Source organism: Amycolatopsis sp. WAC 01416 (assembly GCF_003947485.1).
Taxonomy (GTDB): domain Bacteria; phylum Actinomycetota; class Actinomycetes; order Mycobacteriales; family Pseudonocardiaceae; genus Amycolatopsis.
Window position 1 is genome coordinate 733,332 of record NZ_QHHX01000001.1, and the last position, 114,631, is coordinate 847,962.

Annotated in this window: 112 protein-coding genes and 1 tRNA gene (2 of these 113 only partly in view); 75 read left to right on the forward strand and 38 right to left on the reverse strand. The window is 68.3% G+C overall.

What is annotated here, in order from left to right; genetic code table 11:
- The 4 genes from DL990_RS03595 to DL990_RS03610 form a co-directional block, all read left to right on the forward strand.
- On the forward strand, positions 1-1,334 hold the 3' portion of the coding sequence (locus DL990_RS03595) for a serine/threonine-protein kinase (protein WP_125797853.1). The gene continues 949 nt to the left of window position 1, outside the view; only the last 1,334 of its 2,283 coding nucleotides appear in the window; its start codon lies beyond the left edge, outside the window; its stop codon occupies positions 1,332-1,334.
- Positions 1,335-1,684: 350 nt separating this feature from the next.
- The gene (locus DL990_RS03600; RefSeq protein ID WP_125781667.1) at positions 1,685-2,335 is read left to right on the forward strand and encodes a hypothetical protein; all 651 of its coding nucleotides are present in this window, start codon (positions 1,685-1,687) and stop codon (positions 2,333-2,335) included.
- A gap of 19 nt (positions 2,336-2,354) precedes the next feature.
- Positions 2,355-3,005 carry an SDR family oxidoreductase gene (locus tag DL990_RS03605; protein WP_125797854.1) on the forward strand — a complete coding sequence of 217 codons (651 nt, stop codon included), beginning with the start codon at positions 2,355-2,357 and terminating at the stop codon, positions 3,003-3,005.
- A gap of 50 nt (positions 3,006-3,055) precedes the next feature.
- Complete coding sequence (locus tag DL990_RS03610) at positions 3,056-4,003, forward strand: ribose-phosphate pyrophosphokinase (RefSeq protein ID WP_125781671.1); 948 nt, start codon at positions 3,056-3,058, stop codon at positions 4,001-4,003.
- Here DL990_RS03610 and DL990_RS03615 read toward each other — a convergent pair.
- A complete protein-coding gene (locus DL990_RS03615; protein ID WP_125797855.1) occupies positions 4,000-5,304 on the reverse strand; it encodes a D-arabinono-1,4-lactone oxidase in 1,305 nt (434 codons plus the stop codon). The two genes, DL990_RS03610 and DL990_RS03615, sit on opposite strands and share 4 nt — an antisense overlap.
- A 106-nt stretch (positions 5,305-5,410) precedes the next feature.
- Here DL990_RS03615 and DL990_RS03620 point away from each other — a divergent pair, with 106 nt between their 5' ends.
- Entirely contained in the window at positions 5,411-6,595 is a 1,185-nt protein-coding gene (locus tag DL990_RS03620; protein WP_125797856.1) for an amino acid deaminase/aldolase, read from the forward strand.
- Between the two features lie 587 nt (positions 6,596-7,182).
- On the opposite strand, the gene DL990_RS03625 is transcribed toward DL990_RS03620, so the two are convergent.
- Positions 7,183-7,827 carry a TetR/AcrR family transcriptional regulator gene (locus DL990_RS03625; protein WP_125781677.1) on the reverse strand — a complete coding sequence of 215 codons (645 nt, stop codon included), beginning with the start codon at positions 7,825-7,827 and terminating at the stop codon, positions 7,183-7,185.
- A 126-nt stretch (positions 7,828-7,953) separates the two neighbouring features.
- On the opposite strand from DL990_RS03625, the gene DL990_RS03630 reads away from it, so the two are divergent.
- Both DL990_RS03630 and DL990_RS03635 read left to right on the forward strand, forming a co-directional pair.
- On the forward strand, positions 7,954-9,276 hold the full coding sequence (locus tag DL990_RS03630; protein ID WP_125781680.1) for a GH1 family beta-glucosidase: 1,323 nt from the start codon (positions 7,954-7,956) through the stop codon (positions 9,274-9,276).
- Positions 9,269-10,525 (forward strand): MFS transporter, encoded by a 1,257-nt coding sequence (locus tag DL990_RS03635; protein ID WP_125781681.1) that lies wholly within the window; start codon positions 9,269-9,271, stop codon positions 10,523-10,525. Before DL990_RS03630 ends, DL990_RS03635 begins: the two co-directional genes overlap by 8 nt.
- A 337-nt stretch (positions 10,526-10,862) precedes the next feature.
- On the opposite strand, the gene DL990_RS03640 is transcribed toward DL990_RS03635, so the two are convergent.
- The gene (locus DL990_RS03640) at positions 10,863-11,285 is read right to left on the reverse strand and encodes a hypothetical protein (protein WP_125781684.1); all 423 of its coding nucleotides are present in this window, start codon (positions 11,283-11,285) and stop codon (positions 10,863-10,865) included.
- 13 nt (positions 11,286-11,298) lie between these two features.
- A complete protein-coding gene (locus tag DL990_RS03645) occupies positions 11,299-11,673 on the reverse strand; it encodes a hypothetical protein (RefSeq protein WP_125781694.1) in 375 nt (124 codons plus the stop codon).
- A gap of 440 nt (positions 11,674-12,113) precedes the next feature.
- Here DL990_RS03645 and DL990_RS03650 point away from each other — a divergent pair, with 440 nt between their 5' ends.
- Together DL990_RS03650 and DL990_RS03655 are read left to right on the forward strand one after the other, a co-directional pair.
- Positions 12,114-13,421: a helix-turn-helix transcriptional regulator gene (locus DL990_RS03650; RefSeq protein ID WP_199746212.1), complete on the forward strand. Its 1,308-nt coding sequence runs from the start codon at positions 12,114-12,116 to the stop codon at positions 13,419-13,421.
- Complete coding sequence (locus DL990_RS03655) at positions 13,381-14,319, forward strand: aminoglycoside phosphotransferase family protein (RefSeq protein WP_255431307.1); 939 nt, start codon at positions 13,381-13,383, stop codon at positions 14,317-14,319. Before DL990_RS03650 ends, DL990_RS03655 begins: the two co-directional genes overlap by 41 nt.
- A gap of 213 nt (positions 14,320-14,532) precedes the next feature.
- Here DL990_RS03655 and DL990_RS03660 read toward each other — a convergent pair whose 3' ends face one another.
- The gene (locus DL990_RS03660; protein WP_233598683.1) at positions 14,533-16,494 is read right to left on the reverse strand and encodes a tetratricopeptide repeat protein; all 1,962 of its coding nucleotides are present in this window, start codon (positions 16,492-16,494) and stop codon (positions 14,533-14,535) included.
- A 295-nt stretch (positions 16,495-16,789) separates the two neighbouring features.
- Between DL990_RS03660 and DL990_RS03665 the strand changes: the two genes are divergently transcribed.
- Complete coding sequence (locus tag DL990_RS03665) at positions 16,790-17,500, forward strand: methyltransferase domain-containing protein (RefSeq protein WP_158632581.1); 711 nt, start codon at positions 16,790-16,792, stop codon at positions 17,498-17,500.
- A gap of 6 nt (positions 17,501-17,506) precedes the next feature.
- Here DL990_RS03665 and DL990_RS03670 read toward each other — a convergent pair whose 3' ends face one another.
- From DL990_RS03670 to DL990_RS03685, 4 genes are all read right to left on the reverse strand, one after another.
- Positions 17,507-18,538, reverse strand: a complete 1,032-nt coding sequence (locus DL990_RS03670; protein WP_125781700.1) for a copper resistance D family protein — start codon at positions 18,536-18,538, stop codon at positions 17,507-17,509.
- Positions 18,535-19,098, reverse strand: a complete 564-nt coding sequence (locus tag DL990_RS03675; protein WP_125781702.1) for a copper resistance CopC family protein — start codon at positions 19,096-19,098, stop codon at positions 18,535-18,537. Before DL990_RS03675 ends, DL990_RS03670 begins: the two co-directional genes overlap by 4 nt.
- Entirely contained in the window at positions 19,099-19,872 is a 774-nt protein-coding gene (locus DL990_RS03680; RefSeq protein WP_125797857.1) for a YcnI family protein, read from the reverse strand.
- A 70-nt stretch (positions 19,873-19,942) separates the two neighbouring features.
- Positions 19,943-20,431: a hypothetical protein gene (locus tag DL990_RS03685; protein ID WP_125797959.1), complete on the reverse strand. Its 489-nt coding sequence runs from the start codon at positions 20,429-20,431 to the stop codon at positions 19,943-19,945.
- 302 nt (positions 20,432-20,733) lie between these two features.
- Here DL990_RS03685 and DL990_RS03690 point away from each other — a divergent pair, with 302 nt between their 5' ends.
- From DL990_RS03690 to DL990_RS03705, 4 genes are read left to right on the forward strand one after another with little or no spacing between them, the layout of a single operon-like run.
- Positions 20,734-21,381 carry an ABC transporter permease gene (locus tag DL990_RS03690; protein WP_037308875.1) on the forward strand — a complete coding sequence of 216 codons (648 nt, stop codon included), beginning with the start codon at positions 20,734-20,736 and terminating at the stop codon, positions 21,379-21,381.
- Complete coding sequence (locus DL990_RS03695) at positions 21,368-22,552, forward strand: ABC transporter ATP-binding protein (protein WP_370310633.1); 1,185 nt, start codon at positions 21,368-21,370, stop codon at positions 22,550-22,552. Before DL990_RS03690 ends, DL990_RS03695 begins: the two co-directional genes overlap by 14 nt.
- Positions 22,549-23,325: an ABC transporter permease gene (locus tag DL990_RS03700; RefSeq protein WP_125781707.1), complete on the forward strand. Its 777-nt coding sequence runs from the start codon at positions 22,549-22,551 to the stop codon at positions 23,323-23,325. The genes DL990_RS03695 and DL990_RS03700 overlap by 4 nt, the downstream gene beginning before the upstream one ends.
- 1 nt (position 23,326) lies before the next feature.
- Positions 23,327-24,286 (forward strand): glycine betaine ABC transporter substrate-binding protein, encoded by a 960-nt coding sequence (locus DL990_RS03705; RefSeq protein ID WP_125797858.1) that lies wholly within the window; start codon positions 23,327-23,329, stop codon positions 24,284-24,286.
- Between the two features lie 337 nt (positions 24,287-24,623).
- On the opposite strand, the gene DL990_RS03710 is transcribed toward DL990_RS03705, so the two are convergent.
- On the reverse strand, positions 24,624-25,088 hold the full coding sequence (locus tag DL990_RS03710; protein WP_125781711.1) for a DUF6474 family protein: 465 nt from the start codon (positions 25,086-25,088) through the stop codon (positions 24,624-24,626).
- Positions 25,089-25,142: 54 nt separating this feature from the next.
- Here DL990_RS03710 and DL990_RS03715 point away from each other — a divergent pair, with 54 nt between their 5' ends.
- From DL990_RS03715 to DL990_RS03725, 3 genes are all read left to right on the forward strand, one after another.
- Complete coding sequence (locus tag DL990_RS03715) at positions 25,143-26,825, forward strand: TM0106 family RecB-like putative nuclease (protein ID WP_370451241.1); 1,683 nt, start codon at positions 25,143-25,145, stop codon at positions 26,823-26,825.
- 81 nt (positions 26,826-26,906) lie between these two features.
- Positions 26,907-27,515 carry a PadR family transcriptional regulator gene (locus DL990_RS03720; RefSeq protein WP_125797860.1) on the forward strand — a complete coding sequence of 203 codons (609 nt, stop codon included), beginning with the start codon at positions 26,907-26,909 and terminating at the stop codon, positions 27,513-27,515.
- A gap of 118 nt (positions 27,516-27,633) precedes the next feature.
- Positions 27,634-28,308, forward strand: coding sequence for a class I SAM-dependent methyltransferase (locus tag DL990_RS03725; RefSeq protein WP_125797861.1), 675 nt, complete (start codon positions 27,634-27,636; stop codon positions 28,306-28,308).
- A 69-nt stretch (positions 28,309-28,377) separates the two neighbouring features.
- Here DL990_RS03725 and DL990_RS03730 read toward each other — a convergent pair whose 3' ends face one another.
- Positions 28,378-29,136 carry an SDR family NAD(P)-dependent oxidoreductase gene (locus tag DL990_RS03730; RefSeq protein WP_125797862.1) on the reverse strand — a complete coding sequence of 253 codons (759 nt, stop codon included), beginning with the start codon at positions 29,134-29,136 and terminating at the stop codon, positions 28,378-28,380.
- A 158-nt stretch (positions 29,137-29,294) separates the two neighbouring features.
- Between DL990_RS03730 and DL990_RS03735 the strand changes: the two genes are divergently transcribed.
- Entirely contained in the window at positions 29,295-30,605 is a 1,311-nt protein-coding gene (locus DL990_RS03735; RefSeq protein WP_125781721.1) for a UDP-glucose/GDP-mannose dehydrogenase family protein, read from the forward strand.
- Between the two features lie 66 nt (positions 30,606-30,671).
- On the opposite strand, the gene DL990_RS03740 is transcribed toward DL990_RS03735, so the two are convergent.
- A complete protein-coding gene (locus tag DL990_RS03740; RefSeq protein ID WP_125781723.1) occupies positions 30,672-31,250 on the reverse strand; it encodes a TetR/AcrR family transcriptional regulator in 579 nt (192 codons plus the stop codon).
- Positions 31,251-31,364: 114 nt separating this feature from the next.
- Here DL990_RS03740 and DL990_RS03745 point away from each other — a divergent pair, with 114 nt between their 5' ends.
- The 3 genes from DL990_RS03745 to DL990_RS03755 are packed head-to-tail and all read left to right on the forward strand — an operon-like array spanning position 31,365 to position 34,759.
- On the forward strand, positions 31,365-32,558 hold the full coding sequence (locus DL990_RS03745) for an FAD-dependent monooxygenase (protein ID WP_125797863.1): 1,194 nt from the start codon (positions 31,365-31,367) through the stop codon (positions 32,556-32,558).
- Between the two features lie 9 nt (positions 32,559-32,567).
- The gene (locus tag DL990_RS03750; RefSeq protein ID WP_125797864.1) at positions 32,568-32,963 is read left to right on the forward strand and encodes a hypothetical protein; all 396 of its coding nucleotides are present in this window, start codon (positions 32,568-32,570) and stop codon (positions 32,961-32,963) included.
- A 32-nt stretch (positions 32,964-32,995) separates the two neighbouring features.
- The gene (locus DL990_RS03755; protein ID WP_125797865.1) at positions 32,996-34,759 is read left to right on the forward strand and encodes a gamma-glutamyltransferase family protein; all 1,764 of its coding nucleotides are present in this window, start codon (positions 32,996-32,998) and stop codon (positions 34,757-34,759) included.
- A 201-nt stretch (positions 34,760-34,960) separates the two neighbouring features.
- On the opposite strand, the gene DL990_RS03760 is transcribed toward DL990_RS03755, so the two are convergent.
- From DL990_RS03760 to DL990_RS03770, 3 genes are read right to left on the reverse strand one after another with little or no spacing between them, the layout of a single operon-like run.
- Positions 34,961-35,839, reverse strand: coding sequence for a VOC family protein (locus DL990_RS03760; RefSeq protein WP_125781731.1), 879 nt, complete (start codon positions 35,837-35,839; stop codon positions 34,961-34,963).
- Positions 35,832-36,350: an RNA polymerase sigma factor gene (locus DL990_RS03765; protein WP_125797866.1), complete on the reverse strand. Its 519-nt coding sequence runs from the start codon at positions 36,348-36,350 to the stop codon at positions 35,832-35,834. Before DL990_RS03765 ends, DL990_RS03760 begins: the two co-directional genes overlap by 8 nt.
- Positions 36,351-36,403: 53 nt before the next feature.
- Entirely contained in the window at positions 36,404-37,834 is a 1,431-nt protein-coding gene (locus DL990_RS03770; RefSeq protein ID WP_125797867.1) for an MFS transporter, read from the reverse strand.
- A 108-nt stretch (positions 37,835-37,942) separates the two neighbouring features.
- Here DL990_RS03770 and DL990_RS03775 point away from each other — a divergent pair, with 108 nt between their 5' ends.
- The 6 genes from DL990_RS03775 to DL990_RS03795 all read left to right on the forward strand — a co-directional run bounded on the left by DL990_RS03775 (position 37,943) and on the right by DL990_RS03795 (position 43,010).
- The gene (locus DL990_RS03775; RefSeq protein WP_125797868.1) at positions 37,943-38,776 is read left to right on the forward strand and encodes a helix-turn-helix transcriptional regulator; all 834 of its coding nucleotides are present in this window, start codon (positions 37,943-37,945) and stop codon (positions 38,774-38,776) included.
- A 63-nt stretch (positions 38,777-38,839) separates the two neighbouring features.
- On the forward strand, positions 38,840-39,688 hold the full coding sequence (locus DL990_RS03780; protein WP_125797869.1) for a hypothetical protein: 849 nt from the start codon (positions 38,840-38,842) through the stop codon (positions 39,686-39,688).
- A 58-nt stretch (positions 39,689-39,746) separates the two neighbouring features.
- Complete coding sequence (locus DL990_RS03785; RefSeq protein WP_125781741.1) at positions 39,747-40,871, forward strand: sensor histidine kinase; 1,125 nt, start codon at positions 39,747-39,749, stop codon at positions 40,869-40,871.
- Positions 40,868-41,536 (forward strand): response regulator transcription factor, encoded by a 669-nt coding sequence (locus DL990_RS03790; protein ID WP_125797870.1) that lies wholly within the window; start codon positions 40,868-40,870, stop codon positions 41,534-41,536. The genes DL990_RS03785 and DL990_RS03790 overlap by 4 nt, the downstream gene beginning before the upstream one ends.
- 578 nt (positions 41,537-42,114) lie before the next feature.
- On the forward strand, positions 42,115-42,285 hold the full coding sequence (locus DL990_RS41195; protein WP_158632582.1) for a hypothetical protein: 171 nt from the start codon (positions 42,115-42,117) through the stop codon (positions 42,283-42,285).
- A complete protein-coding gene (locus DL990_RS03795; RefSeq protein ID WP_125781745.1) occupies positions 42,285-43,010 on the forward strand; it encodes a Crp/Fnr family transcriptional regulator in 726 nt (241 codons plus the stop codon). Before DL990_RS41195 ends, DL990_RS03795 begins: the two co-directional genes overlap by 1 nt.
- A 281-nt stretch (positions 43,011-43,291) precedes the next feature.
- On the opposite strand, the gene DL990_RS03800 is transcribed toward DL990_RS03795, so the two are convergent.
- The 6 genes from DL990_RS03800 to DL990_RS03825 all read right to left on the reverse strand — a co-directional run bounded on the left by DL990_RS03800 (position 43,292) and on the right by DL990_RS03825 (position 51,447).
- Positions 43,292-45,061 (reverse strand): glycosyltransferase family A protein, encoded by a 1,770-nt coding sequence (locus tag DL990_RS03800; RefSeq protein WP_125797871.1) that lies wholly within the window; start codon positions 45,059-45,061, stop codon positions 43,292-43,294.
- A complete protein-coding gene (locus tag DL990_RS03805; RefSeq protein ID WP_233598684.1) occupies positions 45,058-45,597 on the reverse strand; it encodes a hypothetical protein in 540 nt (179 codons plus the stop codon). Before DL990_RS03805 ends, DL990_RS03800 begins: the two co-directional genes overlap by 4 nt.
- A complete protein-coding gene (locus tag DL990_RS03810; RefSeq protein WP_125797872.1) occupies positions 45,590-47,491 on the reverse strand; it encodes a glycosyltransferase family 4 protein in 1,902 nt (633 codons plus the stop codon). Before DL990_RS03810 ends, DL990_RS03805 begins: the two co-directional genes overlap by 8 nt.
- Entirely contained in the window at positions 47,488-48,660 is a 1,173-nt protein-coding gene (locus DL990_RS03815) for a methyltransferase (protein ID WP_233620375.1), read from the reverse strand. The genes DL990_RS03810 and DL990_RS03815 overlap by 4 nt, the downstream gene beginning before the upstream one ends.
- A 175-nt stretch (positions 48,661-48,835) precedes the next feature.
- Positions 48,836-50,173: a flagellar basal body-associated protein FliL gene (locus tag DL990_RS03820; RefSeq protein ID WP_125797873.1), complete on the reverse strand. Its 1,338-nt coding sequence runs from the start codon at positions 50,171-50,173 to the stop codon at positions 48,836-48,838.
- Between the two features lie 143 nt (positions 50,174-50,316).
- A complete protein-coding gene (locus tag DL990_RS03825; protein WP_125781758.1) occupies positions 50,317-51,447 on the reverse strand; it encodes a hypothetical protein in 1,131 nt (376 codons plus the stop codon).
- Positions 51,448-51,525: 78 nt separating this feature from the next.
- On the opposite strand from DL990_RS03825, the gene DL990_RS03830 reads away from it, so the two are divergent.
- The 9 genes from DL990_RS03830 to DL990_RS03870 all read left to right on the forward strand — a co-directional run bounded on the left by DL990_RS03830 (position 51,526) and on the right by DL990_RS03870 (position 56,054).
- Positions 51,526-51,768 carry a hypothetical protein gene (locus DL990_RS03830; protein ID WP_125797874.1) on the forward strand — a complete coding sequence of 81 codons (243 nt, stop codon included), beginning with the start codon at positions 51,526-51,528 and terminating at the stop codon, positions 51,766-51,768.
- Positions 51,769-51,772: 4 nt separating this feature from the next.
- Positions 51,773-52,294, forward strand: coding sequence for a type II toxin-antitoxin system RelE/ParE family toxin (locus DL990_RS03835; protein WP_125797875.1), 522 nt, complete (start codon positions 51,773-51,775; stop codon positions 52,292-52,294).
- 87 nt (positions 52,295-52,381) lie between these two features.
- Positions 52,382-52,735 carry a type II toxin-antitoxin system RelE/ParE family toxin gene (locus DL990_RS03840; protein ID WP_125781762.1) on the forward strand — a complete coding sequence of 118 codons (354 nt, stop codon included), beginning with the start codon at positions 52,382-52,384 and terminating at the stop codon, positions 52,733-52,735.
- 5 nt (positions 52,736-52,740) lie between these two features.
- A complete protein-coding gene (locus DL990_RS03845) occupies positions 52,741-53,040 on the forward strand; it encodes a helix-turn-helix transcriptional regulator (RefSeq protein ID WP_125781764.1) in 300 nt (99 codons plus the stop codon).
- Positions 53,041-53,109: 69 nt separating this feature from the next.
- On the forward strand, positions 53,110-53,616 hold the full coding sequence (locus DL990_RS03850) for a hypothetical protein (protein WP_125781766.1): 507 nt from the start codon (positions 53,110-53,112) through the stop codon (positions 53,614-53,616).
- A 75-nt stretch (positions 53,617-53,691) separates the two neighbouring features.
- A complete protein-coding gene (locus DL990_RS03855; protein ID WP_125781769.1) occupies positions 53,692-54,300 on the forward strand; it encodes a hypothetical protein in 609 nt (202 codons plus the stop codon).
- A 187-nt stretch (positions 54,301-54,487) separates the two neighbouring features.
- Complete coding sequence (locus DL990_RS03860) at positions 54,488-55,027, forward strand: DUF2716 domain-containing protein (RefSeq protein ID WP_125781771.1); 540 nt, start codon at positions 54,488-54,490, stop codon at positions 55,025-55,027.
- Between the two features lie 38 nt (positions 55,028-55,065).
- Positions 55,066-55,467, forward strand: a complete 402-nt coding sequence (locus DL990_RS03865) for an immunity 7 family protein (protein WP_125781773.1) — start codon at positions 55,066-55,068, stop codon at positions 55,465-55,467.
- A gap of 293 nt (positions 55,468-55,760) precedes the next feature.
- Positions 55,761-56,054: a YiaA/YiaB family inner membrane protein gene (locus tag DL990_RS03870; protein WP_125781774.1), complete on the forward strand. Its 294-nt coding sequence runs from the start codon at positions 55,761-55,763 to the stop codon at positions 56,052-56,054.
- Here the strand turns inward: DL990_RS03870 and DL990_RS03875 are convergent.
- On the reverse strand, positions 56,051-57,802 hold the full coding sequence (locus DL990_RS03875; protein ID WP_125797876.1) for a hypothetical protein: 1,752 nt from the start codon (positions 57,800-57,802) through the stop codon (positions 56,051-56,053). The two genes, DL990_RS03870 and DL990_RS03875, sit on opposite strands and share 4 nt — an antisense overlap.
- A gap of 295 nt (positions 57,803-58,097) precedes the next feature.
- Positions 58,098-58,170: transfer RNA gene (locus DL990_RS03880), tRNA-Gly, on the reverse strand.
- A gap of 197 nt (positions 58,171-58,367) precedes the next feature.
- Here DL990_RS03880 and DL990_RS03885 point away from each other — a divergent pair.
- The 3 genes from DL990_RS03885 (at position 58,368) to DL990_RS03895 (ending at position 61,369) form a co-directional block, all read left to right on the forward strand.
- Positions 58,368-59,927 (forward strand): sigma-70 family RNA polymerase sigma factor, encoded by a 1,560-nt coding sequence (locus DL990_RS03885; RefSeq protein WP_125797877.1) that lies wholly within the window; start codon positions 58,368-58,370, stop codon positions 59,925-59,927.
- A 105-nt stretch (positions 59,928-60,032) separates the two neighbouring features.
- Positions 60,033-60,473: a DUF983 domain-containing protein gene (locus DL990_RS03890; protein WP_125781777.1), complete on the forward strand. Its 441-nt coding sequence runs from the start codon at positions 60,033-60,035 to the stop codon at positions 60,471-60,473.
- A gap of 32 nt (positions 60,474-60,505) precedes the next feature.
- Positions 60,506-61,369 carry an Fpg/Nei family DNA glycosylase gene (locus DL990_RS03895; protein ID WP_125797878.1) on the forward strand — a complete coding sequence of 288 codons (864 nt, stop codon included), beginning with the start codon at positions 60,506-60,508 and terminating at the stop codon, positions 61,367-61,369.
- A 47-nt stretch (positions 61,370-61,416) separates the two neighbouring features.
- Here DL990_RS03895 and DL990_RS03900 read toward each other — a convergent pair whose 3' ends face one another.
- Complete coding sequence (locus DL990_RS03900; protein ID WP_125797879.1) at positions 61,417-62,532, reverse strand: serine hydrolase; 1,116 nt, start codon at positions 62,530-62,532, stop codon at positions 61,417-61,419.
- Between the two features lie 169 nt (positions 62,533-62,701).
- On the opposite strand from DL990_RS03900, the gene DL990_RS03905 reads away from it, so the two are divergent.
- The 13 genes from DL990_RS03905 (at position 62,702) to DL990_RS03965 (ending at position 74,508) form a co-directional block, all read left to right on the forward strand.
- Entirely contained in the window at positions 62,702-63,997 is a 1,296-nt protein-coding gene (locus DL990_RS03905; RefSeq protein ID WP_125781783.1) for a histidine kinase, read from the forward strand.
- 19 nt (positions 63,998-64,016) lie between these two features.
- The gene (locus DL990_RS03910) at positions 64,017-64,862 is read left to right on the forward strand and encodes a S49 family peptidase (RefSeq protein WP_125797880.1); all 846 of its coding nucleotides are present in this window, start codon (positions 64,017-64,019) and stop codon (positions 64,860-64,862) included.
- A gap of 185 nt (positions 64,863-65,047) precedes the next feature.
- Positions 65,048-66,457, forward strand: a complete 1,410-nt coding sequence (locus DL990_RS03915; RefSeq protein WP_125781787.1) for a carbohydrate-binding protein — start codon at positions 65,048-65,050, stop codon at positions 66,455-66,457.
- A 144-nt stretch (positions 66,458-66,601) separates the two neighbouring features.
- Entirely contained in the window at positions 66,602-67,438 is an 837-nt protein-coding gene (locus DL990_RS03920; protein ID WP_199746213.1) for a LytTR family DNA-binding domain-containing protein, read from the forward strand.
- A complete protein-coding gene (locus DL990_RS03925; protein WP_125797881.1) occupies positions 67,435-67,953 on the forward strand; it encodes a hypothetical protein in 519 nt (172 codons plus the stop codon). The genes DL990_RS03920 and DL990_RS03925 overlap by 4 nt, the downstream gene beginning before the upstream one ends.
- Positions 67,954-67,984: 31 nt before the next feature.
- A complete protein-coding gene (locus DL990_RS03930; protein ID WP_125781792.1) occupies positions 67,985-69,784 on the forward strand; it encodes a cation acetate symporter in 1,800 nt (599 codons plus the stop codon).
- Positions 69,785-69,924: 140 nt separating this feature from the next.
- On the forward strand, positions 69,925-70,269 hold the full coding sequence (locus DL990_RS03935; RefSeq protein WP_125781794.1) for a DUF485 domain-containing protein: 345 nt from the start codon (positions 69,925-69,927) through the stop codon (positions 70,267-70,269).
- Entirely contained in the window at positions 70,266-71,897 is a 1,632-nt protein-coding gene (locus DL990_RS03940; RefSeq protein ID WP_125797882.1) for a cation acetate symporter, read from the forward strand. Before DL990_RS03935 ends, DL990_RS03940 begins: the two co-directional genes overlap by 4 nt.
- A gap of 47 nt (positions 71,898-71,944) precedes the next feature.
- On the forward strand, positions 71,945-72,295 hold the full coding sequence (locus DL990_RS03945) for a rhodanese-like domain-containing protein (protein WP_125780430.1): 351 nt from the start codon (positions 71,945-71,947) through the stop codon (positions 72,293-72,295).
- A 44-nt stretch (positions 72,296-72,339) separates the two neighbouring features.
- Positions 72,340-73,266 (forward strand): DUF4328 domain-containing protein, encoded by a 927-nt coding sequence (locus tag DL990_RS03950; protein ID WP_125797960.1) that lies wholly within the window; start codon positions 72,340-72,342, stop codon positions 73,264-73,266.
- Positions 73,267-73,341: 75 nt separating this feature from the next.
- A complete protein-coding gene (locus DL990_RS03955; protein ID WP_125797883.1) occupies positions 73,342-73,632 on the forward strand; it encodes a hypothetical protein in 291 nt (96 codons plus the stop codon).
- Positions 73,633-73,659: 27 nt separating this feature from the next.
- On the forward strand, positions 73,660-74,097 hold the full coding sequence (locus DL990_RS03960; protein ID WP_125797884.1) for a type II toxin-antitoxin system VapC family toxin: 438 nt from the start codon (positions 73,660-73,662) through the stop codon (positions 74,095-74,097).
- Between the two features lie 102 nt (positions 74,098-74,199).
- Positions 74,200-74,508, forward strand: coding sequence for an antibiotic biosynthesis monooxygenase (locus tag DL990_RS03965; RefSeq protein WP_125780432.1), 309 nt, complete (start codon positions 74,200-74,202; stop codon positions 74,506-74,508).
- Here DL990_RS03965 and DL990_RS03970 read toward each other — a convergent pair.
- Positions 74,505-75,674: a cytochrome P450 gene (locus DL990_RS03970; RefSeq protein ID WP_125797885.1), complete on the reverse strand. Its 1,170-nt coding sequence runs from the start codon at positions 75,672-75,674 to the stop codon at positions 74,505-74,507. The genes DL990_RS03965 and DL990_RS03970 overlap by 4 nt on opposite strands.
- A gap of 49 nt (positions 75,675-75,723) precedes the next feature.
- Positions 75,724-75,921, reverse strand: coding sequence for a hypothetical protein (locus DL990_RS03975; RefSeq protein WP_125797886.1), 198 nt, complete (start codon positions 75,919-75,921; stop codon positions 75,724-75,726).
- Between the two features lie 290 nt (positions 75,922-76,211).
- Here DL990_RS03975 and DL990_RS03980 point away from each other — a divergent pair, with 290 nt between their 5' ends.
- The 4 genes from DL990_RS03980 (at position 76,212) to DL990_RS03995 (ending at position 79,098) form a co-directional block, all read left to right on the forward strand.
- Complete coding sequence (locus DL990_RS03980) at positions 76,212-77,096, forward strand: DUF5926 family protein (RefSeq protein WP_125797887.1); 885 nt, start codon at positions 76,212-76,214, stop codon at positions 77,094-77,096.
- 88 nt (positions 77,097-77,184) lie between these two features.
- Complete coding sequence (locus DL990_RS03985) at positions 77,185-77,538, forward strand: DUF952 domain-containing protein (RefSeq protein WP_125797888.1); 354 nt, start codon at positions 77,185-77,187, stop codon at positions 77,536-77,538.
- A gap of 205 nt (positions 77,539-77,743) precedes the next feature.
- Positions 77,744-78,256, forward strand: coding sequence for a SigE family RNA polymerase sigma factor (locus DL990_RS03990; RefSeq protein ID WP_125780762.1), 513 nt, complete (start codon positions 77,744-77,746; stop codon positions 78,254-78,256).
- Positions 78,253-79,098: a hypothetical protein gene (locus DL990_RS03995; protein WP_125797889.1), complete on the forward strand. Its 846-nt coding sequence runs from the start codon at positions 78,253-78,255 to the stop codon at positions 79,096-79,098. Before DL990_RS03990 ends, DL990_RS03995 begins: the two co-directional genes overlap by 4 nt.
- 81 nt (positions 79,099-79,179) lie before the next feature.
- Here DL990_RS03995 and DL990_RS04000 read toward each other — a convergent pair whose 3' ends face one another.
- The 3 genes from DL990_RS04000 to DL990_RS04010 form a co-directional block, all read right to left on the reverse strand.
- Positions 79,180-79,731: a ferritin gene (locus DL990_RS04000; RefSeq protein ID WP_125780443.1), complete on the reverse strand. Its 552-nt coding sequence runs from the start codon at positions 79,729-79,731 to the stop codon at positions 79,180-79,182.
- Positions 79,732-79,887: 156 nt separating this feature from the next.
- Positions 79,888-81,099, reverse strand: coding sequence for an arginine deiminase (locus DL990_RS04005; protein ID WP_125780445.1), 1,212 nt, complete (start codon positions 81,097-81,099; stop codon positions 79,888-79,890).
- 13 nt (positions 81,100-81,112) lie between these two features.
- Positions 81,113-81,910, reverse strand: coding sequence for a CPBP family intramembrane glutamic endopeptidase (locus DL990_RS04010; protein WP_125797890.1), 798 nt, complete (start codon positions 81,908-81,910; stop codon positions 81,113-81,115).
- Positions 81,911-82,002: 92 nt separating this feature from the next.
- Here DL990_RS04010 and DL990_RS04015 point away from each other — a divergent pair, with 92 nt between their 5' ends.
- Positions 82,003-82,464 carry a PPOX class F420-dependent oxidoreductase gene (locus DL990_RS04015; protein WP_125790564.1) on the forward strand — a complete coding sequence of 154 codons (462 nt, stop codon included), beginning with the start codon at positions 82,003-82,005 and terminating at the stop codon, positions 82,462-82,464.
- On the opposite strand, the gene DL990_RS04020 is transcribed toward DL990_RS04015, so the two are convergent.
- The gene (locus tag DL990_RS04020) at positions 82,461-83,252 is read right to left on the reverse strand and encodes a DUF2470 domain-containing protein (RefSeq protein ID WP_125780451.1); all 792 of its coding nucleotides are present in this window, start codon (positions 83,250-83,252) and stop codon (positions 82,461-82,463) included. The genes DL990_RS04015 and DL990_RS04020 overlap by 4 nt on opposite strands.
- A gap of 94 nt (positions 83,253-83,346) precedes the next feature.
- On the opposite strand from DL990_RS04020, the gene DL990_RS04025 reads away from it, so the two are divergent.
- The gene (locus DL990_RS04025) at positions 83,347-84,357 is read left to right on the forward strand and encodes a hypothetical protein (protein WP_125797891.1); all 1,011 of its coding nucleotides are present in this window, start codon (positions 83,347-83,349) and stop codon (positions 84,355-84,357) included.
- A 55-nt stretch (positions 84,358-84,412) separates the two neighbouring features.
- On the opposite strand, the gene DL990_RS04030 is transcribed toward DL990_RS04025, so the two are convergent.
- The 3 genes from DL990_RS04030 to DL990_RS04040 form a co-directional block, all read right to left on the reverse strand.
- Positions 84,413-85,153, reverse strand: coding sequence for a hypothetical protein (locus tag DL990_RS04030; protein WP_125780455.1), 741 nt, complete (start codon positions 85,151-85,153; stop codon positions 84,413-84,415).
- 11 nt (positions 85,154-85,164) lie between these two features.
- The gene (locus tag DL990_RS04035) at positions 85,165-86,982 is read right to left on the reverse strand and encodes a substrate-binding and VWA domain-containing protein (protein WP_125797892.1); all 1,818 of its coding nucleotides are present in this window, start codon (positions 86,980-86,982) and stop codon (positions 85,165-85,167) included.
- Positions 86,983-87,171: 189 nt separating this feature from the next.
- Entirely contained in the window at positions 87,172-88,347 is a 1,176-nt protein-coding gene (locus tag DL990_RS04040) for a homogentisate 1,2-dioxygenase (protein WP_125780459.1), read from the reverse strand.
- An 85-nt stretch (positions 88,348-88,432) separates the two neighbouring features.
- Here DL990_RS04040 and DL990_RS04045 point away from each other — a divergent pair, with 85 nt between their 5' ends.
- Positions 88,433-89,287: a hypothetical protein gene (locus DL990_RS04045; RefSeq protein WP_305015709.1), complete on the forward strand. Its 855-nt coding sequence runs from the start codon at positions 88,433-88,435 to the stop codon at positions 89,285-89,287.
- A gap of 238 nt (positions 89,288-89,525) precedes the next feature.
- The gene (locus tag DL990_RS04050) at positions 89,526-90,164 is read left to right on the forward strand and encodes an IclR family transcriptional regulator (RefSeq protein WP_125780461.1); all 639 of its coding nucleotides are present in this window, start codon (positions 89,526-89,528) and stop codon (positions 90,162-90,164) included.
- 13 nt (positions 90,165-90,177) lie between these two features.
- Here DL990_RS04050 and DL990_RS04055 read toward each other — a convergent pair whose 3' ends face one another.
- Entirely contained in the window at positions 90,178-90,849 is a 672-nt protein-coding gene (locus tag DL990_RS04055; protein WP_125780463.1) for a DUF998 domain-containing protein, read from the reverse strand.
- A gap of 88 nt (positions 90,850-90,937) precedes the next feature.
- Positions 90,938-91,525 carry a TMEM165/GDT1 family protein gene (locus DL990_RS04060; RefSeq protein ID WP_125780766.1) on the reverse strand — a complete coding sequence of 196 codons (588 nt, stop codon included), beginning with the start codon at positions 91,523-91,525 and terminating at the stop codon, positions 90,938-90,940.
- 188 nt (positions 91,526-91,713) lie between these two features.
- Here DL990_RS04060 and DL990_RS41685 point away from each other — a divergent pair, with 188 nt between their 5' ends.
- The 12 genes from DL990_RS41685 to DL990_RS04110 all read left to right on the forward strand — a co-directional run bounded on the left by DL990_RS41685 (position 91,714) and on the right by DL990_RS04110 (position 105,039).
- Entirely contained in the window at positions 91,714-91,983 is a 270-nt protein-coding gene (locus DL990_RS41685) for a hypothetical protein (protein WP_233620376.1), read from the forward strand.
- The gene (locus DL990_RS41690; RefSeq protein ID WP_233620377.1) at positions 91,980-92,165 is read left to right on the forward strand and encodes a hypothetical protein; all 186 of its coding nucleotides are present in this window, start codon (positions 91,980-91,982) and stop codon (positions 92,163-92,165) included. Before DL990_RS41685 ends, DL990_RS41690 begins: the two co-directional genes overlap by 4 nt.
- An 81-nt stretch (positions 92,166-92,246) precedes the next feature.
- On the forward strand, positions 92,247-93,758 hold the full coding sequence (locus tag DL990_RS04070) for a cytochrome ubiquinol oxidase subunit I (RefSeq protein ID WP_125797893.1): 1,512 nt from the start codon (positions 92,247-92,249) through the stop codon (positions 93,756-93,758).
- A 300-nt stretch (positions 93,759-94,058) separates the two neighbouring features.
- Positions 94,059-95,066, forward strand: a complete 1,008-nt coding sequence (cydB, locus tag DL990_RS04075) for a cytochrome d ubiquinol oxidase subunit II (protein WP_125797962.1) — start codon at positions 94,059-94,061, stop codon at positions 95,064-95,066.
- Positions 95,063-98,314, forward strand: coding sequence for a thiol reductant ABC exporter subunit CydC (gene cydC, locus DL990_RS04080; protein ID WP_125797894.1), 3,252 nt, complete (start codon positions 95,063-95,065; stop codon positions 98,312-98,314). Before cydB ends, cydC begins: the two co-directional genes overlap by 4 nt.
- Positions 98,315-98,328: 14 nt before the next feature.
- The gene (locus DL990_RS04085) at positions 98,329-99,480 is read left to right on the forward strand and encodes a GAF domain-containing sensor histidine kinase (protein WP_125797895.1); all 1,152 of its coding nucleotides are present in this window, start codon (positions 98,329-98,331) and stop codon (positions 99,478-99,480) included.
- A 127-nt stretch (positions 99,481-99,607) separates the two neighbouring features.
- Positions 99,608-100,216, forward strand: a complete 609-nt coding sequence (locus tag DL990_RS04090; RefSeq protein ID WP_125780471.1) for an excalibur calcium-binding domain-containing protein — start codon at positions 99,608-99,610, stop codon at positions 100,214-100,216.
- On the forward strand, positions 100,213-100,833 hold the full coding sequence (locus tag DL990_RS04095) for a class F sortase (RefSeq protein WP_125797896.1): 621 nt from the start codon (positions 100,213-100,215) through the stop codon (positions 100,831-100,833). Before DL990_RS04090 ends, DL990_RS04095 begins: the two co-directional genes overlap by 4 nt.
- Before the next feature lie 9 nt (positions 100,834-100,842).
- On the forward strand, positions 100,843-101,451 hold the full coding sequence (locus tag DL990_RS04100; RefSeq protein ID WP_125797897.1) for a histidine phosphatase family protein: 609 nt from the start codon (positions 100,843-100,845) through the stop codon (positions 101,449-101,451).
- A gap of 42 nt (positions 101,452-101,493) precedes the next feature.
- Complete coding sequence (locus DL990_RS04105) at positions 101,494-102,387, forward strand: haloacid dehalogenase-like hydrolase (protein WP_233620378.1); 894 nt, start codon at positions 101,494-101,496, stop codon at positions 102,385-102,387.
- Positions 102,384-102,767, forward strand: a complete 384-nt coding sequence (locus DL990_RS41695; protein WP_233620379.1) for a hypothetical protein — start codon at positions 102,384-102,386, stop codon at positions 102,765-102,767. The genes DL990_RS04105 and DL990_RS41695 overlap by 4 nt, the downstream gene beginning before the upstream one ends.
- A 73-nt stretch (positions 102,768-102,840) precedes the next feature.
- The gene (locus DL990_RS04110; protein WP_125797898.1) at positions 102,841-105,039 is read left to right on the forward strand and encodes a tetratricopeptide repeat protein; all 2,199 of its coding nucleotides are present in this window, start codon (positions 102,841-102,843) and stop codon (positions 105,037-105,039) included.
- Here the strand turns inward: DL990_RS04110 and DL990_RS04115 are convergent.
- Complete coding sequence (locus DL990_RS04115) at positions 104,999-106,645, reverse strand: hypothetical protein (protein ID WP_125797899.1); 1,647 nt, start codon at positions 106,643-106,645, stop codon at positions 104,999-105,001. The two genes, DL990_RS04110 and DL990_RS04115, sit on opposite strands and share 41 nt — an antisense overlap.
- Entirely contained in the window at positions 106,645-107,271 is a 627-nt protein-coding gene (locus tag DL990_RS04120) for a response regulator transcription factor (RefSeq protein WP_016330621.1), read from the reverse strand. The genes DL990_RS04115 and DL990_RS04120 overlap by 1 nt, the downstream gene beginning before the upstream one ends.
- 177 nt (positions 107,272-107,448) lie before the next feature.
- Between DL990_RS04120 and DL990_RS04125 the strand changes: the two genes are divergently transcribed.
- Together DL990_RS04125 and DL990_RS04130 are read left to right on the forward strand one after the other, a co-directional pair.
- Complete coding sequence (locus tag DL990_RS04125) at positions 107,449-111,591, forward strand: AAA domain-containing protein (RefSeq protein WP_233620380.1); 4,143 nt, start codon at positions 107,449-107,451, stop codon at positions 111,589-111,591.
- Positions 111,592-112,464, forward strand: a complete 873-nt coding sequence (locus DL990_RS04130; protein WP_125797900.1) for a hypothetical protein — start codon at positions 111,592-111,594, stop codon at positions 112,462-112,464.
- Positions 112,465-112,500: 36 nt separating this feature from the next.
- Here DL990_RS04130 and DL990_RS04135 read toward each other — a convergent pair whose 3' ends face one another.
- Positions 112,501-113,118 carry a thermonuclease family protein gene (locus tag DL990_RS04135; protein ID WP_233620381.1) on the reverse strand — a complete coding sequence of 206 codons (618 nt, stop codon included), beginning with the start codon at positions 113,116-113,118 and terminating at the stop codon, positions 112,501-112,503.
- A 416-nt stretch (positions 113,119-113,534) separates the two neighbouring features.
- Here DL990_RS04135 and DL990_RS04140 point away from each other — a divergent pair, with 416 nt between their 5' ends.
- Positions 113,535-114,631, forward strand: partial view of an exonuclease domain-containing protein gene (locus DL990_RS04140; RefSeq protein WP_125797902.1) — the 5' portion only. Its footprint extends 469 nt past the window's final position; 1,097 of the gene's 1,566 nt are visible here — the first part of the coding sequence; it begins with the start codon at positions 113,535-113,537; its stop codon lies beyond the right edge, outside the window.

Here is a 114,631-nt window from a genome sequence, read left to right on the forward strand (position 1 = left end):
TCGCCGCGTCGACCGGCGGGATCGCGGCCGGACTGAAGATCGCCGTCGGAGTCGCCGCGGCGGCGGCCGCCGTGGTCGGCTCGGTCGTCGTCTTCTCCGACCCGAGTACCCCTTCGCCGTCGCCGCCGACCACTCAACAGGCCGTCGCGCTCAAGGTCGCCATGAAGACCCGAAGCGGAACAGTGCCCGGCACGAATCTCCCGTACAGCGGGGACAACCCCGAGGTGACCGGGTCGCCCGATCAAGCCTGGCTGAAGCGCGTCAACGACGCACTGACCGCGCCGATCGACGAGTGGAACCGCAAAACCGGCCAGGGCGCCGCCAAGCTGGAGCCGGAACGCGGCCCGTACAAGCTCCTCACGAAGGCCGAGGTGCGCTCGCAGAACGAGCGGTACCTCTCGGTGCGCTACACGCACGACCTCGAGAACAAACCGCACTCGACCTGGGGAAACGGCCGGAACGCGGTGACGATCGACCTGAAAGAGGGCAAGGCGCTCACCCCCGCCGAGCTGTTCGCCCCCGGAAAGTTCACCGACGACGGACTGCGGACTCTCGCCGCGCTGCTCTGGCCCGACAAGGAACAGTGTGGTCCGGCCAACAGCACCTTCCCGTACCAGCCCCTCAAGACGGCCGACCTCACCGACGAGCGGAAGGTGTGGCTCGCGTTCACCCCGGCGGCCGTCGAGGTCACCGTCGACCTCAACACCCTCGGCTTCGCCACCGCCTGCGGCGTCCAGGACTACACGCTGCCCTACGACAAACTGGCCGATCTCCTGAACCCGGACCTCGTCGCGGGCGTGACCGGCGGAAAACCCCTGAAGGCGACCTCGTCCGCGCCGCCCGCGCAAGGACTCACCGACGTCCCGGTCGGCGCGCTGACCCTGCACCTGCCCGACGGCTGGACCGCCGTCTCGCAGGGGCTGGAGAAGGTGATCGTCGCCCCGGGCTGCCCGGATCCCAAGAAGTACTTCAACTGCGAATACGTCCTCCTCACGGACAACACCCAGGAGTCAGCCGAACAACCGCCGTACCGGCCGGGCGGTTTCTACCGGCGCAGCGCGGGCGGCCGGGCCTGCAACGCCGCCGGGCGCAAGGACCTCCGCCAAGAGGGTGACGCCGTGCGGACGGTTTCCACCACCGCACCGGTGGGCGGGTCGACGGCGACCTACGAGGAGTGGACGATCCAGTGTGTTCCTCGTGGACAGACCGGTGGAAGCGGCGAAGCGCAAGTGACGCAGCGGATCTGGTTCCTTGCGGACAGGCAAATCGTGGTGATGGACGAGTGGCGGACACCGGGCGTCGAAGAACTCCTCCGTACCGCGACGATCTCCTGACCGGCCCGCGAAAGTCCACAGTGGAATGACTATTCATTGGGCTGAATGGCCTAATGAACTGCTTCTCTTGCCGCGCGTGTGTTCGGTAGCGGTCATCGCGTACCGGTGACCGTTCGGAGACGCCGGGTAACACCACTTACCTCGCCCTCACTCGGTTGGCGGCACGGTCGGACTGAAGTCCGATGACCGCCTACCGACCGGTCACCGATGACAAGGCGCCGCCGATCGCAGCCACTCCCGTTGTCCGGCGCCGCCGCCTTCCTGCCCTGTTAGACAGTTCATGTGCCGCTTCCACCGAGGTGGCACGGGATGAAGAGCCCTTGGGAAACCAGGTTCGAAGGAGGCGGAACGTGGCGGCTACACCGAACATGGAGAGCTCGACGGTCGCCGGTGGCGCGAAGCGCAGCCGGTCACTGCCGAGCCGGGTGGTGCCGCCGATCGAACTGCCCGCGAGCGTCGAGGAGCTTTCGCGCAAGGCGGCGGCCCTGCTCGGCTGGAACGGCATCGTCTTGCCGGAGACCACCGTGCTCGGCCGCAAGATCTGCGTGGTCGCCCGGCTCCGCACCGACGTGCACGCGGAGCGCATCGCGATGGGCATGGGTCCCGTCGTCGATCGCGCCACCGTCGACACCTGGACTTGGCCAGAGCTGGCCGCGACCGCACCCGCGCCGGCCGCCGAGATCATCGGCGTCCTCGCGGTCGCCCGGCACTGGCGCACCGCGATGGCCTCCGCGGTCCCGTTCGCACGTTACGGCGAGGCCGCGATGGTTCTCCCATCGCCAGCCGTACTGACGGAAGACTACGTCGGCAACTGCCTGCCGCGTGCCCGCGCCTACGGGCTCGGCATCGTCTCCGCCGACCCCAACGCGGTGACCGACCTCGACCTCGAGGGGCACAACGAGCGCATGATCCTGGACGAGGACCCGGTCTCGCGCCTGGTCAACGAGATCGTCTACGACCAGCTGCTGCGCGGCACCGAGCTCCCTGCCGAAGTGGACTGAACGCGCTACGGTCGGGCCCATGCGAGTCGTCATTGCGGGTGGACACGGACAGATCGCGCTGAAGCTGGAGAAACTCCTGGCCGAGCGCGGTGACCAAGCGGTGGGGATCGTACGCAATCCCGACCACGTCGCCGACCTCGAAGCGGTCGGCGCCGAAGCCGTCGTCCTCGACCTGGAAAAGTCCGATGTGGACGCCGTCGCCAAAGTGCTCGACGGCGCCGACGCCGCCATCTTCTCCGCCGGGGCGGGCCCCGGGAGCGGCACCGCTCGCAAGGACACTGTGGACAGAGCCGCCGCGGAACTCTTCGCGGCGGCCTCCGAGCGCGCGGGCGTGCGACGGCACATCCAGGTCGGCTCCATGGGCGCCGACAAATGGGAGACCGCGGACGTACCGGACGATTTCCGGATCTATCTCAAGGCCAAAAAAGCGGCCGAAGACGATCTGCGCGCCCGCGAACTCGACTGGACGATCCTTCGACCGGGGCAGCTCACCAACGACGAGGGGACCGGCAAGGTCCTGATCGCCGAATCCACCGGACGCGGACCCATTCCCCGGCAGGACGTCGCCGCGATCCTCGTCGCGTTGCTCGACGATCCGTCGACGGCGGGCCGCGTCCTCGAGGCGATCTCGGGTGATACTGCTATCTCTCAGGCCTTTTCCGCTTTGTGAAACCATAGTGTGTGGACGTAATCCGTCTTTTGACTGAACGGAGTAGGTCCTTGCGCGAGGACATCGCGGTCTTCAGTGGCAGCGCACATCCCGAGCTCGCCGAAGAGATCTGCGCTCATCTCGGTATCCCGCTGCATCCGGTGAAGGTGCAGCGGTTCGCCAACGACTGCCTCGAAGTGCAGCTCGAAGCGAACTGCCGCGAGCGCGACGTCTTCCTGATCCAGCCGCTGGTGCGGCCGGTGCAGGAACACCTCGTCGAACTGCTGCTGATGCTGGACGCCGCGCGGGGCGCGTCGGCGAAACGGATCACCGTCGTCATGCCGCACTATTCGTACGCCCGATCGGACAAGAAGGACGCGCCGCGGATCTCGATCGGCGGCCGTCTCGTCGCCGACCTGATGGCGACCGCCGGCGCCGATCGCGTCCTCGCGATGACCCTGCATTCGCCGCAGGTGCACGGCTTCTTCAGCGTCCCGGTCGATCACCTGCACGCGTTGCAGGAGCTGGCCAAGCACTTCCGCCAGTACGACCTCTCCGCGACCACCGTGGTCTCGCCGGATCTCGGCAACGCCAAGGAGGCCGCGCATTTCGCCCGGCTGCTCGGTGTTCAGGTCGCCGCCGGCGCGAAGCAGCGCTTCGCCGACGACAGGGTCGAGATCAGCTCGGTGATCGGCGAGGTCACCGGCCGCGACGTGATCGTCCTCGACGACGAGATCGCCAAGGGCAGCACGGTGATCGAGCTGCTCGGCAAGCTCCGGGAACTGAAGCCGCGCTCGATCCGCGTCGCCTGCACGCACGGTCTCTTCTCCAGCGGCGCGCTCGAACGGATCGGCAGCCAGCCCGACGTGCTGGAGGTCGTCTGCACGAACACGGTGCCGATCCCGCCCGAGGAGCAGAGCCCGAAGCTGCGGGTCCTTTCGATCGCGCCCGCGCTGGCGGAGGCGATGCGGAGGATCCACAACGGCGAGTCGGTCAGCGCGTTGTTCGAAACCACCTAAGCGGTGCCGAGGACCCGGTCGAGGTAGGTGTTCGTGAAGACCCCGGCCGGGTCCACCTCCTTGCGGATCCGCAGGAAGTCGTCGAACCGCGGGTACCGCGAGCGGAGGGTCGCGGCGTCGAGGTCGTGCATCTTGCCCCAGTGTGGGCGGCCGCCGACCTCGCCGACGATCGACGCGAATCCGGCGAAGTACTCGCGGTAGGGCATACCGACGAACTGGTGGATCGCGATGTAGGCGGAGTCGCGGCCGTTCGCGGTCGAGAGCCAGATGTCGTCCGCGGCGGCGACGCGCACCTCCACCGGGAACGCGACCGGATTCTCCAGCTTCGGGACGAAAGCGCGGAGTTCGGCGAAGACGTCGTGCAGTGCTTCGCGCGGGATCGCGAACTCCGACTCGACGAACCGCACACCGCGATGGGTCACGAAGACGCGATGCGACGTGTCGCTGTACTCGCGGGCGGAGAGGATGTTCGAGGCGAACCGGCCGAGCGGCTGGACGAGTTTCGGCACCGCGCGGCCGAGACGGCACAGCCCGCCGAACGCGACGTTCTCCGTCACCTCGTAGTCGATGAACTCCTTCACCTTGGTCAACGGACGGCGTTCGCTGCCCGCCGGAAGCCGGTTGTTGCGCTTGACCAGGGCGTTCTTGCCGTAGGGGAACCAGTAGAACTCGAAGTGGTCGTTCTCGTCGGCGAACTGGTCGAAGCCTTCGAGGACCTGTTCGAGTGGTTCCGGCCGCTCCTGAGCGGAGAGCAGGAAGGACGGTTCACACTGCAGCGTGACCGTGCTGATGACGCCGAGCGCGCCGAGGCCGACCCTCGCGGCGGCGAAGAGATCGGGGCGCTTGTCCGCCGAACAGGTGACCTCGGTGCCGTCGGCGAGCACGAGTTCGAGCGCGGCGATCTGGGTGGCGATTCCGCCGAGCCGGGCGCCGGTGCCGTGAGTGCCGGTGGAGATCGCGCCCGCGACGGTCTGCGCGTCGATGTCGCCGAGGTTGGTCATCGCCAGCCCCAGTGCGTCGAGTTCGGCGTTGAGCTGCTTGAGCGTGGTGCCCGAACGGACCGTGACCAGGCCTTTCGCGACGTCGGCCGACGCGACGCCGGTCCAGCCGGTCAGCTCCATGGCGTCCGAATCCGCCGCGGCGATCGCCGTGAAGGAGTGACCGCTGCCCAGCGGGCGCAGGCGCCGTCCGTCCGCGGCGGACCGGCCGATCGCCTCGGCGATCGCGGCCGTGTCACGCGGCCGGTGCACGCGCAGCGGCGACGCCGTCGCGGTGCCGGCCCAGTTGCTCCACCGAGTCATGCGCCCACCTGTTTCCGAGAGGCTGCTGCCCTTGAGATGCTCGAGTGCCGAAACAGTAAGTGAATAGTATTCGCGTTTCAAGCCCTTCTGTCGTACCTTAGTTCGGGTGACCAGTGCGACGGTGTACGACTTGGCGACGAAGGACCTGGATCCTCCGTTCGCGGTTGTCGACTTGGATGCGTTCGACGCGAACGGCGCCGACCTGCTGCGGCGGGCGAACGGCAAGCCGATCCGCGTGGTCAGCAAGTCTGTGCGCTGCCGGTACCTGCTGATGCGGGTGCTCGCGCGGCCCGGCTTCGAAGGCCTCATGTGCTACTCGCTCGCCGAAGCCGTCTGGCATGTCGAGCAGGGGACGTCCGACGACATCGTGGTCGCGTACCCGACCGCCGATCACGGCGCGCTGCGGCGGCTGGCGGCGAACGACCGGGCGCGGGCGGCGATTTCGATCATGGTCGATTCGCCCGAGCAGCTGGATCTGGTCGATGCCGCGCTGGGTCAGGGGCATCCCGAAATCCGCGTCTGCCTGGAGCTCGACGCTTCGTGGCGGCCGCTGCCCGGAGTGCACGTCGGCACCCGGCGCTCGCCGGTGTTCAGTCCGCGGCAGGCCGCGGATCTGGCGCGGACCATCTTGTCCCGCAAGGGTTTCCGGCTCGTCGGGATGATGGCGTACGAAGGTCAGATCGCCGGGCTCGGCGACGCGGCGGGCGGCGGCGTCAAGAACTCGCTCATCGGCTGGATGCAGCGGAAGTCCATGGTGGAAATCGCGAAGCGCCGCGCGGCCGCGGTTCGCGCTGTCCAGGCCCTGGCGGATCTGGAGTTCGTCAACGGCGGCGGCAGCGGCAGCGTGGAATCGACCGGCGCCGAAGCGGCCGTCACCGAAATCGCGGCGGGCTCTGGGCTGATCGGGCCGACGCTCTTCGACGGCTACGCGCACTTCTCGCCGCGCCCGGCCGCGATGTTCGCGCTCCCCGTCGTCCGCCGCCCGGCACCCAAGGTCGCGACGCTCTTCTCCGGCGGCTACATCGCTTCAGGCCCTGCGGAGTCTTCGCGGCTCCCGACGCCTTACCTGCCCGAAGGTCTCTCGCTGCTCGGATTCGAAGGCGCCGGCGAAGTCCAAACCCCCGTCTCCGGCGAAGCCGCCCGGCACCTGCGGCTCGGCGACCGCGTCTGGCTGCGCCACGCGAAAGCAGGCGAACTCGCCGAACGCTTCACGCACTACCACGCGCTCGGCCGCGACCGCGTCGACCGAACCGTCCCCACCTACCGAGGCGAAGCGCAAAACTTCGGCTGACCCGCGCGACCCCACCCCCCACCCATCCCTGGGGGGCGCGCCCCGCACCAGCGTATCGGGCGGGGGTGTCGGGGAGGGCGGTTCCACGGGGTGAGGGGCGAGGTTGTCCACAACTGTGGGTGGATGTGGACAACTTATGTGGATAAGTCGGTAAAGCCAGGTCAGGCGCAGTATGGGCGTGGTTGTTGGGAGTCGTGTGACTAGTGGGGCATGGGGTTCGGGCGTCGGTGGACACGAATGGAGCAAGGGGGGGCCACCGGTGACGCGAAGGTGTCCTTTGGGACGTTGAGCGTCTCAAAGGGCACCTTCGCGACGTCCAGGCAGTGCGGCCCGCGAGTCCATAGTGGACTGACGTGAGCTGACGCGGGGGGGAAGCGTCCTTCAGCGCCGGGGGCGGAACCACGGGTCGCGAGTGGCATCCGGATCGCGGTGTGCCGTGAAGGCCCCCTTGAGGGACCCAGGGTCCCTCAAAGTTCCCCTCACTCACCTCGGAACACCACTTGAGCCCCAGCGCCACCACCGGTCACAGCGATGGCGCGGGAAGGGGTCCTTCATGTACCTACCGGCCGTGCGAGCCGAAGAAACCCTCAGGCTTCCCCGAACTTGCTCGCCAAGTACCCCTTCACCACCGACTTCGCCTCCGCCACGATCCGCTCGTCTCCCCGCGGGTCACGGCGGAAGGCCAGCTTCAGCAAGGCGTCGGCCGTCTCGTTCGCGATCGTCAAAGCGAACCGGATGTCGTCCGGCGGCGACTGGATCCGCGCGGAAAGCACGTCGGTGAGCGCGTCGACGATGACGGCGTTGTTGTCACGGGTCTCGTCCAAGAGCTGCCGGTCGACGACGTCACCGAAGTGGACCTTCGAGAAGCCGGGGACCTCGCGGTGCATGGCGAGGTAGATGTCGAGGATCGAGTCCACGACGTCCCACCAGTGTTCGGGCGCGAGCTCGTTCAGCGTTTCCGACACCGAGGCGACGAATCGTTCGAGGTTCCGCTGCGTCAGCGCCTGCACCACGGCCCGCTTGTCGGGGAAGAACTGGTACAGCGAACCGACGGCCACCCCGGCGCGCTTCGCGATCAGCGTGGTCGTCAGTGCGTCGTAACCGAGTTCGTCGATCAGCTGGGCGCTGGCGTCGAGCATCTGCTCCACCCGCTTGGCGCTGCGCTGCTGGACGGGCTGCCGCCGGAGCGGAGTGGTCTCCGCTGGTGGTTTCGCGGCCTGGATGTCGGACACTCGGGCTCCTCCTTCGCTGATCTGCGACTTTATCGTGCCGACAGGGTTCCCCCCGTTCGAGTGAAGGCATAGTATCTGAGAACTTTTCATGTTCGGCCGAGACTGAAGAGGAAAGGTGTGCCGCCGGTGGAGAATCCGACCTTCCCGTCCGAATTCCTGTGGGGTGTTTCGACCTCCGCCTTCCAGATCGAGGGGGCGACCGGGGAAGGCGGCCGAGGACAGTCCATTTGGGACACTTTCACCGAAACGGAGGGAAGGATCGCGCGGGCTGAGCACGCCAAGGTAGCGGCCGATCACTTCCACCGCTACTCCGAGGACATCGCGCTGATGGCCGAACTCGGCGTCGGCGCTTACCGCATGTCCTTCGCCTGGCCCAGGATCCAGCCCGACGGTGAAGGCAAGCCGAACGCCGAAGGCCTTGCCTTCTATGACGAACTCATCGACGAGGTCTGCGCCGCCGGCATCGCGCCGACGGGGACGCTCTTCCATTGGGACCTCCCCCAGGCGCTCGAGGACAAGGGTGGCTGGCTCTCCCGTGATACCGCCGAACGCTTCGCGGAGTACGCCGCCATCCTGGGCGAGCGGTTCTCCGATCGGGTGAAAATGTGGATCCCGCTCAACGAGCCGATGGTCATGTCGATCTTCGGCTACGCGATCGGCGAATACGCGCCCGGCAAGACGCTCCTGCTCGACGCCTTACCCACCGCGCACTACCAGAATCTCGCGCACGGTCTCGCCGTCCAGGCCCTCCGCGCGGCCGGTGCCCGCAGTGTCGGCACGGCCAACAACCATTCGCCGATCTGGCCCGCCTCCGATTCGCCGGAGGACAAGGCCGCGGGCGAATGGATCGACGCTCTCATCAATCGCACCTACGCGGATCCGGTGCTGCTGGGCCGTTATCCCGAACAAGTCGTCGAACATCTCCCGGCGGGCTTCGCCGACGATCTGCCCACGATCGCGCAGCCGCTCGACTTCTACGGCGTGAACTACTACGAGCCGCAGGGTGTCGCGGCGCCGGGCGAGGGCAATCCGCTGCCCTTCGAGCTTCGCGCGATCGAGGGCTATCCCATGACCACCAACGATTCCCCGATCGTCCCGCACGGTCTGCGCGAACTGCTCATCGGCTTCCACGAGCGCTACCGAGAGCACCTCCCGCCCGTCTACATCACCGAAAACGGTTGCAGTTTCGACGACGTCATCGCCGAGGACGGGCAGGTCCACGATCAGGAGCGCATCGACTTCCTCGACACCCACCTGGTCGCGGTGCGCGAGGCGATGGACGCCGGAGTCGACATCCGCGGGTACTTCGTCTGGTCGCTGATGGACAACTTCGAATGGTCGAAGGGCTATCAGCCGCGGTTCGGCCTGGTGCACATCGACTACGAGACGCTGAAGCGGACACCGAAGGATTCCTTCGGCTGGTACCGAAAACTGATCCGCCATGAGTGAGGTCAGGGAGCTGCCCGAGGCGCTCGCGGAACCGGTCGCCAGGGTCCGCGCGGGTTGGATGAGCCTGCTGTTCTTCGCGAACATCGCGCTCTGGCTCGGCGTCTACGCGCCCATCCAGGTTCTCCTGCCGAAACAGGCCGAACTGCTGGACGCGGCCAACAAGGAAGCGGTGTTCAGCCTGGTCACCGGGATCGGCGCGGTCGTCGCGCTGATCGCCAACCCGGCCGTCGGCCTCCTTTCGGACCGCACCTGTTCCGCCCGCGGCCGCCGTCATCCGTGGACGGCGGCCGGGGCGGCGGTCGCCGCGGCCGGGCTGCTCGTCCTCGCGTTCGCGCCGAACGTCGCGGTCATGGTGCTCGGCTGGTGCCTGGTGCAGGCTGGACTGAACGGAATGCTCGCGATGCTGGTCTCGGCCATCGCGGACCGGGTGCCCGTGCCGCAGCGCGCGCAGGTCGGCGGGCTGGTCGGCATCGCCCAGATGCTCGGGACCGTGCTCGGCGCCGTGGTGGTCGTGGTGATGCTCGACCTCGCCGGTCTCCCGCTGGGTTACGCGGTGTGCGCGGCCATCGTGCTGGCCGGCGCGGCGGCCTTCGTCCTGCGTACGCCGGACGCGCGGCTGCCGGTCGCGTACCGGCCGTCGGCCAGGGCCAAGGACGTACTGGCGAACTTGTGGATCTCTCCCCGCCGGCATCCCGACTTCGCCTGGGCGTGGGCCTGCCACTTCATGATCAACCTCGGCAACGCCTTCGGGACGCTGTACCTGTTGTTCTTCTTGAAAGACGCGGTGCGCTACGAAGATCCGGACACCGGGTTGCTGATCATGATGGGGCTCTACGGTGCCGCCCTCATCGTCGGCGCGCTCATCGCCGGGCACTTCTCCGACAAGTCGGGACGGCGCAAGCCTTACGTCTTCGCCGCGTCCGCGGTGATGGCCGTGGCCGCGTTGGTGCTGGTCGTCTGGCAGAACTGGACGGCCGCGCTCGCGGCGTCACCGTTGCTGGGTGTCGGTTTCGGCGCGTACATGGCCGTCGCGCTCGCGATGCTCACGCAGGTGCTGCCCGCCGCACAGGACCGGGCGAAGGATCTCGGCGTCATCAACATCGCGAACTCGCTGCCGCAGGTGGTGGCGCCGATGCTGACCGCGCCGATTTTGGCCTACCTCGGCGGATATCCGAGCCTCTTCGCGGCTTCGGCGCTGTCCACCGTCATCGCCGCGGTGCTGGTCACGCGGGTGAAGGGCGTCAGCTAGGTGGAGACCGCGGACCGGTGCCGGTCGGGGGAGGGGAGTGCAACGGCACCGGCCCGCGGGGTTCGGGGGATGGCAGCGCGCTCCGGGGCAGGTATCGCGCTGCGTTTGTGATCATCAACCTAGCGACCGATTACTGCCTTCGCTAGGTGTTCTGCCGATAATTTTCGATTAATCGCGGTGGGGACCGGAGTGATTACCGAGAGCGGCTCGACGCGTTCGGGGGTACGCGCGAACCGCCGCCGGCGAAGGCGAGATCGTGGCGTGGTTGCCGAGGGGGCGCTCGGACCGCCGTTCACTCGCCGGCTTCTCTCAACACGGGTCGGGCAGCGGCATTCTTTCAGGCGTGCACGCCGCCGATGGCCGGACGACGCGGGTTGACCAGCGCGTGCCTGCCGGTGGTTTCGGCCGCACTCACCCTGGCCTGCCCGGGGACACGGCGGCGGGCTTCGCGCCGGTGGTCCTGGGAGGCCGCGGTGTGCTGGGGGGCGAGGCCGCCGGCGACCAGGTGCTCGTGCGCGACCTGCCATACCGAGCAGGGGGCCTTGCACCGGTGCCAGCGGGTCGAGCAGGTGGGACAGTCGCCCCGCTCGTCGGGCTCGTGCGCTTGGAGCATCGCGCGCCAGCCTTCGGTCAGGCGGGGGAGCTCCGAGCGGGCGACCGAGACGAGCGACTGCGCGTCGGCTCGGTTCGCGAGATCGGAGAGCATGTCGAGGCGTTCCCAAACCGCGTTGCGGAGGACTTGCCCTAGGACCTGATCCACGGAGAACTCACCGTTACCTTTCCGCCATTTTGGCGGCTTCGTTGAGCGCTGCCCTGAGCTGGCCGAGCTGGCCGGACGTCATGCGCGCGGTCTCTCCCGGCGGCGAGACGAGAACCACCTGGTTGTCTTCGACGAACACCGTGACGGCGCGTTCGCGGCTGATGAGATCGCCGCACTGCACCCGCCAGACCAGCTGTCCGCCTTCGTAACGGCGCACACTCGCGGTACGGGGGTCGACCGGGGCGGAAGGGGAGACCGGCCGGTTGACGCCGGGGGCGACCGCGACCGGCTGCTGACCGGCGGGGCCGGCCGCACGCAGGTGGCGCGTGGCCATACCGGGCCGTCCCGCGGTGATGGAGCCTGTTGCGATCGAGTCCACGAACTCCACTGGCTCTTCTCCGCTCTCTCGTTCCACGTCGTCTTCGTTCCGCGTGTCCGCACCCTGAGGGGGTTCGGAGACTTGGTAGCTCTCTGTGATCGCTGCCGGTGGCGGGTCGGTCACGGAGATCTGACAACTACAGTGATGTGAAACCGAGTTCGATAGAAGGTCGAACCGCCGTCATAGCGGTGACCGGACGAGGTTTCACGGTAAGCGGTCAAACGACTTCTGCCGGGCCGATCACGACGGGCAATCCGGTGTTTCGCACGGTTGAATAGGTGTGCTTACGCTGTTTCTCGACCCCAACGGAACTGTGAGGGGGCGCAATGGACGCCAGTATCGGTGGCGGCGCTGTCGCCGGCTCGGACGCGGTAGGCGCTGCGGGCGCTTCAGGCGCTTCGGGCAGGCAGAGTCACCCCGTGCCGCCGGATGCCTGGGAGCAGCCGGAGATGCGAGCCGCACTGGCGACACGGGAGATCTCCTCCGTGTACCGGCTGTTGCGCAAGCACGGTGTTTCGCAGCGTCAGATCGCCGCGATGACCGGCCAGTCGCAGTCCGAGGTGTCCGAGATCCTCAAGGGTCGCCAGGTGATGGCGTACGACGTGCTCACCCGCATCGCTGACGGCCTTGGTGTCCCCAGGGGATACATGGGTCTCGCCTATGACGAGGCGACAGCGATAAAGGTCGTCGGTGCTGCCGACGGCCAGCAGGCGGAGGAGGACGAGTCCGTGAAGCGACGGAGGTTCCTCGCGCACGCCGCCCAGGTCACGATGGGTGCGGCGGTGTTCGGTCCCGAATCGGGCACGTGGTCGGCCGGACCGGCGAAGACGCCCGCCCCCGGGCGGATCGGCATGACCGACGTCCGGCAGGTGGAAGCCGCGACCAGAGCCCTCCGTTCCCTCGACTACCAGTACGGCGGCGGTTTCTGCCGCGACGCCGTCGTCGCCCAGCTGTCCTGGGGACAGCAGATGCTCGAATCCACCGGCACCGAGCCGGTCAAGAACCGGCTGTACGTCGCCCTCGCCGACCTGCACAGCCTGGCGGGATGGACCTCCTTCGACACCGGCCTCATGGATTCCGCGCGCGGACATTTCGCGAACGCGCTGGACCTGGCCAAACAGGGCGACAGTCATCCGCTGGTCGCCAACGTGCTGTACCGGATGGGCCGGGTCTACCTGCACAACGACGCCCCCAACGACGCGTTGAAACTGTTCCAGCTCGGCCAGATCGCCGCCCAGGAATCGGGCTCCGAACTGGCGGTCGCCGTGCTCTGCGCCAACGAGGCGTGGGCGTACGCGATGATGGGCAACGAGGAGCAGGCCACGAAGCTGCTCGGCCGGAGCAAGGACGAGTTCGCCCGCGCCGATCTGGCCGAGGCCGAGTCGTGGGTCAAGTTCTTCACCGAGACCGACGTCTACGCGATGATCGGCACCGTGCACACCGTGCTCGCCGAGAAGAACGCCGAGCACACCAAGTACGCGATCCCGGCGCTGACGAAGGCCGTCGAGTCCTACACCGACGACATGGCCCGCAGCAAGACGTTCATGCTCAGCGCCTTGGCCACGAACCACCTGCTCGAAGGCGATCTCGACCACGGTGCGAAGGTGGGTTCCAAGGCCATCGACTGCGCCGAGGGCATCAAGTCGGAGCGGGTGAAGGACCGGATGCGACCCTTGCAGGTCGAGGCGGAACGCCGCCGGAACAACGCCGATGCCCGTGACCTCGCCGACCGCCTCAATTCGTTCTACGCCGCCTGAGCCGACCGGCCCGGGCGGCCGGTTCACGCCCGACATCCTGCGCGACGCCCTCGAGCGGACGTGCGATCTGCTGGGCGTGGACCCCGAAGGCGCCCGGCTGCTGAGGTTCACCAACAACGCCGTCTACGAGCTGGCGAGCGCGCCGTTCGTCGTCCGGATCGTCGGCTCCACCCGGCTGCGGCACCGCGTCGGCACGGTCGTGCGGGTCGCCCGGCACTTCGAACGGCACGACGTGCCGGCCATCCGCCTGGTTTCCGGCCTCGACCAGCCGTTGCCGGTCGGCGAGCAGCTCGTGACGGTGTGGTGGAAGGTGACGGCGAGCGGCCGGAAGGCGAAGTCCGCCGACCTCGCCGCGCTGCTGCGCCGCGTCCACGATCTCGAGCCGCCGGAGGGCCTCGCCGAATGGGCGCCGTTCGCCGCGGTCCGCGCCAGGGTCTCGGACGCGGAGGAGCTGGACGAAGGCGACCGGCGGTTCCTGCTCGAACGCTGCGCCGAGGTCGAAGACGCCCTCGCGACGCTCGACTTCCCCCTGCCCCGTGGCCTCGTCCACGGGGACGCGCACACCGGGAATGTGATCCACGGGCCCGATGGGCCGGTGCTGTGCGATTTCGATTCGTCCTGTGTCGGGCCGCCGGAATGGGATCTGACGCCGCTCGCCGTCGGCCGTGAACGGTTCGGTGATCCACCGGCCCGCTATCGCGTGTTCGCGCGGCGGTACGGATTCGACGTGACCACGTGGTCCGGGTTCTCGGTACTGCGCGCGATCCGTGAACTGAAGCTCACCACGAGTGTGCTCCCGATTCTCCGCAGTCATCCCGGCGTGCGGGATGAGCTGCGGAAACGGTTGGACGATCTCCGGAACGGACGTACCGGCGCGCGCTGGAACCGCTATCGGTGACTCACCCGGGAAACGGATCTGCACGTGCATTCGCCGACGGCGAATGACCGTTCGTCGCTTGCCCGAATTCGCCGCTCATTCGGTGACGAATTCGCCCGGGCTAATCACTTCTCCCGGCCCAATGCTCCCCCAAATGTGCAACTTGCAGCTACGCTGTGTTATTCGGCTCGGCGAGTTCACCTTGTCGCTGGGTACCGATCGGGGCCTTCGGGGTCACAGTTGTTCCAAACGCGTACGCAGAGCGTCCGCCTCCGGACGGCCGAGGCCGACGAAAATCGGCAACGCCTGGTCGTAGAGGCCTCGTGCTCGGTCCCGATCGCCGTCCGCCTCGGCGATCTCGCCGAACGCGGCCAGCGTCCTGGCCACCTCGAACCTCGATCCCCTCGCCTCCATGGTGGCGCGGGCGGGTTCGAGTTCGGCCCGTGCGGCCGCGAGATCCCCGGTGACCGTGAGGGCGCGGGCGAGTTCGATCCGGGCGCGGGCCACGTTGTAGTCGTCGCCGTCGAGAATGTCGCGAGCGCGGGTGAGGTCGGCGATCGCGGCTTCGGGCCGTCCGGCGCGGACGCGGGTCGCGCCGAGGTTGATCAGCGCCAGCCCGATGTCGTGCGGACGTTCCTGCCGCTCACCGAGCAGGAGGTCCTCGGTGAACCACTCGACGGCGTCGTCGAGCCTGCCCTGCTGCAACGCGACCAGGCCGAGCCCTTCCACCGAACGGATCTCGACGACGCTGTCGTCCGCCTTCCGCGCGGCTTCGCGTCCGGCCAGATAGTTCCCGACGGCTTCGTCGTAGCGTCCGGTGGCACGGCACGCGGCGCCGGCGCGGTTCCGCATCAACGCCTCCGCGGAGGCGTTGCCCCACGCCTTCGCGCAGCGGGCGCCGATCTCGCTCACCCGCAGGTAGTCCGGATAGTGCTTGCGGAACAGGAAGAGCGGCCACATCGCGGCGGCCAGCTGCCAGCCGAGTTCCGGCAGCTCCCAGTCGTGGGCCGTCTCGACCGCGGCGATGAGGTTCTCGCGTTCCAGCTCCAGCCAGTCGAGTGCCTCTTGGTCACTGTCGAACGACGCCCGCGCCGACGGCCGGTACTCGTACCGGTACGGGATCGGCTCCTGATCGGGGGTGGTCAGGCCCGCCGTCGCGGAGGCGGTGAAGAGGTACCACTCCAGCATGCGGCGAACGGCGATGTCGCGGTCGTATTCGTTGCCCGCCGTCTTCTCCTTGGCGTGCAGCCGCGCGAGATCGTGGAAGGTGTACCGGTCGTCGCCGCGGTCGATCAGCAGCCCGACGTCGACGAGCTGGTCCAGCAGGTCGTCGGCCACCTCCTCGCGCACGGCGATCGACGCGGCCGCCGCGCCGACGCCGAAGTCGGGGCCGGGATGCAGCCCGAGCGCCGCGTACAGCGCGGCCGCGTCGGAGGGGAGTTCGTCATAGGAGAGGTTGAAGCTGGCTTCCACCGATTGCGCCTCTTTCGTCGAGAGCGTGGCCAGTCGACGATATTCCTTCCCCAGTTCGGAGGCGATCTTCTCCAGCGACATTTTCGGTCGTCCCGCGAGCTTGGCGCTGACCGTGGTGAGCGCGATCGGCAGGCCGCCGCACAGCTCGGCGATGGTCCGAGCCTGGGCGGCTTCGGCGCCGACCCGCTCCGAGCCGACCGCGCGGCCCAGCAGTTCGGCGCTGTGCGCGGAACCGAAGGGCGCCAGCTCGACCAGCTTCGCGCGATGTTCGGTCTGGAGCCTGCCCAGGCGGCGCCTCGAAGTCACGATCACGAGGCTTTCCCCGCCGGCGGGCAGCAGGGGCAGCACCTGCTCGGTCGACGCGGCGTTGTCGAGCAGCACGAGCAGTGGCCGCTCGGCGGTCGTCGTGCGATAGAGGGCGGTGAGCTCCTCGACGTCCCCGGGCAGCCCTTCCGGCGGGAAACCCAAGGCCCGGAGGAACCGGCCGAGCGCTTCGCTCGCGGAGAGCGGGCCGTTGGTGCTGAACCCGCCGAGATCCGCCCACAGGTGCCCGTCCGGGAACCGGTCACCGAGGTGGCGGCCCCACGCGGTGGCCAGCGCCGTCTTCCCGATCCCGCCCTGACCGCTGATCAGATGCACCGCCGGTCCGGTGGTGTCGTTCTCGGTCAGCAGCCGTTCGAGCAGCGCGAGCTCGGCCGTGCGGTTGGTGAAATGGGCGGGCACGGGCGGAAGCTGCCGTGGCCCCGAACTCACCTGTCTGGTGAGCCGGACCGCCGATCGCTGACGCGGTACCTGTGGCGTGCTGACTTCACTTTCACCCGGCAACGGGCCGCCCATCTACTTCCCCTCTTCGGGTCGATCCCAGCGATCGCGTAGAGCATTCCGGTGAACGTCCGGAGAGGACAGTGAAACCGCCCAAATGCGGCCGGATGGAGCAAGCGCGGAAGCTGGGCCGGGCGTCAGTACATTGGGGCCGTTATGGGGTTCAAGACTTCTATCGGGTGAAAGAGGCATCTTCATGGAGACAGCAGGCAAGACCCGCTGGCAAGAAGGACTGTCGAACGAGCTGGACCACTGGCGGATCTGGCTCTCGGGTGGGCCCGAAGCCTTCGCCGGCGGAGGATTCAACGACTACGAGTGGCGGACCAGTCCGGACTCCGACCTGCGCAACCAGCCGCATCTGACAAGGAACCTCGAGCCGTTCGCGCCCGAGAGATCGACGGTCCGCATCCTCGACGTCGGCGCGGGCCCGCTGACCTGCGTCGGCAAGCAATGGCCCGGCCGCACGGTGGAGATCACCCCGGTCGACCCGCTCGCCGACCGGTACAACGGCCTCCTCGCCGAGCTGGACCTGACGCCCTTGGTGGCCACCCAGGACGCCGAGGTGGAGAAGCTGTCCGAGGTGTTCCCGGTGGACCACTTCGACCTGGTGTACTGCCAGAACGCGCTGGACCACGTGTACGACCCGGTGCTCGGCACCCGTCAGATGCTCGAGGTCGTCAAGCCTGGCCACGCCGTCGTGCTGATGCTCAACGTGAACGAGGGCGAACGCGAGAACTACTACGGCTTGCACCAGTGGAACTTCTGCCGTGAAGGCGACGCGCTCGTCGTCTGGAATCACGACGGCCGGGTGAACCTCAACGAAGAGCTGTCCGGGATCGCCGAAGTCCGCTTCGAACCGGAGTCCACCGAGACGCTGATGATCGTTTCGCTGGACAAGAAGGCCTGATCCGGCTCAGGTCGTCGGGACGACCGGGGCTCGCGTGAGGACGACGGCGAAGCCGAACGCGAGCCCCATCACCGTCAGTTCCAGCGTCGCCCACGCAGCCAGCGCCGTGCGGTTGTGCCGCACGATCTGCGGCATCAGCTTCCAGCGTGTGTAGGCGCCGAGACCGGCGATCACGCCGGTGCACAACAGTTTCAGCAGCACCAGTTGCCCATACGGCGTGGTGAAGACGCCTTCCCAGAAGCCGAGCGACGGGTTGAGCGAGATCTCGATCAGCCCGTTGAACAACCCGGTCGCCGCGCCGAGGATCAGGCACAGCGTCGCCAGTTTGGAGAACCGCGGCAGCGCGTGCGCCAGCAGTGTCCGGTTCCCGATGAGCAGCACCGTCATCGCGCCGAGCCCGCCGGTCCAGGCGACGGCGCTCATCACGTGCAGTTCCATCGAGATCATCGTGTAGTCGTGGTAGTTCCAGTTCGACGCGTGCCCGGTGACCGGCAGCGGCAGCAGCGCGAACAGGCCCAGCCCGACGCGGACTTCCGCGGGCACCTTCTCGCCGTGTTTCAGCGCGAGGACGCCGAGTCCCGCGTGCAGCAGGGCCAGCACCGCGACGATCAGCAGCGCCTTCCCGGCGCCGACGTCGGCGATGTAGCTCCCGACGTCCGACATCGACAGCGTGCTGGAGCCCGGCCGGTATTCGGCGGTCTGCAGGATCAGCGCGACGAGCGCGGTGGTCGCCCAGACCAGCGCGGCCGCGACGCTCGCGGGCCGCGCGATCCGCATGATCGGCTCGGAGAGCTTCGGCCGGTCGTAGCCGACCAGTACCGAGAGCAGCGCCAGCCCGATCGTGGCGACGGCCGAGATGTCCAGCAGTACCCGCACCATCGGGATGGAGACCGAGACCACCTCGCTGACCTGCGCGACCCCGGGCACCGGGGCCGTCGCGGTCAGCGCGACGCCGATCAGGGCGCCGACGATGCCCGCCGTCACCACGCAGAACAGGACGGCGACGCGAGTACGCGAGGTGGTCTCGGCCTGTGTCATGAGCCGCTCTTCTCCTTGTCACCCGCGCCGGTGCGCAGTGCGACGGTCAGTCCGACGGCGAGCAGCACGACGGCGCCCGCGATCCACACCCAGATCGGCACCCCGGACGAGTTTTCGCCACCCGTCGCCGGGGTCGTCTCGGCCTGGCCCGCGTTGCTGCGCGCGGCGTCGGCGCTCGCCGGGGTCCCGGTGCCCGCGGCGGTGAGGGTGAACGGCACCTCACCGGTCACGGCGTGCCCGTCCGCGGACAGGATCCGGTAGCCGATCTTGTACTCGCCCGCCGGGCCGAGCGGCCGCAGCGGCACGGTCACGACGCTGTCGCGGACCTCGACCTGGCCTTCGGCCCACTGGCCGCCGCCCGGTCCGATGACCGCGATCTGGTTGACGTTCGCGTTCTGGACGTACTGGTCGAACGTGAGCGTGACCTTCGCGGGCCCGGCGGCGAGCGAAGCGCCCTTCGCCGGGTCCGAGGAGATCAGGACGTTGTGCGCCAGCGCCGGGGTGGCGGTGGCGAGCCACGCCACCCCGGTGATCGCCAGCGCGACGATCGCTTTACGCATTTACTCGGTTCCCTCGGTGTTGCTCTTGCTCGAAACGGCGGTGGCGCGGCGGGCGCGCAGGGTGGCACCGGCGCCGACGCCGAGGCCGAGCGCGCCGACGACCAGTCCGGCGCCGCCGAGCCAGCGGGCGGTGTTGTCGGAAGACGAGGACGCGGCGTGGGATTCCTCGGAGGCCTTCGCGTCGGAGCCGTGGCCACCACCGTGTCCGTCACCGCTCTTCTCGGCGAGCTTCACGGTCGGCGCGGGGTGCTCCGGCTCCTCACCGGAGGCCGGGGTCGGCTGGTTCCACTCGACGACCTTGCCGTTCTCGTACGTCTGGGTGGCCGGGAACTCGATCGCGTCGACGTTGGTCGGGAACTGGCCCGCGCTGATCTGGAACTCCTGGAACTCGGTCGAACCGGCGGCGATCTTGGTGCCGGGCTCGGCGGTCCACGAGACCTTGGTGACGGCCTCGGTGATCTGCGTACCGGAAGCGGTGGTCACCGGGCTGGGCAGCTTGGACTTGACGACCTCGGCCTTCCAGCCGGGGATCGGCTTGGTGCGCACGGAGCTGAGCGCGTACTCGGGTTTGAGGGTGACCTCGACCTTGACGGTGCCGGCGTCCTTCTCCTCGTTGGGGACGCGGAAGAAGATCGACCCGTAGCCGCCCTTTTCGGGCTGGGGGCCGTAGACGTTGGCGGTGACGTGGGCCGACGCGACCCCTGCCGAGAGCAGACCGGCGGCACCGATGGCGGCGGCCAGGAAACCGGCTCGCTTGAAGACGTGCTTGGACACGAAGTACTCCTGAACGTGATTCGAGACGGCGGGCTCGGGGGCCTCGCCGATTACGGGGGATGAGCTGGGTTCAGGAGAACAGCGGCGGGCCGCGCCTGCCGTGGACCCGGCGGAGGTCCACGCCGACGAGATGACCGGGGCCCGCCGGACGGGCGAGCACCGGGGACGCCACCGCGGCGGGCACCGGGAGCGCGTTGAGGATGAACGGGACCAGCGCGCGCAGGCAGGCGAGGACGCCGAGCAACAGTCCGTCGGCCTTGGCCAGCAGCAACGCGGTGACCAGCGTGGCGACGACGTGCGCGACGGTCATCGCGAGCCCACCCGAAAGGGGTGCGGGTTCGCCGTGCGGTTCGTGGGTGCTCAGCGAGCTGAGCACGAGGTGCATCACGACCTGACCGGCGCCGAGATCGACGATGGTGGCCAGCGGCCCGCGGGCCTTCGCGGCGAGCGCGGCGGCGTTCCAGCCGATCAGCACGGTGAGCAACAACGTCATCGCCGTATCGGGTAGATCGCCGTCCCCGATCATGTGAGCGGTGACGGCCAGCGCCGCGGAGCTCACGCCGAGCAAACCACCACGCACAACGCGTAACGCGCTTCGGTGATGGCTGCCCTTACTCACGGGTGAAGAGTATTCGACGTACTGCCGCGTGGTCGATCTCCTCCCGGCTGTTGAGCAGTGGGAAAGACACCGGCGGGACGGCGCGTGCGTTTGCCCATTTAGGCCGAATGGGGAAGGTTTACGGGATAAAAGGCGGTAAACAGGGGTTTGACCGCGCGGGTTTTGGGTAGTCAGGCTCCCGATACAGCTACTCCGAATGGGTGAGGAGTCTCACCCAGAGGCGGCGGGAGAACCAGCACGCGATGAATCTCTTCGAGTACATCTCGGATCGGTGGGACAGACTCGCCCTCCAAGGGCTCCTCCACGTCAGCGCGGTCGTGCAGTGCACGATCATCGCCGCCGTGCTCGGCGTGGTGATCGGCGTCGCCGTCTACCGCAGCCCGATCGGGTCGGCCGTGGCCACGGCGCTGGCGAGCACGATCCTCACCGTCCCCTCGTTCGCTCTCCTGGGGCTGCTCATCCCCGTGTTCGGCCTCGGGGTGAACACCACCGTCATCGCGCTCGTGCTCTACGCCCTGCTGCCGATCGTGCGGAACACGATCGTCGGACTCGGCGGCGTCGATCCAGCGGTCAGCGACGCGGCGCGCGGTATCGGCATGAGCCGGTTCGGCGTGCTGACCAGGGTGGAACTGCGGCTCGCCTGGCCCGCCATCCTCACCGGGATGCGGGTCGCGACGCAGATGCTCATGGGCATCGCGGTCATCGCGGCCTACGCGAAGGGCCCGGGCCTCGGCTCCGAGGTCTTCTCCGGCCTCACCAACGCGGGGAGCACGAACTCCCTCAACCAGGCACTGACCGGGACGCTCGGTGTGGTCGTCCTCGCACTGGTCCTCGACGCCGTTTACGTCCTGATCAACCGTTTGACCGTCTCTAGGGGTGTCCGTGGCTGAGTCTCCTGAAACCGTATCCGGCGTCGAAATCCAGCTGGAGAACGTCTCGAAGCGCTACCCCGGCACCCGTGAGCCCGCGGTCGACGACTTCTCGATGGTGGTGCCCGCCGGCAAGATCGTGGTCTTCGTCGGCCCGTCCGGCTGCGGCAAGACCACGACCATGCGGATGATCAACCGGCTGATCGAGCCGACGTCGGGCCGCATCACCATCGGCGGCGACGACGCGCTGAAGCTCGACGTCGACACCCTGCGCCGTCGCATCGGCTACGCGATCCAGCAGGCCGGGCTCTTCCCGCACTTCACCGTCGCGCAGAACATCGCGGTGGTGCCGGGGCTGCTCGGCTGGGACAAGAAGAAGGTCAACGACCGGGTCGAGGAGATGATGGACCTGGTCGGGCTGGACCCGGCCGATTTCCGCGACCGGTTCCCGCGTCAGCTGTCCGGCGGGCAGCAGCAGCGCGTCGGCGTCGCGCGGGCGCTCGCGGCCGACCCGCCGGTGCTGCTGATGGACGAACCGTTCGGCGCGGTCGACCCGATCACCCGCGGCAACCTGCAGGACGAACTGCTGCGGCTCCAGACCGAACTGAAGAAGACGATCGTCTTCGTCACCCACGACTTCGACGAGGCCGTGAAGCTCGGCGACAAGATCGCGGTGCTCGGCGACCAGTCGAAGATCCTCCAGTACGACACCCCGGACGCGATCCTCGCGAACCCCGCCGACGACACGGTCGCCGGTTTCGTCGGCGCCGGCGCCTCGCTGAAGCAGCTGACGCTGCTGCGGGTCCGCGACGTCGAGCTGAAGCAGGACGCGCTGACGGCGACGGTGAGCGAATCGCCGTCGGACGTCCGCGAGAAGCTGACCAAGCAGCGCAAGCATTTCGTGCTGGTGCTCGACCAGCGCCGCCGTCCCATGCGGTGGGTGCACGTCCGCGAGCTGACCGCGGCGACGTCGCTGGCCACCGCGGGCAAACCGCTGCGCGACTACGTCAGCCTCCAGTCGACCCTGCAGGACGCGCTCGAAGCCATGCTCGCCGAGGGCGGCAGCGTCCCGGTGACCGGCGCCCGCGGCGAATACGCCGGGACGATCGAGCTCGACACCGTCATCTCGACGATCCAGCAGTTGCGCGAGGAGCACTCCGACGACAGCCCGGCGGAAGGTGTGACCGCATGACGGCCGTCGATACCGGGTTCTCCACCGAGTCTTCGTCGAGAAGCGCCGAACGGGTCCGGCTGTTCGCCCAGCCGGCCGTGGTGCTGCTGATCGTCGCCGGGGTGCTGATCTGGGTGTTCACCAGCGACCTCACCGCGACGGAGAAGGCGACCCTCAACGCGGCCGGACTGCTTGCCGCGCTGCGCGACCACCTGGCGATGACCATCGTGGTCACCGCGATCGTGGTCGCCGTGGCGGTGCCGCTCGGCGTGCTCGTGACGCGACCCTGGGCGAAATGGGCGGCGCCGGTCTTCCTGGCCGTCGCGAACATCGGCCAGGCCGCGCCCGCGCTCGGCGTGCTGGTGCTGTGGTTCATCGTCACCGGCGCGACCGGCGGGCTGTGGGTCGCGGCGCTGCCGCTGGCGTTCTACTCGCTGCTTCCGGTGCTGCGGAACACGATGGTCGGCCTGCAGCAGATCGACCCCGCCCTGATCGACGCCGGCCGCGGTATCGGCATGTCGGCCACCGGCGTGTTGTGGCGGGTCGAGTTCCCGCTGGCCGTCCCGCTGGTCCTCGCCGGTCTGCGGACCTCGCTGGTGCTGGCCGTCGGCACGGCGACCTTCGGCATGTTCGTGAACGCCGGCGGTTTCGGCCTGCTCATCGACACCGGCTACAAGCTCAACCTGACGAAGGTGCTGATCACCGGCTCGGTGCTCGCCGTCGCGCTGGCGCTGCTGGTCGACTGGCTCGGCGCGGTGGCGGAACAGCTCCTCGGACCGAAGGGACTGCGCTGACATGCGGCTCAAGGCGATCCTCGGCGCGGTCCTGTTGTGCGGCACGCTTTCCGCGTGCGGACTCGAGGTCAACACCGCGCTGCCGTACAAGATCGAACCAGGTTCGATCAAACCCATCGAGTCGCTCAAGGGCGTCGAGGTGACGGTGGGGTCCAAGGACTTCACCGAGAACATCATCCTCGGCTACATGGCCGAGATGGCGCTTTCCGCGGCGGGCGCGGACGTCATCGACCTGACCGACATCAAGGGCTCGAACTCGTCGCGGCAGGCGTTGCTCACCGGCCAGACCGACGTCGCGTGGGAGTACACCGGCACCGGCTGGATCAACTACCAGGGCAACGAACTGCCCGTCCCCGGCGGGGAACAGGCGCAGTACGAAGCCACGAAGGCGGCCGACGAAGCGAAGTTCGGCATCTCCTGGCTGAACTATTCGCCGCTGAACGACCAGTACGGCTTCGCGGTCACCGAGGCCTACGGAGCGGCGAACAACCTGAAGACGACGTCGGACCTGGCGGCGTTCCTCAAACAGAAGCCCGACCAGAGCGTCTTCTGCCTGGAGACCGAATTCACCAGCCGCCAGGACGGTTTCCCCGCCGCCGTGCGGTCGTACGGCTTCCAGAACCCGGTGATCAAGAACTTCGGCATCGGCACGATCTACTCGGCGGTCGCGAGCGGCACCTGCCCGATCGGCGAGATCTTCACCACCGACGGCCGGATCGCCGGACTGAACCTGCGCGTACTCGAAGACGACAAGAAGGCGTTCCCGCAGTACAACGCCGTGGCGACATTGAGGACCGAGTTCCTCAACCAGCACCCGGAAATCCGTGGACCGCTGGAAGCCGTGAGCGCGGCCATCGACAACGAGCAGATGATCGAACTGTGCAAACAGGTCGACGTCGACGGCCGTGACCAGGGCGAAGTCGCCTACGAATGGATGAAGAAGAAGGGCTTTATCGGTTAAATCTGTCGAGCGCTGACGTAAACGTGCCGAAGGGGCGTCGTTCCGCTTCCACCTCGCGGTGGGCGTGGAGGCGCCCCTTCATCACGTTTCCGTGGGCCTTCGGCCCAAGAGAGGGCGCTCGACGGTGAAGTCTCCGTCGGGCGCGGGGCGCCCTTGGGGAGACCTCTCGGCTGAGTTCGCCTGCGTCCCTGTCGCTTCTGGGTTCGCCGCCGTCCCTGTCCGCTCCCGTCCCGCTCCCGTCCCCGCGTCCCGTCTCGCGCGTGAGATGAAAGCGTCCTTCATAGCAAAATTTGCTATGAAGGACGCTTTCATTGCGCTTGAGGGGCGCGAAGGGCGGCTAGATCCCCAGCCGGTGGAGGAGCTTTCCCTCCAGCTGGTCCAGCTCCCCGGCCACGGCCCGGTGCGCCGCCTTCCGCCGCGCGGCGGGCATCCGCTCCGAAGCGCGAACGGTCGCCGAGAGTTGCTCCAGCGTCCCCTGAGTGTCCTTCGCGAAGGCCGCGTCGGCGTCTGTCGCCTTCGCGGACCTCTTCAGCTCCGCGAGGCCCTGCGTCAGCCCCGCGATGCGCGCGTGCAGCGCGGCACCGCGCCCGCTGTACTCGCCGAGCTGGTCGATGGCGACGCCGAGCTTCTTCGCTTGATAACGGTCGTACAGCTCCCGTGCGGCACCCGCCGCTCGAACGGCGTACGGCGCGATCACCGGCAGTACGGCCGGACCGAGCACTTTGGCCACCGCGACGGCGTTTTTCGCCTTCTTCGGGGTGAACCTGCCTTCGCCCTCGATGGCTTTGGCCTTGCGCGCCATGGCACCTCCCACGCTGTGTCACTGACGAACTTACTGGTCCCCGAAGTGGCGGGCATGTCGGCTTGCCGGTCGCCTTCTAGAGTGTTGTCCGTGAGTAACGAGGTGCTACTGGACGCGGGAGCGGTGAGCCGCTGCCGGCGTCGCGTGCACCTCGAACACGATCCGGCGATGCGCGAGGTCCCGCTCGCCCCGCCCGACCCCGCCGCGCAGCAGCGGATCGCCGACGCGTCGGCGCATCGCGAGACGATCGTGCGGCAGCTCATGGACGCGACGGGACCCGACGCGACCTGGGTGAAGATCCCTCGCGACCTCCCTGCCGCCGAGCGCGTGCAGCTCACCGAAGACGCCTTCGCCGCCGAAGCGCACTACATCTGGGGCGCGCTGCTCCCGGTGGATCGCGCCGGTCACCGGCGTGGCGGTTCCGAGCTCCTCGTGCACACCGGCGCCGGCTACGTGCCGGTGCTGGTCGTGCGCCACCGCATCACCGATCGCGGCTCGGGTGCGCCGACCACGGTGATGACCGACCTCGACCCGGCGAACCGGTTGCCCGACCCGGCGCGAAAGGTCCGCTCGCAGCCGCGGGACCAGATGCGGCTCGCGCACCTCTATCGGATGCTCGAAGCGCTCGGGAAGCACGAAGGACACCGTGCCATCGGCGGCGTCATCGGACTCGACGCGGACGTCGTCGTCTGGCACGACCTGGCCGCGGGCACCTGGCCGGGCGGCCGGAGCGCGCTGACGGAGTATCAGAGCCGCTTCGCCGACAGGCTCGCCATCGCGAGCGCGGCCGCCGAAGGCGAAGAACCGCTCGCCGAACCGTCCCGCGTCCTCGAATGCCGGCGTTGCCCCTGGTGGCCGACCTGTGAGGTCGTGCTCACCGAAACCCGCGACGTCAGCCTCGTCGTCCGCGGCGAGGACGCGATGGAACTCCGCCGCGCCGGGGTGTCCACAGTGGACAAACTGGCCGCGCTCGATCCGGCCGACGAACCCCCGCCGATGAACTGGACCGGCGGCACCTTCGCCGACGCGATCATCCTCGCGCGGGCCTGGCTCGCCGACCTCACGATGGTGCGCAAGGTCGACCGCATCGAGGTCTCGCGCGGTGACGTCGAGGTCGACGTCGACATGGAGAGCTTCGGCGATTCCGGCGCGTACCTGTGGGGTTCGCTGCTGACCGGCGCCGACATCGGGATGGAGCAGGGCTACCGGGCGTTCGCGACGTGGGAGCCGCTGCCGACCGCGGACGAGGCTCGCTCGTTCGCGGAGTTCTGGGCCTGGTTCACCGAAGTCCGCGAGCGCACGCTCGCCGCGGGGCTGACGTTCCGCGCCTACTGCTACAACGCGCTCGCCGAGAACCGCTGGCTCTTCGGTTCCGCCGACCGGTTCGGCGAATACCCCGGGGTACCCAAGAAGGCCGAGATAGCGTCCTTTGTGGACTCCGAGGAGTGGATCGACCTCTTCCGCAGCGTCACCGACCAGTTCCTGTGCTCGCAGGGCAAGGGGCTCAAGGTGATCGCGCCGGTCGCCGGATTCGCCTGGCGCGATCCGGAAGCGGGTGGCGAGGCGTCGATGAGGTGGTACCGCGACGCCGTCGGCATGGACGGCGGAATCCCGGACGCCGTCCAGCGGGAACGTCTGCTGCGCTACAACGAGGACGACGTCCTGGCGACGCACGCGCTGCGGAACTGGATGACCGACCACGCGCAGACGTCCGTGCCGTACATGAACGACCTCTGACCTCCCGGTCGCCGAGCGACTTGCGATCAGGTGCGCTCCTGCGGATACTCGTGGACGAGTACTCGTGAACGAGGAGGCGTTGTGAAGCGGCGGAAGGTCGGGAACCTGCTGGCGTTGGCGATCCTGTCGACGCTGAACGAGCGCCCGATGCATCCGTACGAAATGGCCTCGATCCTGAAGAGCCGCGGCAAGGACCGCGACATGGGGATCAAATGGGGCTCGTTCTACACGGTCGTCGGCAACCTGCGGAAACACGGCTTCATCGAGGCCGTCGAGAGCGGCCGCGAGGGCGCCCGTCCCGAACGCACGGTGTACCGGATCACCGACGACGGCCGTGACGAAATGCTCGACTGGCTGCGCGAACTGCTCGGCGAACTCGCGCCGGAGGAGCCGAAGTTCGTCGCCGGGCTGTCGGTGCTGGGGTGGCTCGGGCCGGACGAGGTCATCGCCCTCTTCCGCACCCGGCTGGCGGCACTGGACGAAGACATCGCCTCGACCCGGGCCGAACTGGCAAGGCTCATCGAGGAGATCCCGCGGCTGGTGCTGCTCGAACTCGAGTACCACCTGGCGATCCGAGCGGCGGAGGCCGAGTGGGTCCGCTCGATCCTCGGGGAACTGACTTCCGGTTCCATGCCCGGTCTCGCCGAATGGCGGGCCCTGTTGGCCGAAAGGGGGAGCACCGGCCGTTGAAAGAACCCCGGCGAGGTGTTGCAGCACCCCGCCGGGGTGACGATCCCGCAACCGGAACCCGGCCACGAGACGGCACTTCGAGGATAACCGGGCTCCGGGAAACCAACCTGGAGTGACCATGACGAACATCAAGGACAGGAAGCGGTTCAAGCTCATCCCGGAGATGGGCGGCGCGCTGGCGCGGAACTACGCGCGGCAGCGCGGCACCGAACCGCAGATCGAACTCTGGCGGAAGCAGGCCCGCGAACTCACCGCCGACCTGGCGGAAGGCGCGAAGATCCTCGAGGTCGCCTTCGGCCCCGGCTACTTCGCCGTCGAGCTGGCGCGGCTCGGGTTCTCCGTCACCGGACTGGACGTCGCGCCGACCTTTGTCGAGATCGCGAGCGCGTACGCACGGGCTGAAGACGTCGAGGTCTCCTTTTACGAGGGCGACGTCGCGGCGATGCCGTTCGACGACGAGTCGTTCGACTTCGTCGTCTGCCAGGCCGCGTTCAAGAACTTCGTGTGGCCGGTGAAGTCGCTCGACGAGATGTATCGCGTGCTGCGTCCGGGTGGCACGGCCGTGGTGCAGGACATGAACCGGGACGCGACCGACGGCGACATCGTGCGTGAAGTCGAGAGCATGAAGCTCGGCAAACTGGCCGCTCTGACGACCCGGCAGACGCTCGGCCAACTGCGGCGGCGCGCGTACACGCCTGTCGACTTCAGTGGGCTGGTCGCGGAAACCGCGTTCCGGACGTGCGCGGTCACCGTCGCCGGGATCGGCCTGGACGTCCGTCTCACCCGCCCCTGACCTGACATGAAGGACTCCTTCATCGCAAAATTTGCGATGAAGGAGTCCTTCATTGCACGCGGGGGAGGCTCAGCGAGGCGCCATGCGCAGCGAGCCGTCCATCCGGATGACCTCGCCGTTCAGGTAGTCGTGGTCGATCAGCGACAGCGCGAGCTGCGCGTACTCGTCCGGCCGCGCGAGCCGCTTCGGGAACGGGACGCCTTCGGCCAGCGAAGCGCGGAACTCCTCGCTCACCGTCGCCAGCATCGGGGTGTCGACGATGCCCGGCGCGATGGTCAGCACCCGGATCCCGTGCGACGCGAGGTCGCGCGCGGCGGGCAGGGTCATCCCGACGATGCCGCTCTTGGACGACGAGTACGCGACCTGTCCGATCTGGCCGTCGAAGGCGGCGACCGACGCGGTGTTGATGATGACGCCACGCGCGTTGTCGGCCAGCGGCTCGGTCTTGGCGATGGCCTCGGCGGCCAGCGTCAGCACGTTGAAGGAGCCGATCAGGTTGATCTGGACGACCTTCGCGTACAGGGCGAGGTCGTGCGGGCCCTTCTTCGAAAGGATCCGCGCGGACGGTCCGATCCCGGCGCAGTTCACCACGGTCCGCAGCGGCACCCCGGATTCGGCCGCGGTCGCGACCGCGGCCCGCACCTGCTCCGGGTCGGTGACGTCGGCCTCGACGTAGGTGACGTTCTCGATCTGCTCGGCGTTCGCGATGGCACCGGCGAGGTCCAGCGCGAAGACCCGCGCGCCCTTCGCGGCGAGCGCCTTCACGGTCGCGCAGGCGAGCCCGGACGCGCCACCCGTGACGAGCGCCGCGGTATCGGTGATCTGCATGTTCTCCCTTTCGTCGACAACCGTTCATAGGTTAACGCTCGTTCGCATCGGGCCCAGGTGGGATGGCTCACTCGGGTGCGCAGCATGTCGTGAGGAGTATTCGGACCTGAAGCGTTCCGTTCGCTTCCAGGTCAACTCCGGCTGTCACCTTCAGCAGCATGAGCGCTGCTCGGATCGTGGTGGTGGGGACCGGTTACGTCGGATTGACCACGGGAGCCTGCTTGGCGGGCCTGGGGCATCGAGTCACTTGCGTCGATGTCGACCAGGCGAAGGTCGCAAGGCTCTCTGCCGGACGGGTGGACATCCTGGAGCCGGGATTGTCCGAGCTGGTGTCGAGGGGGCTGACCAGCGGAAGACTCGAGTTCGTGGTCGGCGCGCGCGACGCCGTCCGGGACGCGGAGGCCGTTTTCCTTTGTGTGCCAACGCCGATGGGCGCGGGCGGCTCGGCGGACCTGCGGGCGGTCGAGGCCGTGACCACCGAGATCGGCGACGTCATCCCTTCGGGTTGTGCGCTGATCACCAAATCGACCGTCCCGGTGGGAACGTCGAAGCGCATCCAGGCGATGCTCGGCCGAACGGACGTGCCGGTCGTGTCGAATCCGGAGTTCTTGCGTGAGGGCACGGCGGTGGAGGACTTCCTCGGTCCCGACCGGATCGTCGTCGGCTCGGATGACGTCGCGGCCGCCCGCTGGGTCGGCGATCTCTACGCCGACCTCGCCGCTCCCGTCGTCGTCGCCGACGCGGCCAGCGCGGAACTGGTGAAGTACGCGGCGAACTGCTTCCTCGCGATGAAACTGTCCTATGTGAACTCGATCGCCGAACTGTGCGAACGTCTCGGCGCGGACATCGACCTGGTCACCGAAGGCATGGGTTACGACCGGCGCATCGGCCGCTCGTTCCTCAAGCCCGGCCCCGGCTGGGGCGGCTCGTGCCTGCCGAAGGACACCAGCGCGCTGGTCCGCGTCGCCGAGTCGGTGCAGTACGACTTCACGCTGCTCACCTCGGCGATCGAGGAGAACATCGCGCAGCGGGACCGGATCGTCGCGAAGATCGCCGGCGCCGTCGGCGGCACGCTGGCCGGTTCGCGGATCGGCATCCTCGGGCTGGCGTTCAAGGCCGGGACGAACGACCTGCGAGACTCGCCCGCCCTCGCGGTCGCTTCCGTGCTGGGCGCGCTCGGCGCGGAACTGACCGCCTACGACCCCGCCGTCGGCGGCCACATCGACGGCATGACCGTGGTCGACGACCCGTACCAGGTCGCGAAGGCGGCCGACGCCGTCGTCGTGCTGACGGAATGGGACGAGTTCAAGCGGCTCGACTGGACGTACATGGCCGAGCAGATGGACGGCGACGCGGTCGTCGACACGCGCAACCTCCTGGACCCGCAACGGATCCTGGACGCCGGGCTGTCGTGGCAGGGCGTCGGGCGGCCGCGGGCGGCGCTGCGGCGGAAGGTCGCCGTCTCCTGACCCACTCGCCTCCCGCGGGTGCGATGAAAGGTCCTTTTCTTGCAAATTTTGCAAGGAAAGGACCTTTCATGACACCAGGGAGACGAGCTTCAACAGCCCATCCACGACCTCTTCAGCCGTCGGGCCGTTCTCCGGGTCGAGCATGTGCTGCAGCATCACGCCCGAGTTCAGGGCCGTGGCCACCGCGCCGATCCGCCGCTCGTCCGCCTCGGTGAGGGTGTCCTCGTCGATCCCGAGGATGCCCGCCGCCATTCCCCGGCGGCCCTCGCGTTGCGCGGCGGCGAGTTGTTTTCGCAGCTCAGGGTGGTGCTCCGACTGCACGAACGCCTCGATCGAGGCGATCCACAGCTGCCGGTTGCGCCCGTAGGAGTCGATCATCGCGCGCCAGGACGCCGCGTACTGCTCCGAGGGTGACGCGTCGGGGTCGACGGCGCTCATCATCTCGACCTGGATTTCTTTGCCCCAGTCGTCCATCGCCTGGGAGAACGCCGTCAGCAGCAGGGCTTCGCGCGATCCGAAGTGGTAGCCGATCGCCGCGTGGCTGACCCCGGCGGCCGTCGCGATATCCCGCACTGTCGTGCGTGACCAGCCTTTTTCCTTCAAACACTGGATGGCGCCCGCCATCAGGTCTTCGCGATTACCCATGCCCGAGATCCTAGACCACACGGTTTATCCATCTGGTTTAACCAAGTGGCTTGACCAAGCGTGCAAATCTGCCGTACGGTCGGTCCCATCACCAAGAACCCCCAGGGAGCAGCCATGACGACCACCGTTCTGATCTCCGGCGCCGGCATCGCGGGCCCGGCTCTCGCCTTCTGGCTCCACAAGCGCGGTTTCGCGCCGACCGTCGTCGAGCGCGCCCCGGCCCTGCGCGAAGGCGGCAGCGCGGTCGATTTCCGCGGCGAGCAGATGACCCTGCTCGAACGCATGGGAATCCTCGAAGACATCCGCGCGAAGGAGACCGCGATGGGCGCGCAGGTCATCATCGACACGCGAGGCAAGAAGGTCGCCCAGATGCCGTCGGTGTTCTTCAGCGGCGAAGTCGAGATCGAGCGCGGAGACCTGACGCGCATCCTCTACGACCACACGAAAGCCGACGTCGAGTACATCTTCGGCGACTGGATCACCGGCTTGGACGAGCTGTCGGACGGTGTCGATGTCACCTTCGCCCACGGTGAAGCGCGCAGATTCGACCTGGTCGTCGGCGCGGACGGCCTGCACTCCGGAGCGCGGCGGCTGGCCTTCGGCGAGGAAGAGCGGTTCCGCACCGACCTCGGCTTCCACACCGCGGGCTTCACCGCGCCCAACCACCTCGACCTCGACCATCTCGGCCAGATCTGCAGCGTCCCCGGCCGGACGGTGATGGTCGCCAGCGGGCGCGACCGCTCGGCGCTCAACGTCAGTTTCGTCTTCGCGTCCGGGCCGCTGGAGGTCGACCGCCGCGATGTCGAAGCGCAGAAGAAGGCCCTCGTCGAGCGCTACGCCGACTTCGGCTGGGAAGCTCCGGCACTGCTGGAAGGCCTCGGAGACGCCGACACGCTGTACTTCGATTCGCTCAGCCAGATCCACCTCGACAAGTGGTCACGGGGCCGGGTCGTGCTGCTCGGCGACGCCGCCTGGTGCGCGGGTCCGGGCGGTTCGGGCACCGGACTCGCGATGATGGGCGCATACGTCCTGGCGGGCGAGCTCGCCGCCGCTCACGGTGACCACGAAGTCGCTTTCGCGCGTTACGAAGAGAAAATGCGTGGCCCCATCAAGGTTTCGCAGAAGCAGGCGGCCGGGATCGGCACGTTCCTCGCGCCGAAGACCCGGTTCATGGTCGGCTACCGGAACTTCCTGTACCGGGTGCTGGGGTCGAAGCCGATGACGGGGGTGTTCACGTGGCTGACTTCCCGCGCGGCCAACGCGGCGACGCTGGAAAACTATGACGCTCCGGTCGCCGCGCGGGGATAGCTTCGGCGGGTGAGGGATGAGAAGGCGTTCCGGAAGGCTTGCTACGAGGCGGCTCGGCGAACGCATGGCCGGGTCACCGACTTCCAGTACTCGGATTTCGACGAGTGCGTCATCGTCTACCGCGACCGGACCGTCGCGATCATGTGCAACCGCGACGGGGTGCTGGCCATCACCGAACCGCGGTCCATCGATTTCTCCGAAGGATGGGTCGACGGTAATCCACTGACCTACCTCGACGAGCCCGAGCTGGTCGGCGTGCTGGCCGAGCAGCCGGGATTCCGGGTGCTGACGCGAGCCGAACTGCTCGGCCCGCCCGACGCCGAAGCCTGGGGAATCTCCGCGTACGACATGAAGTGCTGGAGGCCCGCGACCCTCGGCGACGCCCTCTTCAACTTCTGGGACTGAAAAAGTAGTTAGCAAAGCGTAGTATCAGCGGTGTGTTCACGACCAGGCCGGAACTGGCCGGCACCCACGGCATGGTGGCATCGACGCACTGGCTGGCTTCGGCCACCGGCATGGCGGTGCTCGAAAACGGCGGCAACGCCTTCGACGCGGCGGTAGCGGCCGGGTTCGTCCTGCAGGTCGCCGAGCCGCATCTGTGCGGCCCGGCGGGGCAGGTTCCCGGCATCTTCGTCACCGCCGACGATCGAACGCCGCGCGTCCTCGCAGGTCAGGGGGTCTCGCCCGCGGCGGCCACGCCCGAGTACTTCGCGGATCTCGGGCTCGACTTGATCCCCGGCAGCGGTCTGCTCCCCGCGACCGTGCCGGGGGCGTGGGACGGCTGGCTCCTGCTCCTGCGGGATCACGGCACGAAGTCGTTGCGCGAGGTCCTCGGTTACGCGATTTCCTACGCGCGCAACGGGATTCCTCTGGTCAGCCGGGTCGGTGACACGATCCGCGCGGTACAGGACCTCTTCACCGAGCACTGGCCGACGTCGGCGGCGCTCTGGCTGCCGGACGGCAAACCCGCCGAGGGGCTGCATCGCAATCCGGCGCTCGCGGACACGTGGGAGCGGCTGGTCACCGAGGCCGAGTCGGTCAGCGGACGCGAGGCGCAGATCGACGCCGGACGCCGTGCGTGGTCGCAGGGCTTCGTCGCCGAGGCCATCGATTCGTTCAGCCGCAAGGCGTTCCGCGATGACTCCGGTCGCGATCACGCCGGTCTGCTCACCGGTGACGACATCGCGGGCTGGGAAGCGACGTACGAGGACGCGTTGCAGGTCGACTTCGGCGACTGGGGCCTGGTGAAGATGGGCGCCTGGACGCAAGGCCCGGCGTTGCTGCAGCAGGCGCGGCTGCTGGACGGCCTTCGCGGCGAATTGTCCTATGTGGACGGAATTCCGACCGAACGCACCGTGCACTTGGCAGTCGAGGCGACAAAGCTGGCGTTCGCCGACCGCGAGGCTTGGTACGGGGATTCCCCCGACGTGCCGATCGAGTTGCTGATCTCCCGTGAATACGCGGAAACCCGCCGGGCGTTGATCACCGAAGAAGCGTCCGCCGAACTCCGGCCCGGTGGTCCCTCGCCGAGGCTGCCCGCGATTCTCGAGAAGCTGCGCGGACTGGAATCCGGCTCCGGCGCGACGGGGGAGCCGACCGTCGGGCCGCTGGGTGAGACCCGGGGCGACACCGTGCACATCGACGTCGTCGACGCGGCAGGGAACATGATCTCGGTGACGCCGTCGGGTGGCTGGCTGCAATCGAGCCCGACGATCCCGGACCTCGGTTTCTGCCTCGACTCTCGCGGGCAGATGTTCTGGCTGGAGCAAGGCCTGCCGAACTCGCTGGCGCCGCGGAAGCGGCCGCGAATCACGCTTTCGCCGTCGATGGGCCTGCGCGATGGCGAGCCGGTGCTGGCGTTCGGGACTCCCGGTGGTGACCAGCAGGACCAGTGGCAGCTGTGTTTCTGGCTGGCGCACACGCTCGGCGGGCTGAACCTGCAGGAGTCGATCGACTCGCCCGCGTGGCATACGACCGCGTTCCCGAGTTCGTTCTACCCGCGCTCGTGGACGCCGCGGGAACTCGTGGTCGAGTCACGGCTCGGCCAGTCCACAGTGGACGCGCTGGCCGCACGCGGACACGCCGTCGTCGATGCCGGACCTTGGGCGCTCGGACGGCTTTCGGCCGTTTCGCGTTCCGGCGGTCTCTTGCGTGCCGCCGCGAACGCGCGCGGAATGCAGGGCTACGCCGCGGGCCGCTGACGCTCCCCATGCCGTGAAGGCCTCCTTCCCTACCCTCAAAGTAGGGAAGGAGGCCCTCACTACGTGGACCCAGGCCCTAAGTTGTCCACAATGCCTCCCAGCTGTGGACAACTCGGCTCACGTCCGTTTCCCCGCCCCCATCGGCGATAGACTGGCTTCGGGGTCGCCCCCCTGGGACGGGCGGGGGGTTGGGGTAGTGACTCAAGAGCGCGGCTGTTCCCAGAGCCAGAATTCGATGCCCTGGTCGTCCACGCAGTCGGCGCTCAGGCCGTAGGGCTGCTGTTCGGTTTCGCCGACCTGGCCGCCTTGGGCTCGGACACGGTCGAGCGCGGCGGCGAGGTCGTCGACGGCGTACATGACCTTCCAGCCAACTTGGCGCCCCGGGCCACCCCAAAGTCCGCCTTGCAGGCCGGAACCTTCGACGCCCCAACCGCCTTCGACGCGCCCGGGCGAGAACTGCCAGCCGAGAACGGCGCCGTAGAACGCCTTCGCGCGTTCGTCGTCCGGGACCTGGAAGGTGAAGTAGCCGGCTTCGCCGTGCCGGATCGGCCGCGCTCCCGAGGTCCCGGAAGGAGCGGCTTGCGACACCAGCCACCGTTGGCCGTACGGGTCCTTGATCGTCCCGCTCAGGCCATGGCCTTCGTCAGCGACGGGCCGCTCCAGCACGCCGCCCAGTTCCGCAGCGCGCCGCGCGGACGCGTGGGCATCCGGGACTTCGATCCGGATCAGTGTGCCGCCCTCGGGCGCCACCACATTGCCCAGTTCGGGGAATTCATCCGCGAACATCAGCACGCTGTTCCCGATGGCCAGTTCCGCGTGCCCGACCCGGCCGTCCTCCATCACGATCGGATCGGACCGCCGCCGCGCCCCGAACACCTCGACATAGAAGTCGAGCGCGGCACGCGCGTCGGTAACCACGAGATAGGGCGTCAAGGAACGTACTTCGGCTGTATCTGTCTGAGTCATATCGGCTCCGTTCAGGACGGCGCGACGCAGGTTGTCGCGCAGTTCGGCGGCGAAGAGCGGGTCAGGATCGAGAGGCCGCGAAGGTGCGCGAAGCGCGTCGAACGGATCAGTCATCGCGACCCTCCTTCTCCTGATAAGCACGCCGGAACGCGGCACGGGCCCGCACGAGCAACGCCTCCGTGGCATGCACCGTGCGCTCCAGATGGTCGGCGACCTCCGGTACCGGGAGGCCGTCGACGTAGCGAAGCGTCAACGCGGCCTGGTGATGTGCCCCGAGCGACGCGAGCACATCGCGCGCCAAAAGCGCGTCCAGCCGCTCGTCCCACGGATCGCTGTACTCCTCCTCGTGGACGAGTCGCAGCCCGCGTTCCTCGCGTTCCTTGCGCCGCCAGTGATCGGCGAGCTTGTGCCGGGCGACGCCGATCAGCCACCCAGTGCTCACTGCAGGCGCGTATTCCTTGCGACAGGACCTCACCGCGCCGAGGAACGTCTCGGACGTCAGCTCCTCGGCGAGGGTGCGATCACCGCACCGGGACAGCAGGTACCCGTAGACCTCCGGCAACGCCGTCTCGTACAGCGACAGCAGCGCGAAGGCCGGGTCCCGGTGCACCCGTGGTTCCGTCACATCCCCATCGTCGCTCGGGGAGCCCGAACTCCGACGGGTGAAATCGAACTTTCTCAGTTCCGCGGATCCGGCAGCCGCCGCGCCACCGTGATCACGCCGACCGTCAGCACCGACTGAATCCCGATGACCAGCACGAACGCGCCCTTCATCCCGAGCGGGCCCGCGCCGGCGGAAGCGAACAAAGTCCCCAGCGTCGCCACCCCCAGCGCCATCGCGGCCTGCTGCGACGTCGTCAGCATCCCGCTGCCGACCCCGGCGATCTCCGGCGGCACCTTCGACAACACGATCCGGAACACCGTCGTCATCGCGAGCCCCTGACCGAGACCGCACAGCAGCATCCCCGGCACGAAATCGAGCACCCCCAGCTCCGGCCATCCCAGCAACACGGTGCCGATCAGCGTCAGCAGCCCGAGCAACTGCACCGAAAGCCCGACGGTCACCACCCGCTGCCCGAACCGCGTCACCAGCCGACTGCTGACCAGGCACATCGCGAAGAAGGCGAGCGAAAGCGGCGCCGTCACCAGACCGGAATCCAGCGGGCCGAGGTGCAGGCCGTCCTGCAGCGTCACCGCGAACACGAACATGAACGCGCTGAACCCGATGAAGAACGGCACCCCGACCAGCAACCCCTGCCGCACACTCGGCATCCGCATCACCGAGGGCGGCAGCAGCGGGACACCGCGTGCGCGCTCCATCCGCCGTTCGACGTGGACGAACGCGGCCGCGGCGAACGGGAACACGACGAGCAGCACGACCGTCCACAGTGGCCAGCCCAGCACGGGCCCTTCCGTCAGCGGGAGCAGCAAGGACACCAGGGCGATCGCCAGGAAGATCGTGCCTGGACGGTCGATGCCGAGCGGATTCCGCGAGCGGCTCTCCGGGATCAGCCGCCGCGCGACCACCAGGCCTGCGATCCCGACGGGCACGTTGACCAGGAAGATCGGCCGCCATCCCGTGCCCCACAGATCGGCGGCCACCAGCGCCCCGCCGAGGAACTGGCCGAGCACCATCGAAAGGCCCGCTGTCGCGCCGTAGAGACCGAGCGCCTTGGACCGGCGCTCGCCGGTCGTCGTCGCCTGGATGATCGACAGCACCTGCGGCAGCATCAGCGCGGCCGCCGCCCCCTGCGCGGCCCGCGCCAGCACCAGCGTCAACGCCGTCGGCGCGATCCCGCAGAGCAGGGAAGTGACGGTGAACGCGGCCAGCCCGATCAGGAACAGCTTGCGGCGGCCGAAGGCGTCGCCGAGCCTGCCGCCGACGACGAGCAGGACGGCGTAGGCGATCCCGTAGGCCGCGACCACCAGTTCCAAGGTGGCCGACGAGGTGCGGAGATCCGACCCGATGGCGGGCAGGGCGATGTTCACGATGAAGAAGTCGATGAGGGGAAGTGCCGCCCCCAGCAGCACGGTGACCAGGCCCGCCGAAGTCAGGGCCGGTCCGGCGGCGACGCGGGCAGGCGTCGCCGGAACTTGCGTCGAAGTCATGAGTACCACGATCAGCCGATCGGGAACCTGGTACCAGGAGTGTGTTTATCCTGGTACCACCACTACCTGGTAACCGGCTTCGAGCTTTGCGAACCTGATGAGGTGACCATGACCGTCGATTCGCGAGTGGCCGAGGTGCGGCGGCACGAACTGGCCGCGTTCCTGCGCAGCCGCCGCGAGCGCATCACCCCGGACCAGGTCGGCCTGCCGATCAGCGGCAGGCGCCGCACACCGGGGCTGCGCCGCGAAGAGGTCGCGCAGCTGGCCGGCGTCGGGGTCACCTGGTACACGTGGCTCGAACAAGGACGCGACATCAACGCGTCCGACCAGGTGCTGGACGCGATCTCCCGCACGCTGCGGCTCGACCCGCACGAGCACAAGCACCTGTTCACCCTCGCCGGCGCGCCGGAGCCGCCGCTGGAAAAGGACTGCAAGCTCCTCAGCCAGAACGTTTACCGGATGATGGACAAACTGGAGCCGTTCCCGGTCTGCGTGCGCAACGCGCGGTGCGACATCCTCGCCTACAACCGGGCCTACGACTGGTTGATGGGCGGCATCGACGCGATCCCGTTCGGGGAGCGCAACACCCTGATCCAATGCCTGACCAACCCCGAGTGGCGCCGCAGGCTCCCGGACTGGGAGCTCAACCTGCCCCGCGTGATCGCCGGTTTCCGCGCGGCGATGGCCGGGCACCTCGCCGAGCCGGCGTGGAAGAACCTGGTCAAGCGGCTGCGGCAGGAATCGGAGCTCTTCGAGCGGATGTGGAAGGAACACGACGTCTCCAGCGAGCGGATCGTCCTCAAGCGGTACCTGCACCCGGACGTCGGCCTGCTGCGATTCGAGTTCTCGTACCTCTACCTCGGGCGGCGTTCCGAGATCTCGCTGGCGACGCTCACCCCGGCCGACGAGGAAACCGCGGCGAAACTGCCCAGCTCCTTCTGAAGGGGGAGGCGGACCAGGCTCGCGAGGGAGTCTTTCCGCGGCGGGAACGCCGACGCTGAGAGCATGACCGCAGCAGTCTCCGCCCCCAAGATCTCCAGTTCCCGCTTGATCGTCTGCTACGCCGCGATCCTGGGCACCCTGCCGTACCTGACCCTCAAGGCCTCCTGGGTCACCGGCGGCAGCCTCGGCCTCCGCGATCCGTCCTTTGTGGACTCCCAGCTCATGCTCTTCGCGAATCTGCTCACCGGCGGGTTGGACGTCGTCGCGGTGATCCTCGCGCTGGCGTTCACCTACTCCTGGGGCCGCCGGATCCCCGCGCCGCTCGTGCTCTTCCCGATCTGGATCGGCACCGGCCTGCTCGCCCCGATCGTGCTGAACCTCCCGGTGATCGTCGCCGACCTGATGAAACCGCAACTGGCCGAACTGCCACTGGAGAACTGGGTCTGGGCCGTGGTCTACGGCGGATTCGCCTGGCAGGGCATCATGCTGCTGACCGCGTTCGTGCTCTACGCCCGCGACCGCTGGTGGTTCGTCGTCACCGGCACCGTGCGGCCGGGGACGATCGGCGTGGCCGGCCTGCTCGGCATCACCGCCGCACTCGTCTCCGCGATCGGCCACTCGATCTGGGCGTTCGGCTCCGGCGGCATGTCGGCCCGCGGCCAGGACGTGGTGATCGCGGTGCTCAGCGTCGTCGCCGCGATCGCGCTGGCGACCGTGGCACGAGGACGGTTCTGGCCACGGCTGGTGCTGGTGTGGACCGGCGCCGGGGCGATGGCGGGCTCGGGAGCGTGGGGGCTGTTCGGCGCGTTCACCATGGGATCCGGCGGCCAGGTGCCGGTGCTGGCCGTCCAGGCGATCGGCGGCGTGCTGCTGATGACGTCGGTCCTGCGGCGGCTACCGCACGCGGCGTAGCCGAGAAGCCGCTTTTCAACGGACGCAGCTCGCCCCCACCACGGGTAGCTTTCGTCCTGTGCTGCTGAAAGAACGGTTTCCGTGGAGCCCCTGGGTGGGCCGCGTGCTGCGCGTGGTGCTGCCGCTGGGGTTCGTCCTCGGTGCCACGAGCGGCGCTTCCCGCTGGCAGCCGGACGCGCCGCCGCTGACCCAGTCCGGCGTGTTGTGGCTGGTCGCCACCGCGGTGCCGCTGCTGATCGTGCACCGCTTCCCGATGACGGTCTTCCTGCTCACCTCCGCGCTGACGCTCGGCTACTACGCGTCGGACAACCCCGGCGGGCCGGTGATCGTGCTGCCGACGATCGCGTTGTTCGTGCTCACGAAGATCCGCGGGCCGATCGTCGCCGGGATCACCGGCGGATCGCTGCTGCTGGCCACCGGGATCGCGTTGTTCGTCCGGCACGGGTTCGACGGCTTCGATCTGCGAGCCGGGCTGGGCCTGGTCTGGGTGGTCGCGGTCGTCGGGGTCGGGACGGCGGTGCGCAACGGGATGGCCGCCGCGCGGGCCCGCCGCGAGCAGGCCGACGAGCACCGGCACCGGATGGCCGAGCAGGAGCGGCTCACCATCGCCCGCGAGGTGCACGACGTCGTCGCGCACAGCCTCGCGATGATCAACGTGCAGGCCGGGGTCGCCGCGCACGTCGCCGACAGGCGTCCCGAGCAGGCGAAAGAAGCGTTGCTGAACATCAAGGAGGCGAGCGCTTCGGCGCTGAAGGACCTCCGCGCGACGCTGGCCGTGCTGCGTTCGGGTGAAGACAAGGCGCCCGCGCCGAGCCTTTCCCAGGCCGAAGAGCTTTTCGAGCACGCGCGAGCCGCCGGGCTGGAGGTCCGCGTCGACGGCGAGCCGGGTGAGCTGCCCGCGCCCGTCGACGGCGCCGCGTACCGGATCCTCCAGGAATCGCTGACCAACGTGGTCCGCCACGCGAAGCAGGCGAGCGGGGTCGACGTCAGGTTCGAGCGGAAAACCGGTGCGCTGACGTTGCTCGTCCGCGACGATGGTCGTGACGCCGTCGAACCCGCGCCCGGCCACGGGCTGCGCGGGATGTCCGAACGGGCGGCCGCGCTGGGCGGCGCGCTCACGACGTCCGTGGTGGACGGCGGATTCGAGGTTCGCGTGGATTTGCCCATCAAGGGGGAACAATGACGATCCGGGTGGTCCTCGCCGACGACCAGGTGCTGGTGCGCGCCGGTTTCCGGGTGTTGCTGGAGACCGAAGACGGTTTCGAGGTCTGTGCCGAGGCAGGCGATGGTGAGCAGGCCGTCGCGGCCGCCGTCGAACACCGGCCGGACATCGTCGTGATGGACGTCCGGATGCCCGGCGTCGACGGGCTGGAAGCGACGCGGCGGATCACCGCGAACCCGGAGCTGGCCGGGGTGAAGGTCCTGGTTCTCACCACCTTCGACGTCGACGAGTACGTCTACGAGGCGTTGCGTGCCGGCGCGAGCGGGTTCCTGCTGAAGGACACCGACCCGGTGGAGTTGCTGCGGGCGCTGAAGGTGGTCGCCGCGGGCGAGGCGGTGCTCGCGCCGACCGTGACCCGGCGGCTGATCGCGGAGTTCGTCGACCGGCCGGAGAACCGCCGCATCGACGTGAGCGCCGTCCGCGAGGTCACCGACCGCGAACGCGAGGTGCTCGGCCTGGTCGCCGGTGGCATGTCGAACGACGAGATCGCCGCGCATCTGGTGATTTCGACGGCCACCGCGCGGACGCACGTCAGCCGCATCATGACCAAGATCGGCGCCCGCGACCGAGCGCAGCTGGTGGTGCTGGCCTACGAATCCGGTCTGGTCAGTCCTCGCCGGGGGTGAGTGAGATTCCCCCAAAAAGCTGAGATTGCCGAAGTTCGTCGCAGATCACGGGTCGTGATCGAGCGCGCTGGATCGCTGACCCTCCGTTAAATCGCCCTCGATCCAGCCCTGCTGTGGGCAGTGCCGGCCGGGTCGTGCATCTGCACGTGCATCGTCACGGTCGATAGACCTTCGCTTCGACCAGGGGAAATGCCGGGCTCGGCGAAGTGGCAGCCGATTTCCGGTCGAGGCGTCCAACCGATATGCCCGTACGGCCAATCCGGATTTTCCGGTGTTTTCACCGGTGATCCGCGAAAACTGGCGGCCTTTTCGGGCACGGTCCGTGACTTTCTTCTTCGGTGGACGTCGAAGCAATTGTTACTTTCCGTCGTGAAATGGCCGAATAGGGGCACCCTGTATGAGTGTCGCGAGCATCGGGTTGCTTCCTCGCAATGCCGCTGAGCAGTACTCTTCGGAAGAACGGCCGCAGGGCGCGTCACCTACAGGACGTGATTCTCACCCGGCCGGGCAGGGGCTTGATCGCTTTCACTTCTCACTGGGAGTCACTATTGACGACAAATACTCCTGATCCCCTTCTGGTGATCACCGCGGGCGTCGTCGTTCTCGCCTACATCGTTTTCGCCGCGATCCTCACCCGGCTCTTGCTCGCCGGAAAGGTCGCTCAACCGGCGAAGGTCATCGGGTCGGTCGCGGCTCTCGTGGCCGGGCTTCCGGCGATCCTCTACGCGTTCGCGGCGGTGATCGGCTGATGGGCGCGGACTTCCTGGCGGCGGCCACCGAACGCCAACGGCAGCGGCTGCTCGAACTCGGCAGACATGTCGACCACCCGGCAGGCGCCACCCTGCTCAACCAGGGGGAGCCGTCGCCACCGGTGCTGATCGTGCGCTCCGGTTTCGTGAAAGCGCTGCGGACGGCTCAGGGCGACACGGTGCCGATGATCGTGGACCTGCTCAGCGCGGGCGACGTCCTCGGCGTCGAAGCCTGCCTGGCGTGCCGCCCGAGTCACCTTTCGTTCGTGGCCACGAAACCGGTACGCGTGCTGGAGATCCCACAGGACGCCTTCCACGGCTTTCTCGGCGAAGACAAGCAGGCCATGGCGTGGATCGCCGCCGACTCGGCCCTCCGGCTGCGGCGGCGGGACATCGCGCTGGGTTTCGCGACGGCCAAGGTGCGGAGCAGGTTGACCGCGTTCCTGGCCCGGTTGCAGGCGCTTTACGGAATTCCCCACGCGGAGGGGATCGTCATCGACGTGGGACTGAATCACGCGGACATCGCGTCCGCGATCGGCGCTTCCCCCGCGTCGGTGAACGCCGAAATAACGAAACTGAAGAAAGAGGGCTATCTGACCACGGGATACAAGACGATCCACGTGAAAAAGCGCCTGCGAGAGGACGGCCCGCCGCTCTTTCCGCTCCCCGCCCGGCCGCGGCGAATTCCGCAGATGCGGCTGGGCAGGCGGGTGGCGATGGGGTGACCGGACGAGGTCAGCCGCGCTTCAGCTGAAGCGCGAGCCGTATGACGAACACGACCGCCAGCGCGGCGACCAGGGCGATTTCCCAGGCCATGGCGGCTCCTCCTCGTCCGGCACCGAACGCTCCGATGCTCTGCCCATAAGGCGCATCACCGGGGGAGGACGTTCACCGACACGGCCTGACTCACACTTTCGGACTAACGCCACGCCCACCGCGAGTGCAATGAAAGGCCCCTTCATTGCAAAATTTGCAATGAAGGGGCCTTTCATTGCACGCGAGGGAGCTACAGCGCGCTGCCGACCGCGGCCCACACCCGATGCGGGTCGAGGTCCATCGGCCGCGAGTCCGGATCCGGCCGCAGCCGCCGCAGCAGCACCTGCTGCACCAGCGTCGTCGGCCGGGCGCCCGCGGCCACCCGCCGCCAGAACAGGTGATCCTCCAGGCCCTCGAACAGCACCTCGGTGTTCCACCCGCCGAATTCGTCGATCAGCGAGCGCCGCACCAGGTAGCCGCTGCCCAGATACGGCAGCGTCCGCAGGCGCCGTTCCTCCGGCGGCAGCGCGCCGACCAGGCCGTCGACCGGGTCCGCGACCGGGCAGTGCACGACGTCCGCCCCTTCCGAAGCGGCCAGCAGGCGCTCCAGCAGGAACTCCGAAGCACGCATCCCGCCGTCGAGAACCAGCAGCCACGACGCCGTCGAACGCTCCAGCAGGGAGTTCCGCGTGAGTCCGCGGCCGAGTGGGGTGTCGTGCAGCAGGACGTCGTACGGGCGCGGACGCGGCCACGGGTGCACGCCGTCCTCGCCGACGAGCACCTTCCGCGGCACCACACTGCCGGTGAGCAGGTCGTTCGCGAGTTCGTCCGGATCGACTTCGCCGGTCCGGCGCACGATCAGCACGTCGACGTCGGCGGTGCCCGCCGGCGCAGCCGCCGCGGGCTCCCAGCGTCGCGTGGCGACCCGCCGCGCACCTGCCGCGCGCTGCGCGATCCTCGCCGACAACGCCGTCCCGCGTGCCGAAGCCGGGCCGGCGGCGGACCGGTCGCCCGCGAACCGCGCGTCGAACGACGGGGTGTCGACGGCCAGCGCGTTTTCCGGATTCCGCAGGCTCGTCGCCAGCGCACGCGCCGGCGCGATGTCCGCGGCCGTCGCCGAACCCAGCGAAGCCGCCAGGTCGATCAGGTGCCGCGCGGACGCCGTCATGTCCAGCGACTTCACGAAACCGTAGGCGGCCGAACGCAGGTGGCGTTCCCGTTCCGGCTCGTCGGCGAGCGCGGCGGCGACCGAGCCCAGCGCCTCCGGCCGCGCGAGGACCAGATTCTCGCCGGGGACCAGCGGTTCGACGTCCGCCGAGGTCTCGCTGACCACCACGCAGCCGTTGGTCATGGCTTCGAGCGTGCGCACCCATTCCAGGGTCTGCTTCTGCTCGCGGTGCAGGTTCAGCAGGAACCGCGACCGCGCGAGGTGCTCGAACTTCGCCTTGCCCGGCAGGAAGTCGACGCGGGCGGCGGTCATCGGCTCGTGCGGCGGGGTCAGCAGCCGCGTCCGCAGCCCGGCGAGGTCCCGCGCGTACGAGCCGAGCAGCACCGAACGCCGCCGCTCGGCCGTGCCGAGGTAGGTGACGTCGAGGTCGCGCGGGCTGTCGAGGTCTCCGCCCCACAGATCCCACAGCGGGCTGTAGCCGAGCTGGAAATGCTCGACGGCGATCCCGCGACGCCGCAGTTCGGCGGTCGAATCGGTGTTGATGTCGACGGCGCCGCCCAGGATCGACAGCAGTTCGGCGTTGCGCTCGAAGGTCGCCGTCCCCGGATGCTCCACGCAGAACCCGATGGTGCGGCGGCACTGCGCGGCGGTCGGGAAGTCGGCGTCCGGGACGGTCACGAAATACTCGTGGGGGACGACGACGTACACCGTGTCGTTCCCGGCATCGGGGTACCTGCCGATCGCGGTACTTGCCTTGCCGCCCGCGGTGCGCACGGCGTCGGCGACCACCTCCAGCAGTTCCTCCATGAAGGCGGAACCGCCCTCGGCGGAGACGAAGCAGAGTTCGGTCACGACCGGTCCATCTTCTTCCGTACGACCCGCAGCGGCGCGGTGACCCGCCAGCTGACGGTGCGGCGCGTGGCGTCGAGTTCCCTGGCCATCTCGGCGGCGAGACGTTCGGCGTTGAGCAGCCGCTGCCGGTCGGCCGACGGCTCGCCACCGGGCAGGACGTCCGCGTCGACGACGCCCGCCGACACCACGAGTTCGGCGTCGAGCAGCGCGAGCCGCAGCTTGTCCCGCTCCTCGCGGCAGGTCTTCAGTTCCGCGCGCAGCGAGTCACGCTGCTGGTGGGCGAGCAGGACCTCGGCCTCCAGCGCCTGCAACCGCGCCTTCGCGACATCGAGTTCTTCCCGCTGTGCGGCCAGCCTCTGGTTCACCTCGGCGGACTCGCCTTCGTCCGGCGCGGCGGCGGTGGCCTCGCGCAACTCGTGTTCGGTGTCGGCCAGCTTCGCCTTCAGCCGGTCCTGCTCGGCGGTGAACACCTGCCGCTCGGCACGGAGCCGGGTCAGCTCGGCCTGGACACGGCCGGGAATGTCGGTGTCAGACATGAACGCCCCCACTCAGTTCGGTCAGGATTTCGGAGTACTCGCGCGCGTAGCCCGCCGGGTCCAGCCACGGCAGCAGTTTCTCGTGCGCGGCCTTCGCCATCTCGCGGCGGCGCGTGGCCGACGTGCCCAGCGCGCGCAGCAACGCCGCCGTCAGCGCGTCGACGTCGTTGGTCTCGAACAGCCAGCCGGTCTCGCCGTCGACGATCATCTCCCGCGCGCCGAACACGTCGGTCGCCGCGACGGGGACGCCACAGCAGACGGCTTCGAGGATCGACCGCGGCAGTGACTCGATGTCGGAGCTGTTCACGAAGATGTCCGCGGCCTGGAGCCAGCGCAGCGGATCCGGCTGGATCGGCACGAGACTGACCGATTTCTCCAGCCCGGCGCGCTCGACGGACTCCTCCATCGCCAGCCCGTACGGCGAGGGGTGCAGGCCGACGATCGACAGCTTCGCCTCGGGGTGGACCTTGTGGATCCGCTCCATCGCCGAGATCAGCGGCGCCTGTCCCTTGCGGGCTTCCGCGATGCCGATGTTGACCAGCACGATGTCGTCGGGCGAGTAGCCGAGCATGTTGCGCGCCTGCCGCCGCGTCTCCGACCGCGTCCGGCCGCCGAACTTGTGCATCGGCGTGCCGTAGCGGACCGTCCGGCACCGCTCCGGCTTGCTGTACGGGAGGAACATCTCGCGCGTCGCGTCCGCGACGAACAGCAGCTTGTCGACCTCGGCGAGGGCGCTTTCCCAGCGCCGCCACACCGCGGCGGGCGGCTTCACCGGGCCCCAGTTCTGGTAGGCGAACGCGGGCAGCGAGAAGCTTTCGTGGATGACCCATGCCGTCGGCATCCCGGCGCGCTTCGCCGCGTCCGCGCCGACGAAGCCACCGAGAGTGTTGACGAGCGCGACGCCCGCTCCGGAGCACTTCGCGAAGCGCGCCAGCTCGGCGACGTGGCCTTCGTAGGCGGGCACCGTCTGGTTCCGGTAGTGCGTCGTGACGTGCACGGGGATGCCGAGTTCGTGGCAGTCCGCGCGCAGCGGGCCGTCGGTCTCGCTGACCAGGCTGACCTGCCAGCCGTGATCGGTCACCATCCGGCTCAGCAGTTCCTGCAGCCACAGCTGCCCGCCGCCGACGCCGAGGCTGTGCGTGAACACCAGCACATGCTTCGGGTCGGTCGGGATGTTCACGCGCGCCATCGCGCGGGCGGTGTCCCCGGCCAGCTCCCCGGCGTGCTCGGCGTCGTCCAAGTCCGCGACGGGGTTGCGAAGCGTGAAAGTGCGCTTCGTCGACACGACCTCGCCGACGCCTTCGGTGCGGTACCGGACGCGAAGCGACAGCGTCCGCTCCTCGCCGTACGGGAGATCGACAGGCACCCAGGCCTCGAAGCCGCTCACCGCGGCGTCGTCGAAGCCGGGGAATTCCTTGGGAACGTCCTTGCGCGGCAGGCGGGTGCGCGCGCTGACGGTGCCGCCGCCCTCGACCATGACCTCGATCAGGCTCGGCGCGCGGCCCTGTAGCAACGCCCACCCCGTCACGTAGACGACGTGTCCTTCGCTGACCTTGCCCTGCTTCGGCGCTTCGAGTTCGCCCAGCCACAGCGGTTCTTCGCCAGGCAACGTTCCGACGTGGACGGTCGCCTGGTTCAGCACGCGCTCGTCCGGACCGGTGACGACGATGTCCTGCGTGCCCGCGGGGACCCAAGATCCCGGGACCGCGCGCCAGCCGAAGGTGCCTTCGGGCGCACCTGGGCACGGCTCGGGGAACAGGTTCGCCTCGACGTCCGCGATGGTCACGGACATCTCGCCGATCCGGCTGATCCCGGTCGTCCAGCCCCGGAGCTCGAACATGTGCCCGACCGGCCGGGCCGGGGTCAGGATGCCGGCGGTATGCAGGCTCGTCATCGCTTGGCTACCTCGTCTTCGTTCGCCGCCACACCGGCGCCGACCTTGGGTGAACGGTACTCGTGGACGGTTCTCGCCAGGCGCGTTCGCCAAATCCCGTCGATCGCCACCCGCACCTCGTCCGTGCCGTGCGCGGTGCCGCACGAGGCGATCGTCGAGAAGGCGACCTCACGCGCCACCGCACTGTCCACAAAGGAGGGGTGGAGTCCGATCAGCACGCCGAGCCAGCCCGCCAGGTCGCGCATCGACCCGCCCGCCGCCGCCCCGCGCTGGCCCGCGTCGGCGAGCTTGTCGGCCAGTACGAGCACTCCGCGTTCGATCACTTCGGGCACGCCGGCGCTCTCGTTCCGCCACTCGAGGTCTATCGGGCGCAACGTCTCGCCATCGACAAGCACGTTGTGCGGCACCAGATCCCACAACGCCTCGACCCCGCGCGAGGCCTCCGTGCGGACGAGATCCCGCCATCCGGTGAGCAGCTCCGCGACCCGTTCCGGCTCGTCGAGCAGGACTTCGACCATCGTCGGGGCGTCGTACACCTTGTCCGCGCACGGTCCGACCGAGATCCCGGCCACCGGCGACGACGGGACCAGCGGCGTGCGGCGGACCTCGGCGCCCTCCCCGGTGCGCACGACGTCGGCGCGCGTGCAGGCGAAAGCGGCGCGCTCGGCGGTGTTGAAGTAGGTCGCGAGCCGGTACGGGGGCCAGAGCGCGGCGGCGCCGGCACCGCAGAGCAGGGCGAGTCCGTTGGCGGGACCGCCGGCGATCGCCGCGGACAGCCGGGGCAGTTCGGTGTCGATCTGCGGGCCGCGCACCGCACGGGCGACCTCGTGCCCGGGCGAACAGAGCAGCTCACGCTGGACTTCGAGTCCTGCCGCCGCCAGCGTCCTGGCGACACCGCGCGAAGCCGTCAGCACCACGACGGCGCCCATCGGTGACAGCCGTTCGCGAACCGAGTCCAGGAGGCTTCGCGTCGCGTACGGCTGCTGGACGACGACGAGGTCGTAACCGTCGGCGGGCGGCCGGTCGTGCACCGTCACGGTGCCGAGGTCACGGGTGCGGAACCGCACCGCGGCCGCGCGGACCGGGTCCGCCTCGACGGCGTGCACCGTCTCCGAGATCTCGCCCAGATACCGCGTCAGCCCCCCGAAACCGGCCCCGACCTCCAGCACCCGCGCCGCCTTCGGCACCACGAGCGCCCGGAGGACGTTCGCGGCACCGTGGTCGAGGGGAACACGCTCGGCGGCGTCCCGGCCCGGCGAAGTGCAGCTCGTCGGACAGCGAACCGGCGTCCTCGGCCAGGGAAAGCAGGGTGGTGAGCAGCCGTGCCGTCTCGGCGGTCATCGCTCAGCTGGTGACGGCGTAGTTTTCCAGCGTCTTCTTCACCGCACGCTGGTACGTGCCGCTCAACGCCTTCTCGCCCTCTTCCCCGCCGAGCGGGTTCTGCAGGATGTCGACGCGGACGATGTTGTTGCCGCTGATCCAGGTGCCGCGGTACGAGCCCTTGTCGCCGTCGATCTTCTTCTGGAAGTTCAGCTTCGGCGGCATCCCCGGCAGCGGCTCGGTGATCTGCACGAATCCGTTGGTCGTCTGGTACTGGCGCAGCTGCTTGATCAGGTCAGCGGCGGCACCGGGGCTGGTCAGCGGGATGACCGTGACCGAGATCTTCGCCGGCTGCGGCCCGGTCTCGTCCGGCTGCTTCTGCGAGCCCCGGTACGCGACCTGCTTGACCCCGGCGGCGATCACCAGATCCGCCTCGGCCTTCTCCAGGCCGGCGAGCTCGGCGAGCTGGGCCACGGGGATCGCGCCGCTCTTCGGGTCCTCTTCACCGGACTGTTCCGGGATCTTCTCGAACAGCAGCTCTTCGGGCGTCTTCGGCTTGGTCGACGACGGCGGGGCGGGCGGCGGCTGGGACGACTGCGGCGCGGCCGTCGGATCCGGCGGGGTGTCGCCACCACCGGAGAAGGCGAAGTAGCCGCCGACACCCAGACCGGCGAGGACCAGGACGGCGACGATCGCGATGATCGCGATCTTGCCGCCCTTGCCCTTGGGCTTGTCTTCGAACAGCTCCGGGCCCTGCTTGACCCACTCCGTGCTGCCGACCGGCGAGATCGGCGGGAAGTCCGAACCACCCCACGGCGGGCTGGCGTCGTTGTCGGTCCAGCCCTGCTGCTGCGGCTGCTGGTAACCGTGTTGCGGTTGTTGTTGTTGCTGCTGCGGGAAACCGCCCGCGGGCGAGGCATGACCCTGCTGGGGGAAGCCGCCGGCGGGGGACGCCTGCTGGCCCTGCTGCGGGAAACCGCCGGGCGGGGACGCCACCGGCGGCACGACCTGGGTGCGGTTCGGATCGGACTGCTGTTGCTGCCAGTTCGGGACGACCTGGGTGCGCTCGCCCTCGCCGCCGTTCTGCTGCGGCTGGTTCACCGGCGCGATGATCTGCGTCGAGTCGGCGCTGGGCTGACCGGGCTGCTGCGGCGCCTGCTGCTGAGGCGGCGCGGGCGGCTGCTGCTGGAACGGCTGCTGCGGCTGTTGGCCGGGCTGCTGGACCTGCTGCTGCGCGGGGTCGCCGTACGCGACAGCCGAGGACAGCACCTGGTCACGGCGGAGCCGGTAATCATCGGCGGAGAGCCGTCCAGATGCGAGCTCTTCGTCCAGATTGCGCAGCTCTTCCTGCCAGGACACCACCGGCCCCCTTATCCGATTCCCGCCGGGAGGAACGCTCCCGGCCGTCGCGATACCACCACTGCGGTGACCTCGCACATTCTGCACTGCCCGGACTGGCCGCGCCCCCGCGGGTCGAATCGTGATCTCCCCGCGACCTGCGTTTCTCAGCCCGCCGGGAGAACGGTGTCCAACGAGGTCAGTGTCTGCTCCAGACGGGTGTCGAGCGCCTGCGGGTCGCCGCCGAGCGGCTGCGAGACCCACGTCGTGACGGCCATCGTCCCGGAGACGTAACCGATGCCGCTGAGCTGGCCGTTCTGGTTCGCGCCGACGAGGGCGAGCCGATCGCCGACGCGCTGCTCGCGCAGTCCGGCGTCGATCGAGTTCTCCCGGAAGTACTTCACGATCGAAGCCGCGTCCTTCGCGTCGTTCGCCGGAATCACCAGGACGAGGTAACTGTTCGTACCCTCGTTCGAACCCTTGTAGGTGACGGAAGCGACGTTCTTCGAAGCGAGGTAGTCGCCCGCGGCCTTCGAGTAAAGGCTGAGTTCGACACCCTTCGCGACCGACATCGTCGAGTTGTCCTTCGACGGTGTCCCCGGCAGCGCGGGGAGCCGGTCCTCCAACGGCGTCTGGGCACTGTCGGGCTGACCCGACGGCGCGAGGCCGTTCGGCGGCTGGGCCACGCTCTGCGCCGGCGGCTGCTCGGCGACGTTCGAGGACCGGGAAGTGCCCAGCCACAGCGTTCCGCCGATGATCAACGCCAGCACCACCAGCACCCCGGCGCCGATGAACAGCCACGTCGGCTTGCGTTTGCCGACCACCGCGTAATCCTCGGCCGGCGCTTGGTGGCGCGGGCCGGGCTCCGGCGTCAGCGGCGGAAGCGGCCGGTTCGGCTCGCGAATCGACGGCTGGTTCCTGGCGGGCGGCGGGGTGGCACGCAGATAGACCGTCGGATTGATGTCGGCGGGTGAGGGCGCGGTGGTCTTGTGGTCCGCGATCCGGGGGATGCCCGCCTTCTTCTCCGGCTGCTCGACAGGCGTGTACACCGGCTGGGTCTGTTGGTACGGCTGGGTCTGCTGGACGGTGACGGCGGGCGGCTCGACGGGCCGCGCGGCGGGATTGGTGCTGTGCCACGCTCCGCCCGGACGTCGCAGTGGCGAGGGGACCGGGGACGGCATCGTCCCGCCGGAGGCCTCTGCCAGGAGCTCATCGCGCTTACGTCGGTGTTCGGCGTGCCCGATGCGACCCGCGGCCAGCTCGACGTCCAGCTGTCGAAGCTCGTCTTGCCAGCTCATTTAGCCCCCTGCCGCCGGGTGTGGGCAGCCAGTGTTGCATGCACCCTTATGGGTGGTTGATGTGGTCTTTCCCCATTCTTGCGTCCACTCACGACCTGGTCCAGCACGGTTTTGAAGGACGCCCACGAGCTGACGGTCACCGAGGCGACCAAACGGGGAGTTGCCGGACTGGTCGCCGACGCCGAAAGGGGTGACGCGCTGGTAGTCACCCGTCATCGTCGGCCGGTCGCCGACAAGGGGCGGCGCACGTCGCTGGACGAGGTCATGGCCGCCTTCGGTCACACCCGGGAATCGCTTGCCGACATCGAGGACGACGAGTAGCTCGATGGTCCAAGTCGCTTTCACCGAGGCAGCCCTCGACGATCTGCGTCGGCTTGGGCCGGATGTCGTCCCCGAGGTCCTGAAAAAGATCATGTTCCTTCTCGATGACCCGAAGGCAGGCTACCCATTGGGTGGGAACCTCACGGGCTTTCGCAAGTTGGTCGTCGGCCGCGATCACTGGCGGATCGTGTATCGCCTGGACGAGAACGGTTCAGTGGAGATCTGCGAGATTTGGCGTGCAGGGGCTCGATCTGATGCTGAGGTCTATGCGGAGGCAACCTCGCGAGTGGCGGCTGCGGCTGACGAAAGTCCTGAGGTTCAGCGTCTCGCGGATGTGATCGCCAAGCTCGGTCGGTTGGCAGGCGATGTGGTCGTCGAGGCCGAGCCGCAAGGTGAGCCGGTGCCTGACTGGCTCGCGAATCGCCTCATTCGTACGGCGGGTGTCTCGCCCGAGAAGGTCACTGCTCTTGATCTTGAGCAAGCAGTGGATCTCTGGACCGCGTTCACCATCAAGCCTCAACCTTGATCAAGGTGCCGCGGCGATGATCTCGATTGCAGAAGCGCAAACGTATCGTCCGATAGTGATTGGACCTGCATATATAGCATCAAAGCTATGACATGGGGTACCGTGGAACTGGAACCGGAGGTTCGCGACTGGCTGGAGAGTTTGTCCGCGGCGCGCTTCGCGACAGTGGCCTTCTACGTGGATCTGCTCGCGGAGCGAGGCCCGCTGTTGGGTGAGCCGTACACGCGACAGCTCGATGGCAAGCTGCGGGAGTTGCGGTTCCATCTGGACGGAGAGGCCGTGCGGATCACTTACTGGATCGCATCCGGCAGGCGAGTCGTGTTGCTGACCGAGTTTCGGAAAACCCGCATGCGCGACGAGCGTGAGGTGCGGCGGGCGCGGAAGGCGATGTGGCGATGTGTTGCTCGACGGCATACGACCGATGAGCACGAAGGGGAGTGAGAACGATGGCCGAGCGGACCGACTGGCGGCGGCTTCGCGAGCGGCGGATGGCCGAGCCGGGCGCCGTTGACGCGTACGAGGCCGCGAAGCTGGCTTACGACCTGGGCAAGACCGTGCGTGAAATGCGCGAGGCACGTGGCTGGTCCCAGACGAGGCTCGCCGCCGAGGCGGGGATGACGCAGTCCGCTGTCGCGCGATTCGAGGCGGGAGGAACGGTTCCGACCATTCCGGTGCTGGAACGGCTGGCGCATGCCCTCGAAGCCGATCTCGACGTTCGCATTACCCCGCGTCTTTCCACGGTGTGATGCTCTTTCGGCTGGTCAGGCGCGGATGGCCGGTTCCGCCGGTACGGTGGCGGACGTGGGAAGTGCCGGATGACGGAAATCGACGCCTGTCGCGGCGCGCTGCGCGAGCTGGCCATCGGCAGGCTCGCCGGCCGTGACGTCCGCACGTCCCACCTGGTCGAGGCCGGTCTGGACGCGATCGTCGCCGGACTCGACACCCCGTCCCTCGCCTTGCTCGCCGGGCTGGAGTCCTCCGCCGAAGCCACCGTCGACAAGGTGTTCGGCCAGGTCGTCGACGAACTGGGGCTCGAACTGCCCGCCGATCCGACGGCCGCCCGCTGGTCGCTGATCCACGGCTGGCTCACCGCGATGGTCGACGGCCGCCTCTCGCCCGCGGCCGGTGGCGCGCTGATCAGCGAGGTCGGCGAGCTGCTCGGGTCCCCGCCGTCGCTGCGGGGGATCACGCGCTGGTCGGCGATGCTCGAGAACTGGATCCCGACCGACCTCACCCCGAGGGACGTCTGCGAGGTGCCGATCCTCGAGGAATCGGCCGAGCTGCTCGAAGGTCCTTGGCCTCCTTCCCCGCGTCACCCGTAAAGCCCCGGTTTCTGTCGTACATGTGTTCTAAAATGGGTGTTGTACAGCAGGAACAGCGGCGAAAGGCAGACACGGATGGCCTACATCACCCTGCCCACCTTCGTGGGGTACAGCACGAGCTCGGGTCCTTCGCGTTCCTCGTTCGTCCGGCGCTGGCGCCGTCAGTACGAGGACCCGGCCAGGGGCGGGTTCAACTTCTACCTCCGTGCCGCGAACGCGATCCGTGCCGGACGGATCTCCGGGCGGGATCGCGAGGTACTGCGGGCGCTGGTCGAGAACGCGGACGAGCGCACGCGGCCGCACTACAGCGAGATCGCCAACGGCTGGCTGCGCTATGTCGGGCGGCGTGACCTGCGGCTGGCCGAGGTCGGCCGGTCACGATGGCGGCTCGGGTCGCTCGAGGTGGGCATCAACCCGCATCTCGGCCTGCGCAAGGGCGACGGCCCCGTCTACGTCACCTGGCTCTACTTCAAGGAGGAGCCGTTGAGCCGGGACGCGGCGCAGATGGTGCTGTGGCTGCTCGAACAGACCATGGACGAGCTGCGCCCAGGCGGACGGCCGCTCGTGGTCGACGTCCGGCGTTCGAAGGAGTTCGCGTTGTCGCCGCGCGATCGCGACAAGGTGCGGCCGTGGGTACGGAGTGAGGCCTCGGCCTTCATGAGCCTTTGGGAGGCGGCCGCGTGAGCGAACGACGGCGGGCCCGCCTTCCGTGGGTCCGCCGTTCACGCACCGTCATTCTCACGGTTCCGGCGGCGGCGCAAGACACCTGATCAGGTGACAGTTTCGCGGAGTATGCCCACGAGCTGGACAACTTGGGCCCTGAACACGAAGCTTTCCCAGTCTTAATCGGCCGAACCACCGAGGGTCGCTCGTGAACAACGCTTGGGAAGCCATCTCCAGGGTCGCAGATGAGCCCGCCTGGTACTGGATCTACGACAAGCTCGCGTTCTGGCCGAGCACCTACGCGCACGCCTGGCCCGGTTTCCGTGAACCCGCTCCATCCGTCGCGTGGGATCTCGCGCCAGGGGGACTCGACCGCTCGTCGGCCGAATTCCGGCTGGGCCCGTACGCCGTCGAGCAGAACGACGTCGCCCGTGTCGCCCTCTCGGCGCTGAAGGACTGCGTCGCCGAGGACGAGTGGGTATGGGTGCTGCACTGGCAGCACCAGTCGTACCGCTTCTACCCGCATCGGCACGCCGCGCTCGACCCGTGGCCGGTCCCGGTGTTCCCGCGCACGGACTATCACCTCTTCCTGGCGAACGACTTCCGCTTCGGCACGCTCGGGCATCCGTGGGAACGGACGTTGTGCGTCTACGGCGAGAAGCTGGTGCCCGCCTTCGAGAAGCACGGCGAACGCGTCTTCAAGAACGAGCTCCGGCGCAACGGGGCACCGGCCGTGATGGCGGGCTGACCACCGTCCGGCGGGCGGACCTGCCTAAACTCAGGCGGGTGTTCGAATACCACGGGTGGGTGACCATCCAAGCGAGCCCTTCCGGTGATGACGACGCGGCGCTGCTCGAGCGGATCGTCGAGCGGGTGCACCGCGCCGTCCGCGACTTCGGCGACGCCGATCTGCTCGACCTGCGCTGGGCCGCCGGGGTGCCGGTGCTGCATCTGGGCGGGATGGACAAGCACGGCACGGCGATCGCGCCCGAACTGGTGGACCTGTTCACCCGCGTCGGCGACCTCGCCCCCGGCTCCTACGGCCTCCTGCACGTCTGGGACGACCAGGATCCCGAGCACGACAACGAATTCAAGGTGTATCGGATGGCCCGCGGCCTGGTCACCGAACACGGCGACGAGCACCTGTCCCCGGTCGCGCCGACCGTGCTGGACGGCTACGAGATCTGAGCCGTCCGCCCACGCTTTTCGTGGATGATCGAATTAGGCTGTTCGGCTGCTTACCCGGCCCGTATCGATAGGTGGTCTCATTTGTCGCAGTGGCGGGAGCTGAAGGTTGCCGACTCTCAATGAGTCGGATGAGCTGATTTCGAAGTTGCGTGAATTGGTGGAAGATCCCGTGCTCGGCTGGCAAGTCGAAGATGCTTTTGACGACATTGCGGCGTTTGTCGAATCGAATCGCAACACTTCTTGAGTAGCCGTACTCAAGACACCGGGGGGCCGTCGGCGCGACCGTGGTACGCATGACGAAAACCTCCGCAGCGCCTCCCACCACTGTCGCGTTCTTCGTCCAGGCCGCCCTCTCCTTCGGCCTGGCGCTGCTCGCGGTCGTCGTCGGCATCTGGTACCTGCCGGTCGACGGCTGGGTCCGCGGCTTCCTCGCCCTCGGCATGCTCTTCCTGACCACTTCGGCGTTCACCCTCGCCAAGTGCATCCGTGACCGGCAGGACGAGAACACCGTCGTCAGCAGAGTCGACCAGGCCCGCGTCGACAAACTCCTCGCCGAGCACGACCCCTTCAAAACGCCCGCGCTCTAGCCCTTCCCGGCGTCCTTCATCGTGGTGATGCGGTGGTAGGTGCCGTCGCGATAGGCGAGGACGACCGCGTCCTTGACCTCGGGGGCCGCGACGGCCTGCCAGCCGGAGCGGCCGGTGCCCTTCAGGAACTGCGTGATGTCGTCGCGGGGAAGGCCGACCGTGCCGCCGCCGACGACCTTGCCCGCGCCGTCCGTGACGAGGATGCACTGGGCCTGCTGTCCGCCGATGAGCGCCCAGCCGTCGATCTGCTTGTCGCCGGTCACGGTTACGGCGTCGACGGCGCCGGCGGTGTCCTTGGGACCGTAGCCGGGGCCCTTGAGCTCGACGGCCTTGGCGAGGTCGACGGTCGTTCCGAGCTCCGGCCCGCCCGCGCCGCAGCCCAGGGTGAAGTCAGGGGTGAACGGGTAGATGCCCATCGCCCGTTGCTGCTCGAGTAAGTCGGGGTAGGCGTACATCTTGCTCATCACCGTTTTGGCGTCGACCTGCATCGCCACCGCGAGGACGGGCTGATACGCGTACCGCCAGCGGGTCGCGCCCGCGGCGGTGTTCCCGATCGCGTAGACGCACAGCGCCATGACCAGCGCCAGCGGGATCGCCTTGAGTCGCACCGCGCGTGGGCCTCGGGTCACCAGCAGCACGAGTACTGCGCAGACACCGAGGAGTCCGATGCCGACGTAGCGGGACGACATGCCTTCGGTGGCGTTGTAACCACCGCGGCTCACGCCGATCATCACACCGTTCAGCGTCACCTGGGCGGCGAGCCCGAACCAGCCCGCGACGGCCGCGACCGGTGCGGGGCCGTCGAGCGTTCCGGTGAAGTTCTCGGACGCGAGCCGCTGCTTCACGGCTGTCGCGGCGAGGACGCCGAAAAGGCCGACGGTCAGCGCGCCGGCGAGGAACGCGAGATCGGGGGATTTGGTGGACCAGGACTGGCCGATCGTGCTCGTCATCGCGCCGAGGTAGGTGTCGGCGCCGACGACGTTCGGCTTCTGGTAGCTCGGCGGCCACGGCGCGACGCGCCAGAGGACGAAGACGACGAAGCCGAGGCCGAGCGGCAGCGCGGCCTTGATCCGGCTCTCGCCGCGGAGCCAGAGAACGAGCGCGAGAACGATCCAGACCGGGAACGCCACACCGTGTCCGAGGCTGCCGATGAAGGCGAAGAGGAAGGCCGGGACAAGCTTGCCGTGGTGTGCGAAGGCGATCGCGATGACGGCGGGAGCGAGCCCGAGGAGCCACTGGACGCCCATCATGCCGTCGCCGAAGTATTCGACCGTGCCCGCGGAGAACACCAGGCCGGAGAGTCCGGCGACGACGCCCGCGCGGCGCAGGCCGGTGAGGGTGCGGGGCAGCATGCTCCACAGCGCGGCGAACATGCCTGCCGCGAGGATGACGCTGAGGAAGCCGAGCGGGGGCTGGGTCCCGGCGAACAGCTTCGCGTCGAGCCAGAAGACAAGACCGACCAGCACGATCGGGTGCTCGTGGTAGAGGTGGAACAGCTGGGCGACGTCGAGGTCGCCGTTCTTGTCGGCGATCAGGCCGAGGACGACCCAGTAGTCCGCGTGGTTGATCTTGGGGGCGCGGACGACCTCGATGATCGACAGCAGGATCGGCACCGCGGTCAGTGCCCAGAGGGCCCAGTAGGGAAGCCTGTCGAGCAGACCTCGCTTCACGGACTTGCCGGGTTCAGGTGTCTCCTGCTCGGCTTCCATGGTCGCGACGGGGCCGCCGTCGCGCGCGTTCTCGCTCATCCGTGTTTCCCCACCCTTGAAGATCCGGTCCACAAAGTACCGAACTCGCAGGTGACGGCCATCGTCAGCAGGCGAACGTATGCGCAAATCCGAATTACTACGGTCGTGTGACCCCGCTCACCGAACCTGTAGCACTTAGTAACCGAAAAGACCAACAAAGAAGATCGAAATGCCCCATACCCACCCGGGAAGGTGAGGTGAACGAACCGTGGGGGTCCGGGGACTCGGGCCCCCGGGAATTATGGCGAGTACGCTGCGGCGCAGGCTTTACCTGCGCACGCGGTGCCCGCATGCGAGCGGATGACGGGATTCGAACCCGCGACCCTCACCTTGGCAAGGTGATGCGCTACCAGCTGCGCTACATCCGCATGTCTCTCACCGCTTCAACACTCGTTTGAAGCAGTGGAACAACCATACACCGACCGTCTGTAGCTGTTTCGACCCACCCCTAGACGTGCTTCGGCGTCACACCTGGCGTACAAGGGGTGACGACGGCTGCATACCTCCGTATGGTGTCCCCATTCGACCGAATGGTGAGTCCTTCGGGGAGGAGGTGCCTGGCCGGATGACCGAGCAGGGCACGGTGCCGCTTCAGGCGGCCTCGGAATCCGACGAGCAGGCATTGCTCCAGCGTCTCCGTGATGGGGAGGACGCCGCCTTCGGGGAGCTTTTCGAACGTCATGCCGCCGCGGTGCGGCGGCTGGCCCGCAGTCTTGCCTCCGATCGGTCGGAGGCGGAGGACATCACGGCCGAGACCTTCTTCCGGGTGCTTCAGGCGTTGCGCCGGGGTGCCGGGCCGCGGGACTACGTGCGGGCCTATCTGCTGACGGTGGCTCGCCGGGTGTCGTGGGAATGGCACGGCGCGCGTCGTGACGTGCCGGTGAGCGACGACGAACTGAGTTTCCGGGCCGGGGCGGGGGCGGACACGAACGCCCGTACGGCCGAGCATTCGCTGATCACGACGGCTTTCACGAGTTTGCCCGAGCGGTGGCGTTCGGTGCTGTGGCAGACCGAGGTCGAGGGCGAGCAGCCTGCCATGGTCGCGCCGCATTTCGGGTTGAGCGCGAACGCGACGGCGGCGTTGGCCAGGCGAGCGCGGCAGGGGTTGCGGGCCGCGTACCTGCAGGCGCATCTGTCGGTGAGCCGCGGGCCCGATTCGTGCCGGTCGGTGGTGGAGAAGCTGGGCGGGTTCACCGCGGGCAGCGTCACCGGGGCCGAGGCCCGCCGGATCAAGGCCCACCTGATCGGGTGCCAGTCCTGCCGGGCGACACACGACGAGCTGCGTGACGTCTGTTCGTCGCTGCGGGCGCACGCCGGCGTGGTGGCCCTGCTGGTGCCGGCGGCCGCGGGGGCCCACGCGAGCGGGGCGTTGTCCGGGCTCGCCGCATCGGTCAAGGGACTACTGCTCGGGTCGAAGGTGAAGGTCGGCCTGGCGGTGGCGTCGACGGCCGCCGCGGGCGCGGTCGGGATCGTCGCCGGTCCGGCCATTCTCGGCACGGACGTGACGCACACCGTCGGCCTGTCCGGAGGCGGCTCGCCCGAGCTGGCGCTGCTGCCCGCACAGGTCGCGCCGCCCGCGCAGGGTCAGCCGGTGGAGCTCCCGCCGCAGCGGATCGCCCAGGACCAGATGCACGGCAAGGGTGCCCAGCCGGTCAAGACCGGGTTGGGCCCGAACGGCCGGAACGCCGAACTCGGCGTGGCCGACATGCCGAGCCTGCCCGGCGTCGGCACGTCGCGGAAGGAGCTCGGCGGCGGTGACGTCGTACGGCCTCCGGCCGGGCAGACTCCGTCGCAGGAGGAGACCACGCCGCTGAACGAGGGCCCGGGAACCGGCTCGAACCAGACCACTTCGAAGCGGGACGACCTCCCGCCGGGTGAATCGAATCCGACCGAGGAGTCGCTGAGCCCGACCACGACGACGACGCCGCGGGACTCGACGACCGAGCCGTCACAGCCTTCGGAGTCGAACACGCCGGAGTCGACGACCGACCCGGAAGGGTCCTCTTCGCCGACGACCGGCACCCCCGACAGCGCGACCGAGACGCCGTCGGAAGACGAGCAGAGCCCGGTGAAACCGACTTCCCACTATCCGGAACCGGGCGTCGACTACCCGACCTGCCCATAACGCCCGAGCGGGGCTATCGCCTTCGAACTCTCGCGAATCCGGCCGCCGTCACGGTACGGTGGAGCTCGCTCACGACGAGCGAGCGGCCGCGCGGGAGGCGACTGAATGAACCGGCTGGTGCACGGCGAGGACGGCCGTGACTGGGTGGTCCGAGCCCAGATGGAATGGCGTGCTCCCGCGACAGCGGACGATTTCGAGCACGATGTGGCGGGCAGCTACGGCCCGGGTATCGCGATGGTCGTCGTGACGGCGCTGCTCGCGATCGTGCTCATCATGTGGACACCCGCCGACGTGAGAATCCCGTCCTGGGTTCCGCTGGCGCTCCTGCTGGTCGCGTTGTTCTTCCCACTGCGGTGGATCCTGCGCCGCCCGTGGACCGTGGTCGCCGAGACCGAGGGCGATCTCGCGGGTGACAGGCCGTCCGAGCGCTGGGTGGGCACCATCCGCGGCATGTTCACCGTGCGCGGCGAGGTTTCGAAGATCAGCAAGACGATCCAGAAGCATTCGCTGCCGGACTTCGACGGCCCGCTGCACCCGGTGGAGTAGTCGCGGCGGCCTGAACGCGCGAGACTGGGGCCATGCCCGAGTTACCCGAGGTCGAAGCGCTCGCTCACCACCTGCGTGAACACGCGGTGGGCAAGACGGTCTTCCGCGTCGACGTGTCGTCCCTCAGTGTGCTGAAGACGGCGACACCGCCGTGGACGGAGCTGCACGGACGGGAGGTCACCGGGGCCTGCCGCTTCGGCAAGCATCTGGATCTCGTCGCCGGGGATCTCCATCTGGTCGTCCATCTGGCGCGAGCGGGCTGGCTGCGCTGGTCCGACGCGTTGTCGCCGACGCCGCTCAAACCCGGCAAGGGGCCGATCTCGCTGCGCGTCCACCTCGACGCGGCCGCCGGGCCGGGATTCGACCTCACCGAGGCCGGGACGAAGAAGGGGTTGGCGGTCTGGATCGTGCGCGACCCGGAGAAAGAGGTCGCCGGCATCGCGCGGCTCGGGCCGGACGCGCTTTCGCTGGACCGCACGGGGCTCGAGAAGTTGTTCGCCGGGCGCACCGAACGGCTGAAGACGGCGCTGACCGATCAGTCGCTGATCGCCGGGATCGGCAACGCCTACTCCGACGAGATCATGCACATGGCGAAGCTTTCGCCTTACGCCACAACCGGAAAGCTGTCCGAAGGAGCGCTCGACGGGCTCTCGGAGGCGATCCGTCAAGTGCTGACCAGCGCGGTGACGCGTTCGGTCGGCCAGTCCGCGGCCCGGCTCAAGGGGGAGAAGCGGTCCGGGCTGCGGGTGCACGCGCGGACCGGGCTGCCGTGTCCGGTCTGCGGCGACACGATCCGCGAGATCTCGTTCGCGGACAAGTCCTTCCAGTACTGCCCGACCTGCCAGACCGGCGGGAAGCCCCTCGCGGACCGGCGGATGTCGCGCCTGCTCAAGTGACTCGTGAGTGGCGATTCGGGTTCTAACCCGAATCGCCACTCACGAGGTCAGCAGAGGGCGGCCATCACCGCGGGCATCGGGGGCTTCGGCACCCGCTGCCCGCCGTTCAGTTCGGCGGCGAGGTCGTACACGTTCAGCGCCAGCACGATCTGCTTCGAGCCGTCCGCGGTGCTCATCGAGACGCTGAAGAACCCCGGCCCGGCACCGGTGTTGCCCCAAACCGTCTTCGTGCCCCCGTCGCACGGCAGGTCGAGCGTCTCGACGCCCGCGCCGTACGCGCCGCCTTCGCCGTTCGGCACGAGCCGCTTGAGTTCGGCCTGTTGGGCGGGTTCCAAAAGCCGTCCTGCCAGCAACGCGCGGTGGAACGTCGCGAGGTCGTCGACAGTCGACACCATCGCGCCCGCGGTCCAGTCGTACGAAGGGCTGAACACGGTCATGTCCTCGCCGCTCATGTCGTACCCGTGCAGATGCGGACCACGCAGGAACGGCGACCACAGCGGGAAGTACGTGTGGCCGAGGCCGAGCGGATCGAGGATCCGCCGCTGGATCTCCTCACGGACGTCGTTGTGGGTGACCGCCTCGATCACCTTGCCCAGCAACAGATATGCGGTGTTCGAGTACTTCACGTCCGCGCCCGGCGCGAACGCGGGCCGATCGACGAGGGAGCGCCGGATCACCTCCGACGGCGTGATGATGTGCGCCCGGTTCCCCTGGACGAGGTACGGGTCGAAGAAGTGCGGGTCGAGCGGGTCGTGCACGCCGCTCGTGTGGTTCAGCAGCATGCGCAGCGTGATCTTTTCGGGCTCGTAGGCCGGTCCCCGTACGACACCGGGCAGTCGTCGCTCCACCGGATCGTCGAGCGACAGCACGCCTTCGCTCGCCAGTCGCAGCACCACCGCGGCGACGAACGACTTGGTGTTGCTGGCGATCCGGAACAGGTGGTGCGGCCCCGCGGCTTCGCGTGTGGCCGGGTTCGCGTACCCGGCGCCGAAGCGCGAGACCGCCTCACCGTTCCGGACCTGGGCGACCGCGCCCGGGAAACCCCCTTCGCCGACCAGATCGCCGACGGCCGCGCGCACCGGGTCCCCGGCCGCGGCCGCTGTCCCGCTCGCCAGCAGTACCCCCGCCAGCACGCCCGCCGCGACCTTCCCCGATCCGCGCATTGTGTTCCTCTCCCGGAAGCGATTGCCTGCGGACAGTCTTTCCCGTGCCACGGGGAGTGACCATGGGGCCCGCGCCCGGGTCTTGGGTAGGGTCGGCCCCACCCTCGGTTGTCACAACTCAACGGAAAGTGGGGAGCAGGCCTTGCACCCGGTTGGTCGAGCGCAGAGCATGGACGCCGTGTCCGGGCTCGAAATCGCGCAGATCATCCCTTGGGGCGTGGCGCTGCTGCTCGGGATCCTCGTCGTCGTCCTGCTGATCAAGCTGCGGCGTCCCGCGAGCATCGTGGAGAACGCCGTCCTGCAGGCCGTCCACCGGATGTCGAAGGCGACACCGGACCTCCGCGAGGGGCTCGACGAGCAGGTCGCCGACAAGATCACCAGCCAGCTGCTGGAGATGCTCGACTGCGTCGCCGTCGGCATCACCGACAGCGAAGGCACCCTGCTGTCCTGGGACGGCGAGGCCAACGATCACTACGTCGACCTCGTCGACGCCATCGGCAACGCGATCCGCAAGCACCGCCGCGAGGTCGTCGCGCACGACAAGATGCCGTGCAACCACCGCGGCACCTGCCGGATGCGGACCGCGGTGATCGTGCCGCTGATCGTCGAGGGGGAGACCGAGGCCGCGTTGCTGGTCGTCGGGCGCACCCGCGGGCGGCTGGTGCAGATGGCCGACGCGGTCGCGCAGTTCGTCTGCACCCAGTTCGAGCTGGCCCGCCTCGACGAATCGAAGAACCAGCTCCAGCAGGCGGAGATCAAGGCGCTGCGCGCGCAGATCTCGCCGCACTTCGTCTACAACGCGCTCAACACCATCTCGTCGCTGATCCGGACGGATCCTGAGGAAGCGCGAGAGCTGCTTCAAGACTTCGCGGACTTCACGCGCTACTCGTTTCGGACGTCGGGCATGTTCACCTCGCTCGCCGAGGAACTGCGGAACATCGACCGGTACCTGACCATCGAGAACGCCCGTTTCGGCGGACGGCTCGAAGTGCGGATGAAGATCGCGCCCGAGGTGCTTTCGGTGGTCGTCCCGTTCCTGATCATCCAGCCACTGGTGGAGAACGCCGTCAAACACGGTCTCGCGTCGAAGCCGTCCGGCGGCTGCGTCACCGTGATCGCCGAGGACTACGGCGCCGAGGCGCTGATCAGTGTCGAGGACGACGGCATCGGCATGGAGCCCGCCAAGCTCGCGGACCTCCGCAGCCAGCACCGCACGGGTGCGCACGTCGGCCTCGGCAACATCAACCAGCGGATGCAGCAGGTGTTCGGCCGCGACTACGCGCTCATGGTCGAGACGGCGCCCGGCGCCGGCATGAAGGTGACCCTGCGGGTGCCGAAGTTCATGCCCGGGGTGCGGCCGAATCTGCCGGACTTCTCCGCCGACAGCGCCACTGTCCCGCCCCAGGGCGGCCCGAACGAGTCCAGCGGGGTGAGCGGTTCGCGCAGCGGCGTGCTGCCGTCGTGAACGTCGGTAACCTGGCTGTATGAGCGTTGCGGACAAGCTGACCTCCCGTCTTCCCATGATCGGCGATCGGGGTGAACGCAAGGACATCGTCGCCGTGGTGAAGCTGCACGGGGTGATCACGCCGACCCCGTCGCCGCTGGCCAGGGGTGCGATCAACCTCGCCGCCATCGAATCGGCGCTGACGCGCGCGTTCGGGCACGAGCGGTTGAAGGCCGTCGCGCTGCAGATCAACTCGCCGGGTGGCGCGCCGACGCAGTCGGGCTTGGTCGCCGAGCGGATCCGTCAGCTCGCCGACGAGAAGAACGTGCCTGTGCTGGCCTTCGCCGAGGACGTCGCCGCGTCCGGCGGGTACTGGCTGGCCTGCGCGGCCGACGAGATCTACGCGCACCGGACGTCGATGGTCGGCTCCATCGGCGTGATCAGCGGCGGGTTCGGGTTCACCGGTCTGCTGGAACGGTTCGGCGTCGAGCGGCGGCTGCACACCGCGGGCGCGAACAAGTCCCGGCTCGACCCGTTCAGCCCGGAGAAGCCGGAAGACGTCGAGTGGCTGAAGAAGATGCACGGCCAGCTCCACGAACTGTTCGTCGACTGGGTCACCGAACGCCGTGGCGACCGGCTGTCCGGCTCCGAGGACCTGTTCACCGGGGATGTCTGGCTGGGCGCCCGCGCGGTCGAACTCGGTCTCATCGACGGCGTCGGCAGCCTCCGCCAGGTGATCACCGAGCGGTACCCGGACGCCGAGATCGCGATCGCCGAACCGAAGAAGCCGCTGCTGGCGCGGCTCGGTATCGGCGCTCCCGCCGCGGCGAGCGCGCTGCTGGACGCTGTGCAGTCCAAGGCCGCCTGGAGCCGCTTCGGCCTCTGACCACGTGCAATGAAGGGGCCTTTCATTGCAAATTTTGCGATGAAAGGCCCCTTCATTGCGTCCGCGGTAGGGAGCGATTCACCCGAACGGTGGTAGGCGTAAGTGGTTCAGACCAGGTCTCATATCGGACATACCGCTTTGTTGTGAACGGCAACAAACCTCGACAGCGTTGACGAGGAGGTCCGATGTCCGTTACTTCTCCCCGAACGAGCCGCTGGAAGATCGCGCTCGCCGCGACAGCCGGCGCGGCTTTGATCACGGTCCCCCTGACCTTGCCCGCTTCCGCCGCGGTCCCGCCCCCGCCGTCCGGCTGGACCACCGTGTTCACCGACGACTTCACCGGCGCCGCCGGTTCGCTCCCGTCGAGCGCGAACTGGATCATCGACACCGGCCACGGCTATCCCGGCGGCCCTGGCAATTGGGGCACCGGCGAGATCCAGAACTACACCGCGAACCCCGCGAACCTCGCCCAGGACGGCTCCGGCAACCTGCGGATCACGCCGCAGCGTGACGGCGCGGGCAACTGGACCTCGGCGCGGATCGAGACACAGCGCACGAACTTCAAACCGCCCGCGGGCGGCGCGCTGCGGATCGAAGGCCGCATCCAGATGCCGAACGTCACCGGCGCCGCCGCGCTCGGCTACTGGCCCGCGTTCTGGGCGCTGGGCTCGCCGTATCGCGGCAACTACTGGAACTGGCCCGCCGTCGGCGAGTTCGACATCATGGAGAACGTCAACGGGATCAACACGGTCTGGGGCGTGCTGCACTGCGGCGTCAACCCCGGCGGCCCGTGCAACGAGACGACCGGCCTCGTCGGCAGCCGCACTTGCCCCGGCGCGAGCTGCCAGAGCGCGTTCCACACCTACACCTTCGAATGGGACACCGGCGTCAGCCCCAACGTGTTCCGCTGGCTGGTGGACGGCCAGCAGTTCCACTCCGTCAGCCAGAACCAGGTCGACGCCACGACGTGGGCCAACATGACGAACCACGCGGGCTACTTCGTGCTGCTGAACGTCGCCATCGGCGGCGCGTTCCCGAACAACAACTCCGGCACCACCACGCCGGGGCCGGGGATCGTGCCGGGGCATCCGATGCTCGTCGACTACGTCACCGTCCTGACCCGCGGCGGCGGCACGACACCCACGACCACCACGCCGACGACGACCACGGGAAGTCCCGGCGGTGGCAGCGCTTACGGCACGATCCAGGCGGAGTCCTACGGCCAGGCGGCCGGGATCGCCAAACAGGCCACGTCCGATTCCGGTGGTGGCCAGAACATCGGCCCCGCGGGCAACGGGGACTGGGCGCTGTACCCGGGCATCGATTTCGGGACGCAGACGGGCAGACAGTTCCAGGCGCGCGTCGCGTCCGGGGCGGCGGGCGGGGTGAGCGGCCTCGTCGAAGTCCGGCTCGACAGCCGGTCCAACCCGCCTGTCGGCAGCTTCGCCGTCGCGAACACCGGCGGCTGGCAGAGCTGGCGGACCGTTCCCGCGAACATCAGCGGGATCACCGGGAAGCACGACGTCTACCTGACCTTCACCAGCGGCCAGCCCGCCGACTTCGTGAGCGTCAACTGGTTCACCTTCACTCCGTGAAGGGATAGGTGTGGCACGGCGAGGCGGTTCGTGTCACCGGAAAAGATGACGGCACCGGCCACCCCAGGCGCGGGGGTGCCGGTGCCGTCCTTTTCGTTCGACTTTTGTCCGGCGGGCTGGACAAGGAACGCGGCAATGGGCAGGATGCGTCTCACTGTGAGTGCTCACGATGACACCCGGAAGCTCATTGTCCTGGCGGTGGACGATGAGCCCAAAGGGCTAGACGAACTCGTCCACTGTCTCCGGAACAGCCCGCACGTCGCCTTGGTCTATCCGGCGATCGACGCTTCGGAGGCGCTGCGCCTGCTGTCCGCGGACGATCCGAGGCTGGCCGACCGCAAGTCGCGGGGTCTGCCGATCGTGGACGCGGTGTTCGCCGACATCGACATGCCCGGGCTGTCCGGGATGGAGATGTCCCGCGTGTTCGCCGCGCTGCGCCCGTCACCCGCGCTGGTGTTCGTGACAGGGCACGCCGAAGAGGCGGTCAACGCCTTCGACCTCGGCGCGCTCGACTACGTGCTGAAGCCGTACCAGCAGGATCGTCTCGACCGCGCGATCACCCGCGTGATCGACAAACTCGCCGCCAACGCCGCGCCGAAGTTCGGCCAGGAAGGCGGGCCGGGGCAGGTCAAGAACGACGACGAGGTCATCCCGGTCGAGCTCGCTGGCACCACGAAGCTGATCCCTCGGTCTTCGGTCCGCTGGGTCGAGGCGCAGGGTGACTACGCCCGGTTGTTCACCAACGACGGCAGCCACCTGGTCCGCATCCCGCTCGCGCAGCTCGAGGAACGCTGGGAGAAGGCGGGTTTCGTCCGGATCCACCGGTCGTTCCTGGTCTCCCTGCCGCTGATCACCGAACTGCGCATGGGCCAGGGCGGCTACCAGGTCGTGATCGGTAACGAGGAGAAGGTGCTGCCGGTGAGCCGCCGTCACACACGCGCGCTCAAGGACAGGCTGGTCGGCGCCAACCGGTCGACGTGACCGACGACTTCTACCGCCGCGTCAACGGCGTCCGCGAGCCGGACCCGACGCTGGGCAAGAGCAGGAAACCGGCGGTGCCGGAGGGCGCCGCCGTCGAGCCCGTGCCGGGTGCGCCTTCCGGCCCGAAGCACGAGCAGGCCAAACCCGAACATCACGCGAAACCCAAGCGGCAGCGGGTGATCCTCGCCGATCCGCGACAGGCAACCAGCACCCTGCGGGCCAGGGTCGAACTCGAAGAACAGACCAGCTGGGGCAAGCTCCTGATCAAGGATCTGGTGAAGATCCAGCTGCGGACGGCGTCCCTGCTGGCGCTGCTGGTAATGGTCACGCTGTGTTCACTTCCGGTGCTGTTCTACCTGATCCCGTCCTTCGGGCGAGTGGTCGTCGTGGGCATTCCGTTGCCCTGGCTGATCCTCGGGGTGGCGCCGTTCCCGTTCCTGTTCGGCATCGGCCTCTGGTACAACCGGCTCGCCGAACGACATGAACGCGACTTCGTCGACATGATCGAAAACTGATTGCGGAGCTGCACATGCGAGGATCCTTGGCGTGCAGCTGAATTCGTGGGCCATAGCCGGCATCGTGCTGGTCGCGGTCCTGACCTTCTACCTGGGGCATCGCTCCTCGAGGTCGGCCGTCAGCACACACGACTTCCTCGTCGCGCGGCGCACCGTGCGGTCCCGGCGCAACGCCGCCGCGATCTCCGGCGAGTACCTGTCCGCCGCGTCGTTCATGGGTGTCGCCGGCATCGTGCTCAAGGACGGCGCCGACGCGCTGTGGTTCCCGATCGGGTTCACCGCGGGCTATCTCGCGCTGATGCTGTTCGTCGCCGCGCCGCTGCGGCGGTCCGGCGCCTACACGCTGCCGGACTTCGTCGAGATGCGGCTGGGTTCGACGATGCTGCGCCGGGTCTCGACGGCGTTCGTGGTGTTCATCGGGATCCTTTACATGGTCCCGCAGTTGCAGGGTGCCGGGCTGACGCTGGCGACGATCCTGCCCGTGCCCGCGTGGGCGGGCGCGATCCTCGTGACCTGCGTGGTCGGCTTCAACGTGATCGCGGGCGGGATGCGTGCCATCACCGTCGTCCAGGCCTTCCAGTACTGGCTGAAACTGTTCGCCATCGCGGTGCCGACGTTCATCCTGTGCATCGTGTTCCTCGGCGCGGGCGCGCCGGGCAGCGCGCGTCCGCTCGGGCAGCCCGCCCCGCCGACGTTCCTCGAGAACACCACGGTCTCGGTGCAGGCCGACGTCACGCTGAAGGTCACCTCGGTGACCGTGCTCGAAGCGTACGGGCAGGTGGAAGGCGCGCGCGCCAACGGTTTCGCGGTATGGACGCCGGAGGCCGGGCACAAGGTCGCGAAGGGCACGACGCTGAAGTTCACCGCGGGCACGCCGGTCCCGGTGGTCAGCGACGCGCCCGCGTCGAACGGCGACTGGCTGCGGCCGGGTTCGGGCAGTCTCACCGATCTGCTGCAGGTCTATTCGCTGATCCTCGCGACCTTCCTCGGCACCATGGGCCTGCCGCACGTCCTGGTCCGCTTCTACACCAACCCCGACGGGAAGGCCGCGCGCCGCACCACAGTGCACGTTCTGCTGCTGCTCGGGCTGTTCTACCTGTTCCCGACGCTGCTGGGCGCGCTGTCCCGGATGTACGTCCCGGAACTGCTGGTGACCGGGAAGACCGACGCCGCCGTCCTGCTGCTGCCGTCCGCGGTCCTCCCCGGACTCTGGGGGCAGATCCTGGGCGCGGTGACCGCGGCCGGCGCGTTCGCGGCGTTCCTGTCGAGTTCGTCCGGGCTGCTGGTGAGCGTGGCCGGGGTCGTGTCCACCGACGTCCTGCCCGGCCGCGTCCGCGATTTCCGGGTGGCGACGGCGATCGTGGCGCTGATCCCGTTCGCGCTGGCGGTGCTGCTGCCGTCGGAGGACCTGTCGCTTTCGGTCGGGATGTCGTTCGCGCTGGCCGCGTCGACGTTCAGTCCGTTGCTGCTGCTCGGGGTCTGGTGGCGGAAGCTCAGCTGGCCCGGCGCGCTGGCCGGGATGCTCGTCGGCGGCGGGCTGGTGCTGACCGCGCTGGTGGTCAACATCGTCAGCAAGTACACCGGCGGCTGGGCGCCGTGGTTCTCGAACCAGCCCGCGCTGATCACCGTGCCCGCGGCGTTCCTGACCACCTATGTGGTGAGCCGCGCGACCGGATACGGGCGGCCGGACGACGTCCACGGCGTGATGCTGCGGCTGCACGCGCCCGATCCGCTCGGCTTCATGCGCGATCGCGCGGTCGCCCGGTTCGGCCAGGCCGGGGAGGACACAGCGAAGACGCAGAAGACCGGTAAAGGCCGTCACCGGAAGTAGATTCACTCTTTCGAGTCGCGAACCTCTACGCAGAGTCGTACCGTTCACTCAAATGGATTGCCCCTCTCGCGCCCTATGAGGGGCATGATCTTCCGTGACAACGAAATCACCGAATGGTTGCGGCACGTGGGAGGTCCGACGTGAGCGATACCGATCAAGGCCTCGGGTCCGATCCGGAATCCGACTGGGAAAAGGTGCAGGCGAGCCCGGAATTCACCGAGCTGCGACGACGGCTCCGGGTATTCGTTTTCCCGGTATCGGCCCTGTTCCTTCTCTGGTATCTGCTCTACGTGCTCCTCGCCGACTACGCGACCGGGTTCATGAGCACCAAGCTCTTCGGCAACATCAACGTCGGCCTGGTCTTCGGCCTCTTGCAGTTCGTGTCCACCTTCGTGATCACCGGGTTGTACGTCCGCTACGCGAACCGCAAGCTCGATCCGCTCGCCGACAAGATCCGGCATGAGGTCGAAGGGACCGATCGGTGAATACGCTGGCAGCGGGCGTACAGGGAAGCAATCCGGCGCTTAACATCACCATTTTCGCGATCTTCGTCGCGATCACACTCGTGATCGTTTTCCGGGCGAGCCGGAATACGAAGACCGCCTCCGACTACTACGCCGCGGGGCGCGCGTTCACCGGACCGCAGAACGGGATCGCGATCTCGGGCGACTATCTTTCCGCGGCGTCGTTCCTGGGTATCGCCGGTGCGATCGCGATCAACGGCTACGACGGATTCCTCTACTCGATCGGTTTCCTCGTCGCCTGGCTGGTGGCGTTGCTGCTGGTCGCGGAACTGCTGCGCAACACCGGCAAGTTCACCATGGGCGACGTGCTGGCGTTCCGGATGAAACAGCGTCCGGTCCGCGCCGCGGCCGCGATCTCCACCCTCGCCGTCTCGTTCTTCTACCTGCTCGCGCAGATGGCGGGGGCGGGCGGCCTGGTGAACCTGCTGCTCGGCATCGAAGGGAACCTCGGCCAGGACCTGGTGATCGCCGTCGTCGGCGTGATCATGATCCTGTACGTGCTGATCGGCGGGATGAAGGGCACCACCTGGGTCCAGATCATCAAGGCCGTCCTGCTCATCGCGGGCACGTTCGCGATGACGTTGTGGGTGCTCGGGAAGTACGGCTTCAACCTGTCCAGCCTGTTCCAGGCCGCCGTCGACAAGGGCGGCCAGACCGGGGAAGCGCTGCTCGGCCCGGGCAAGCAGTACGGGAAGACCGGCACGACGAAGCTCGACTTCCTGTCGCTGGGCATCGCGCTCGTCCTCGGCACCGCGGGCCTGCCGCACGTGCTCATGCGCTTCTACACGGTGCCGACGGCGAAGGACGCGCGCCGTTCGGTGGTCTGGGCGATCGCGCTGATCGGCATCTTCTACCTGTTCACGCTGGTGCTCGGCTACGGTGCGGGCGCGCTCGTCGGACCGGACGTGATCGCGAAGGCGCCGGGCACGACCAACTCGGCGGCCCCGCTGCTGGCACTCGAACTGGGCGGCCCGATCCTGCTCGGGTTCATCGCGGCGGTGGCGTTCGCGACGATCCTGGCGGTGGTCGCGGGCCTGACGATCACGGCGTCGGCGTCGTTCGCGCACGACGTCTACGCCAACGTGATCAAGAAGGGCAAGACCGCCCCGGACAGCGAAGTCCGCGTCGCGCGGATCACCGCGCTGGTGATCGGGGCGGTCGCGATCGTCGGCGGGATCCTCGCGAAGAACCAGAACGTGGCGTTCCTGGTGGCGCTCGCGTTCGCGGTGGCGGCGTCGGCGAACCTGCCGACGATCCTGTACTCGCTGTTCTGGAAGCGATTCAACACCCAGGGCGCAGTGTGGAGCATCTACGGCGGGTTGAGCGTGTGCGTCATCCTGATCGTCTTCTCGCCGGCGGTTTCGGGTAAGCCCGTCGATGCGAAAACCGGGAAGAGCGCTTCGATGATCCAGGGCGTCGACTTCCACTGGTTCCCGCTGGACAACCCGGGCATCGTCTCGATCCCCGTGGCGTTCTTCCTCGGCTGGCTCGGCACCGTGCTGTCCAAGGAGCACAACCAGAAGAAGTACGCCGAGATGGAGGTCCGCTCGCTCACCGGCGCCGGTGCCGAAAAGGCCGTCCGGCACTGAGTGCCTCTTCACGCGCGCGCAACGGGACGGGATGCGAGGATGGCAGCGTGGTGAGCCCTGCTGACATCCCGACCGTCGCCGTCCGTGACCTGCCGAAGGACGGCGTCGCGCTGCTCGACGTCCGCGAGGACGACGAGTGGGCCGCCGGACACGCCCCGGGCGCCAAGCACATCCCGATGGGTGATCTGCCCGCGCGGGTCGGCGAACTCGACGAGCTGCCCGACGACCAGCCGGTCTACGTGATCTGCCGCAGCGGCGGCCGGTCCGCCCGCGCCGCCGCGTGGCTCAACGCGAGCGGCTGGGACGCGGTGAACGTCGCCGGCGGGATGGGGTCCTGGAAGCAGGAGGGGCGCCCGATGGTCGGCGAGCATCCCGGCGTCGAACCCGAAGTGCTGTAACCGTGCAGCCAGGCCACTACCCGCCGAGAACACCGGTGCCGCCACTGCCGCCGGTGCGTCCGGCGCCGATGCGGCAGCCGGCGCACCATCGCGTCCGCTGGGTCGCTTCGCCGCCCCCTGGCGCCTGGCCGCAGCGGCGCAAACCCGTGGCCGAACGCTACTCCGGCCCGCCGTCGTACCCGGTCCCGCCGCGGTGGGGCTTCCCGAACCTGGTCTGGCGCCGCCCGACCGCCGTTCCCGGGACGGCGTCCGGTGAAGTCACCGCGGGGGAGCGGCTGCGAGTGATCACGCGCAGCGTCCTGCCCGTGCTGTGGACCTTCGCCGCCCTCGCCGTCGCCGCCTCGGCGTCGGAGATCTGGCGCTACGTCCTGCTCGTGCAGAGCCGCGACTCCGCGCTGTCGACGTCCGTCGTCTCGGTCTCCGACAGCTTCGTGATCACCACCGGCCTGCTCACGACGATCCTTTCGCTGCTGCCGTCGGGGCTCACCGTGTGGTGGCTGCTCGTGGCGAGGCACGCCGCCGCGGACGCCTCCGGCGAGGTGCCGCCGAGGCCGCAGTGGCAGGTGCTGGTGTTCGCGCTGGTGCCGGTGGTGAACCTGATCATGGTGCTGCCGATCGTCGCCGAACTCGAACACGCCGTCCTGCGCCGGACACGGGAAACGCGGCCGAAGCCGTCGCGGCTCGTGCTGATCTGGTGGGGCGTCTGGATGCTCAACTGGCTGCTGCTCGGGCTCGTCATCGTCTGGCGGTTCCGTGACGGCGTCCAGGCGCTGGCCGGCGAGGTCGTGCTGGTCGCGCTGACCGATCTGGCCGCGGCGGGGCTGGCGGTGGTGACGGCGCTGCTCGTGAAGCGCATGTCCGGCCTGCTCGCGCCTGTGGCGGAGAAGCGGCTTCGGCTGCTTCGCGTGCTGAAGGTGGATGGGGCCCCGGACCCGGACCGGCGCGAACGTCCGGCCTCGGCACTGCGCTGACGCAACTTTTCCACTTGACGTTGAATGCGGGTCTACGCACTCCGCTGAAAGCGGATCGTTCTGTAACATGGAGGTATGAGCAGCGAGCAGCAGGAGTGTGACCTGCCCGCCGGGGAGACCGGCCGGGCGAGGTCTGCTGCGAGCGGCCTTTACAAGCCCTCTGCCGCCAGGACGAAGCCTGCTGCGCGGCGATTTTCACCTGGAGTGAAAACAGGGCTCGCCGGTCAGGGAATCCGCAGGCCTGAGCCGGTCGCGGACGAGCCGTCGAAGCCGTACTCGCTGCCGCCCTTCTTGGGAATGTTCGAGCTTCCCGCTGATGCGTCCGAGCGCGTGAAGGCCGTGGTACGCGGCCAGGATGTCGCCTGAGTTCACGACGGGAACGAGCGAAGGTCGATGGCGCGCCCGATCGTGGTAGACGCTGGCCCGCTGATAGCCATGGTCAGCCGAAAAGATGATCATCATCAGGCGGTGGTCTCGTGGCTGGAGTCCGCGGCCACACGTGATCTGCTGGTGCCGTCGCTGGTACTGACCGAGGTATGCCACTACATCGAGAAGTATCTCGGCGGTGAAGCCGAGGCGGCCTTCATCGAAGGGCTCATGCGCTCGCCTCAGTTCGCGATCTATCACCCCATGGACGATGATTTCCGGCGGATGGCCGTGCTGATGCGCCAGTACTCGGATTGGCCGCTCGGCCTGGCGGACGCGGCTGTCGTGGCCACGGCGGAACGGTTGAAAACGGTCGAGGTGGCCACCGTGGATCGCCGGCATTTCGAGCACATCAAACCGGTGCACGTTTCCCATTTCACGCTTTATCCCGAATCTGTGCGCTGACCTGCGGAAAAAGAGCAAGGGACCTTTGCTGTCACCGCCGTCCACGAGGTGAGCCAGGTCACCGTTGACCTCCAGTTCACTGGAGGTTCCACACTGACGATCATGAGCGACGACGGCGTCACCTTCATCAATGTCTTCGAGATCCCCGCCGACCGGGTGGACGAGTTCGTCGAAACGTGGCGAGAGCGCGCGAAGCTGATGCGGGACGCGCCCGGCTTCCGTGACGCCAAGCTCCACCGGGCGCTGCTGCCGGATTCGCGTTTCCAGCTGGTCAACGTCACGCACTACGACAGCAAGGAAGCCTGGGAAGCGGCAGGCAAGAACCAGGTGTTCAAGGCGTCGACCGAACGCGCCGCGGAGGTCGCGACCCCCAACGCCGCGCTCTACGAGGTCGTCGTCGAGTACCCCTAGCCCGTGGTGACCGGCAGCGAGCGCAACCCCCGGATCACGAACTCGGGCCGCCGTTCCGGGGTCTCGGTGAGTTTCAAGCCCGGCAGTTTCGAGGCGAGGGCGGCCAGCGCGGCCGCGATCTCCACTCGCGCGAGCGGGGCGCCGACGCAGTAGTGGATGCCCATGCCGAAGCCGAGGTGCGCGTTCGGGGTGCGGCCGATGTCGAGGGTGTCAGGCCGGTCGAACACCTTCGGGTCGCGTGCGGCGGCGCCGAGGAGCGCGCCGATCTTCTCGCCCTCGGCCACCCGGAAGCCGGCGATCTCGACGTCGGCGGTCGCCGTGCGCTCGAAGAGCTGGAGCGGCGCGTCGAAGCGGATCAGCTCCTCGACGCACGGGTCCAGCAGATCCGGCGAGGCCACCAGCCGCTCCCACTGGTCGCGGTGGGTCAGCAGCGCGTTGACACCGTTCCCGATGACGTTCACCGTCGCCTCGTGCCCGGCCATCAGCAGCAGGACCGCGGTCGCGACCAGTTCGTCTTCGGTGAGTTCGCCGCGCAGGAGATCGCTGACGATGTCGTCGCCAGGGGAGGCCGCGCGCTGCTTCGCGACGTCACGCAGGTAGTCGACGAACTCCGCGGCAGCCGCTTCGGCGGCGTCGCGCTTCTCCTCGGCGAGGCCGTACTCGTACATCTTCACGATGTGGTTCGACCACGTGACCATGCGCGGCCCGTCCTCGACCGGGACGCCCAGGAGCTCCGCGATGACCGCGACCGGCAGCGGCTGCGCGAGATGTGCCAGCAGGTCGGCCGAACCGGTCTCGGCGATTTCGGCGGCGAGACCGTCGACCATGCCGTCGGCGAGTTCGGTGACCATCGGTCGCAGGCGCTGGACGTGCCCGCGTCCGAACGCGCCCGCGATCACCCGGCGCAGCCGCGTGTGGGCGGGCGGCTCGTTCTCCAACAGCGAGTTGCGGTGCAGCAGGTTGAACGACGCGAACCGCTCCACCGGCAGCGCGTCCTGCCAGATCCGGCCGAGCGCGCGATGCCGCAGGACGGCGGCCGACGCCGCGTGCGACACCGCCACGGCGATGCCGAGACCTTCGTGCCGGTGGACTTCGCCGTGCTCGCGGAGGTCGGCGAAATACGGGTACGGATTCGCGAGGAAGGCCGGGTCGGCGACGTCGAACACTCGCCGACTGTAACCCGCGCCGGGGAGTCCGCCCCGGCGCGGCCGGGAGTTACAGATGCAGCCAAAGCCCCAGGTGCAGGTGCAGGCCGTGGTGGTGGCCAACGCACAGCAGCAGGCAATGCCGGGCGTGGTCGGCTCTGTCCGGCTGCGGCGCGGCCGAAGCCGTGCCCACCGCGGGCCCGGCCAGCATCAGTCCGAGTGCCACGGGCAACGCGGCCAAGGCGGCCCGGCGCTTCGAGGTGCTCATCTGTGATCCCTTCTCCGCACTACGGCGCCGGGATGGCGCCGTGATCGAGTATTCGGTGCGGTGAGGGGAAAACGGCAGGCTGATCACCCGCGGTTAGATCGTCCGGATGATGACAACCGTTTTCAGTCACGTCCGCGTGATACCCGAACGGCCGCTGAAGCCAGCCGATCCGGTCGATCCGGCGGGCTGCCGGGTGCCGTCCGCGCTGTCTTCGTCACCAACCCCGGGGGCCTTACCGGGCGGGTGCCTTCCCGCGATAGCGTTCCGAACCGAGCTTTGAGGAGGCTGACGTGGGCAAGGGTTCGCGCAAGAAGGGTCCCAAGACGACCTCGGATCGCAAGCCGAAGGTGCGCGACGTCTTCGTCGGCCAGCCCTTCGAGGGGCTCGCGGCGGAAACCGAGCTGATCGCGCTGCGCGAGTTCGTCCCGTCGGCGACGGCGACGCTCACGCTGGCGGGTTCCGGCGAGAAGGTCACCCTCGGCACGGTGCTGCCGATGGCGGCGGCCGCGTTCGTCCGGTCCGACGGCGAGCGCTACATCGGCATGCAGGTGCAGACCCGGTCCTCGGACATCAGCCGCGACCTCGGCCGCGCGCTGCAGTGGGTGCTGGACGCCAAGGAGGGTGACGTGCTGTCCGTGCCGGACACCACGACGCCGCCCACCGCCGACGAGAAGGCCCGGCTCCAGGACCTGCTCGACGTGAACGCCGAACTCGACGTCACGCTCTACAACGACTTCGCCTGGTGGCTTCCCGAGGACGCCGACGCGAGCGGCGACGTCGCGCTGTCGCTCGAGCGCGCGAACGCGGCGATCATGCCGACCGAACGCCTCGGCGCGGGCGCGTACTGGGTGCTCGCCGGCGAGAAGGCGCACCTGCGCTGGGTCCGCCCCGAACCGGAGAACCTGCTGCTGCAAGCGCTTGCGCGGCTGTCCGCGGCCGGTGAACTGGGCCTCGGCGAGGGCTCACGCTACGCCGGTTCGTTCCGTGCGCACGGGCTGCTCGTCCCGGTGTGGGATCTCGACACCGAGGCACACGCCCGCGAGTGGGCCGACGCGAAGGACCAGCTCGGTGTCCGGCTCGAGGCCGCGCTGAAGTCCCTCGACACCGCGCCGCTCAACGCCGCCGAGCGCCGCTCGCGCGACGGTCTGATCGGCCGCCAGCTCACCATCCGCTGACCCCGCCCCGTCGCAATTCGGCACCTGCTTGCGGTGGTTGTGCGCGCAACCACCGCAACCAGGTGCCGAATTGCGCGAGGATGGGTGCGTGATCCTCCATATCTGCACGAAGGGTGACTGGGCGGCGGCGCCCGAAGGCGGCGTCTACACCGCCGCGTCGCTCGATTCCGACGGCTTCATCCACTGCTCGGACCCCGGAACGGCGCATATCCCCGCCAACGCCGTGTTCCCCGGCCGCACCGATCTGGTGCTGCTGGAGATCGACCCGGCGCTCGTCGGCGCGCCCGTCGTCTGGGAGGACGGCGACCCGCCGCATCCGGCCGGTATCCACTTTCCGCACGTCTACGGCCCGATCCCGCGTAACGCTGTGGTGGCCGTGCACGAATTCCCTGTTCAGAAGGATGGTTCGTTCAGAATTCCCGAGTCCCTGTCGAGACGTTGAAGCAGGCAACTCCTCAGGAGAACGGGCGTCTCTCGAATTGGTTCGCGGCGGAAGACAACCTGTGGGGGCGGTCATGCGTTTCGGGAGAGGTGAGCCAGGCGAACCTGGCCGGGTGACCCCGGGAGGAGGCGATACGGTGACCGTAGCCGCGACGGTCATGCCGCCGACGGACGTCCAGTCGGCCGGCGAGGTCCGGGAGAGTGCTGTGCCGGGTGAGCTCACCGACTTCGGCGACTTCGTGCGGGCCGGCCTGCCGGGTCTGCTGAGGTACGGGCACGCCCTCACCGGGAATCCGCACGACGCCGCCGATCTGGTCCAGACCGTGCTGGAGAAGATCGGTTCCCGGTGGTCGTACGTCCAGCACAAGACCGGCGACCCGATGGCCTACATCCGCCGTTCGATGGCCAACGCGCACATCAGCCGCTGGCGCCGGACCAAACGCGAGAGCCTGGTCGCCGACCTGCCGGAGACCCAGCCGTACAGTCCGGCCGACCCGTTCGAGCACGAGCCGCTGTGGCAGGCGTTACGGGCGCTGCCGCCGAGGCAACGCGCGGTGATGGTCCTGCGTTACTACGAGGGGCTGTCCGAGGCGGAGATCGCGGATTCGCTCGGGGTCAGCCAGGGCACCGTCAAAAGCCAGGCGAGCAAGGCGATCGCTTCGCTGCGCACGAAGCTCGCCTTGAGCGAGCCCAAGGACGAAGGGAGGGAAGCGGGATGAACATGTCCGAAGAGGACGTGCAGCAGAAGCTGCGTGACCTGTTCTCGGATGACCGGTTGGGCGTGGGCTCCACGCTGAATCCCGAGACGATCGTCGCGGGCGCCCGTCGTCGCCGTCGGCGCCGCCAGCTGATGCAGACGACGAGCGGGATGGCCGCCGCGGTGGTCATGCTGGGCGGCGGGCTCGCGATCTTCACGATTTACGACAAGGACAACGGTGCGGCCTTCCCCGGCGGTGACCAGCTCACCATGGGGGCGGCGGCTTCGTCGAGTTCGGCGCAGCCCGGGCAGGCGAGCCCACAGCAGCCGGTGTCCTCGCCCGCGGCACCGACGAGCCAGGTGTCCGCGCCTGCACCGTCGACAGCCCCCGACGGGCCTGCCAAGCCGCCGAAGAGCACTGCCGTCACGAAGCCGCCGACGCAGGGCAAGGTGACTTCCGGTGCGCTCCTGACCGCCGTCGGCTTCGGCAAGCTCCGGCTCGGGATGAGCGAGTCCGAGGCGGAGGCCACCGCCGGTCCGTTGCGGGCGAGAGAGGTCCGGGGCGCCTGCACCTACGGTTACGCGGAGGGCGCGGCCGTTCCGGGGGCGACGTCGGTATCGCTGACCGAGGGCGACGGGATCACCGTCATCAACCCGGCGGGCACGGTGCACACCCCGGAGGGGATCGGCGTCGGTTCGACCGAGGCGGACATCCTCGCCGCGTATCCCGGCACCACCAAGGACGGCAGCGCCTACGTGGCACCGGCCAGCGCGGTCAGCGCGTACCGGATCTTCGTGTCCAACGACGGGGCGGCCGTCAGTATCCTGCTGACCAGCATCAACCAGGAGTGCCAGTTCAGCTGAGGCATCCGCGAAACGGGAAAACCCGGGCTGCTCCAAGGGGGAGAGCCCGGGTTTTCCCTGTGGTGGGAGAGCGTCAGTGCGTCAGAGCGCGCCGCCGGCGACCGGGGGCATCCCCGAGTCGGCGCCGCCGTCGCCGACGGACTCGCGGTGCAGGTGGTTCTCCACCTCGAACAGGTTGCCGTTCGCGCGTTTGACGATGTTGAGCAGCGTGGACATCTGGGAGATCTCTTCGACCTGCTCCTTGAGGAACCACTGCGTGAACTGCTCGCCGATGTAGTCCTCTTCGGCGCGGGCGGCCTTGGCCAGCTGCTGGATGTCGGTCGCGACGTCCTTCTCCTGCTGCAGCGCGAGCTCGATGAGCTCGGTGACGTCGGAGAAGGTGTTGCGCACGTCGCCGGTGCCGGGGATCTCCACGTGGTGGTCGGTGTCCAGCATGTACTGGACCAGCGCCATCGCGTGGTTCCGCTCCTCGACGGACTGCTTGTAGAAGTGCTTCGCGAGCTGCGGCAGGTCCTCGGCGTCGAACCAGACCGCCAGCGCGATGTACTGCTGGGAGGCGTTGAACTCGTTGTGGATCTGCGCCTGCAGCAGTTCATAGAACTTCGAGCGCGGTTGCTTCTTGATGAGGGCCATGCGTACAAAGATACGTCATCGCCTATTCGATTTCCACTTATGTCTGGTGATGTACCCCCTATTAGGTTACCATTACCGATAATAGGTCCACCTCAATTAAGTAAGCCTTCCCTAATTAATGCGAATCAATTAGGGAAGGCTTACTTTATTTCTGTTTCAGATGCTTTCGCGCCGGATCGGGCACGACATGCAGCGTGGCCCGCCGCGGCCGGAGCCCAGCTCTGAGCCGGTGATCGCGAGTACCTCGATCCCGGCTTCCGCCAGGCGCGCGTTGGTTTCCACATTGCGTTCGTACCCGACGACGACACCGGGGGCGAGGGCGAGGGTGTTGTTCCCGTCGTCCCATTGCTCGCGTTCCGCGGTGACCGGATCGAGCCCGGTGTCGATCACGCGAAGCCGTTCGATTTCCATTGCTTCGGCCGCCGCCGTGAGGAATGGGGCCGGTCCTTCGACCTTCACGGAACCGTCGTCGGTCGGCCGCATGGTGAACGCGGTCAGCGAATCACGGGAAAGCGGATACATGACGACGGCGTCGGCCGCGACCATCGTGCAGACGGTGTCCAGATGCATCGTCGCGCGGGTCTGCTGGATCGGGACGGCGAGCACGGTGTGCGCGATCCCGTCGGCGAACACCGACCGCGCCAGCGACTCCGCGCCCGCCGCCGTCGTCCGCTCGCCGACACCGATGGCCAGGACGCCGGGCGAGAGCAGCATGACGTCGCCGCCTTCGATCGGCGCCGAATGCGCGCCGTACGCGCGGGACGCGTGACGGAACCACGGGTGGTAGGCGTAGATCAGGTCCAGCACCGCGGTCTCGCGGACACGGGCGGGCATGGTGAGCGAGGAGACCGCGACCCGGTCGCCGATCCAGGCCGACGAGTCACGGGTGAACAGCAGGTTCGGCAGCGGATCGACGGCGAAGTCGTTCGGATGGTTCATCAGCCGGACCAGTGAGGCGCCCTCGGCGGCGGGCAGTTCCTCGAAGGTCATCCCCGCCATCAGGGCCTCGGCCAGCACCGCCGGGGAGACGCTCGACAGATGGGAGCGGAGCGAATCGGCCAGATCGGGCCCGAGCCGCCGCTCGTCGACCGCCGCGTGCACCCCGGCCGCGTGGGCGCGGGTGTCGGCGAGCGCCGTGCGCAGCGCGTCGGCCAGCAGCAGCACCTCGACACCGCGGCCGCGGAGGACCTCGGCGAACGCGTCGTGCTCTTCCTGCGCGCGGTCCACCCAAGGGATGGAATCGAACAGGAGCTGGTCGTTGTTGCGAGGCGTGAGCCTTTTGAGCTCGTTGCCGGGCCTGTGCAGGAGCACCGCACGCAGGGGGCCGACTTCGCTGTCAACTCGGGGTGGAGTCGTCTCGTCAATCACTGGTTCACCCTAACTAGGGAAGCCAGGAAACTCGCCCTTTGAGCAGCGCGTATCCGACGAAGGAAACGAAATCCAGCGCGGTGTGCGCGGCGACCAGCGGCCACAGCCGGTTCGTCTTCTGCCACAGCCTGCCGAACACCAGGCCCATCACGACGTTGCCGACGAAACCGCCGAAACCCTGATACAGGTGATACGACCCGCGAAGCACCGAAGACGCGACCAGCGAGGTGTTCTCACGCCATCCGAGCTGGCGCAGCCTGGTCAGCAAGTACGCGACGACGAGGACCTCTTCGGCGAACGCGTTGCCGAAGGCCGACAACGTGAGCGTGATCGGACGCCACCACGTTTCGCCCAAAGTGGACGGTTGCACCGACAGGCTGAACCCGAGGCTGTAGGAGAGGAAGTACAGCCCCAGCCCCGGAATCCCGATCACCGCGGCGAGCAGCAGACCGTGCACGACGTCGCGGCCGGGGCGTTTCTTGTCGAGCCCGATCTCCGCGAGCTTCATCCCGCCACGCCACAACAGGTACAGCCCGAGCGCGCCCCAGCCGACCAGCTGGCCGGCGCTCAGGAGCTGCTTGAGCAGGTCGACCAGGCTCAGTGTCGCCTGGGGGACGTTCAGCTGGGCCTGTTGCTGCGCCAGCGGCACCGGCTGCAGCAGCGAGTCCACAAGGGACAACAGACTGCGCAGCCCGGACAGGCCGAGGGTGATGCCGAAGACGACGACCAGTTCGATGACGATCGCGCGGCGGCGTGCCGGATCTTCCACGAATTCCGGCAGCGCCGGGCGTTCGGGACGCAGCCAGCTCATCGGCCGCACGTTACCGTGTTGATCGCCGCGCGCTGACGGAAACATCGCGCTGCCGCGCTGTCGGAGACACGTTCGCGAGCTACCGTCGGGGCATGCCAAGGAGCATCGCGACCAACGAAACCGTCGACCGCGCCGCGCTCGTCGACTTCCTGTCCACCCGCCACCGCGCCATCCTGATGACCACGAAGGCCGACGGCGGCCCCCAGCTTTCCCCGGTGACCTGCGGTGTCGACGCCGAAGGCCGTCTCGTCATCTCCACTTACCCGAAGCGCGCGAAGGTCGTGAACGTGCGACGCGAGCCGAAGGTGTCCGCCTGCGTCCTTTCCGACGAGTGGAACGACCAGTGGGTCCAGCTGAACGGCACCGCCGAGGTGCTCGACCTCCCCGACTCGGTCGAGCCGCTGGTCGACTACTTCCGCGCGATCTCGGGCGAACACCCTGACTGGGACGAATACCGCGAAGCGATGGTGAAGCAGGGCAAGAGCATCATCCGCGTCACCATCGAATCGTGGGGTCCGATCGCCAAGGGCGGCTTCCCGCCGGAACTCGCCTAGGTCTCCGGAAAGAACGGGCAGCCGACGAGACGGCGGATCTCGCCGCTCAACTGCTGCGGCCCTTCGACCGGACGTGAGAACGCGAGCCGGACGTCGTGGTCGCCGGAGTCGGCCTCGACGCGCAGCCGCAGCCCGTAGCGGTCCAGCCCGAGCGGCCGGATCCAGCCGCCGCGCAGTTCGGCGGGCACGTGCTTGGCGAGCTGCTGGACGACGTCGGCGTGGTCGGTCTCGAGATGCCGCAGCCACGCGGCCTCGTAGTCGTGGAACGGGTCCGGTGGCGCGGCGCTGAACATATGCGGCCGGAGCGAATGCGTGCCCTCGGCGTCGGCGAGCACCAGCGACGCCGGGGTCAGGCGCAGCAGCGTCAGACCGTGCCCGACGTCCAGCAGCCGCTCGTCCGGCCGGGTTTCGGCGATGGAGACGGCGCGGGCGCGGGCCGAGACGTCGGAGAGCGGGCGGAGCCAGCCCGTGATCCACAACAGCCCGCGGATGGGTTCCCGCAGGTCGACCGGTGCCTGATCGGTCAGTTCGACCATCACCGCGAGCTCGCCGCGCTGGGCTTCGTGCGCGCGTTCGACCAGAGGGTGCTCGTCCGGCAGCAGGATGCTGACGCTGCCGCTCGTGTGCACGTGGTGCAGCTCGGGGATCACGCGGCCGTGCGGTCCTGGCCGGTCACGCTGTTCGGCGGTCGGCATCAGCGTCGCCGGGCCGTTGCGGGTGGCGATCGTCTTCGCGCGTTCCGCGGGGTTCGGCGCCGGCGGGCGGCGAATGGACGTCGGTGTGGTCACGGCTCACCTCCTAGTTAGGTGAGCCTAACCTGATCTGGCCGCCGAGTGGAAGTAGTCTGGATCACGTCTCACCGCGTCCGTATACGTTGACCAGGTGGAAGACCACAGAATCCGGGTGCTCGAACCACCCGAAGGGATTCCGGCGTCGAACATGCCGGTGCTGCGGCCCCTTCTCGACCGTCTCATCACGACCCTCGGCACGACGTCGGTCGCGGCCGGGGTGTTCGTGGTGCTGGGCGTCCTCCAGGCGGTGTCGGGGCGGTACGGAATCGCCGCGCCCACCTTCCTGCTCTGCTTCATGACACCGGTTTCGCTCTACTTCGGCTACGTCGTCTTCGCCGGATCCTTGCCGATGCGGAAGCTCAGCGCCAAGCCGTTCCGCCTGGTGAGCGGGCTGGACGGCGCCGTCGTCGCCGGTTCTCGCGTGAGCGTCCCGCTCGACGGCCGGTGGCTGGTCGTCCGGCTGCCCGCCCCGCTCCGCGCGCAACTCGCGGCGCAGCGGCGGCTGTGGGTGCTCGGCCCGTTCGTCCTGCTGCCGGGTGTCATCGGCCCCCGGCGCGGCGCGTTCCGGGACGCCCCGGTGAAGGGTTCGGCGCCGCTGGTGGCCGAGCCGGTCACGCCGGGACGGATGCTCACCCTGCAACGACGGCTGCTGGCTTCGTACTACCTGCTCGGCGTCGGGATCACGGTGGTGGCGGGCGCTTTCGCGCTCTGGGTCTCGTTCGACTTCCCGGATCGCGGCAGCCTCATCGTGCCGAACATGCGGGTTCTCGCCGTCCTCTGTGGTCTCGCGACGATCGGACTCGGCATCACGGCACTCGTGGTCGCGCGGCCGTCACCGGAACCGCGATGGACCGAACTCGCCGTCGTTTCCGGACCGGCGTCGGTCAACCTCTTCGGCATGGTGACGCTGAAGGGCCGGACGGTCCTGCCCGGCGGTCGCGAGGTCACCGTCCAGGCCGCCGGCTCGGATCCGTCCCTGGCCGCGAACATCGCCGCGACCGGACGGCTGTGGGTGCTCGGCGAGCCGGTGACCGGGAAGATGGCGAAGGCCGGAGTGCCCGGTCACGCGGTTTTCGGGCAGGTCAAGTTCGGGCGGTCGTGAGTGGCGATTCGGGTTCTAACCCGAATCGCCACTCACGACCACCTGTACCGAACGGTCAACTGAGTGAGCGTCGCGTGGCCTCCTCGGTCTCCACGACGCCCCGCCGGATCCCTTCCAGCTGCTCGCTCAGCTCGCCGATCGTGGTGGTGTCGAGCAGCGAATCGCCGGTGGCGGCCGAAAGTTCGGCCGCCCTGGCGACAAGGCCGTCGAGTCCGAGCGCACCGGATCGCAGTTGTGCCAGCAGTTTCCGCTGCGCGCTCGAAAGCCGTGCGTGCACGTCTTCCTGTGCCTGCACGGCCTCGAGCGACTGGGTCAGGTCGCCGCGGATGTCGTCATCGGCGGTCTTCAATTCCTTGCGCAGCCGGGCTTTCTCGGCCGATACCGCGCCGAGATCCACGCGTGCCAACGCCTTCCCGGTGGCGGACGTGCGGCCGGCCAGCCGCCGGAGGGTGTCGACGGTTTCCCGCACCACCGGTTCCATGTCGGCCACCCGGTCGGCGAGCGGGCCGGTGTCGAGCGAGCCGGAGATCGACCGGAATCCTTCGGCCGCGGCTTCCGCGCGCCGCAGCCAGCCCGCCTCCGGTGAGCCCGGCTCGACGTCGGGGAGAGCCCGCTCTTCGGGTTCGGGCTCCGGTTTCGGCCGTGTGGCGGCGGCGACCCCGGCGCGGGCGGCGAGCACGGTCACGCCGACGCCGAGCGCGGCGAGCACCGGCAGTTGCACCGCCCAGGCCGCACCGGCCGACGTCGCCGCGAGGAGCAGTCCCCACGGCTCACCCAACTCACGGACGAAGCGCATAGCCGAGGGTCTCAGAAATTCGAGATGACGGCGGTGAAGACCTGGTCGATCGAGTCCGGCTTGGACGAGTCGTACCCGACGCCCTGGGTGGTCTCGGCGATCTCCTTGAGCACGTCCAAGTCCGCGTCGGAGCCGTAGGCGATGGTGAACATCCGCACCGCTTCGCCGCCGCCCTCGGTTCGCAGCTGCCCGACGAGGTTCGGCAGATCGATCCCGCCCGGATCCTCGTTCCGGCCGTCGGTGAGCACGACGACGGCGTTGATCGCGTTCGGATCCAGCCGCTGCTTCATGAATTCGTAGGCCGCGAGCGACGAATCGTAGAGCCCGGTCCCGTTCTGCGGGGTCAGCCCGTTCAGCCGCGACGCGAGCTCCTGCCTGCCCGGCTCACCGCCGATCGGCGACACCGGCCGGAGTTCGACGTAGTCCTTGTCGCCGCTCAGTTTCGTCGAGAACATCCATAGCCCGACCTTGTCCGCGTCGCTGAACTGCGGCAACGACGCCACGGCCGCCTGTTTCGCGAGATCCATCTTGTTCTTCCCCGTGCCGCCGACGCTGTCGCCCATCGAGCCGGAGACGTCGACGACCAGCAGCACGTTCGCCTTCTTCCGCAGGTCCTTCCACGATTTCAGCACCTCGGTCAGCACCGGCGGGCTCGGCGGGCGGATCAGGTTGAGCTTCGTGTCCGGCTGGGCGCCGTTCGCCGTGGTGGTCTGCGAGCCGGGCTTCCCGTCGAACGTGCGGAAGCCGATGTCGCTGAACTTCTGCTGCGCCTCGCCGCCGCGCAGATATGCGAGGAAGTCCGCCGCGACCTGCTTGTGGAGATCGTCGGCCCAGTTCAGCACGGTGAACGGGTGATCGGAGTTGAGCGTGCCGTCGCTCGGGTAGATCCCGACGAGCGGCACCTTCGGCGGGGCGTGCTGCCCGCGCTTTTCCGGATCGTTGGTGGGATTGCCCTGGTTGTAGCCGACGAGCGAGTTCTCCTCGACCGTCACCGCCGAGATGTACGACATCGCGGCGCCGCGGTCGTCGGCCTTCTGCAGGTTCGTCAGGAACGTCAGCGTGTTGTCGCCGTAGTGGACGATGGCCTGCTCGACGTTCTGCACGAACGTCCGCGCCTCCGGCTTCGCGAGCGCGTTCGCGGTGAGGTCCGAAGACGTGCCCGTCGCCGCGTAGTAGGCGCCGATGGTGGCGTTGAGGCCGGAGGTCGAAATGTTCGGATTCGTCTTCCCCAGCCGGAATTTCCCCCATTCCGGGTGGCCGTACTTCGCCCAGCCCTGCGGATCCGTGGCGAGCGCGGCGAGATCCTTCCAGCCGATGCCCTTGCCTGGCCAGCCGAGCGCTTCGGCCATCGGTTTCGGCATGGCGACGACCAGCGGCGCGTTCGCGACCGATTCCGGATCGCCCTCGGGCACCAGAGCGGGATGATCGGTGCCGGTGAGGTTCTGGCGGAGCAGGTTCACCCAGCCGGACGCCGCGGGTGTCCAGACGTCCGGCCGCGGGCCGTCCACCGCCTCGTTCCAGCCGCGGGACAACGCCTGCATCGCGGTTCCGGACGACTTCGACTGCACCAGTACGTCGACGCAGCGTCCGGCCACCGTGCGGCCGCTGTAACCCTTGGCGATCTCGGTGACGACGCCTGCCTTCTCCGGCGACGACGACACCTGCAGCTTGACCGCGTCACCCGTCGTGCACTTCGCTTCCGCGGCCTCCTCGCCGGAGTCGCTCGTGAGCGCGCGCAAGCCGATGATCAGGCCGATGGCGACCACCGCCGCGGCCGCGAACGCCAGGACCTTCCGGCCGCCTCGGGAGTGCCCGGGATTCACGACCATGGAGACCTCCAGCGGTGGGGACACCGATTATCCGGAGGTTTCGCCTTGCCCGGCTTGGCGTTGCCGAACCGTTGCGGCCGTGGCGGTACTTATCCCGCCACGTTTCGGCGCAATTCGTCGCCTACTTGCGCGGGCACTTGCCGGCGCACGTCTTCGAACGCCGCAAGTAGGTGACGAATTGCGTGGTCGTCACGCGCCGGGGCCGCGTCCGGACCAGGTCCACGCGTAGCCGGGATCCTCCGACGCGTCGGCCGCTTCGCCGAGTTCCAACGGCGCGAAGGTGTCCACCATGACCGCGGTCTCGTCGAAGAACTGGGCGCCGATCGACGCCTCCGCCGCGCCGGGCTGCGGCCCGTGCGTGAAGCCCGACGGGTGCAGCGAAAGCGAGCCGACCTCGATCCCGGAGCCCTTGCGCGCCTCGTAGTTCCCCCGCACGTAGAACATCAGCTCGTCGGAGTCGACGTTCGCGTGGTTGTACGGCACCGGGATCGACTCGGGGTGGTAGTCGACCTTGCGCGGGCAGAACGAGCAGACCACGAAGTTCGGCCCCTCGAACGTCTGGTGCACGGGCGGCGGCTGGTGCACGCGGCCGGTGATCGGCTCGAAGTCGTCGATGTTGAACACCCACGGGTACAGGCAGCCGTCCCAGCCGACGACGTCGAACGGGTGGGTCGCGTAGGTGTAGCGGGTCAGCCCGGCGCGGTGCCGCACGAGGACCTCGACGTCGGTGCCATCGACGACCAGAGGCTCGGACGGGCCGCGGATGTCGCGTTCGCAGTACGGCGAGTGCTCCAGGAACTGGCCCTTCGCCGACAGGTACCGCTTCGGGGGGCCGATGTGACCGCGTGCCTCGATGGTCAGCAGCTTGACCCCGTCGGCGTCGTGAGGGAGCACCCGATAGGTGCACGACGTCGGGATGACGAGGTAGTCGCCGTCGCCGACCTCCAGTGAGCCGTAGATCGTCTCGACGGTCGCGCTACCGCCCTGGACGTAGAAGAGCTCGTCTCCGGCCGCGTTGCGGTACAGCGGCGAAGGGCGCGTCGCGTGCACGAAGCCGATGGTGACGTCGGCGTTGCCGAACAGCCGCCGCCGGTCGGTGACCGCGTCCGCGTCGCCGAATTTGAGGTCGTGGGTCTTGAAGGCGCGGGGCTTGAGCGGGTGGTTCGGGGCGATCGGGCCGCGTTCGTCCTCGATCGCGACGGCGTCGACGATCGCGGTGGGCAGCCCGCGGTGATAGAGCAGCGCCGAGTCCGCCGAGAAACCCTCGACACCCATCAGTTCCTCGGCGTACAGGCCCCCGTCGGGCTTGCGGAACGCGGTGTGGCGCTTGTGCGGGATCTCGCCTACCTGCCGGTAGTAAGGCATCGGAATCTCCCCGGAACGTGTCCGTTGTGCGAACGATTTTGTCCTGATGTCGTACGCTACTAGCGTGTCAGTCGTGTCAAGCGCTGTGGAACTCACGCCACCCGGCCCCCGAGGAATCCCTCCCCTGTTCGCGCGGCTCGTCGACGACTCGGCGTTGTTCCCGCCCGGCGAGGCGTCCATGCCCGAAGCGCTGCGTGCGCACTTCGCGTCGAGGGCCGGTGAACACTCCGGCATCCTCGGTGTGTTCCTGTGCCAGGCGTCGAGGCTGCCCGAGCTCATCACCGAACTCATCAAGATCAAACCCAAGGAGCCGCTGCCGCTGTCGCTGATCATCGACACCGGCCTCGGCGGGGTCCCGAAGGCGATCTCCATCGTCGAATCGCGCAGCGAGATCCTCGCGCTGCGCATGGTGGAGATGCCGGCGCCGTCGGACGTCGACGAGGTCTGGCTGGAGCGCGTCTCCGAGTTCGTGCCCGAGGACGTCATCCGCGTGGTCGAGCCGCGGCGCGGCGTCGGCTGGCTCGACGGCGTGCGGAAGGTGATCGAGCACGGCAGCTGGCCGAAGATCCGCTGCGGCGGCAAGGCCGGCGAGAACTTCCCCAGCGTCGACGAGGTCGCCGACTTCCTCGCGGTGGTCAGCGGCTCGACCGGGGCGTCGTTCAAGGCGACGAACAGCCTGCACCGGGCCGTCCGGCACACCGAGGAGTCGAGCGGCTTCACCCACCACGGGTTCCTGAACCTGATCGTCGCGTCCGCGCGGAGCCTTTCGGGCGGTGACGTGCGCGCCGCGCTCGAATCGACCGACGGCGCCGCACTGGCCGCCGAGGCCAAAGGCATGTCGGAGCCGGCCGCGAAGGCCGTTCGCGGGCTCTTCGCCTCGTACGCTGCGGCGTCGTTCGACGAGCCCGTCGCCGACCTCGGGGAACTCGGACTCTTGTGAATATCGCGCTGCCGCTATCGCGCTGCCAGGGCGCTGGTGGCCGTAGAAGGTCGCCTGTGTTTGGAGGGCGCCCTGTCATCGCGATAGCGGGGCCTTCGGCCAAAAGGCGCGACTTCAAGGGATCAAGGGATCTTTGGTCGCGCGAGCTTCGGGTGCGTGAGTCTCGGGTGCGTGAGGCTTGGTTGCGTGAGCTTCGGGTGCGTGGGGCTTGGTTGCGTGGGGCTGGGGCGAGTCGGCCGTGACTCGTGAGGGGTCGCTGACCCTGGACAGAGGGCTCGCGTTGCTGCAGGCGGTGGCGGACGCGGGTGGCGAGGCGGCGACGATCTCCGAACTCGCCGTCGCCATCGGCGCGAGCCGGGCCGCCGTCTACCGGCTGCTCGTCCCGCTGTCCGAACGCGGTCTGGTGTGGCGCGACGGCAACAAGGTGCGGCTGGGTGTCGGCCTGCTCCGGCTCGCCGGGCAGGTCCTCCCGCAGCTGCGCGAGGCGGCAAGGCCGGTCCTGCGCGAACTGGCGGAGAAGGTCGGCGCGACCGCGCATCTGTCGGTCGCGCAGGGGGACCAGGCGCAGGCCGTCGCGGTCGTCGAGCCGTCGTGGACGAGCTTCCACGTGGCCTACCGCGTCGGCACCCGCCATCCACTGTCCGCCGGCGCCGCGGGCAAGGCGATCACGCTGCGTCCCGGCGGCGAAGGCTGGGTCACCTCGTCCGGCGAACTGGAGGCAGGCGCGTCCGGGGTCGCCGCGCCCGTACGCGGGGTGCCGGGCTTGAAGGCCAGCCTCGGCGTCGTGTCGTTGGAGCCGCTGGACGCCTCCGTGGTGGGCCCGGCGGTCGTCGCGGCCGCCGTCCGGCTGGCCGAGGTGCTGAAGCAGCCCGAGTAGCGCGCCAACAGGCTCAGCGGTGGCTGAGCAGCGGGCGAACCATGGTCGCCAGCAGGGCGAGGTCCACCGCGAACAGCAGCCGCTCGAACAGGCCGAGCGTCACCTCCTGCTGTGATGGCCCGGTGAGCATCGTCCAGACGAAGCCGCCGAGCACGATCATCACCGCGGCGAAGCTGGCCACCGAAAGCCGCCGGATCGTCGTGCGGCGCGGCTCCCACGGGCAGCGCGCCCGGCCGGGACGGGTCAGCAGCCACGCGGCGGCGGGAAGCGCGAGGAAGGCCGCCAGCGCGGCGTAGTTGTGGATCTGCCCGGCCAGCGAACGGGCCTGTCCCTCGGGGTCGACGGGGACGAGCGCGAGGACGAACAGCCCGGCACACCACACGCCGAGCAGGACGAGAACGGATTCGTAGCCGCTGCGGTGTGCCTTCGCGATGCCGCCGAGCAGCGCGAGCGAACCGAACCCCAGCGCCAGGCACATCGCGCCGAACAGCGGCGCCGCCGTCGAACCGGGCGAGAGATAGCCGTAGACGTACTCGGACAGCGTCTGCCAGATCGGGCTGACCTGGCCGGACAGCCGCAGGTGCAGGTCGATCGAGATGGCGACGGCGACGGCCATGCCGAAGATCGCGAGCCTGCCGTGCACGGGGGAGACGGCACGGGCCGCGAGGATCTTCGGGGAGGTCACGACCGGTTTCTCCAGGCACGTCGGGGCGGGTGTTCACCTTTTCGTTTCCGAAAGGTTACCCGGCGAACCTGTGAAAACCCCGTGCGCCTCAGAACGCGAGCTGGGCCAGCGCGAACAGGGAGAACCCGGCGAAGACGAAGCCCGCGACGCGCTGGATGAGCTTCGGGCGGATGCGGCTCCGCACCTTCGCGCCGATGAAGACGGCGAGCCCGGCGACGGCGACCAACGCGACGAAGGAGCCGAGCGCGACAGCGAACGGGTTGCCGAAGCGGGCGGTCAGGCTGGCCGTCGCGAGCTGAGAGGCGTCGCCCCATTCGGCGGCGAACAGCACACCGAACGACGTCAGCGCGGAGCGGAAGAAGGTCGCGGGGCTCGGCCCGGAACGCGACGCGTCCTCTCCGCCGTCCTTGCCGGGACGGAACCCTTCGCGAAGGAGCATGAACGCGCCGATACCGAACATCGCGGCGACGATCGCGGTCACCAGTGTCTCCGGCAGCAAAGTGAGCACACTGCCGAAGGTGGCGGCGATCGCGCATTGCACGGCGAATGCGGCGGTGACTCCGGCGAATACCGGCCACGCGCGGAAACGGGTGGTGAGAACCAGGGTGGCGACGAGGGTCTTGTCCGGCAGTTCCACCGCGAGCACCAGGCCGAACGCGCTGATCAGCGCCAGCATCGAGCTAGACATGATGGTTCGTCACCCCTTTCACTGCAACGATAAAGGGGCGATTCAGAGAAAGGCAAGCTGATGGCTTTTCCGAATCGCACGGCATGTGCGGGCGAATTGTTTTTCATGGCGGGGCGGAATTGAGGTTTCGGTGAACCGAATTCTTTTTTCAGGCTCCGCTGGTAGCGTCCGGGAGCATGGACGGAAGGTCACGGGGACGAACACCTGCGGCCACGGCATCGCGACGGCTGGCCGGGAACGTCGGCTACCTGAAGACCAAGTCGTTCTACGGGCCGGACATCGCTGGCCGCCGCGATGACGCTCTCGCGACCACCGACTCGCTGATCGTCGACGTCCGGGAGAACCGGAGCGGGGATCCGATGGCGGTCGCGCTGCTGATCAGCCACGGCGACAGTACAAAGTGGACACCCAGCTGGATGTCACCGTCCCGGGTGGACGGGCCGTGAACCCGGTCACGGGAACCAACTGGGAAGGCGTCGGCGTCCGGCCTGACTTCGCCGTCGACGTCGAGGCTGCTTCCGACACCGCGTACGCGCTGGCGCTGGCCCACGTGCTGATACTGAGGGATTCGGGCGTGCGGCGGCAGATCGCCGACGAGGCACGGCTCACACTCGCCGGCCTCGGCTGACCAGGGCGCGGGACCTACGTCCCGGAGAGAACGGGACCACTTGAACTGGCGGGCGCACCCCGGGGTGAGCAGGCTTGAGGCGTGGAGGTTCTCGATCTCGCTAGGTGGCAGTTCGGCATAACCACCGTCTATCACTTCCTGATGGTCCCGCTGACCATCGGGCTTTCCGTCCTGGTCGCCGGGATGCAGACGGCCTGGGTACGGACAGGCGACCGGCGCTATCTGAAGATGACCAAGTTCTGGGGGAAACTCCTGCTGGTCAACTTCGCGATGGGCGTGGTCACCGGCATCGTGCAGGAGTTCCAGTTCGGGATGAACTGGAGCGCGTACTCGCGGTTCGTCGGCGACGTGTTCGGCGCGCCGCTGGCGATGGAAGGGCTCGTCGCGTTCTTCGTCGAGTCGACCTTCCTGGGGCTGTGGATCTTCGGCTGGGACAAGCTGCCGAAGAAGGTCCACCTGGCGTGTGCGTGGGCGTACTCGCTGGCGACCGTGGCGTCCGCCTACTTCATCCTGGCGGCGAACTCGTGGATGCAGCATCCGGTCGGGGTCGAGTTCGTCGACGGGAAACCGACGATGAACTCGATCTGGGCGGTGCTGACGAACAACACCGCGCTGGCCGCGATCCCGCACACGCTGGCGGGCGCCTTCTCGGTGGCGGCGGCATTCCTGGTCGGCGTGGCGGGCTGGCAGCTGTGGCGCAAGCGTTCGGAGGACGACGAGCACCGCTCCGTGTGGCGTTCGTCGTTGCGTCTCGGCGGCTGGACCGGCGTGGTGGCGTTCGCGGTGCTCGCGATCACCGGCGACATGCAGGGCAAGCTGATGTTCGAGCAGCAGCCGATGAAGATGGCCTCGGCGGAAGCCTTGTGCCACACGGAGAAACCGGCGAGCTTCTCGATCATCGCGATCGGGGATGTCGGAGGCGCCAACTGCGAGGACGTCAAGACGTTCAACGTGCCCGCCCTGCTCTCGTTCTTGGCGCACAACGACTTCTCGACCGAGGTCAAGGGCGTGGAGGACCTGATCACCGAATACCAGGCGAAGTACGGCACGAACTACCCGGACGACCCGCAGCTCGGTTCGCTCGCGGGCAAGCCGATCGATTACGTGCCCAACCTGCCGGTGACCTACTGGGGCTTCCGCGCGATGATCGGCTTCGGCGCGATGTCGGCCGGGATCGGCCTGCTCGCGCTGTGGCTGACCCGGCGCGGGCGGATCCCCGGGCAGCGGTGGTTCCCGTGGCTCGTGCTCGGCGGCATCGCGACCCCGTTCATCGGCAACAGCGCCGGCTGGATCTTCACCGAGATGGGCCGTCAGCCGTTCGTGGTGGTGCCGAATCCGACCGGTGTCGACGGCGTGTGGATGTTCACCGCGCAAGCGGTCTCGAAGTTGTCCACAGGCGAGGTGTGGACGTCGCTGATCGCTCTGACGACCGTCTACGCGGTGCTCGGCGTGGTCGAAGTGTTCCTGATGCGCAAGTACGTCCGCGGTGGCGTCGACGCCGTCATGCCACCCGAGAAACCGGCCTCGACCAGCAAGAACGGCGACCCCGAAGGCGGTGACAGCGATGACGACGCGCTGGCCTTCGCCTACTGATCGCCTCTTGAGCTCACCTACCCAGCCCCCCGCCCTTCCCGGGGGACGGCCCCGCACCCAGCGTATCGGGGGTATCGCTCGGGTGGGTTACCCACAGCCGATCTGTGGACAACTCGACTGGTTGTGGATAACTCAGGGCGACAGGGGAAGGGACGGCCGGTTGGTGCAGGGCGGCCTGGGGGAGCGTTGCGAAAGCCACTTTCGCAACCTTGAGCGTTGCGAAAGTGGCTTTCGCAACCCTCGGGCCGGCGACGCGAGGGGCCAGCAGGCCGAAGTGAACGAAGCAAGCAGGAGTGCCCGATGACCCTCGAAACGATCTGGTTCTGCGTCATCGCACTGTTCTGGCTCGGTTACCTGTTCCTCGAAGGCTTCGACTTCGGCGTCGGCATGCTCATGCCGGTCCTCGCGAAGGACAACACCGAGCGCCGCGTCATGGTGAACACGATCGGCCCGGTCTGGGACGGCAACGAGGTCTGGCTGATCGTCGCCGGCGGCGCGAAGCTCGCCGCGTTCCCCGGCTGGTACGCGTCGCTGTTCTCGGCCGCGTATCTCCCGCTCCTGGTGGTCCTGCTCGCCCTCATCGGCCGCGGCGTCGCGTTCGAATACCGCGGCAAGGTCGACTCCGATCGCTGGCGCCGCAACTGGGACCGCGTCATCGGCATCGGCTCGTGGATCCCGCCGTTCGGCGTCGGCCTCCTCCTCGCGACCACCGTCCTCGGCCTCCCGCTCGACGCCGACGGCGACCGGGTCGGCGGCGCGTTCGCCGCCGTCCGTTTCGAAACCCTGCTCGGCGCGGTCGCGGTCGTCGGGTTCTCGCTGGTCCACGGCGCCGCGTTCCTCGCGCTCAAGACCGAAGGCGACCTCCGTCACCGGGCGCGGAACCTGGCCACCCGTCTCCTCCCGGTCGCGTTGCTGCCGTTGCTCGCGTTTCTCATCGTCGTCCAGCTGCGCACGGGTGACCTGTGGACGTTGCTCCTCATCGGCATCGCCGTCGTCGCCGCGGTCGTCGCGTGGTTCCGGATCCGTGCGGGCCGCGAAGGGCAGGCGTTCGCCGCGCTCGGCGGGGTCATCGCGGCTTCCGCCGTCGCGATCTTCGTGGCGCTGTACCCGAACGTCCTTCCGTCCACTGTGGACCCGGCGAACACGTTGACGATCGCGGGCGAGGCGTCGAGCCCGTACACGTTGACCGTGATGACCTGGGTCGCGCTGTTCGGCGCGCCCGCCGTCCTGATCTATCAGAGCTGGACGTACTGGGTGTTCCGCAAGCGCATCGGCACCCGGCACATCCCACCGGTGCACGCACCATGACCGAACTTCCCGGCCGCGACACCCTTTCCGCCACGGAGTCCACAATGGACCCAGCGCGACCGGGGAAGGGTCCGCTCGGCGCGCTGGCTCCACTTTCGAGTGCGGCGCGCCGGGCGTTGATCCTCAGTGGAATCCTCTCCTTCGTCAACGCGATCTTGCTGGTGGGCCAGGCTTTCCTGCTGGCCGACGTCCTCTCCGCGGTCGTCCGCGGAACTCCGGGGGACCGCACCGCCGGACTGGCCGTGCTGCTCGCGCTCGTCGCGGGACGCGCGTTGACCGGCTGGGCGGTGCGGATCGTTTCCGTTCGCGCGGCCGCCCGCGCGAAGGAGGAGTTACGCGCGAAGGCACTTGACCACGCCTTGAAACTCGGCCCGGAGTGGATCGCGCGCCGCGGTCACGGCGAGCTGACGTCGTTGACCACCAAGGGTCTCGACGCGCTCGACGCCTACTTCACCCAGTACCTCCCGGCGCTGGTCACCGCCGCGATCGTGCCGCTCGCCGCCGGTGCCGCGATCCTGTTCGCCGACTGGCCGTCGGCCCTGCTCGTCGTGATCACCGTGCCGCTGGTTCCGCTGTTCGCGATCCTCATCGGCAAGCACACCGCCGAGCGGGTCGCCGACGCCGCGGACGCCGAACAACGGCTGTCGGGGCATCTGCTGGAACTCGTCCGCGCGCTGCCGATCCTCAGCGCGTTCCGTCGCGCCGAAGCGCAGGCCGAGACGGTGCGGAAGATCTCCGAACGGCATCGCCGCACGACGCTCAAAACGTTGAAGGTCGCGTTCGCGTCGGCTTTCGCGCTTGAACTGATCGCGACGCTTTCGGTCGCGCTGGTCGCGGTCGTCATCGGCGTCCGGCTGGTCTCCGGCGAACTGCCGCTGGCCATCGGGCTCGGCGTGCTGATCCTCGTGCCGGAGTGCTACCAGCCGCTGCGCGCGGTCGGTGCCGCGTTCCACGCCAGCGAAGACGGTGTCGAGGCCGTGCGCCGGGTCGCGGACGTGCTCGCGGAACCCTTGCCGCCCAACGGTTCCGGGACACCAGCCAAGGGCGAGGTCCACGTCGGCGGGCTACGTGTCGCGAGGCGCGGCGGATTCGCGCCCGACGGCGAAACGTTCAGCGTCCGGCCCGGTCGGATCACCTGGCTGCGCGCGCCGAGCGGCGGCGGCAAATCGACGACCCTCGCCACGCTGCTCGGCTTCGTGCAGGCCCACGACGGGACGATCACCGTCGGCGGTACCGACCTCGCCGACGCCGACCTGGAGCGGTGGCGCGAGAACGTCGCATGGGTGCCTCAGTCGCCGGTGTTCGGCGGAGGCACGGTTCGTGAGGAGGTCGGCGCCGACGACATCCTCGGCGAACTCGGCCTGGCCGGGCTGGCCGGACGACCGGTTTCGAAGCTGTCGCAGGGACAACGGCAGCGCGTCGCGGTGGCGCGGGCCTTGGTGCGGATCCGGTCGGGCGCGTGGCTGCTCCTGCTCGACGAACCCACCGCCCACCTCGACGAGGTCAACGCCGGGCTGGTCATGACCGCCGTCCGCGAAGCCGTCGACGACGGTGCCGCCGCGATCATCGCCGCACACGAACGCACGTCCGGTGTCGACATGTCGACTGACGTGCGAGCGGAAACCGGAGTCGTGGAAGAGGCTCGGACGACCAAGCCGCTGCCCTGGCGCGACCTGCTGCACCCCAGGTTCTTCGGCGGGGCACTGCTCGGCGCCGCCGCCTTGCTCGCCGGGGTCGCGCTGACCGCGCTTTCGGGCTGGCTGATCGCCAAGGCGTCGCAACAGCCGCCGATCCTGACCCTGACGGTGATGATCGTCGGCGTGCGGACGTTCGGCCTCGGCCGCGCGGGGCTGCGCTACCTCGAACGGCTGGTCACGCACGATGCCGCGTTCCGGATCGCCGGCAGCCTGCGCGTCCGGCTGTGGGAGTCGCTGGTGCGGCTCGGGCCGGCACGCGCGCTTCGGGCCGGTGAGGAGCAGCGGCGGCTGGTCGGCGACACCGACACCGTGCGCGACCTGCTCCCGCGTGTGATCACGCCGCTGGTCGTGGTCGCGCTGGTGGCCGTGGGCGCCGTCGCGGTCCAGGCCGCCGTGCTGCCCGAAGCCGGACTTGCGCTGGCCGCGGCCGTGCTGGTCAGCGCGCTGGTGGCGCTGCTCGCGCTCGGGGCGGAACGCCGCGCGACCAGTGCGCTGGCCGCCGGACGGCGTTCGGTGTCGGCGCAGGTGCTGAGCCTGTTCGAAGCCGCCGCCGAGCTGATCGCGTACGGGACCGACAAAGAGCGACGTCGCCGAATCGCCACCACCGACGCGGCACTGACCGCCGAAGCACGGCGACAGGCTTTCGGTGCGGGCGCGGCCGACGCCCTGATCATCCTGGCGACGGGGGCCGCCACCGTCGTGAGCACCGGATTCGCCGTGAGCGCCGTCGCCGCCGGCGCGCTGAACCCGGTTCTCGCGCCCGTGGTCGCCCTGGTGCCGCTCGCACTGGCGGAGGTCCTCTCCCTTCTTCCGCCCGCCGCGCAGCACTGGGACACCCTTCGCCAGGCCCGTCTGCGCCTCGCCGCGTGCAATGAAGGAGTCCTTCCTGGCAAAATTTGCAATGAAGGGGCCTTTCATAGCACCGGCGGGGTGCGGATCCGGAACGCCGACCTCGGCTGGCCCGGCACCGAACGCCCGGTCCTCACCGGGGTCGACCTCGACATCGCACCCGGGACGCACGTCGCCGTCGTCGGCCCGAGCGGCGCCGGGAAGTCGACGCTCGTCGCGGCCCTGCTCGGCTTCCTCAAGCCGAGCAAAGGCGAGGTGGCCACTCCCGAGAACGTCGCCTGGGCGCCGCAGGAACCGATGCTCGTCTCGACCACGGTCGCCGAGAACCTGCGGCTCGCTCAGCCGACGGCGTCCGAAGCAGACCTGCGAAAAGCCTTGTACCAAGCCGTTCTCGAGGACGTCGAGCTCACCACGATGCTCGACAGCGCGGGTGCCGGACTGTCGGGCGGGCAGGCGCAGCGGGTCGCGCTGGCTCGTGCCGTCCTCGGTGCCGCGCGGGCCGATCTCGTCCTGCTCGACGAGCCCACCGCCCACCTCGACGAACCGACCGCGCGCACCGTCCGCGAACGGCTCGGCGAGGCGCTCGCCGGGAAGACCGTCGTCCACGTCACGCACAACGCCGCCGAAGCCGGCGACGCGGACGTGATCCTGGAGGTGCGAGAGGGCCGGGTCACAGCGCGCACAAGGGCCGGAGCGGTCTAATGTCGATAGCGCTCATGGATCCCACGCTTGCCGCGCGCGCACTGTCCGCCGCCACCGAGATCACCGGCACCGCCCTGTCCGGCGAAGACCCGGGTGACGTGCTGGAGACCGTGGTCGCCCGCGCCGTCGAACTGGCCGAGGCCGACCTCGGTCTCGTCATGGTGCGCGCGGACGACGGCCAGGTGGTCGCCGAGGCCGCGCACGGGGACACCACCCAAGGCCTTCGAGGGCTGGCCTTTTCCGCCGATTCCGCCGCGGGCCAGGTGGCCAGGGGTGGCAAGCCGGTGGTCAGCGAGGACTTCACCGTCGATCCCCGCACGGCGCCGTTCGTGCCGCCGGAGCTCCAGGGCTTCGGGCCGTTCGCGGCGTCGGCGTTCGGCGCGGGCGGGCGCGTCCTCGGCGCGCTCACCGTGTACCGCCGCCACGGCGGGGAGCCGTTCTCCGCCAGCACGGTCGAGGTCCTGACGGCCTTCGCCGCGCAGGCGGGAGTGGTGCTCGCGCTGGCCGAAGGCGCCAACGCGCGGCACCGCGTGACTCTGTACCAAGAGCGCGAACGCATCGCGCGCGAGCTGCACGACGTCATCGTGCAGCGTCTCTACGGCGCCGGGATGCAGCTCGACCGCGTCCGCAAGAACATGCGGAAGCGGTTCGCGCAGGCCGACGGCGCGCGGCTGTCCGAGGCGATCGACCAGCTCGACCAGACCATCGAAGAGATCCGCGGCACCGTGCGCGCCCTGCGCAGCCCGGAACCCGCGAACGAGACGGTCACCGCCACCGACCTCGCCGAATCCGCGCGGGGCGAGGTGCGGATCGCGGGCGAGCTGCTCGGCTACCCGCCGACCCTCGAACTTTCGGGAGAACTGGCCGACATCCCGGCCGAACAGGCGGACCACATCCGCGCCGCCCTGCGCGAAGCACTGTCCAATGTGGTCAGACACTCCGGGGCGAGCGAAACCCGCGTGACGCTGAGCCGCGACGCGGAAGGCGTCAAACTTCGCGTGCGGGACAACGGATCCGGTGTCCCGCAGGGGGTCGCCAAACGCGGTCTCCGCCATCTCGCCGAACGCGCGACGACGTCCGGTGGGCGCTTTTCGATCAATTCTTCGCCGAGCCTGGGTACTTTGGTCGCTTTCGACGTTCCGCTCGACCAAACCGTGTGTAATTAACGGTCTTTGTCGCTCGTTAGAGTGACTGTCAGCGTTTTCGGATTAATCCGTAACGGCTGGGGCCGGTGCGCGATTCTAAGTGCATCGAACGCGCTCGCAGCGCGGATTCCCAGTGAAAGGACTCCCCATGTCCTCGGTTCGTCGCGCCATCGGCACGGCCGCCATCCTTGCCGGATTCTCCTTGTTCGGCCCCGCTTCCGTCGCGTTCGCGCTGGTGGAGGCGCCCGCGATCGCCGATCTCGACTGTGGCGACTTCCGGTACCAGGAAGAGGCACAGGCCGAACTCGAAAAAGATCGGTCCGATCCGCACCGCCTGGACGAAGACAACGACGGAATCGCTTGCGAAACGCTGCCCAAACGCGGAACGGCGCCGACCAAAACGATCACTCCCACCGTTCCGCCGATCGTCACGGAAACCAAACCGGCGCAATCCGCCGACAAGGATTGCGCCGATTTCCCCTCGCAGGCCGCCGCACAGGCCGAGCTCAAGAAAAACCCGCGAGACCCGCACAAGCTCGACGGTGACCACGACGGATACGCCTGCGAGTCCCGGTTCGGCGAACCCGCGAAATCCGGCCAGGTGAAGGTCAAACCGGTCGGCGGGGTCGCGACCGGCGGCGGAGAAGCCAACGGTGGTCCCCTGGAGATCGGCGTGGTCGCGCTGGCAGGCGCGGCGCTGTTGACCGCGACAGCCGCGGGCGCGTCCCTGGTGCTCAGGCGGCGTGCCGAACGATGACCTCCGCTTCCTGGCGCCGGTGGCCGTTTCCGCTGGTCATCGGCACACTTCTCGGGGTGGTGCTCGCGGCCGCGCTGACCGCGTGCGCCGTCCCGCCGCCGGGCAAGGTCGCGTCGCCGGCGTCGCCCTCCACGGTGTCTTCGGTCGCGGAAGTGCCGCCGCTCGCGCCCGCGAAACCGGCGAGACTCGAGATCCCGGCGATCGGGGTCCGCACCGGCGAGATCGTCGACCTCGGCCTGGCCGGTGACGGCACCCTGCAGGTGCCGCGGGACGCGATCACCACCGGCTGGTTCACCGGCGGCCCGGCACCCGGCGAGACCGGGCCCGCCATCCTCGCCGGGCACGTCGACTACAAGAAGGTCCCCGGTGTCTTCGTCCGGCTCAAGGAACTGAAGACCGGCGACGAAGCCCTCGTCCACCGCGTGGACGGGAGCACCGCGGTGTTCACCGTGTACGCGGTCGAACGGCATTCGAAGGCGTCGTTCCCGACGGAGAAGGTTTACGGCGACACGACCGGGCCCGAACTGCGCCTGATCACCTGCGGCGGTGATTTCGACTCCTCGACCGGCAACTACCTCGACAACGTCATCGCCTACGCGAAACTCGCCCGCGCTTAGATTCGAGGCATGCGCACCGTCTACGTCGTCACGCATCCGGAGGCCACCCATCACGTCGACCGCCTCGTGGGCGGATGGTTCGACGCCGAACTCACACCCGCGGGTGAACGCGCGGCCGCCGCGGTCGTCGAGTCGCTGCGCGCGAGGGTGCCGGAAGAGGTGGAGCTCTACTCCTCGGACCTGCGCCGCACCGCCCGGACGGCGGAACTGATCGGCGAACGGCTCGGTGTGACACCGATCCTCGACCGGCGGCTGCGCGAGAAGTCGTACGGAGAAGCCGGTGGCCGTCCGCAGGAGTGGCTGGACGGCCGGTTCGTCCCGCCTCCCGCCGTCGGCGACCGGCTCGGCCACGACGAAGGAATCCCCGGCGCCGAAACGAAAGGCGCGATGGCCGCGAGGGTGTACGCGGCCATGGAGTCGATCCTGGAGAGCCGCTGCGAGCACCAGATCGTCGTCACACACGGCGGCGCGCTCACCTTCGTGATCGCCGCTTGGATCCGGATGCCGCTCGAGTCGGCCGGGTACGTCGACTTCCGCGGTTCACCCGGCAGCGTCACGGTGCTGCGTGAGGACGACTACTTCCACAACCGGCAGGTCGTGGCGCTCGCCGGGAAATGACAGGATCTCCCCGAACTGTCGATCATGATGTGGGGAGATGACATGCCGAGGTTCCTGCGAGCCGTGGCCCTTGCCGCCGCCGTGGCGGTCGTACCGGTGGCGGTGCCCGGCACGTCCGCCGCTTCGACCGTGTCGACAACGTCGCGCTGCCCGCAGCTGCGACTGGCCGACCACTGGTACGGCGACAACGCGGCGAAGATCCAGCAGGTCATCGACGAACGCGGCCGCTGCGGCGCGGAGCACGGCGAGCGGCCGATCGCGGTGTTCGACTGGGACAACACGGTCATCAAGAACGACATCTCCGACCAGACCGTCTTCTGGATGATCCGGCACGACAAGGTCCTGCAACCGCGCGACAAGGACTGGCGCACGACCAGCCGGTTCATGACCGACGCCGGCGCGAACGCGCTGACCAAGGCGTGCGGCACCGCCACTCCGGCCGGGAAACCGCTTCCGACCAGCGAGAACGTCGCCTGCGCCGACGAGCTCCTCTCGGTGCGGAAGAACGCGAAGACGACCACCGGCGAAGAGGTCTTCGCGGGGAACGACCGGCGGTACATGGAGGCGGCCTACGCCTGGGTCGCGCAGATCAACGCCGGATACCGCCCGTCCGAGGTCCGCGCGATCGCCCGGCAGGCCAGGGCCGCGGCGCTGCTGGCGCCGATCGGGGCGACCCAGAAGGTCGGTTCGAGTACGCAGGTCGCGTGGATCCGGTACTACCCGGAGATCAAGGACCTGATCGCGACACTGAACAAAGCAGGCTTCTCGACGTGGGTCGTTTCCGCCTCGCCCAAGGAGTTCGCGGACGTCTGGGGTTGGCGGTCGGCATCCCGCCGAGCCGCACGCTCGGGATCTACTCGCAGACCACGAACGGCCGGATCAACGGGCACCTCGAAGGCTGCGGCGGGCACGCCGACGGCGCCGACGAGATCATGACCTACATCGACGGCAAACGGTGCTACATCAACGAACGCATCCTCGGCATCCGCGGCGCGAAGGCGATGGAAGCGGCACCGGCGGACCGGCGGCAGGCGCTCGCCGGCGGCGACGCGACCACCGACGTCACGATGCTGCGCGACGCCACCGGAGTCCGCGTCACGCTCAACCGCAACAAGGACGAGCTGATGTGCCGCGCCTACGACGACGCGGACGGGAAATGGGCGGTGAACCCGATGTTCATCGAGCCCTTCCCCGCGTTGAACCGCGCTTACCCGTGCTCGACGACGGCGTACGAAAACGCCGACGGCACGCACGGCCCGGTGCTGCGCGACGACGGCACGGTCATCCCTGATCAGCGCGACACCGTGCATCCCTGAGCGGGTTCACGATGCGTGACGCTCGGTCGCCCCGCTGCTACCGTGGCGTTCTTGGCTGAGTGAGGGGGAGGCCGTGGTTGACCTGTTGCAGGTCGTCGTGGACGAAGCCGCGAAAGCGGCCGCGACCTCGGCGGTGGGCGCCGTGTCCACGGCCGGGCGGAACGTGGTGTCGCTGCTCAGGGAACGGCTCGGGACGGGCAAGTCCGGAAAGGACACGCTGAGTTCCCGTGCCCTCGCCGTCGCCCGCGCGGACAAGGAGTGGGCGGATCGCCTGATCGAGGCGGTGTCGGAACTCCACGCCGAAAACGCTTCGACGGCGACGGCCGGCATCGAGAACTTCCGTAACCACTTCGCCATCCTCGCCGACCCGCCGCGGACAGGGCTGAAACTGATCGTCGGCCCTGGCGGTTCGGGAAAGACCGAACTCGCCCGCCAGCTCGCCGACAGGGTCCAGGAAGACTTCCCGTCGGGCCGGGTGGAGGTGCCGCTCGCCCGGTATCGCGACGGCGACGAATTCGACGCCGCCGCCGTGAAACGGTACGTGCTCGAAGAATTCGGGATTCCCCGCGGCGAGATCCCGGTCGACGACGAGCAGCTGGACAGGCAGTTCCTGTCCGTGCTGGTCACCAGGTCGTTCGTGCTGATCCTGGACGACGTCCGGCTGGCGGCCGAGCCGGCCTTGTTCACCCGGTTCCGCACCAGCCTGGTGCTGGCGACGGCTTCGGTGTACAGCCGCGAACTGAAAGCGTGTGACCCCACCGCGATCGAGTTGTCCGGGCTCGACGTCGAAGGTGCTCGTCAGCTGCTCGTGGACTTCTGCGGCAAGGTCCGGCCGCTGGACGAACCGGTCGAGGCCGATCAGCTGATCGCCCTCTGCGACCGGATGCCCCTCGCGCTCCGCGAGGTCGGCGTCACCCTCGCCGGTCGTGCCGGGGAAACCCGGCCGGTGGCGACGTTGCTCGACGAGTACCGCGCGACGGGTGTCGTCGACGCCGAAGGCGCCATCCAGGATTCCATGCGGCGGACGTTCGCGCGGCTTTCCGATGCCGCTGCCGACGCTTGCGCTCTGCTGGCCGAGCATCCCGGTGGCTTCTTCACCCGGGCCACCGCGGCGGCGATGACCGGCGATCCGAAGGTCCTCGACGAACTGATCGCCGCGCAGCTGACCGTTCAGTCCGGTGACTGGTATTCGCTCAGAATCCTTGTGGGGCACTACGCGCGCAAACTGCCGGCGGATCGGGACGCGGCCTTCGACCGGCTGCTCGCCTACGTCCGGGACACGGCGGTCGCGGCGGATTTCCGCGAGAACCCCCGGCGTCTGCGCACCTACGTCGTCCCGCCGAAGCGGACTTGGGAACTGGCGGTTGATCACATCGACTGGCTGGAATGGCACCGGTCGCTGATCGGCGAGCTGGTGAAGCTCGCCTATCTGCGCCGCCGCTACAAGGAAACCCTGCAACTGGCCGGGGCCTTCGAAGCGCTGGTGAACAAACGTTGGTACTGGCGCGAATTCGTCGAGATCAGTGATTGGGCCGTCAAAGCCGTCGAGGCGGACGAGGACGCGAAGCCCGGTCAGCTGCCGCGTGCGTTGATGATGCGGGGCAAAGCCCGGTACCTGGCTCGCTGGTTCCCGGCCGCACTGGAGGATCTCGACCGGGCGGCGGAGATCCTGGCTGGCCCGGCGGTGGGCATCGCGGACCGCAGATGGCGCACGCTGCGGGCGTCGCTGGCGGAGTTCCGGGGACGGTTCCACGAGGAGCGCGCGGATCTGCTCGTCCATCGTCGGGCGGGGAAAGCGGAGATCGAGCGCGAACTCTCGGAGGCCGCCCGCCAGCTCCGGCTCGCGTGCGGGCTCAGCACGGAACTCGAAGACGGCCCCGCTCTCGCCATCCATCCCCGGATGCTCGCGAACGTCCTGATCAAGCTCGGCGAACCGGCCGAAGCGATCGCCGTCCTCGGCACGATGACCGCCGAGGGGCGCAATCAGGCCCGGATCGAGATGGTCTACGCCAACGCTTACCTGGCGCTGGGCGAGCTTTCCGAAGCGCGGGCACGCTTCGGCTCCGCGTGGAATCAGCTGGTGTCGCAGCGAGCCACCCAGTACGCCTGGGAACTCAGGGAACTACAGGCACGGTTGATGACCGCCGAACGTGACCCCGGCGCGATCGAGGTGTGGGGGAGTCTCGCCTACGACGCGACTCAGCTCGGTCACCCCAGGGCCGACCGGTATTTCACCGCACTCGAATCGTCACCGGCCGGTCGCCGACCTTGAGCGATTCGGTCGGCGACAACCGGCCGAGGTACGCCAGCGAGGCGGCGATCAGCGGGTCGATGGAAGGGTTCGTCAGCGTCAGTTCCCGGCGGTCACCGTCACGGGTGCGGACCAGGCAAGTGCTCCTGCCGACGGTCGCCGCGGCCACGGCGGCGTCCGGCCACTGGCGGAGAATCTCCTCCGACCACTGGGGAAAGCCCTCGGCTTCCTGGTCCTCCAGCCTGCGGTAGACGATCGCCGCGCCGGACAGCTGTCGCAGCGTCGCCCGCGTTTCGTGCGCCACCAGGTGTTTGCCCGCCAGATCGTGCCGTCGGCCGGTACTCGGGAACCGCATGATCCTGACCGCCGGCCCGGCCTCCTCCGCGCCGACGACGAAGGTGGCGACCTCCCGCGGCGCGACGTCAGGGACCTCGTGGGGCGGGAACGAGGCTTCGGTGGCGGGCTCGGAAAGCTTCATCAGCCGGTACAGCCACGGCCGCAGCAGCTCGGCGGACATGTCCGCGGCGCCGACGGCCTGTTTGACGACGGTCGCGTGGTCACCGGGGCTGTGCCGCCGGATCGCGAGATCGATCTGCGGCCCCAGCGCGTCGTCCGGATCGAGCCGCGCGGTCCGTTCGGCGAGCGCTTCGATGGGGGAACCGGGAACCATGGTTTCGCCGCCGTCGCCGATCAGGAGCAACGGCCGGTCGACCGCGGCGGCGTACAGCGCCAGCGAACCGAAGTCCGAGATGACACACGAAGCGGCGGTGAGCGCGGCCTGCCAGCCGGCTTCGGGCGGGAGCACCTGAAGGCCCGCTTGCCGCGCTTCGGAGAGCCACGCGTCGACCTGCCAAGGGCTGTGGGCCGAGGTGATTCCCGGATGGAGCACGGCGCAGCAGCGGTAGCCGTCGTACTCGAGTTCGGAGACCAGGCGCAGCGGGAGATCGGGCACGGTCCCCAGCAGGGAACCAGGCCCCCAGGTGGAGGCGATGACCACCAACGTGTGGCCGGAAGCCCCGAAGGCCGCGCGATAGGCGGGAGCGCGATGGATGCCCGCGCGCAGGCGGTCATGGCACGGATCCCCGACCATCACCGCGCGTGCCGCCGCGTCCGAGCCCGCTTCCCGCAGGTGGGCACGTTGCTCGGGATGGGAGAGCGCGACCATGGCGGGGACGACCCGGCCATCGCGGACGAGCCGGTCCGGATTCATCCCGGCGACCGTCCGGCTCCGCGGGTAGTACTTCTGGTAGCCGATCCCATGCGGCACCAGCACGATCGGCGCGTCGAAGAGATGGAGATCGTCGTTCTCGCTGGCCGCGATCACCAGGTCGAAGCGGCTTTGGACGGCTTGCCGCCACGGAACGACCGAGGCGCGGAGCGTGCCGAGGAATTCGGGGACGCCGGCGCCGAAGATCGCGGTGCTGTCCGCGTCGTAGGTGAAGACCAGCTGGAGACGGCGGTCGTTCTCGATCAGCGACAGGATGTCCAGCAACCTGGTCAGCGTCGTGACGGTGCGGACGACGACCAGGACCTTGCGTTCGACGCCGATGGTGAGCCACTGATCGAATTCCGGGTCAACCGGGACCTTCGCCCAAAACGACGGGGGGGGGGTACCTTTTTCGCGCACTACCTGTCCCGGCGCGCGATCCACGCCGCGGCCTGCGTGCGGCGCTGCATGCCCAGCTTCGCGAGCACCGACGTCACGTAGTTCTTCACCGTCTTCTCGGCGAGGAACAGGCGCTCCGCGATCTCGCGATTCGACATGCCCTGCCCGATCAGGTCCAGCACCTCGCGCTCGCGTTCGGTGAGGGAACCGAGTTCGTCCTCGGGCGGATGACGCAGCTTGTCGAGCACCCGCGCCGTCGACAGCGGGTCGAGCAGCGACCGGCCGGCCGCGACCTCACGGACCGCGTTGACGACGTCCTGACCGCGGACCTGTTTCAGCAGGTACCCGGCGGCGCCAGCCATGATCGCGCCGACCATGGCCTCCTCGTCGTCGAACGCGGTCAGCATCAGGCACTGCGGCGGATTCGGCTTCGAGCGCAGCTCACGGCAGAGCGCGATGCCGTCACCGTCGCCGAGCCGCACGTCGACCACCGCGACGTCCGGCTCGACGTGCATCGCCACGGCCAGGGCCTCGTCGACCCCGCTCGCTTCGGCGACGACCTCGATGTCGGGCTCGTCGGTGAGGAGGTCACGCAGACCGCGCCTCACCACCTCGTGGTCGTCGATGAGCAGCACCTGGATCGGCATACCCCCACGTTACTGGTGACATTGCCGTCGGAACCCGCTGGACCTGGACACACCCTGTGGTCGCCTGGCTCCATCTGAGTGATCTTCGTTCAAGAGTGTGACGTCTCCGCACGGGTGAACGACCCTTAGGCCAAGGAGGGGAGTGATCGTCTTTCGGAGCGGCATCCTCGGCGCTGCGTGCTACCGCGTCGCCGGAGGCTGTGGCATTCTATAGGGCTCGCCGCAGAACGGCGGGCCCTGACGGTACGCCCGTCCAGGTCCGCAACCGTTCTGCGAGGGGAAAGCGGTATGACCGCACAGGTGGATCCGCGGCGTCACGCCGTCGTAGCGGAGAAGGCGGCCGCATGGCGAGACAGCCTGATCGACTTCGGGCCTCGCAACACGATGCTGTACTTCAAGAACGCCAAAGTGGGCAGCCTGGACCTGACCACCGCCGAGCCGGCCGCGCTCGTCGAACTGGCGAAAGGAAACAAGACCCGGCTGCGCCAGCTGTTCCCCGGCGAGGCCGCTCACCGTGACGCCCGGACCAGAGCGCGTGATCTGGCCAAGCGGATCCAGCTGTTCGACGAAGAGCAAGGGATCGACGTTGGCCGGATCGCCTTCGGCCTCGTGCAGACCAAGGTGGACCAGCACCGCGGCACGAGCCCTGTGAAGCCGCTCCGCGCGCCGCTGTTGCTCCGACCTGTCACGCTCAAGGCCAGGACGGCTTCCGAGACCGACTACACGCTGGAAATCACTGACGAAGCCGAGATCAATCCAGTGCTGTTACACGCCCTGAATCACCACTACGGGATCGACTTCGATCGCGCGACGCTGACCGAGCGGCTGGAAGCACACCTCGACCCGGCGGTCGCGCACGATGTTCAAGTCGAACGGGTGCATGCCGGGCTTGCCGCCGTAACGGCCGCGCAGAAGGTCGACCTGACGCTGGAGAACGCGACCGTTCTCGGGGCCTTCAACTACGCGAAATTGCCGATGGTCGAGGATCTCGCGAACGCGATGGACTTGCTAGTGGAACACGACCTCGTCGCGGCGCTAGCCGGCTATCAACCCGCCAAGGAAGCGCTTGACCGGGACGCCTCCGCCGCAAACCTGCCGCTGGTCGATCAGGTGAGACCAGACGCCGAATTCCTGGTTCAGGACGCCGACTCTTCTCAACACCGGGCCATCATGACGGCGTTGAGCGGTCAGCATCTCTTCGTCGAAGGGCCACCCGGGACGGGGAAGAGCCAGACCATCGCCAACATCATCGCCGGGGCCGCGGCAGCCGGAAAGCGGGTGCTGTTCGTCGCCGAAAAACGCGCAGCGATCGAAGCCGTGCTGAATCGCCTCGACGAAGTCGAGCTCGACGGCCTGATATTCGACCTCCACCAGGACAAGATCAGCAAACGCCGGATCGCTCAGCAGCTCGCCGAGAGCCTCGATCAAGTCGCCAAAGAACCGCCGGTCGAGGTGGAGGAGCTGCACGAGAAGCTCATTCACGCCCGGGAGCGGCTGATCCGCCACTCGCATGAACTTCATCGGCGCCGAGATCCTTGGGGACTCAGCGCCTACCAAGTCCGGGAGCGGCTCCTCGATCTCACCGCCGCGCCGAAGATCCCGATCGCGTTTCGTGCCGCGCAGTTGCATGCGCTGACCGGCGAGACGGTCCGTCATTTCGGCAACGACCTCAAGAGTTTCGTGGAAGAGGGCGGACTGAGGATCCTGCGGAACTCCACGCCATGGGCGAAGGCGCCTGTGCGGAACGAGCAGGACGCCAGGCGCGTGTTGGCCGAGCTCGACCAGCTCGCCGACAAGACGTTGAAACGCGGACAGGACAACATGCAGCGGTTGCTCGCGCAGACCGGCTTACGGAAGCCGCAGGACATCGTCGGCTGGCAGGACGTGCTGGCCCTCCTCGACGCGGTGGAACGGAGCGTCGACGCCTTCGGACAGGACATCTTCGGTGTCCACCTCGACCAGTTCCACTACGCGACCGGGAACCGGGCCGCACGGGCGCGTTATCCCCAGCAGTTGCCATGGAAGCAGCGGCGAGACCTCGTGAAGCGGCTTCGGGGAATGTCCAAGCACGGGTTGACCAAGAAGCCCGCGCTGCACGCCGCCTTGAGCGAGGTTCTCCGGCAACGCCATCGGTGGCACGAGCTCGGTGGCGCGCACACTCAGCCGTCTTCGGTGGTGGGGCTGCAGGAGGTCATGCGCGACTACGCGGATCTGCGGCGTCAGTTGGCCTCTGTCGCGTTGTCGGCGCAACGGCCGGACCTCGAGTCTGGGCCGGCGGAAGTAATCGAACAGAACCTGGATGCGCTTCGCGACGACCGTGACATGCTGTTCAAGATGCCCGGGCTCAATGCCGCGCTCCGCCGTTTCGAGAGCTTGGGCTTGCAGGATTTGCTCAAGCAGATCGCCGACCGGGACCTCGGTTCCGAGGAAGCCTGGCAGGCGTTCCGGCGAAGCTGGCTCACGTCACTCGACGACGAGTTCAAACTCAGCGTTCCCGAACTCGCGCGGTTCGTCGCCGATCGGCAGAGCCGGGTCAACACGGAGTTCCAGGATGCCGATGTCAAGCATCGAGAAACCTCCGCACGGCGAGTGCGCCGTCAGGTCGCGCGGAATGTGCGTGCGGCCAAGGATGACTATCCCGAACAGGCTCGCATCCTGAAACGTCAAGCCAGTCTCAAGACCCGGCACATGCCGACCAGGAAACTGGTCGAACAGGCCGCCGACGTGATGCTGGCGCTCCGGCCGTGCTGGGCGATGTCGCCGCTGGTGGTGAGCCGGATGTTGCCGGCCAAACGGCTGTTCGACCTCGTCGTTTTCGACGAGGCCAGTCAGATCCGGCCGCCGGACGCGATCACGTCGATCATGCGCGGAGATCGCCTGGTCGTCGCCGGGGACGAGAAGCAACTGCCACCGTCGGACTTCTTCGATCGTGCCATCTCGGTCGAAGACGAGGAAGACGACGATCTCGACGGCAATCTCAGCGACTATGAGTCCATCTTGACCGCTCTTCGGCCGGTCATCCCGGCCAGCCAGATGCTGAGCTGGCACTACCGGAGCGAGGACGAGCGGCTGATCTCGTTCTCGAACCGGGAGATCTATCGGGAAGGCCTGGTCACCTTCCCGGGGTCCGCGAAGGCGAGTCCCGTGTCGCTGGAGCTGGTCGACGGGGTGGTTTCACCTGGCCAGAACGGCTCGTCACCGGCGGAGGTCGAGCGGGTCGTCGAACTCGTACTGGCACATTTCCGCGAACACCCCGGTGAGAGCCTGGGCGTGATCACCCTGGGAAGCAAACATCAGGCACGGATTCAGCGACGGTTGTCGGAGGCACGGAAGGAACATCCGGAGCTCGACGAGTTCTTCTCGGATGAGATCGAACTCGGCCGCCGGTTCTTCGTGAAGAACCTGGAGAGTGTCCAGGGTGACGAACGGGACGTCATCATCTTCAGTATCGGTGTCGCCAAGGGGGCGAATGGGCGGGTATCGCGCACCAGTTTCGGCCCGTTCAATCACCAGGGGAGCGATCGCAGGCTGAACGTCGCGGTCACCAGGGCGAAGCGGCGGATGATCGTCGTCTCGTCCTTCACCGCCGATGCCCTGGAACCCAGGCAGGACATCACCGGCACCGAATTGCTGCGCCGGTACCTGGAGTTCGCGCAGCGCCTCGGCGACGTCGAACAGGTCGGGCGGCCGACAGCCGCCACGCTCAACGGGTTCGAGCGGGCGATCCATGACGCACTGCGGGATCGAGGAATCGCGGTCCAGCCGCAATGGGGTTTCTCCGGCTACCGCATCGACTTCGCGCTGGCCCACAGCGAGGATCCTGGCAGGATGATTCTCGCGGTGGAGGCCGACGGCCACCAGTATCACTCGTCTCAGAGCGCGCGGGATCGTGACCGGTTACGGCAATCACATCTCGAACGGCTGGGCTGGACCTTTCATCGCTTGTGGTCTTCCGCCTGGTTCTCCGACCCGGCGAGCGAGACCGACAAGATCGTCGCCGCCTGGCGTCGAGCGCACGAACGTGCCGAACCGGAGCCCGAACGCCCACCTGTCGTCGAGCCTGAACCTGCCGCGATCGTCTCCCCACGTGGGCCGAGACCACCGATCCCCGCCGGGTTGAAGATCACCGAGTACTCCGAACGGCAGCTCATCGCGCTCTGTCTGTGGCTGATGACCGATCGGCTTCTTCTCGATCGGGATGACCGACTTCAAGAAGCCATGGCCGAATTGGGTTTCCGGAAGCGTGGGTCAGTGATCGTGGAGAGGTTGACCAAGGCCATCGAGATCGCGCAGCACCTTGCCGACAAGGAGGAGAACTGAATGTTCCCGCTGGATACGCGAACCGTTGATCGGCTCGCCAAGGTCGTCGTCGACCATGGCGGCGCTTACGAGCGGAAGGGTTACGAGCTGGCGGCGCTGTTCAAGCAGGCAGGATGGAGCGCCCCGCCGGAATACGATGGCTCGCCGAGGATCCCCTGGTTCGTGGAACAACTGACGGATCGGCAGGACGATCAAGCGGCGATCACCCGGCTGATCTGCCGCGTCTGCGATCCCATCGAGTACGACGACGGATCGGCCACTTCCGAAGTGTTTCGTGCCGAGGTCAACGCGATTCTCGAGGCGGAAGGGCTGGTGGTCGCCCTCGCCGCCGGCCGCCCGGTGCTCGGGGAACTAGGGAAGAACGGTGACCAGCCGATCTATTCGGAACCGCCTGACTTCCGTCGCCGCATCGAAGCACTCATCGCAGACTCGCGCACCGTCGATATGCTCATGAGACGGTTGGAGGAAACTCGGATCTGCGAATCCGGTGGTGCGTACACGATGGCCATCATCGGAATCGGGAGCCTGGTGGAGGGTCTCCTGCACGCGTTGCTGACGGAGCGGGACGCTGATTTGCGGACGAACGGTTTTCCCGATATCACGCAGCGTCCCGGGGGGCAACAGCGCGGTCGCATGAAGGCCGATCGTGTTTCTTTGCAGTTGCTGATCGAGACAGCGCATGCCAAGGACTGGATTCAGCTCGACGCGAAGAAGTTCACGGATACTGTGCGAGATTTCCGAAACTTCGTCCACCCTCGTAAAGAACTGTCGGAACGACCGCGGTTCGATCAGGACAGTGTCATGTTGTGCTGGGCGCCCGTTCATGCTTTGTTGAACGACCTGGAAGAGAACGTCTCGCCGGTCAAGGCATAGAAACGAGGGGCTGCGCGAGCCGCGCGGCCCCTCGGGTCACTTGTCGCAGGCGGTGCCGTCCTTGTCTCCGTCGAGAGCGGGCCGGTAGCCCGGTTCGCCTATGTGGATCGGAGCGGCGCCGGCCGCCCTGGCTGCGGCGCAGTTCTTGTAGTAGACGTTCTTGTTCGGCTCCGGTTCCGGTTCCGGTTCCGGTTCCGGCTCTGGGGCAGGTTCAGGTTCCGGCTTGGGTGTTTCCTTGGGAGCCGGTTGCGCCGGGGATGCGGGAGCGGGAGGTGCGGGAGCGTCGATCGTGCCAAGGCAGGGGGCTCCCCAGAGTCCTTTGCTTGCCTGACGAGCCGCTGTTTGTGCTTCCTGTAGTGCGGCTGAAGCCGCCTCGGCGGCGTACTTGACGTATCCATCTTGGATCGCGGCAGTCGCGTAGTCGACGCCGTCGGCCACCAGGGCGAGTGACACTCCTTGCGCGGTTTCGGCGGTGATCCGGACGGCTTTGCTGACTAGCGTGGCCGTAGCCCACGTTAGCGTTTCAGCAGCATGACAACCGATTCCGGTCTTCGGGCTGGTGACTCCGAAGACGCGTACGGATCTCTTGGTGCCATCGCTCGCTGCGATCTCGAGGGAGGCGGCGTCGGAAACGGCGGTCACGACGTAGGTCATGGGCACCGGGCTGGTACTCGGTGCCGGCGTCGTGGTCGTTGGCTGAGCGATCGTGGCCCCACTCGTCGGAGCGGGCCCCTTGCCGAATATCGCCCCGAGTACGAACAGGACGCCGAAGACAGAGAGGGTGATCTTGAGCCACTTCGGCAACCGTCTTTTCCGCGGTTGCGCAGGTTGGGGAGTGGGGTGCATTCAGGTATTCCTCTTCCGCGCCACGATGTACCGATCCTGACTTCGTGCGTCCTGCGATCGGTGTTACGCGATGAGTGCGCAACTGTACATAATCACCCATTCGGCCGCGAGTGCGCGTCACAATCACGTCACGAAAGAAGATTCCCGCGAAACGGGTGTGACGAAAGGTCTTCTGCCGCCGATGTCATGGATCTCGTGACTTGAATGAAAAGGTGTGGGGCTGTATGTCGGGTTTGATCGAGCTGATCCAGCTGCACGCGCAGGGGCGGTTCCCTGCTCGGTTGGCCGAGTTCACCGCCGTGGAAGTGAAGACCACGGGACTGCGGCCAGGTCGCGTGATCGAGCTCGCCGCTGTGCGCTTTCGATCCGATGGCCAGGTCTTGGCCGAGTTCGGTACCGTCGTCAATCCTGGTCAGGGGACCTCGCCTGGATGGGAATGGGCGCACGGCATCTCTCGTGAGGAGTTGGACAAGGCCCCCGCATTCGGAGCGATACTGGGACCGGCTCTGGATTTGTGCAGAGGTAGCGTCCTTGTGGCCCACGACTTGTCTCTTGTCGGAGAGTTCTTTTCCGCGGAGCTGGCCAGGGCGGGCGTTCAACTACCCATGCTTCCTGGAGTCAGTACGAAAGATTCCGTGCGGGCGGCGATCCGGTTGCCGAATTACCGCCTGGGCACCGTCGCGCATGCTTTCGGTATCGATGGTCTTGTGTCGCGATCCGCGCTCTCGTCCGCGCGAGTAACGGCACGCGTAGCCGGCCTTCTGATCGGAGCGCACGGCCTTGCCTTCGTCACGCCGCCTCGGATTCCTGCGCTGCCGCGTTATGCGGCCGGAGGCTCCCCGCTTGCCCGGGGACTGATTCCGGCTTCGAGTGGAGGCTGGATGGCCGAGGCGGTCGAACGGGTACCGATCGACCCTGCGCTGGCCGGCGCGGTCGACCAGGCCTATCTCGACCTGCTCGCAGCGGCGGTCGGTGATCGGCACATTTCGCCCGACGAAACCTGGTCGTTGGCGGCATTGGCGGCGGAAGCCGGACTGTCCGACGAGGCCGTTCGCTCCATCCACACGAACTTCGTTTCCGCTTTGCGAGCCGTGGCGGAAAGCGATGGCGTGGTCACCGATGCCGAGATGCGTGAACTGTCGCAGGTCGCGAAGGCCTTGCAGGCCGAGGGGATTCTTGTCGGCATGCGACCGGCCAAAGACGGCAATGACGCCGTCCGTGTTCTTGTCCTCGGCGCCAGCGTCCAGGCCGATGAGATGAGGGCAAGGGTCCTCGACGGGAACATGAGGCTCGCGAAGAAGCTGACGGCATCAGTGACCCA

Coding starts and splice junctions, on each gene's coding strand:
- DL990_RS03705 (WP_125797858.1), top strand. CDS start 23,327: ATGCGGCTCAAGGCGATCCTCGGCGCGGTCCTGTTGTGCGGCACGCTT.
- DL990_RS03635 (WP_125781681.1), top strand. CDS start 9,269: ATGAGTGAGGTCAGGGAGCTGCCCGAGGCGCTCGCGGAACCGGTCGCC.
- DL990_RS03650 (WP_199746212.1), top strand. CDS start 12,114: ATGCGAGCCGCACTGGCGACACGGGAGATCTCCTCCGTGTACCGGCTG.
- DL990_RS03835 (WP_125797875.1), top strand. CDS start 51,773: ATGGTCCAAGTCGCTTTCACCGAGGCAGCCCTCGACGATCTGCGTCGG.
- DL990_RS03975 (WP_125797886.1), bottom strand. CDS start 75,921: ATGAGCACCTCGAAGCGCCGGGCCGCCTTGGCCGCGTTGCCCGTGGCA.
- DL990_RS04040 (WP_125780459.1), bottom strand. CDS start 88,347: ATGCCTTACTACCGGCAGGTAGGCGAGATCCCGCACAAGCGCCACACC.
- DL990_RS03615 (WP_125797855.1), bottom strand. CDS start 5,304: ATGACTCGGTGGAGCAACTGGGCCGGCACCGCGACGGCGTCGCCGCTG.
- DL990_RS03920 (WP_199746213.1), top strand. CDS start 66,602: ATGCGTCTCACTGTGAGTGCTCACGATGACACCCGGAAGCTCATTGTC.
- DL990_RS03915 (WP_125781787.1), top strand. CDS start 65,048: ATGTCCGTTACTTCTCCCCGAACGAGCCGCTGGAAGATCGCGCTCGCC.
- DL990_RS03735 (WP_125781721.1), top strand. CDS start 29,295: ATGAGCGCTGCTCGGATCGTGGTGGTGGGGACCGGTTACGTCGGATTG.
- DL990_RS03605 (WP_125797854.1), top strand. CDS start 2,355: ATGCGAGTCGTCATTGCGGGTGGACACGGACAGATCGCGCTGAAGCTG.
- DL990_RS03690 (WP_037308875.1), top strand. CDS start 20,734: ATGAATCTCTTCGAGTACATCTCGGATCGGTGGGACAGACTCGCCCTC.
- DL990_RS03665 (WP_158632581.1), top strand. CDS start 16,790: ATGGAGACAGCAGGCAAGACCCGCTGGCAAGAAGGACTGTCGAACGAG.
- DL990_RS03675 (WP_125781702.1), bottom strand. CDS start 19,098: ATGCGTAAAGCGATCGTCGCGCTGGCGATCACCGGGGTGGCGTGGCTC.
- cydB (WP_125797962.1), top strand. CDS start 94,059: ATGACCCTCGAAACGATCTGGTTCTGCGTCATCGCACTGTTCTGGCTC.
- DL990_RS04000 (WP_125780443.1), bottom strand. CDS start 79,731: ATGGCCCTCATCAAGAAGCAACCGCGCTCGAAGTTCTATGAACTGCTG.
- DL990_RS41685 (WP_233620376.1), top strand. CDS start 91,714: ATGGACGGAAGGTCACGGGGACGAACACCTGCGGCCACGGCATCGCGA.
- DL990_RS03780 (WP_125797869.1), top strand. CDS start 38,840: ATGACCGCAGCAGTCTCCGCCCCCAAGATCTCCAGTTCCCGCTTGATC.
- DL990_RS03770 (WP_125797867.1), bottom strand. CDS start 37,834: ATGACTTCGACGCAAGTTCCGGCGACGCCTGCCCGCGTCGCCGCCGGA.
- DL990_RS03795 (WP_125781745.1), top strand. CDS start 42,285: ATGGGCGCGGACTTCCTGGCGGCGGCCACCGAACGCCAACGGCAGCGG.
- DL990_RS03875 (WP_125797876.1), bottom strand. CDS start 57,802: ATGAGCGAGAACGCGCGCGACGGCGGCCCCGTCGCGACCATGGAAGCC.
- DL990_RS03885 (WP_125797877.1), top strand. CDS start 58,368: ATGACCGAGCAGGGCACGGTGCCGCTTCAGGCGGCCTCGGAATCCGAC.
- cydC (WP_125797894.1), top strand. CDS start 95,063: ATGACCGAACTTCCCGGCCGCGACACCCTTTCCGCCACGGAGTCCACA.
- DL990_RS04035 (WP_125797892.1), bottom strand. CDS start 86,982: ATGGTCGTGAATCCCGGGCACTCCCGAGGCGGCCGGAAGGTCCTGGCG.
- DL990_RS03790 (WP_125797870.1), top strand. CDS start 40,868: ATGACGATCCGGGTGGTCCTCGCCGACGACCAGGTGCTGGTGCGCGCC.
- DL990_RS04085 (WP_125797895.1), top strand. CDS start 98,329: ATGGATCCCACGCTTGCCGCGCGCGCACTGTCCGCCGCCACCGAGATC.
- DL990_RS03730 (WP_125797862.1), bottom strand. CDS start 29,136: ATGCAGATCACCGATACCGCGGCGCTCGTCACGGGTGGCGCGTCCGGG.
- DL990_RS03850 (WP_125781766.1), top strand. CDS start 53,110: ATGACGGAAATCGACGCCTGTCGCGGCGCGCTGCGCGAGCTGGCCATC.
- DL990_RS03805 (WP_233598684.1), bottom strand. CDS start 45,597: ATGTCTGACACCGACATTCCCGGCCGTGTCCAGGCCGAGCTGACCCGG.
- DL990_RS03670 (WP_125781700.1), bottom strand. CDS start 18,538: ATGACACAGGCCGAGACCACCTCGCGTACTCGCGTCGCCGTCCTGTTC.
- DL990_RS04100 (WP_125797897.1), top strand. CDS start 100,843: ATGCGCACCGTCTACGTCGTCACGCATCCGGAGGCCACCCATCACGTC.
- DL990_RS04130 (WP_125797900.1), top strand. CDS start 111,592: ATGTTCCCGCTGGATACGCGAACCGTTGATCGGCTCGCCAAGGTCGTC.
- DL990_RS03715 (WP_370451241.1), top strand. CDS start 25,143: ATGTCGGCTTGCCGGTCGCCTTCTAGAGTGTTGTCCGTGAGTAACGAG.
- DL990_RS03900 (WP_125797879.1), bottom strand. CDS start 62,532: ATGCGCGGATCGGGGAAGGTCGCGGCGGGCGTGCTGGCGGGGGTACTG.
- DL990_RS04095 (WP_125797896.1), top strand. CDS start 100,213: ATGACCTCCGCTTCCTGGCGCCGGTGGCCGTTTCCGCTGGTCATCGGC.
- DL990_RS03745 (WP_125797863.1), top strand. CDS start 31,365: ATGACGACCACCGTTCTGATCTCCGGCGCCGGCATCGCGGGCCCGGCT.
- DL990_RS03825 (WP_125781758.1), bottom strand. CDS start 51,447: ATGAGCTGGCAAGACGAGCTTCGACAGCTGGACGTCGAGCTGGCCGCG.
- DL990_RS03725 (WP_125797861.1), top strand. CDS start 27,634: ATGACGAACATCAAGGACAGGAAGCGGTTCAAGCTCATCCCGGAGATG.
- DL990_RS04135 (WP_233620381.1), bottom strand. CDS start 113,118: ATGACCTACGTCGTGACCGCCGTTTCCGACGCCGCCTCCCTCGAGATC.
- DL990_RS03890 (WP_125781777.1), top strand. CDS start 60,033: ATGAACCGGCTGGTGCACGGCGAGGACGGCCGTGACTGGGTGGTCCGA.
- DL990_RS03955 (WP_125797883.1), top strand. CDS start 73,342: ATGAGCAGCGAGCAGCAGGAGTGTGACCTGCCCGCCGGGGAGACCGGC.
- DL990_RS04120 (WP_016330621.1), bottom strand. CDS start 107,271: ATGCCGATCCAGGTGCTGCTCATCGACGACCACGAGGTGGTGAGGCGC.
- DL990_RS03710 (WP_125781711.1), bottom strand. CDS start 25,088: ATGGCGCGCAAGGCCAAAGCCATCGAGGGCGAAGGCAGGTTCACCCCG.
- DL990_RS03910 (WP_125797880.1), top strand. CDS start 64,017: ATGAGCGTTGCGGACAAGCTGACCTCCCGTCTTCCCATGATCGGCGAT.
- DL990_RS03965 (WP_125780432.1), top strand. CDS start 74,200: ATGAGCGACGACGGCGTCACCTTCATCAATGTCTTCGAGATCCCCGCC.
- DL990_RS03855 (WP_125781769.1), top strand. CDS start 53,692: ATGGCCTACATCACCCTGCCCACCTTCGTGGGGTACAGCACGAGCTCG.
- DL990_RS03895 (WP_125797878.1), top strand. CDS start 60,506: ATGCCCGAGTTACCCGAGGTCGAAGCGCTCGCTCACCACCTGCGTGAA.
- DL990_RS03995 (WP_125797889.1), top strand. CDS start 78,253: ATGAACATGTCCGAAGAGGACGTGCAGCAGAAGCTGCGTGACCTGTTC.
- DL990_RS03700 (WP_125781707.1), top strand. CDS start 22,549: ATGACGGCCGTCGATACCGGGTTCTCCACCGAGTCTTCGTCGAGAAGC.
- DL990_RS03840 (WP_125781762.1), top strand. CDS start 52,382: ATGACATGGGGTACCGTGGAACTGGAACCGGAGGTTCGCGACTGGCTG.
- DL990_RS04030 (WP_125780455.1), bottom strand. CDS start 85,153: ATGCGCTTCGTCCGTGAGTTGGGTGAGCCGTGGGGACTGCTCCTCGCG.
- DL990_RS03845 (WP_125781764.1), top strand. CDS start 52,741: ATGGCCGAGCGGACCGACTGGCGGCGGCTTCGCGAGCGGCGGATGGCC.
- DL990_RS04090 (WP_125780471.1), top strand. CDS start 99,608: ATGTCCTCGGTTCGTCGCGCCATCGGCACGGCCGCCATCCTTGCCGGA.
- DL990_RS03960 (WP_125797884.1), top strand. CDS start 73,660: ATGGCGCGCCCGATCGTGGTAGACGCTGGCCCGCTGATAGCCATGGTC.
- DL990_RS04010 (WP_125797890.1), bottom strand. CDS start 81,910: ATGAGCTGGCTGCGTCCCGAACGCCCGGCGCTGCCGGAATTCGTGGAA.
- DL990_RS03870 (WP_125781774.1), top strand. CDS start 55,761: ATGACGAAAACCTCCGCAGCGCCTCCCACCACTGTCGCGTTCTTCGTC.
- DL990_RS03760 (WP_125781731.1), bottom strand. CDS start 35,839: ATGACTGATCCGTTCGACGCGCTTCGCGCACCTTCGCGGCCTCTCGAT.
- DL990_RS04015 (WP_125790564.1), top strand. CDS start 82,003: ATGCCAAGGAGCATCGCGACCAACGAAACCGTCGACCGCGCCGCGCTC.
- DL990_RS03740 (WP_125781723.1), bottom strand. CDS start 31,250: ATGGGTAATCGCGAAGACCTGATGGCGGGCGCCATCCAGTGTTTGAAG.
- DL990_RS03810 (WP_125797872.1), bottom strand. CDS start 47,491: ATGACGAGCCTGCATACCGCCGGCATCCTGACCCCGGCCCGGCCGGTC.
- DL990_RS41695 (WP_233620379.1), top strand. CDS start 102,384: ATGACCTACATCGACGGCAAACGGTGCTACATCAACGAACGCATCCTC.
- DL990_RS04105 (WP_233620378.1), top strand. CDS start 101,494: ATGCCGAGGTTCCTGCGAGCCGTGGCCCTTGCCGCCGCCGTGGCGGTC.
- DL990_RS03775 (WP_125797868.1), top strand. CDS start 37,943: ATGACCGTCGATTCGCGAGTGGCCGAGGTGCGGCGGCACGAACTGGCC.
- DL990_RS04060 (WP_125780766.1), bottom strand. CDS start 91,525: ATGCTGGCGCTGATCAGCGCGTTCGGCCTGGTGCTCGCGGTGGAACTG.
- DL990_RS03905 (WP_125781783.1), top strand. CDS start 62,702: ATGGACGCCGTGTCCGGGCTCGAAATCGCGCAGATCATCCCTTGGGGC.